The organism is Pseudohongiella acticola, assembly GCF_001758195.1.
Taxonomy (GTDB): domain Bacteria; phylum Pseudomonadota; class Gammaproteobacteria; order Pseudomonadales; family Pseudohongiellaceae; genus Pseudohongiella; species Pseudohongiella acticola.
On sequence record NZ_MASR01000002.1, the window covers coordinates 226,934 to 342,276 of the forward strand.

At 55.2% G+C, this 115,343-nt stretch carries 98 protein-coding genes, 2 tRNA genes and 2 pseudogenes (2 of these 102 running past the window's edge); 45 read left to right on the forward strand and 57 right to left on the reverse strand.

Translation table 11 applies throughout. From position 1 onward, the window contains the following. From nadA to PHACT_RS13415, 15 genes are all read right to left on the reverse strand, one after another. Positions 1 to 627, reverse strand: the 5' portion of a protein-coding gene (nadA, locus tag PHACT_RS13345; protein WP_070118770.1) for a quinolinate synthase NadA. Its footprint begins 459 nt before the window's first position; the window shows 627 of its 1,086 coding nt (coding positions 1-627); the start codon lies at positions 625 to 627; its stop codon lies beyond the left edge, outside the window. A 103-nt stretch (positions 628 to 730) separates the two neighbouring features. Further along, positions 731 to 805: transfer RNA gene (locus PHACT_RS13350), tRNA-Lys, on the reverse strand. Positions 806 to 942: 137 nt separating this feature from the next. Further along, positions 943 to 1,659, reverse strand: coding sequence for a 7-cyano-7-deazaguanine synthase QueC (gene queC, locus PHACT_RS13355; protein ID WP_070118771.1), 717 nt, complete (start codon positions 1,657 to 1,659; stop codon positions 943 to 945). Between the two features lie 74 nt (positions 1,660 to 1,733). Further along, a complete protein-coding gene (gene queE, locus PHACT_RS13360) occupies positions 1,734 to 2,387 on the reverse strand; it encodes a 7-carboxy-7-deazaguanine synthase QueE (protein ID WP_070118772.1) in 654 nt (217 codons plus the stop codon). Positions 2,388 to 2,487: 100 nt separating this feature from the next. Beyond that, positions 2,488 to 3,399, reverse strand: coding sequence for a tol-pal system protein YbgF (gene ybgF / locus PHACT_RS13365; RefSeq protein ID WP_070118773.1), 912 nt, complete (start codon positions 3,397 to 3,399; stop codon positions 2,488 to 2,490). A gap of 6 nt (positions 3,400 to 3,405) precedes the next feature. Continuing rightward, positions 3,406 to 3,930: a peptidoglycan-associated lipoprotein Pal gene (pal, locus tag PHACT_RS13370; RefSeq protein ID WP_245730801.1), complete on the reverse strand. Its 525-nt coding sequence runs from the start codon at positions 3,928 to 3,930 to the stop codon at positions 3,406 to 3,408. Between the two features lie 104 nt (positions 3,931 to 4,034). Continuing rightward, positions 4,035 to 5,342 (reverse strand): Tol-Pal system beta propeller repeat protein TolB, encoded by a 1,308-nt coding sequence (gene tolB / locus PHACT_RS13375; protein WP_070118775.1) that lies wholly within the window; start codon positions 5,340 to 5,342, stop codon positions 4,035 to 4,037. Beyond that, entirely contained in the window at positions 5,339 to 6,175 is an 837-nt protein-coding gene (locus PHACT_RS13380) for an energy transducer TonB (protein WP_070118776.1), read from the reverse strand. Before PHACT_RS13380 ends, tolB begins: the two co-directional genes overlap by 4 nt. Positions 6,176 to 6,180: 5 nt before the next feature. After that, a complete protein-coding gene (locus PHACT_RS13385; RefSeq protein ID WP_070118777.1) occupies positions 6,181 to 6,615 on the reverse strand; it encodes an ExbD/TolR family protein in 435 nt (144 codons plus the stop codon). A 39-nt stretch (positions 6,616 to 6,654) separates the two neighbouring features. Then, a complete protein-coding gene (tolQ, locus tag PHACT_RS13390; protein ID WP_070118778.1) occupies positions 6,655 to 7,356 on the reverse strand; it encodes a protein TolQ in 702 nt (233 codons plus the stop codon). A gap of 252 nt (positions 7,357 to 7,608) precedes the next feature. Continuing rightward, complete coding sequence (gene ruvB, locus PHACT_RS13395; protein ID WP_070118779.1) at positions 7,609 to 8,622, reverse strand: Holliday junction branch migration DNA helicase RuvB; 1,014 nt, start codon at positions 8,620 to 8,622, stop codon at positions 7,609 to 7,611. Positions 8,623 to 8,627: 5 nt separating this feature from the next. Then, the gene (gene ruvA, locus PHACT_RS13400; protein WP_070118780.1) at positions 8,628 to 9,242 is read right to left on the reverse strand and encodes a Holliday junction branch migration protein RuvA; all 615 of its coding nucleotides are present in this window, start codon (positions 9,240 to 9,242) and stop codon (positions 8,628 to 8,630) included. Between the two features lie 90 nt (positions 9,243 to 9,332). Then, positions 9,333 to 9,854 (reverse strand): crossover junction endodeoxyribonuclease RuvC, encoded by a 522-nt coding sequence (gene ruvC, locus PHACT_RS13405; protein ID WP_070118781.1) that lies wholly within the window; start codon positions 9,852 to 9,854, stop codon positions 9,333 to 9,335. Between the two features lie 94 nt (positions 9,855 to 9,948). Continuing rightward, positions 9,949 to 11,727: an aspartate--tRNA ligase gene (aspS, locus tag PHACT_RS13410; protein ID WP_070118782.1), complete on the reverse strand. Its 1,779-nt coding sequence runs from the start codon at positions 11,725 to 11,727 to the stop codon at positions 9,949 to 9,951. Positions 11,728 to 11,775: 48 nt separating this feature from the next. Beyond that, complete coding sequence (locus PHACT_RS13415; protein ID WP_070118783.1) at positions 11,776 to 12,063, reverse strand: FmdB family zinc ribbon protein; 288 nt, start codon at positions 12,061 to 12,063, stop codon at positions 11,776 to 11,778. Between the two features lie 352 nt (positions 12,064 to 12,415). Between PHACT_RS13415 and PHACT_RS13420 the strand changes: the two genes are divergently transcribed. From PHACT_RS13420 to PHACT_RS13445, 6 genes are all read left to right on the forward strand, one after another. After that, positions 12,416 to 12,781 carry an HU family DNA-binding protein gene (locus PHACT_RS13420; protein ID WP_070118784.1) on the forward strand — a complete coding sequence of 122 codons (366 nt, stop codon included), beginning with the start codon at positions 12,416 to 12,418 and terminating at the stop codon, positions 12,779 to 12,781. A gap of 115 nt (positions 12,782 to 12,896) precedes the next feature. Beyond that, on the forward strand, positions 12,897 to 14,633 hold the full coding sequence (locus tag PHACT_RS13425; RefSeq protein ID WP_070118785.1) for a proline--tRNA ligase: 1,737 nt from the start codon (positions 12,897 to 12,899) through the stop codon (positions 14,631 to 14,633). Between the two features lie 63 nt (positions 14,634 to 14,696). Then, positions 14,697 to 16,037: a YihY/virulence factor BrkB family protein gene (locus PHACT_RS13430; protein ID WP_070118786.1), complete on the forward strand. Its 1,341-nt coding sequence runs from the start codon at positions 14,697 to 14,699 to the stop codon at positions 16,035 to 16,037. Further along, a complete protein-coding gene (arsC, locus tag PHACT_RS13435) occupies positions 16,030 to 16,383 on the forward strand; it encodes an arsenate reductase (glutaredoxin) (protein WP_070118787.1) in 354 nt (117 codons plus the stop codon). The genes PHACT_RS13430 and arsC overlap by 8 nt, the downstream gene beginning before the upstream one ends. Before the next feature lie 8 nt (positions 16,384 to 16,391). After that, on the forward strand, positions 16,392 to 16,985 hold the full coding sequence (gene wrbA / locus PHACT_RS13440; RefSeq protein WP_070118788.1) for an NAD(P)H:quinone oxidoreductase: 594 nt from the start codon (positions 16,392 to 16,394) through the stop codon (positions 16,983 to 16,985). 46 nt (positions 16,986 to 17,031) lie between these two features. Continuing rightward, entirely contained in the window at positions 17,032 to 17,460 is a 429-nt protein-coding gene (locus tag PHACT_RS13445) for a DUF2069 domain-containing protein (RefSeq protein ID WP_070118789.1), read from the forward strand. Positions 17,461 to 17,524: 64 nt separating this feature from the next. On the opposite strand, the gene hda is transcribed toward PHACT_RS13445, so the two are convergent. After that, complete coding sequence (hda, locus tag PHACT_RS13450; protein ID WP_169819481.1) at positions 17,525 to 18,289, reverse strand: DnaA regulatory inactivator Hda; 765 nt, start codon at positions 18,287 to 18,289, stop codon at positions 17,525 to 17,527. Continuing rightward, entirely contained in the window at positions 18,286 to 19,410 is a 1,125-nt protein-coding gene (locus PHACT_RS13455) for a DUF2066 domain-containing protein (protein WP_169819482.1), read from the reverse strand. The genes hda and PHACT_RS13455 overlap by 4 nt, the downstream gene beginning before the upstream one ends. 111 nt (positions 19,411 to 19,521) lie before the next feature. Here PHACT_RS13455 and purM point away from each other — a divergent pair, with 111 nt between their 5' ends. From purM to PHACT_RS13470, 3 genes are all read left to right on the forward strand, one after another. Further along, on the forward strand, positions 19,522 to 20,604 hold the full coding sequence (purM, locus tag PHACT_RS13460) for a phosphoribosylformylglycinamidine cyclo-ligase (protein WP_070118791.1): 1,083 nt from the start codon (positions 19,522 to 19,524) through the stop codon (positions 20,602 to 20,604). Beyond that, entirely contained in the window at positions 20,604 to 21,305 is a 702-nt protein-coding gene (gene purN / locus PHACT_RS13465; protein ID WP_070118792.1) for a phosphoribosylglycinamide formyltransferase, read from the forward strand. The genes purM and purN overlap by 1 nt, the downstream gene beginning before the upstream one ends. 163 nt (positions 21,306 to 21,468) lie before the next feature. Further along, entirely contained in the window at positions 21,469 to 22,284 is an 816-nt protein-coding gene (locus PHACT_RS13470) for a DUF3108 domain-containing protein (RefSeq protein WP_070118793.1), read from the forward strand. A gap of 26 nt (positions 22,285 to 22,310) precedes the next feature. On the opposite strand, the gene PHACT_RS13475 is transcribed toward PHACT_RS13470, so the two are convergent. The 3 genes from PHACT_RS13475 to fliD form a co-directional block, all read right to left on the reverse strand. Beyond that, positions 22,311 to 23,801: a sigma-54 dependent transcriptional regulator gene (locus PHACT_RS13475; protein WP_070118794.1), complete on the reverse strand. Its 1,491-nt coding sequence runs from the start codon at positions 23,799 to 23,801 to the stop codon at positions 22,311 to 22,313. Positions 23,802 to 23,972: 171 nt separating this feature from the next. After that, positions 23,973 to 24,374, reverse strand: coding sequence for a flagellar export chaperone FliS (gene fliS, locus PHACT_RS13480; RefSeq protein WP_070118795.1), 402 nt, complete (start codon positions 24,372 to 24,374; stop codon positions 23,973 to 23,975). 77 nt (positions 24,375 to 24,451) lie between these two features. Beyond that, positions 24,452 to 27,268, reverse strand: a complete 2,817-nt coding sequence (gene fliD, locus PHACT_RS13485) for a flagellar filament capping protein FliD (RefSeq protein ID WP_070118796.1) — start codon at positions 27,266 to 27,268, stop codon at positions 24,452 to 24,454. A gap of 234 nt (positions 27,269 to 27,502) precedes the next feature. Here fliD and PHACT_RS13490 point away from each other — a divergent pair, with 234 nt between their 5' ends. After that, complete coding sequence (locus PHACT_RS13490) at positions 27,503 to 28,543, forward strand: hypothetical protein (protein ID WP_070118797.1); 1,041 nt, start codon at positions 27,503 to 27,505, stop codon at positions 28,541 to 28,543. Positions 28,544 to 28,644: 101 nt separating this feature from the next. Here PHACT_RS13490 and PHACT_RS13495 read toward each other — a convergent pair whose 3' ends face one another. Both PHACT_RS13495 and PHACT_RS16645 read right to left on the reverse strand, forming a co-directional pair. Continuing rightward, entirely contained in the window at positions 28,645 to 29,142 is a 498-nt protein-coding gene (locus tag PHACT_RS13495) for a flagellar protein FlaG (RefSeq protein WP_070118798.1), read from the reverse strand. Between the two features lie 204 nt (positions 29,143 to 29,346). After that, a complete protein-coding gene (locus PHACT_RS16645; RefSeq protein WP_070118799.1) occupies positions 29,347 to 32,934 on the reverse strand; it encodes a flagellin N-terminal helical domain-containing protein in 3,588 nt (1,195 codons plus the stop codon). A gap of 220 nt (positions 32,935 to 33,154) precedes the next feature. Here PHACT_RS16645 and PHACT_RS13505 point away from each other — a divergent pair, with 220 nt between their 5' ends. After that, on the forward strand, positions 33,155 to 33,508 hold the full coding sequence (locus PHACT_RS13505; protein ID WP_070118800.1) for a hypothetical protein: 354 nt from the start codon (positions 33,155 to 33,157) through the stop codon (positions 33,506 to 33,508). A gap of 47 nt (positions 33,509 to 33,555) precedes the next feature. Here the strand turns inward: PHACT_RS13505 and flgL are convergent, their stop codons facing one another. From flgL to PHACT_RS13570, 13 genes are all read right to left on the reverse strand, one after another. Next, entirely contained in the window at positions 33,556 to 34,800 is a 1,245-nt protein-coding gene (gene flgL, locus PHACT_RS13510; protein ID WP_070118801.1) for a flagellar hook-associated protein FlgL, read from the reverse strand. 19 nt (positions 34,801 to 34,819) lie between these two features. Further along, complete coding sequence (flgK, locus tag PHACT_RS13515; RefSeq protein ID WP_070118802.1) at positions 34,820 to 37,501, reverse strand: flagellar hook-associated protein FlgK; 2,682 nt, start codon at positions 37,499 to 37,501, stop codon at positions 34,820 to 34,822. 1 nt (position 37,502) lies between these two features. Continuing rightward, positions 37,503 to 38,438, reverse strand: a complete 936-nt coding sequence (gene flgJ, locus PHACT_RS13520) for a flagellar assembly peptidoglycan hydrolase FlgJ (protein ID WP_211284410.1) — start codon at positions 38,436 to 38,438, stop codon at positions 37,503 to 37,505. Between the two features lie 21 nt (positions 38,439 to 38,459). Continuing rightward, positions 38,460 to 39,596 (reverse strand): flagellar basal body P-ring protein FlgI, encoded by a 1,137-nt coding sequence (locus PHACT_RS13525; RefSeq protein WP_070118804.1) that lies wholly within the window; start codon positions 39,594 to 39,596, stop codon positions 38,460 to 38,462. 75 nt (positions 39,597 to 39,671) lie between these two features. Further along, positions 39,672 to 40,346, reverse strand: a complete 675-nt coding sequence (flgH, locus tag PHACT_RS13530; protein WP_070118805.1) for a flagellar basal body L-ring protein FlgH — start codon at positions 40,344 to 40,346, stop codon at positions 39,672 to 39,674. Positions 40,347 to 40,397: 51 nt separating this feature from the next. After that, positions 40,398 to 41,183 carry a flagellar basal-body rod protein FlgG gene (gene flgG, locus PHACT_RS13535; protein ID WP_070118806.1) on the reverse strand — a complete coding sequence of 262 codons (786 nt, stop codon included), beginning with the start codon at positions 41,181 to 41,183 and terminating at the stop codon, positions 40,398 to 40,400. A 36-nt stretch (positions 41,184 to 41,219) separates the two neighbouring features. Continuing rightward, a complete protein-coding gene (flgF, locus tag PHACT_RS13540; protein ID WP_070118807.1) occupies positions 41,220 to 41,960 on the reverse strand; it encodes a flagellar basal-body rod protein FlgF in 741 nt (246 codons plus the stop codon). A 56-nt stretch (positions 41,961 to 42,016) separates the two neighbouring features. Next, complete coding sequence (locus tag PHACT_RS13545) at positions 42,017 to 44,056, reverse strand: flagellar hook-basal body complex protein (RefSeq protein ID WP_070118808.1); 2,040 nt, start codon at positions 44,054 to 44,056, stop codon at positions 42,017 to 42,019. Positions 44,057 to 44,104: 48 nt separating this feature from the next. Next, positions 44,105 to 44,779 carry a flagellar hook assembly protein FlgD gene (locus tag PHACT_RS13550; protein WP_070118809.1) on the reverse strand — a complete coding sequence of 225 codons (675 nt, stop codon included), beginning with the start codon at positions 44,777 to 44,779 and terminating at the stop codon, positions 44,105 to 44,107. Between the two features lie 21 nt (positions 44,780 to 44,800). Then, on the reverse strand, positions 44,801 to 45,241 hold the full coding sequence (gene flgC / locus PHACT_RS13555; RefSeq protein ID WP_070118810.1) for a flagellar basal body rod protein FlgC: 441 nt from the start codon (positions 45,239 to 45,241) through the stop codon (positions 44,801 to 44,803). A gap of 2 nt (positions 45,242 to 45,243) precedes the next feature. Continuing rightward, a complete protein-coding gene (gene flgB, locus PHACT_RS13560) occupies positions 45,244 to 45,642 on the reverse strand; it encodes a flagellar basal body rod protein FlgB (protein ID WP_070118811.1) in 399 nt (132 codons plus the stop codon). A gap of 314 nt (positions 45,643 to 45,956) precedes the next feature. Continuing rightward, positions 45,957 to 46,799 carry a CheR family methyltransferase gene (locus tag PHACT_RS13565; protein ID WP_070118812.1) on the reverse strand — a complete coding sequence of 281 codons (843 nt, stop codon included), beginning with the start codon at positions 46,797 to 46,799 and terminating at the stop codon, positions 45,957 to 45,959. Positions 46,800 to 46,819: 20 nt separating this feature from the next. Next, positions 46,820 to 47,752: a chemotaxis protein CheV gene (locus PHACT_RS13570; RefSeq protein ID WP_070118813.1), complete on the reverse strand. Its 933-nt coding sequence runs from the start codon at positions 47,750 to 47,752 to the stop codon at positions 46,820 to 46,822. A gap of 276 nt (positions 47,753 to 48,028) precedes the next feature. Between PHACT_RS13570 and flgA the strand changes: the two genes are divergently transcribed. The 4 genes from flgA to PHACT_RS13590 all read left to right on the forward strand — a co-directional run bounded on the left by flgA (position 48,029) and on the right by PHACT_RS13590 (position 50,605). Continuing rightward, positions 48,029 to 48,781 (forward strand): flagellar basal body P-ring formation chaperone FlgA, encoded by a 753-nt coding sequence (gene flgA, locus PHACT_RS13575; RefSeq protein WP_083264645.1) that lies wholly within the window; start codon positions 48,029 to 48,031, stop codon positions 48,779 to 48,781. A 237-nt stretch (positions 48,782 to 49,018) separates the two neighbouring features. After that, positions 49,019 to 49,345: a flagellar biosynthesis anti-sigma factor FlgM gene (flgM, locus tag PHACT_RS13580; RefSeq protein ID WP_070118814.1), complete on the forward strand. Its 327-nt coding sequence runs from the start codon at positions 49,019 to 49,021 to the stop codon at positions 49,343 to 49,345. A gap of 35 nt (positions 49,346 to 49,380) precedes the next feature. Beyond that, entirely contained in the window at positions 49,381 to 49,857 is a 477-nt protein-coding gene (locus PHACT_RS13585; protein WP_070118815.1) for a flagella synthesis protein FlgN, read from the forward strand. A gap of 34 nt (positions 49,858 to 49,891) precedes the next feature. Continuing rightward, complete coding sequence (locus PHACT_RS13590) at positions 49,892 to 50,605, forward strand: flagellar brake protein (RefSeq protein WP_070118816.1); 714 nt, start codon at positions 49,892 to 49,894, stop codon at positions 50,603 to 50,605. A gap of 9 nt (positions 50,606 to 50,614) precedes the next feature. On the opposite strand, the gene PHACT_RS16710 is transcribed toward PHACT_RS13590, so the two are convergent. After that, positions 50,615 to 51,961: a TIGR04283 family arsenosugar biosynthesis glycosyltransferase gene (locus PHACT_RS16710; RefSeq protein ID WP_070118817.1), complete on the reverse strand. Its 1,347-nt coding sequence runs from the start codon at positions 51,959 to 51,961 to the stop codon at positions 50,615 to 50,617. A gap of 252 nt (positions 51,962 to 52,213) precedes the next feature. Between PHACT_RS16710 and PHACT_RS13600 the strand changes: the two genes are divergently transcribed. The 4 genes from PHACT_RS13600 to PHACT_RS13615 all read left to right on the forward strand — a co-directional run bounded on the left by PHACT_RS13600 (position 52,214) and on the right by PHACT_RS13615 (position 56,704). Next, positions 52,214 to 52,453, forward strand: coding sequence for a hypothetical protein (locus PHACT_RS13600; protein WP_070118818.1), 240 nt, complete (start codon positions 52,214 to 52,216; stop codon positions 52,451 to 52,453). Between the two features lie 100 nt (positions 52,454 to 52,553). Then, positions 52,554 to 55,493, forward strand: coding sequence for an MHYT domain-containing protein (locus PHACT_RS13605; protein WP_070118819.1), 2,940 nt, complete (start codon positions 52,554 to 52,556; stop codon positions 55,491 to 55,493). Then, on the forward strand, positions 55,486 to 56,490 hold the full coding sequence (locus PHACT_RS13610; protein ID WP_070118820.1) for an HD domain-containing phosphohydrolase: 1,005 nt from the start codon (positions 55,486 to 55,488) through the stop codon (positions 56,488 to 56,490). The genes PHACT_RS13605 and PHACT_RS13610 overlap by 8 nt, the downstream gene beginning before the upstream one ends. 137 nt (positions 56,491 to 56,627) lie before the next feature. Beyond that, positions 56,628 to 56,704 (forward strand) — tRNA-Arg (locus tag PHACT_RS13615). 23 nt (positions 56,705 to 56,727) lie between these two features. On the opposite strand, the gene PHACT_RS13620 is transcribed toward PHACT_RS13615, so the two are convergent. Next, positions 56,728 to 57,852, reverse strand: coding sequence for an App1 family protein (locus PHACT_RS13620; RefSeq protein WP_070118821.1), 1,125 nt, complete (start codon positions 57,850 to 57,852; stop codon positions 56,728 to 56,730). 208 nt (positions 57,853 to 58,060) lie between these two features. On the opposite strand from PHACT_RS13620, the gene PHACT_RS13625 reads away from it, so the two are divergent. Next, on the forward strand, positions 58,061 to 59,200 hold the full coding sequence (locus tag PHACT_RS13625; RefSeq protein ID WP_070118822.1) for a CDP-alcohol phosphatidyltransferase family protein: 1,140 nt from the start codon (positions 58,061 to 58,063) through the stop codon (positions 59,198 to 59,200). After that, positions 59,200 to 60,219 (forward strand): lysylphosphatidylglycerol synthase transmembrane domain-containing protein, encoded by a 1,020-nt coding sequence (locus tag PHACT_RS13630; RefSeq protein ID WP_070118823.1) that lies wholly within the window; start codon positions 59,200 to 59,202, stop codon positions 60,217 to 60,219. The genes PHACT_RS13625 and PHACT_RS13630 overlap by 1 nt, the downstream gene beginning before the upstream one ends. A gap of 30 nt (positions 60,220 to 60,249) precedes the next feature. Here PHACT_RS13630 and PHACT_RS13635 read toward each other — a convergent pair whose 3' ends face one another. The 4 genes from PHACT_RS13635 to ribA are packed head-to-tail and all read right to left on the reverse strand — an operon-like array spanning position 60,250 to position 63,151. Continuing rightward, entirely contained in the window at positions 60,250 to 60,627 is a 378-nt protein-coding gene (locus PHACT_RS13635; protein WP_070118824.1) for a 6-pyruvoyl trahydropterin synthase family protein, read from the reverse strand. A 52-nt stretch (positions 60,628 to 60,679) separates the two neighbouring features. Further along, positions 60,680 to 61,723, reverse strand: coding sequence for an MDR/zinc-dependent alcohol dehydrogenase-like family protein (locus tag PHACT_RS13640; RefSeq protein WP_070118825.1), 1,044 nt, complete (start codon positions 61,721 to 61,723; stop codon positions 60,680 to 60,682). After that, complete coding sequence (locus PHACT_RS13645) at positions 61,723 to 62,466, reverse strand: RibD family protein (RefSeq protein ID WP_070118826.1); 744 nt, start codon at positions 62,464 to 62,466, stop codon at positions 61,723 to 61,725. The genes PHACT_RS13640 and PHACT_RS13645 overlap by 1 nt, the downstream gene beginning before the upstream one ends. Beyond that, positions 62,444 to 63,151, reverse strand: a complete 708-nt coding sequence (gene ribA / locus PHACT_RS13650) for a GTP cyclohydrolase II (protein ID WP_070118827.1) — start codon at positions 63,149 to 63,151, stop codon at positions 62,444 to 62,446. The genes PHACT_RS13645 and ribA overlap by 23 nt, the downstream gene beginning before the upstream one ends. 228 nt (positions 63,152 to 63,379) lie before the next feature. Between ribA and PHACT_RS13655 the strand changes: the two genes are divergently transcribed. The 4 genes from PHACT_RS13655 (at position 63,380) to PHACT_RS13670 (ending at position 66,952) form a co-directional block, all read left to right on the forward strand. Beyond that, the gene (locus PHACT_RS13655; RefSeq protein ID WP_169819483.1) at positions 63,380 to 64,447 is read left to right on the forward strand and encodes a glycosyltransferase family 4 protein; all 1,068 of its coding nucleotides are present in this window, start codon (positions 63,380 to 63,382) and stop codon (positions 64,445 to 64,447) included. A gap of 37 nt (positions 64,448 to 64,484) precedes the next feature. Then, complete coding sequence (locus PHACT_RS13660; protein ID WP_070118829.1) at positions 64,485 to 65,285, forward strand: class I SAM-dependent methyltransferase; 801 nt, start codon at positions 64,485 to 64,487, stop codon at positions 65,283 to 65,285. A gap of 4 nt (positions 65,286 to 65,289) precedes the next feature. Continuing rightward, positions 65,290 to 66,411, forward strand: coding sequence for a GGDEF domain-containing protein (locus PHACT_RS13665; protein WP_070118830.1), 1,122 nt, complete (start codon positions 65,290 to 65,292; stop codon positions 66,409 to 66,411). Positions 66,412 to 66,475: 64 nt separating this feature from the next. Beyond that, on the forward strand, positions 66,476 to 66,952 hold the full coding sequence (locus tag PHACT_RS13670; protein ID WP_070118831.1) for a hypothetical protein: 477 nt from the start codon (positions 66,476 to 66,478) through the stop codon (positions 66,950 to 66,952). Between the two features lie 14 nt (positions 66,953 to 66,966). On the opposite strand, the gene thpD is transcribed toward PHACT_RS13670, so the two are convergent. Continuing rightward, entirely contained in the window at positions 66,967 to 67,914 is a 948-nt protein-coding gene (thpD, locus tag PHACT_RS13675; RefSeq protein WP_070118832.1) for an ectoine hydroxylase, read from the reverse strand. A 187-nt stretch (positions 67,915 to 68,101) separates the two neighbouring features. Between thpD and PHACT_RS13680 the strand changes: the two genes are divergently transcribed. Beyond that, positions 68,102 to 68,524, forward strand: a complete 423-nt coding sequence (locus PHACT_RS13680; protein ID WP_070118833.1) for an OsmC family protein — start codon at positions 68,102 to 68,104, stop codon at positions 68,522 to 68,524. A gap of 112 nt (positions 68,525 to 68,636) precedes the next feature. Next, positions 68,637 to 68,879, forward strand: a complete 243-nt coding sequence (locus tag PHACT_RS13685) for a hypothetical protein (RefSeq protein ID WP_070118834.1) — start codon at positions 68,637 to 68,639, stop codon at positions 68,877 to 68,879. Here the strand turns inward: PHACT_RS13685 and rdgC are convergent, their stop codons facing one another. Then, entirely contained in the window at positions 68,880 to 69,794 is a 915-nt protein-coding gene (gene rdgC / locus PHACT_RS13690) for a recombination-associated protein RdgC (protein WP_070118835.1), read from the reverse strand. Positions 69,795 to 69,984: 190 nt separating this feature from the next. On the opposite strand from rdgC, the gene PHACT_RS16380 reads away from it, so the two are divergent. Together PHACT_RS16380 and PHACT_RS13700 are read left to right on the forward strand one after the other, a co-directional pair. Continuing rightward, positions 69,985 to 70,152: a hypothetical protein gene (locus PHACT_RS16380; protein WP_169819484.1), complete on the forward strand. Its 168-nt coding sequence runs from the start codon at positions 69,985 to 69,987 to the stop codon at positions 70,150 to 70,152. 132 nt (positions 70,153 to 70,284) lie between these two features. Then, entirely contained in the window at positions 70,285 to 71,514 is a 1,230-nt protein-coding gene (locus PHACT_RS13700) for an MFS transporter (protein WP_070118837.1), read from the forward strand. Here the strand turns inward: PHACT_RS13700 and PHACT_RS13705 are convergent. Then, positions 71,437 to 73,257 carry a bifunctional diguanylate cyclase/phosphodiesterase gene (locus PHACT_RS13705; protein WP_070118929.1) on the reverse strand — a complete coding sequence of 607 codons (1,821 nt, stop codon included), beginning with the start codon at positions 73,255 to 73,257 and terminating at the stop codon, positions 71,437 to 71,439. The two genes, PHACT_RS13700 and PHACT_RS13705, sit on opposite strands and share 78 nt — an antisense overlap. Positions 73,258 to 73,425: 168 nt before the next feature. Between PHACT_RS13705 and PHACT_RS13710 the strand changes: the two genes are divergently transcribed. The 3 genes from PHACT_RS13710 to PHACT_RS13720 all read left to right on the forward strand — a co-directional run bounded on the left by PHACT_RS13710 (position 73,426) and on the right by PHACT_RS13720 (position 76,184). Then, positions 73,426 to 73,932 carry a DNA-deoxyinosine glycosylase gene (locus tag PHACT_RS13710; RefSeq protein ID WP_070118838.1) on the forward strand — a complete coding sequence of 169 codons (507 nt, stop codon included), beginning with the start codon at positions 73,426 to 73,428 and terminating at the stop codon, positions 73,930 to 73,932. Positions 73,933 to 74,082: 150 nt separating this feature from the next. Continuing rightward, positions 74,083 to 75,303, forward strand: a complete 1,221-nt coding sequence (locus PHACT_RS13715) for an MFS transporter (RefSeq protein WP_245730802.1) — start codon at positions 74,083 to 74,085, stop codon at positions 75,301 to 75,303. 104 nt (positions 75,304 to 75,407) lie between these two features. Beyond that, positions 75,408 to 76,184: an EAL domain-containing protein gene (locus PHACT_RS13720; protein ID WP_245730803.1), complete on the forward strand. Its 777-nt coding sequence runs from the start codon at positions 75,408 to 75,410 to the stop codon at positions 76,182 to 76,184. 78 nt (positions 76,185 to 76,262) lie between these two features. Here PHACT_RS13720 and PHACT_RS13725 read toward each other — a convergent pair whose 3' ends face one another. The 3 genes from PHACT_RS13725 to PHACT_RS13735 form a co-directional block, all read right to left on the reverse strand. After that, complete coding sequence (locus PHACT_RS13725; RefSeq protein WP_083264647.1) at positions 76,263 to 79,730, reverse strand: TonB-dependent receptor domain-containing protein; 3,468 nt, start codon at positions 79,728 to 79,730, stop codon at positions 76,263 to 76,265. Positions 79,731 to 80,049: 319 nt separating this feature from the next. After that, positions 80,050 to 83,529: a TonB-dependent receptor domain-containing protein gene (locus PHACT_RS13730; RefSeq protein ID WP_070118840.1), complete on the reverse strand. Its 3,480-nt coding sequence runs from the start codon at positions 83,527 to 83,529 to the stop codon at positions 80,050 to 80,052. A 412-nt stretch (positions 83,530 to 83,941) separates the two neighbouring features. Next, the gene (locus PHACT_RS13735) at positions 83,942 to 87,373 is read right to left on the reverse strand and encodes a TonB-dependent receptor (protein ID WP_070118841.1); all 3,432 of its coding nucleotides are present in this window, start codon (positions 87,371 to 87,373) and stop codon (positions 83,942 to 83,944) included. A gap of 387 nt (positions 87,374 to 87,760) precedes the next feature. On the opposite strand from PHACT_RS13735, the gene PHACT_RS13740 reads away from it, so the two are divergent. Further along, entirely contained in the window at positions 87,761 to 88,474 is a 714-nt protein-coding gene (locus tag PHACT_RS13740; RefSeq protein ID WP_139141584.1) for a hypothetical protein, read from the forward strand. A gap of 66 nt (positions 88,475 to 88,540) precedes the next feature. After that, positions 88,541 to 90,721: pseudogene (locus PHACT_RS13745) on the forward strand (YgiQ family radical SAM protein); the annotation flags it as partial. 80 nt (positions 90,722 to 90,801) lie between these two features. On the opposite strand, the gene PHACT_RS13750 reads toward PHACT_RS13745, so the two are convergent. Both PHACT_RS13750 and PHACT_RS13755 read right to left on the reverse strand, forming a co-directional pair. Then, positions 90,802 to 93,129, reverse strand: a complete 2,328-nt coding sequence (locus PHACT_RS13750; protein ID WP_070118843.1) for a Tex family protein — start codon at positions 93,127 to 93,129, stop codon at positions 90,802 to 90,804. 1 nt (position 93,130) lies between these two features. Beyond that, positions 93,131 to 94,042, reverse strand: a complete 912-nt coding sequence (locus PHACT_RS13755) for an RNA methyltransferase (protein WP_070118844.1) — start codon at positions 94,040 to 94,042, stop codon at positions 93,131 to 93,133. A gap of 163 nt (positions 94,043 to 94,205) precedes the next feature. On the opposite strand from PHACT_RS13755, the gene PHACT_RS13760 reads away from it, so the two are divergent. From PHACT_RS13760 to PHACT_RS13775, 4 genes are all read left to right on the forward strand, one after another. Further along, positions 94,206 to 94,985, forward strand: coding sequence for an inositol monophosphatase family protein (locus PHACT_RS13760; RefSeq protein WP_070118845.1), 780 nt, complete (start codon positions 94,206 to 94,208; stop codon positions 94,983 to 94,985). A 45-nt stretch (positions 94,986 to 95,030) separates the two neighbouring features. Continuing rightward, positions 95,031 to 96,410: an MATE family efflux transporter gene (locus tag PHACT_RS13765; protein WP_070118846.1), complete on the forward strand. Its 1,380-nt coding sequence runs from the start codon at positions 95,031 to 95,033 to the stop codon at positions 96,408 to 96,410. 230 nt (positions 96,411 to 96,640) lie between these two features. Further along, positions 96,641 to 97,195, forward strand: coding sequence for a nitroreductase family protein (locus PHACT_RS13770; RefSeq protein WP_070118847.1), 555 nt, complete (start codon positions 96,641 to 96,643; stop codon positions 97,193 to 97,195). Beyond that, positions 97,196 to 97,807, forward strand: coding sequence for a 1-acyl-sn-glycerol-3-phosphate acyltransferase (locus tag PHACT_RS13775; RefSeq protein WP_245730804.1), 612 nt, complete (start codon positions 97,196 to 97,198; stop codon positions 97,805 to 97,807). Here the strand turns inward: PHACT_RS13775 and PHACT_RS13780 are convergent. From PHACT_RS13780 to PHACT_RS13790, 3 genes are all read right to left on the reverse strand, one after another. Then, on the reverse strand, positions 97,785 to 98,558 hold the full coding sequence (locus tag PHACT_RS13780; RefSeq protein WP_070118848.1) for a TetR/AcrR family transcriptional regulator: 774 nt from the start codon (positions 98,556 to 98,558) through the stop codon (positions 97,785 to 97,787). The two genes, PHACT_RS13775 and PHACT_RS13780, sit on opposite strands and share 23 nt — an antisense overlap. Positions 98,559 to 98,636: 78 nt before the next feature. Beyond that, the gene (locus tag PHACT_RS13785; RefSeq protein ID WP_070118849.1) at positions 98,637 to 99,344 is read right to left on the reverse strand and encodes a sulfite exporter TauE/SafE family protein; all 708 of its coding nucleotides are present in this window, start codon (positions 99,342 to 99,344) and stop codon (positions 98,637 to 98,639) included. Between the two features lie 274 nt (positions 99,345 to 99,618). Then, on the reverse strand, positions 99,619 to 99,999 hold the full coding sequence (locus tag PHACT_RS13790) for a MerR family transcriptional regulator (protein WP_070118850.1): 381 nt from the start codon (positions 99,997 to 99,999) through the stop codon (positions 99,619 to 99,621). Between the two features lie 74 nt (positions 100,000 to 100,073). Between PHACT_RS13790 and PHACT_RS13795 the strand changes: the two genes are divergently transcribed. After that, complete coding sequence (locus tag PHACT_RS13795) at positions 100,074 to 100,856, forward strand: glutaredoxin family protein (RefSeq protein WP_070118851.1); 783 nt, start codon at positions 100,074 to 100,076, stop codon at positions 100,854 to 100,856. Positions 100,857 to 100,887: 31 nt separating this feature from the next. Here PHACT_RS13795 and PHACT_RS13800 read toward each other — a convergent pair whose 3' ends face one another. The 4 genes from PHACT_RS13800 to fghA form a co-directional block, all read right to left on the reverse strand. Beyond that, complete coding sequence (locus PHACT_RS13800) at positions 100,888 to 101,652, reverse strand: copper resistance protein B (RefSeq protein ID WP_245730805.1); 765 nt, start codon at positions 101,650 to 101,652, stop codon at positions 100,888 to 100,890. Further along, positions 101,649 to 103,649 (reverse strand): copper resistance system multicopper oxidase, encoded by a 2,001-nt coding sequence (locus PHACT_RS13805; RefSeq protein ID WP_083264650.1) that lies wholly within the window; start codon positions 103,647 to 103,649, stop codon positions 101,649 to 101,651. Before PHACT_RS13805 ends, PHACT_RS13800 begins: the two co-directional genes overlap by 4 nt. Positions 103,650 to 104,395: 746 nt before the next feature. Further along, positions 104,396 to 105,505 (reverse strand): S-(hydroxymethyl)glutathione dehydrogenase/class III alcohol dehydrogenase, encoded by a 1,110-nt coding sequence (locus tag PHACT_RS13810; RefSeq protein WP_317622288.1) that lies wholly within the window; start codon positions 105,503 to 105,505, stop codon positions 104,396 to 104,398. Between the two features lie 48 nt (positions 105,506 to 105,553). Continuing rightward, complete coding sequence (gene fghA, locus PHACT_RS13815) at positions 105,554 to 106,384, reverse strand: S-formylglutathione hydrolase (protein ID WP_070118853.1); 831 nt, start codon at positions 106,382 to 106,384, stop codon at positions 105,554 to 105,556. Positions 106,385 to 106,627: 243 nt separating this feature from the next. On the opposite strand from fghA, the gene PHACT_RS13820 reads away from it, so the two are divergent. Then, entirely contained in the window at positions 106,628 to 107,434 is an 807-nt protein-coding gene (locus tag PHACT_RS13820) for a TlpA disulfide reductase family protein (RefSeq protein WP_070118854.1), read from the forward strand. A gap of 67 nt (positions 107,435 to 107,501) precedes the next feature. Next, positions 107,502 to 108,083 carry an HD domain-containing protein gene (locus PHACT_RS13825; protein ID WP_070118855.1) on the forward strand — a complete coding sequence of 194 codons (582 nt, stop codon included), beginning with the start codon at positions 107,502 to 107,504 and terminating at the stop codon, positions 108,081 to 108,083. 37 nt (positions 108,084 to 108,120) lie between these two features. Here PHACT_RS13825 and PHACT_RS13830 read toward each other — a convergent pair whose 3' ends face one another. Then, positions 108,121 to 108,324, reverse strand: coding sequence for a DUF3185 family protein (locus PHACT_RS13830; protein WP_070118856.1), 204 nt, complete (start codon positions 108,322 to 108,324; stop codon positions 108,121 to 108,123). 262 nt (positions 108,325 to 108,586) lie between these two features. Here PHACT_RS13830 and PHACT_RS13835 point away from each other — a divergent pair, with 262 nt between their 5' ends. The 4 genes and pseudogenes from PHACT_RS13835 to PHACT_RS16820 form a co-directional block, all read left to right on the forward strand. Beyond that, positions 108,587 to 108,967: a PA2779 family protein gene (locus PHACT_RS13835; protein ID WP_083264652.1), complete on the forward strand. Its 381-nt coding sequence runs from the start codon at positions 108,587 to 108,589 to the stop codon at positions 108,965 to 108,967. A 19-nt stretch (positions 108,968 to 108,986) separates the two neighbouring features. Next, the gene (locus PHACT_RS13840; protein ID WP_070118857.1) at positions 108,987 to 109,928 is read left to right on the forward strand and encodes a PA2778 family cysteine peptidase; all 942 of its coding nucleotides are present in this window, start codon (positions 108,987 to 108,989) and stop codon (positions 109,926 to 109,928) included. 277 nt (positions 109,929 to 110,205) lie between these two features. Continuing rightward, positions 110,206 to 112,926 (forward strand): annotated as a pseudogene (uvrA, locus tag PHACT_RS16815) (excinuclease ABC subunit UvrA); the annotation flags it as partial. A 588-nt stretch (positions 112,927 to 113,514) separates the two neighbouring features. Next, positions 113,515 to 115,343 carry the 5' portion of a hypothetical protein gene (locus tag PHACT_RS16820; protein WP_449577882.1) on the forward strand. Its footprint extends 379 nt past the window's final position, so only the first 1,829 of its 2,208 coding nucleotides appear in the window; it begins with the start codon at positions 113,515 to 113,517; the stop codon falls past the right edge of the window.

Sequence of the window (115,343 nt, forward strand, 5' to 3'; positions counted from 1 at the left end):
GGCGGCATCCCACAGAATCATGTCGGCGCCGGTTTTGTGCTGAATGTAGTGCCCCAGGTGACGGTCAGGAGCCCACAGGATTTTTTTACCCTGATCCTGCAGGTGCTCAATGACGTCCAGTGCGATGCTGGAGGTGACCACCCAGTCTGCCCGGGCTTTGACAGCAGCCGATGTGTTGGCATAAACCACAACCACACGATCAGGGTGCTGGTCACAGAACGCCGAAAATTCATCGATGGGGCAGGCAATATCCAGCGAGCATGTCGCCTCGGTGGTTGGCATCAGCACGGTTTTGTCCGGGCTCAGAATGGAGGCGGTTTCACCCATGAAGCGCACACCCGCCACCATCAGCACGTCGGCATCGCAGTCACGGCCGAATCGCGCCATTTCCAGTGAATCCGCGACAATACCGTTGGTTTCCTCGGCCAGTGCCTGAATCGCCGGATCGGTATAGTAATGCGCAACCAGCGTTGCCTTGCGCTCTTTGAGCAGGCCCTTGATGGCGTGACGATAGACTTGATCCTGAGCCTGGTCACGCTCCGGCTTTTGCGGAACTGCGGCAATGTATTCACGCACGCGCAAGGTGTCGGCGGCCAGTCGGTTGTCCTGTGCAGATGATTGCGTCATATCGGTGTCATATCGGAGTCATGAAGAATACGGATGATACCATAGCTAACCAGTAGACCTTGTAGCGAGGGGATTTCTTCAGAATCGATATCAATCACAATAATGGTGGGGCGTGATGGATTCGAACCATCGACCAATTGGTTAAAAGCCAACTGCTCTACCGCTGAGCTAACGCCCCCCGAGGGGAAATCTCTCCGGGACCATCGCCCTGCAAAAGAGAGTGCGCATCATACTACGCAACAGAAAAAACTCAAGTATTTTTGTCAAAAAACCGCAATTCTACTGCCCGACAGCTCTGTTGCCGAACATCTCCGGCTACCGCGAGACATAACTGGTAGGGTCCGCAATACCCGCATCATCAAAGCCTTTGCGACGCAAACGACAACTGTCACAGCGACCGCAGGCGCGCCCTTTTGAGTCAGCCTGATAACAGGAGACAGTCAATCCATAATTGACACCGAGTTCGTGCCCCATGGCGATAATCTGGGCTTTGCCAAGGTCTATCAGTGGGGTTTTGATACGGATGGGTCGCCCCTCAACACCAATTCGGGTGGCCAGATTGGCCATCTGTTCGAACGCCAGAATAAACTCGGGGCGGCAGTCAGGGTATCCGGAATAGTCCAGCGCATTGACGCCAATAAAAATCGAATCAGCTTCCAGCACCTCTGCCCACGCCAGCGCATAAGACAGAAAGACGGTATTGCGGGCAGGTACGTAAGTCACCGGAATCTGATCCGGCACGACACCCGACTCAGGCATTGCCACCGAGGCATCGGTCAGCGCCGACCCACCCAATTGACCAATACCCAGCGGGATCACCTGGTGCTGACGCACAGAAAAAGCAGACGCCAGTCGCATGGCCGCATCCAGCTCACTGCTCGCCCGCTGACCATAATTGAAACTCAACGCGTAACAGTCGTAGCCCTCAGCGCGAGCGATGGCCAGACAGGTGGCAGAATCCAGCCCTCCCGACACCAGAATGACTGCTTTTTTTGTATTATTGCCACCGTTATCCGGATTCGACTCTTTCACCACGCTACCTTACTTGAGCTCTGAAAATTTCCCGGGGTTCTACCGCTAAAGCATACCGCGATAATTGCCTGGCGTCAGTGGCCTGGCGCATCACCCCAGATTATTTTGTGCAACTGTACCTGCATCCGCACCGGCAAGCGGTCGGCCAATACCCACGCCGCCAGATCACGATAGGCTAGCTGTTCAAATGACGGAGATAACAGGATCTCCTGCACCCGACTGCCTAGATCATACTGATCTATTTTGGCTTTGCTCCATTCATAATCGCGGCGATCACAAATGACAAATTTGACCTCGTCAACACGCTTCAGTCGTCCGATATTACTTTCCAGATTTCGATCACATTCGCCGGAACCAGGCGTTTTGAGATCCATGACCACCGTCACACGCGGATCCACTTCCGCAATATCCATCGCGCCACTGGTTTCCAGGGAGACTCTAAGGCCCCGATCACAAAGCTCGCGCAAAAGCGCCAGGCAGCCGGGCTGAGCCAGCGGCTCGCCACCGGTAACGGTGATATAACGTGCGCCGGTTGCCTCGACCTGAGCAAGAATGTCAGTCAGCGGCATCACGGTGCCATCGTGAAAGGCATACTCGGTGTCACAATAACCGCAGCGCAGCGGGCAACCCGTCAGGCGCACAAACGTTGTTGGCAGACCCACCGTGCTGCTTTCGCCTTGCAGGGAAAAAAAGATTTCGTTTATACGTAAACTGAGAGGTTTGTTCATGAACTCGACTTGGTGAGATAAGCGACGAACCCGACCAGCAGGTTATTGAAAAACTATCTGCGTTGCAATTGCTGCCTCGAATACGTTTTTCAACAGACTGCTAGTTCAGGGATCTCATGTAGATATCGGCCAGGTTGGCTGCGGATGTATTGGGAAAGCGTGCTCGCACATCCTGCAATAATTGCCGTGCTCGGGCATTGTCACCCAGACGGTGATAGACCGTGCCCAGTGAATACATGGCATCTTCAATTTTTCGACCATCGGGATACTGTTCCAGAATGGTTTCAAAGGCGACCCGTGCCTCGTTAAACATGGACAGATTGACGTATGCCTGTCCCTGCCAGTAATAGGCATTGGTGACAAAACGACCGTCCGGGTATTGCGCCAGGTACTGATCAAATTGCTGAACAGAGCGCTGATAGGCTTCCTGTTGCAGCAATGAATCCAGCGCCAGTTCGTAAAGTTGTTGCTCGGTGAGCATGCCTGTTGCAGCCGGCGTTGACGCATTGTTGCTGACTGACTGGTTGCTCGCCAGAGACTGACTGCCAGTCTGCGCTGTTGTCGCCGACATCGGGGCCGAAGAAGCCGGTGAGTTGGCAGACGCGTTGACAGTAGAGGCTGGATTGGACGAAGTAGCAGTCGACGTGGTGGCGGTTGACGATGCGCCGGTGTTTGCCGTCGCTGTTGCCGGCGTTGCGCTGGTGCCGGCATTGCTGCCCACACCCGCCGCAGATCCGGCACCACGCGCCGCTTCCAGATCCTCATACAACGCACTGATGCGTGCATCCAGATCCGTGTAACGATCAAGCGAATCCTGTTGCAGGCGCCTTATTTCATAACCATGCTCTTCAACCATGCCACGAAGGGTCTGCATTTCAGTACGGAGATCCCGGAACTGATCCAGCAGCAACATCAGGGCATCATTATTCGAAGAACCGGCCTGCGCGAAAACGCTCGTGTTAAACACGAGCGCCGTCACACTGCCTGCAACTACTGCCAGGAAACGCTTCATCCTTTATCAGCCCGCCGGTCGGATTTCAACGCGACGATTTTGCTGATACGCAGAGTCTGTCTGACCGCGAACAGCTGGCTGCTCTTCACCGTAGCTGACGGTTTCCAGCTGGCTGCGTGATGCACCGTTAACAATCAGGAAATCGCGGATGCTGTTAGCACGACGCTCGCCCAACGCCAGGTTGTATTCGCGTGTGCCGCGCTCGTCAGCATGGCCTTCCAGACGAACACGACGGTTCGGGTTGGATGCCAGGTTACGGGCGTGAACAATCAGTGTTTCGCGGTCTGAGGGCTGGAATTCGGCCACATCAAAGTCGAAATAGAACACAGTCGTGTTCAGAGCTGCCTGATCCTGACGCTCGCGCTCCATGCGCTCACGCTCCAGACGCTGCTGCTCGGCGCGGGCTGCGGCTGCTGCTGCATCAGCGGCGGCGGTATCATTGGTTTCCATTGGCATTTCTTCTGTGTCGCTGGTTGAGCTACACGCTGCCAGACCGGCAATTGTCAGTGCCAGTGCCGCTGTTTTAAACATACTATTAAATTGCATACCCACAATTAGCGTCCTCCAAAAGACAAGCTATTTACATGAAATTCTTTGATGCCCAATACTACAATAATTTCTTTACCAACAATACCTTAATTCAGGTACGGAGACCACGAAGGCTCCCGTACATCGCCCTGCGGAGATGGTAAACGGAACTTTGCACGTCCGTCAACGGAAACAGCGTCAAGCACGCCGCGGCCGTTGTAGGTTGTGCCGTACATAATCATACGGCCGTTTGGAGCCACGCTGGGTGATTCATCCAGTGCTGTGTCCGTGAGCGTAATGACCCGGCCGGTCTCCATGTTGAGAACGGCAATACTGTAAGTATTGTCCTGGCGGGTTTCGCGACGAACATGGACCATATTCACCCCATCGGGCATAAACTGGGCCTTGGCACAATAAAAACAATCAAAGGTCAACCGCTCAGGGAAGCCTCCGCTCAAGTCAGCCTGATAGATCTGGGGCTGACCGGTTCGATCTGATGTAAACAATACATACTGGCTGTCCAGTGTCCACGCTGGTTCGGTTTCCGCGCGCGGATGGTCGGTTATCTGCGTCAGCTGATCGGTGGCCAGATCCAGCACATACACATCCGGACTGCCGTCCTTTGACAACACCATGGCCAGTTTGCGGCCATCAGGCGACCATACCGGCGAACTGTTAATGCCGGAAAAGTTCGACACCTGACGACGCTGACCGGTGGCCAGATCCTGTATATAGATGCGCGGCAAATCCGTCTCGAAAGACACATAGGCAATCTGACTACCATCCGGTGACCACGCCGGAGACATGATCGGCTCACTCGACTCCAGCAGAATCTGGGCGCGACGACCATCATAATCCGCGTAATGCAGGCGATAGGTCATGTCGCCAATATTGCCTTCAGCCGAGACGTACATGATCTTGGTGGCAAATGCCCCGCGCCGGCCGGTAATTTCCCGGTACACCACATCGCTGATCTCATGCGCGATATCCCGTAACTGGCTGACACTGCCAGTGAGGACTTCACCCAGTACCTTGCGCTCGCGGTTGATATCAAAAAATTCCCACTGCACCTGCACCATCTGACCACCGGGTACCCGGCTGATCTTGCCCACAACCAGATACTGCTGCGCCAGAATTCGCCAGTCCCGGTAATGCACTTCGCGCTCTTCGCTTGGCATGCTGAGCATATTGGCGCGTGACAGCGCTCTGAACTCGCCCACCTGCTCCAGGTTGCTGGCAATAATCTGTGCCACATCTTCTTCCAGAGCGACCCCGCCTTCCCAGGCAAACGGAACGATCGCGACCGGAATCGGGTTATCAACACCGCGCGTGATTTCAATATTCAGTTCAGCAGCGCGAATACTCGCCGAAAAGGCAAATACCAGCACCAGTACCAGCAGGCTGCGTAGCTTCAATTTAATAAATCCTCCGGTCTGAATGTTAACAACAGTGAACGAAAATTGCGTTCAAACATTCGCGGCGGCATGCCCTGCAGTTCAGTAAACCGGCCCACAGCCCGCACCGCATTTTCTGCCGCGCGGTCAAAGGCGGCATCACCGCTCGACCTGACAATTTCCACATCCACCACATCGCCCGTGGGAACCAAACGAATCCTCACCACGGCTGTCATATCGTTTCTTGCACTTGGCGGACGTGACCAGTTGCGTTGCACCAGGTCGTGTATCACCGCCGTATACGCCATCGTTATTTCTGCTTCCGTTTCAGCTGCTTCACCCGCTGCGGCGGCAGCGGCCTGCGCCTGTTCTTCCTGCTGACGCTGACGTTCTGCCTCTTGCTGTCGCTGCTGCTCCAGCCGCTCCTGTTCAAGTCTTTCCTGTTCCCGTCTTTCCTGCTCCAGTCGCCGCGCCTCTTCTTCGCGACGCTGCTGCTCCTGGCGTTCACGTTCCTGGCGCAGTTGCGTTTGCCGAGCCTGTTCCTGTTGCAGTTGCTCTTGTCTGGCCTGCTCCTGCTGTTCCCGTTCCCGCTGCTCGCGCTGTTGCTGTTCGCGCTGCTGTTGTGCCCGCTCTTGCTGCTCACGCTCACGTTGCTGCTGCAGTGACTGTTGCTGCTGACGCTCGTTGCGCGCCTGCGGATTTTCCGACACCAGCAATGCCTTGACTGATGGCGGACGAATGACATCCAGCACTTCAGACTCTGCCTGCTGAAACAATAACAGCGTTCCCAGCACGACACCGTGAAGCAGTACGGCAAGAAACACTGATATCGGATAACCGTTAAACGCAGTCACAACAATTATTCCAGTGGCTTGGTAACCAGGTTCGGACTTTCAACACCAGCCACCCGCAACGCTTCCATCAGGCTGATAAACGGACCGTAACTGGCACTGGCATCGCCTTCAACAAAAATCTGGATAGTCGGGTTGGCCTCAACAATGGACGCCACCTGCTGGCCAATGGTCGCCAGCGTCACCGGTGTCTGCTCATCCTGTTCGGTCACACCCAGGCTGATAAAAAACTCATTGTCCGAGGTCAATTCGATGACCAGAGTCTCGGCGTTTTCATCCATATCCATGGGTTCGGAATCAACCTGTGGCAGATCAACCCGCAGCCCCTGGGTCAGCAGGGGCGCAGTCACCATAAAAACGATCAACAACACCAGCATCACGTCAATGTAGGGAACCACATTGATATCTGACATCGGTCTGCGTCGTTTTCTGACTATTTCCATCGTATTCGCTACCGTTACAAAACCCGGGACAGGGTCAGATTACTTTGGTGGACTCTGCACGCTGGCAACCTGGCGGTGCAGAATGCCGGCGAACTCTTCAGTAAACGTAATATAGTTCTGCGCAATCATGTCGACGCGACTGGAGTACCGGTTGTAGGACACAACCGCAGGAATCGCAGCAAACAGTCCCATTGCGGTCGCAATCAGCGCCTCCGCAATACCGGGCGCAACAACCTGCAACGTGGCCTGATTCTGTTCAGCAAGGCCGATAAACGAATTCATGATGCCGATGACGGTACCAAACAGGCCGATGTATGGCGTGACCGAACCCACCGTTGCCAGAAACGGCAGATTTTTTTCCAGCTTCTCTTCTTCACGCGAGTAAGCCACCCGCATGGCGCGCTGCGCACCCGCCATGACACCTTCGGCGCTGACGCCGCCCTGCTGCCGCAGACGCATGAATTCCTTGAAACCGGCACGAAAAATATTTTCCATGCCACCGGTGGGCTGGTTTTCCTTTTGCTGGTTGCTGCCTTCGCGATACAGCTGACTCAGGTCCATTCCCGACCAGAAGCGTTTCTCAAAGCTGTACATGCCTTGATCGGCACTGCTCAATACCAGCCAGCGCTGGATGATCATGACCCAGGAGATAACAGAGGCTACCAATAGAATCAGCATGACCAGTTGAACAGGGATCGTTGCTTCCAGTATCAGCGACCAGACACTTATCGAGCTTTCCACCAGGCACTCCCTTATCTGATTAAGTCCGAGCTTGCAAAGACAGAGTTAAAAACAGGCGGCATTATAAGTCAAATTAACCACTTAAAATACAGGGGCGAATGTCTAAAGGCTGATAAAATATGGCCAAATCATGATGAATTGTCAGTATTGTGACCGGAACGTCACTTTGAAGGCCTTTCCAGCGCCTGCCGGGAAAACGCAGAAGGAATATTGAGCACACATACACACGCCAGAAGCCGCACCAGCCTGATGTCAGGACTGCACCGGCGCCGGCAGACCCAGCTGCAGATAGGCATGCGGCGTGACCATTCGACCACGGGCGGTACGCATCATGTAACCCTGCTGAATCAGGTAGGGTTCAAGCACATCCTCAATGGTATCGCGCTCTTCGCTGATGGCCGCCGCCAGACTGTCGACCCCGACCGGGCCACCACCAAATTTCTCGATCATGGTCAGCAGCAGGCGCCGGTCCATGTGATCAAAGCCATTATTGTCGATACTGAGCATATCAAGCGCCTGACCAGCGATCTCGCTGCTGATCTCGCCGGCGTGTTTTACCTCACTGAAATCGCGCACCCGGCGCAACAGGCGATTGGCGATACGTGGCGTGCCACGGGAACGACGGGCAATCTCAAAGGCACCGGACTCATCAATTTGACAGCCCAGAATGCGGGCAGACCGGGCAACAATTTCGGTCAGCTGCGGATGCGTATAGAATTCCAGACGCTGGATGATGCCAAAACGGTCGCGCAACGGTGAGGTCAGCAGGCCGGCACGCGTGGTGGCGCCGACCAGCGTAAATGCGGGCAATTCAAGCTTGATTGAGCGAGCAGCCGGCCCTTCACCGATCATGATATCGAGCTGGTAATCTTCCATTGCCGGGTACAAAATTTCTTCGATTGCCGGACTCAGGCGGTGTATTTCATCAATAAAGAGGACATCTCCCTCTTCCAGATTGGTCAACAGCGCAGCCAGATCACCCGCCTTTTCCAGTACCGGGCCGGAGGTGGTCTTGATGGCCACATCCAGCTCATTGGCAATGATATTGGCCAGCGTGGTCTTGCCCAGACCGGGCGGCCCGAAAATCAGCGTATGGTCCAGCGGCTCGTTGCGATTGCGGGCAGCGCTGATAAAGATATCCATCTGTGTTTTAACGTCGTCCTGACCAATATAATCCGCCAGTACCAACGGTCGGATGGCCCGATCAACGGACTGCTCTTGTGGTGCCAACGCGGGTGATATCAGGCGGTCATTGTCAGTTGTCATCGTTGTCACACCATCCCTTTCAGCGCCAGCCGGATAATTTCTTCACTGCGCTCGATCTCCGGATTGTCCTTCAGCGTGCGAACAATCATGCGAGCCGCCTCTGCCGGTTTATAACCCAGTGCAATCAGCGCGGTTTCCGCATCCTCACTGACCGCGCTGGCGCCGCCCAACGGTGGCGGTGAACCCGGCGGCTGATTGCCATCGACGGGTGCCTGCCAGTCCTTGAGTCGATCACGCATTTCCAGCATCAGACGCTCGGCGGTCTTTTTACCAATGCCGGGGATTCGGGTCAGCGCCGACTCGTCGTCCTGCCGCACCAGACGGACAAATTCATCCGCAGTCACGCCCGACAGGATGGCCAGCGCCACTTTCGGACCCACACCACTGACCTTGATCAATGCCCGAAACAGGGATCGCTCCTGCTGCCCGTAAAAACCAAACAACAGGTGCGCATCCTCACGCACAACCAGGTGAGTATGAAGCAGCACTCCCTGCCCCGTCGCAGGTAACTGGTAAAATGTGCTCATTGGCGCCTGCAGTTCGTATCCGACACCGTTGACATCCAGCAGCAGATCCGGCGCTCTTTTCTCTACCAGAATACCCTTTAACTGACCTATCACGTTGCTGCCTCTATATACATGGCGAATCCATCCTGAGCATTACTGGAGCGCTGTCCGCCATGAATCCATGATCACGGCGGATACAGGCGGTCAGCGATGAAACCGGCCGCGACTGAAATTGCGCGCCGACGCTACTTTAATCAGACTCTGTCTGGTATTAGCATGACACACTGCAATGGCCAGTGCATCTGCCGCATCGGCCTGCAACCGGCCCTGCAACCCCAACAGCACCTTGACCATGTGCTGCACCTGCGTCTTGTCCGCAGCCCCCGAGCCGGTGACAGACTGCTTGACGGTCCTCGGCGTGTACTCAGCTACCGGCAGGTCCAGGTGCAGACAGGCCACCATCGCACTTCCCCGCGCCTGACCCAGCTTCAGCGCTGACGACACACTCTTACCCAGGAATACCTCTTCAATAGCACATTCCTCCGGCGAGTATTGCTCGACCACCTCACTGATACCACGGAAGATTTCTTTCAGACGCTGGGGGTGTTCGCCCAGGTCGGGCCTGATGCAACCACTGGCGACGTACTTCAGGCGATTTCCAACCGACTCAATAATGCCGAAGCCGGTTGCTCGCGAGCCAGGGTCTATGCCCAGGATTAATGTCATGTTCTGCCTCGGTTACACAGGAGCCCGACACTCATGCCGGGTCCGTGCAGATCATGGTGTGCGCCTTTGTAGCGGATGCGCCAGCATCACCGATTCAGGCAGAAGGCGCAGCCGGTTGTTCACGCAGTCGGATATTGAGCTCTCGCAACTGCTTCGCCGATACTGGTCCCGGCGCATCAGTCAATGGGCACGCTGCCGACTGGGTTTTCGGGAAGGCGATCACTTCGCGAATAGACGTGGCCCCGGTCATCAACATGATCAGGCGGTCCAGGCCAAACGCAAGCCCCCCGTGCGGCGGGCAGCCTGACGCCAGCGCTGTCAGCAGGAACCCGAACTTTTCCTGCGCCTCTTCTTCACCGATACCCAGCAGGTCAAACACCGCACTCTGCATCTGCGGCTGGTTAATACGGATGGAGCCACCACCCAGCTCGGTGCCGTTCAAGACCATATCGTAAGCACGAGACAATGCCTGATCCGGGTTCGCGCGCAACTCCTCAGGCGTACAGGAAGGTGCTGTAAACGGATGGTGCAGGGAGTTCAGATTGCCTTCCTTGTCGCGCTCGAACATGGGGAAGTCAACCACCCACAATGGCGCCCAGCCTTCACGTACTTTGCCCAGATCGGCAGCCACTTTCAGGCGCAGTGCGCCAATGGCTTCGTTAACGATATTGGCCTTGTCGGCGCCAAAGAAAATGATGTCACCGGTTTGTGCCTGCAGGCGTTCCAGAACCTGTTTGACGACTGCTTCCGGCATAAACTTGATGATGGGCGACTGCAGTCCTTCCAGGCCGGCATTGATGTCATTGACCTTGATCCAGGCCAGACCCTTGGCCCCGTAGATGCCCACAAATTTGGTGTAGTCGTCTATGTGTTTGCGGCTCAGCGATGCGCCGTCGGGCACACGCAGAGCAACCACACGACTGGCCGCATCGTTGGCGGGCCCGGCAAACACTTTAAAATCCACGGCCGCCATCAGGTCGGCGATATCAGTGAATTCCAGATCGATACGCAGATCCGGCTTGTCCGACCCGAATCGGCGCATGGCTTCGCCCCAGGTCATGCGCGGAAAATCGCCCAGCTCGGCATCCAGATGGCGTTTAAAGGTCTGGCGAATCATCTCTTCCGTGGTCGCCATGATCTGTTCCTCGTTCATGAACGAGGTTTCGATGTCTATCTGGGTGAACTCGGGCTGTCGGTCAGCACGCAGATCCTCATCGCGGAAACACTTGGCAATCTGATAATAACGATCCATGCCTGCCACCATCAAAATCTGCTTGAACAGCTGAGGCGATTGCGGCAGGGCAAAGAATTCGCCCGGGTGCGTGCGACTGGGTACCAGATAGTCGCGCGCGCCTTCGGGCGTGGCCCGGGTCAGAATCGGGGTTTCAATGTCCAGAAAGCCATTGTCGTCGAGATAGTTGCGAATGGTGTTGGTGACCTTGGAGCGAAAGCGCAGGCGGTCAATCATTTCCGGCCGGCGCAGGTCGATATACCGGTGACGCAAACGCACATCTTCGCTGACTGACGCATGTTCATCCAGCTGGAAAGGCGGCGTTTTGGCAGCACTGAGAACTTCCAGCTCATGTGCCAGTACTTCAATGCCACCACTGGTCAGATCTTTGTTGACCGTGCCGTCCGGGCGCGCACGCACCAGACCGGTGACCCGGACCACGAACTCGTTACGCAGGGTTTCAGCCAAAGCAAAGGTGTCGGCACGGTCAGGGTCAAACACGACCTGGCTCAATCCATCACGATCCCTTAGATCTACAAAAATGACACCGCCATGATCACGCCGACGATGGACCCAGCCACAAAGACTGACGGTTTCGCCAATCCGGGCTTCATTTAATTCTCCGCAATAGTGGCTGCGCATACTGTCTTCCTGCAAGGTTGTTCTGGATGTGAATTCTGGTTCGATTTTTCAGGCGGCGGTTCCCGATGCCGGAGCGTTACCCGAGCCTGTTTTTTTACTGCCTGCCGATGAGCTATCAGCCGCGCTGCTGTCCTGGGTGCCGTGTCGCTTGTTGCCGGTTTTGAAATCAGTTTCATACCAGCCACCCCCCTTCAGACGAAAGCTGGGGGCAGATAGCTGCTTTATCAAACCTGCCTGCTGACAGGATGGGCAATCGGTCAGCGGCGCATCACTGAATTTCTGGATGGCTTCCAGACAGTGGCCGCACTCCTTGCATTGATAATCATAAATCGGCATAAAAATTTAGTCTCTCTATCCGGGTGTGCGGCCTGAGCCTGTGTACGGGATTGAAATTGCGCACGTTGCCAGGCCCACGACCGATCAATTACAAAGAAAGCAGTTTCGCTCAAAAGCCGCCGATTATACCTTATATTTCCGACGTTCATCACCTGTCTTGCGGCATTAGATGCATCAATATTGCCTGCTTGCACAACACAGCCGCAAACAATTCACAAAACGGCGGACAACAGAGCCTTTCAGCACTTGCGGCAGCCCCTGCAATCCTTTATAAATAACGGCTTGAGCGGTCATTTCCGCCTACAGCGTTACGCTACGTTATCAATTCACCTCACTACACACGAGAATCAGCATGGCAGCTACCAAACCAGCAGCAAAACCAGCAAGCAAAAAAACCACGGCCATTGCCCAAAAATACACCAAAACAGCCATCCTGGCAGAAATCGCCCAGAACACCGACCTGAGCAAAAAGCAGGTTGATGCCGTCCTCAGCGAGTTGAGCGATCTGATCGAGCGCCATATCAAAAAACGCGGCGTTGGTGAGTTCACCCTGCCCGGTCTGTTAAAGATCAAAGCCGTCAAGCGTCCGCCACAACCTGCGCGTAAAGGTGTGCCCAATCCGTTCAAGCCCGGCGAGACCATGGATATTCCGAAAAAGCCAGCCAGCACTCGCGTCAAAGTACTGCCATTGAAAAAACTGAAAGAATTCGCTCAGTAATTTCCTGCCAGACCCAAAAAGACGCAGTAACCGGATATCACCGCCGGCAGTTCTCTGAGACTTGCCGGCGGCTCTGTCCACCTGACTCCCACCCAGAATCCACAGCAGGACCCGCATGCGCACCAGTCAATATTTTATCGCCACGCTCAGAGAAACACCGGCTGACGCCGAAGTTATCAGTCATCAACTGATGTTACGTGCGGGCATGATTCGCAAGCTTGCCAGCGGCATGTACACCTGGCTGCCGGCAGGCCTGCGTGTGCTACAGAACGTAACCGCCATCGTGCGCGAAGAGATGAACAAGGCAGGCGCCCTGGAGGTATCCATGCCGGTGGTGCAATCGGCAGAGCTGTGGCAGGAATCCGGACGCTGGGACCAGATGGGCCCCGAACTGCTCAGATTTGTGGATCGACATAACCGGGACTTCTGTCTGGGCCCTACCCATGAAGAGGTCATTACCGACCTGATTCGCAATGAATTCAATAGTTATAAACAGTTGCCCGCCAATTTTTATCAGATACAGATGAAATTCCGTGACGAGCGTCGGCCACGTTTTGGCATCATGCGCGCGCGTGAATTCCTGATGAAGGATGCATACTCGTTTCACATTGATGAAGCGTCCCTGCAGCAGACCTACGACGTCATGTTCCAGGCTTATTGCAGTATTTTTTCCCGTCTGGGGCTGGATTATCGTCCGGTGCTGGCGGACACCGGCAACATTGGTGGCAGCACGTCACACGAATTCCACGTGCTGGCAGACTCCGGCGAAGACGACATTGTGTTCAGTTCCACCGGCGACTATGCCGCCAACATCGAACTGGCTGACGGTATTATTCCGGATCAGGCCACGATGCCGGCAGCAGCCAGCAACAAGTCTGCCAGCAAAGTGGACACCGGCGATGCCCACAGCATTGACGCGGTCGCTGAAAAACTGCAGATTCCGGCATCGAAACTGATCAAGACCCTGATCGTCAGATCTGACGATGACAGCAACAAACATGGCCTGATTGCCTTGCTGATCCGCGGCGATCAGGAAGTGAACGAAGTCAAACTGGCCAAACTCGATGGCGTTGCCGTGCCTGTGGAGTTCGCCAGCGACGAGCAGGTCGAGTCCGTCGTCGGCTGCAAACCCGGCTGTCTGGGTCCATTGAGATTGCCGTTTCCTGTCATTGCGGATCGCAGCGTTGAGCACATGAGCGATTTTGTCTGTGGGGCCAATTCGGAAGGGTTTCATTTGACCGATGCCAACTGGGGCGAAGACTGCCATTTTGACACCGTCGCCGATCTGCGCAAGGTGAAAGAAGGCGACATCAGTCCCGATGGTAACGGCACACTATCCATCAAGCGCGGTATTGAAGTCGGCCATATATTCCAGCTGGGCACCAAATACAGCAAGGCCATGAATGCATCAGTTCTGGATGAGAACGGAAAATCCGTGTTGATGACCATGGGCTGTTACGGTATCGGTGTCAGCCGAATCGTGGCGGCCGCCATTGAGCAGAATCACGACGACAACGGCATTATCTGGCCGGATGCAATCGCCCCTTTCCAGATTGCCATTGTGCCGCTGAATGCACACAAATCGCCGCTCGTCGTTGATGTCAGTGACCAGTTGTTACAAACCCTGGAAGCGGCTGGTTACGAGGTACTGCTGGATGACCGGGACAAAAAGACCAGCCCCGGCGTTAAATTTGCCGATATGGAACTGATGGGCATCCCCCACCGCCTGGTCGTCTCTGAACGTGGCCTGGAAAACAACCAGCTGGAATACAAATCGCGACGAGCCGCTGATCCGGAAATGGTGCCACTTGACGCGATTCTGGACTTTCTGGGCGACCGCCTGCCTCGCTGACCAGACCACCGGGCACGGCGCCAGACGCATCGCCGCTGCGCGAGGTAGCTCGACAGGAGTGATATGCAGACGAGGTCATTGCAGGAGCTGAAAGACAGGACTGACGATTTTCTCTGGGCCAGTCGCCCGGTCGACAATCGTTGGCAGCGTGCCGGTATACGCGCACTGCAGATAGCCTACGCTGTCGCCCGGGACCTGGCACAGGGCAACCTCAGCCTGCGTGCCATGAGCCTGGTTTACTATACCGTTATCGCCTTTGTGCCGCTGCTGGCGCTGGCGTTTGCAGTACTCAAAGGTCTGGGCGTGCACAACGAGCTGGAGCCCGCCCTGCTTGGCCTGCTGCAGCCCTTCATGGGCGAATACAGCATCGAAATCGCACAGAACGTAGTCGGTTTTGTCGACAACGTCCGTGTCGATGTCCTCAGTGTGGTCAGCCTGGGGGTGTTGTTGTACACCGTGCTTACCATGATGCAGCGCATCGAGATGTCGTTTAACTTCATCTGGTCGGTCAGTCAGGCGCGCAGCATTGGCAGCCGGGTCAGTGAGTACCTGTTTGCCATCATTGTTGCGCCCCTGCTGATCCTGATTTCAGTGGGTATTGCTTCTTACGTTAATACGGTGCTGTTTGTCGGCCTGCTGGAAAGTCTGCCAACCGGCGCCATCATTCTGCAGTTTATTGCCCTGGTCACTCCCTTCCTGTTCATGTCGCTGGCCTTCGCACTGGCGTTTATTTTTATTCCCAATACTCGCGTGCGTTTCCGCTCAGCGTTTATCGGTGGCATTGTTACCACCGTGGCATGGAAGCTGATGGGCTGGATATTCCAGAATTTCATTACCGAATATTCCGCGAATGCCGTTATTTATGCCGCATTTTTTGCCGTCATCCTGTTGATGCTGGTCATTTATCTGGGCTGGCTGATGTTGCTGATCGGTTCGTCCGTCGCGTTTTATCACCAGCACCCATCCAAAACTTATGCCGGCCGCGAGCCTCCCAAACTCAGCCTGCGACTGAAGGAGGAAGTCGATCTCACCATTGCCTATCTGATAGTCAAACGATTCCAGCAAGGCGTTGAACCCTGGACGGTGGATGAGCTGCAGGCGTACACCCGACTGAGCCCCGCCATGGTAGAATCCGCCCTGCAGATTTTACTGGCCATTGGTTTCATCCGTGCCACCGATGAGAACCCGCCCTGCTACCTGCCGGTATCCACCGTCGACAACTGTAAACTGCATGAAATAAGACACAAAGTGCGTACATACGCCAAAGACAAGCCTGACAACCGCTCTCTGTGCGCCGAACAAATGCAGATTCGCACGCTCCTGGACGACGCCGACGAGAGCTGGAGTGAAACCAGTGGCAATAGCACACTGACAGACCTGATAAAGAGTGAAGCCAATGAGTAATGTGGTTATCTATCATAACCCGCGCTGTTCCAAGTCGCGCCAGACACTTGCCCTGCTGCAGGAACGCGGTATCGAGCCTGAGCAGGTGTTATATCTGGAAACACCACCAGCCCCCACAGAACTGAGACGCCTGCTGAAGCTGCTGGATATGCCAGCCAGGGCGCTGTTGCGCAAAGGCGAGGCAGAATTCAGGGAACTGAACCTGGCCGACAACGCCCTAAACGAAAGCCAATTGATTGAGGCCATGAGCGAACATCCCAGACTGATTGAACGGCCCATCGTGGTTCGTGGCGATCGGGCCGTGATCGGTCGTCCGCCGGAGAACGTACTGGAGCTGATTTCGTGAGCCGGCCCATGCCATACGTGCTGGTTCTGTATTACAGCCGGCACGGCGCCACCGCCGACATGGCTACTCTGATCGCCCGCGGTGCAGAACAGGCTGGTGACATCGAAGCCCGTCTACGCACAGTGCCCTCCGTGTCGCCAGATCATAGCGCCAGCATTCCGGCAGTACCTGACAGCGGCGCCGTTTATTGCAGCGAAGATGACCTGCGTCAGTGTTCCGCACTTGCCATGGGCAGCCCGACCCGGTTCGGCAACATGGCGGCAGCGATGAAATATTTTCTGGACAACACCGGCGCGCTTTGGGCCAGTGGTGCCCTGGTGAATAAGCCGGCCGCGCTGTTTACATCGAGCTCAAGCCTGCACGGTGGCCAGGAATCAACTTTGCTGAGCATGAGCCTGCCATTATTGCACCACGGCATGTTGATCTGCGGCCTGCCTTACAGCGAAGCCGCATTGATGCGCACACAAACCGGTGGCACGCCCTACGGCGCCAGTCATATGGCCGGCAAAGACAGTGACCTGCCCCTTAGCGATGATGAAAAGGAGCTGTGCCTGGCCCTCGGCAAGCGCCTGGGACATCTGGCGCTAAAACTGGGCTCGTGAGCGCCCGACGTACCCGCACCCGCCACAACTACAAGAGCCTTGCACTATGACCAAAATATGGGACCCCGACAGCAACCCCTCAGCATCAGCGCCCGAACCGGCACCGTTACCGGCAATCGTCGGCCAGTCACGCAAAGCCGTACTGGCATTTTACTTCGGTATGCTGGGGTTGTTCACCGCCGATGCCATTCTGACCCTGGTCAGAGGCGCGCCCATTGGCGTGGCGGTATTTCTGTGGCTGTTCCGCCTGCTGCCGTTACTGATTTTCCTGCCCGGGCTACGCAGCAATAACCTGCGCACGTATGCCTGGCTCAGTTTTGTTGTACTGATGTATTTTACCCATGCAGTGGTCACTGCCTTTGTCCCCGGGGAACTGTTTTACGGTCTTGTCTACAGCTTCCTGTGCGTCGGATTGTTCTGCGCACTGCTGGTGTATATCCGGATGGCAAAAAAACATCTGGGCATGAACCTGTAGATCCGGACACGTGCGAAAGAGGTCAAAGCTGGGGCTTACGAGAGGGGTTTCGTGAGGCTGCGCGCTACCAGTTCATCAACGCTCTAAGCAGTGGCACCGTCACCTTGCGACGGGTTTCCAGCGAACGCTGATCCAGTTCATGTAACGTTGCAATCAGCGCGCTCATGCTGCGCTCGCAGCGACTGACAAGGTAATTGGCAACATCATCGCTCAATTCAAAGCCAAGACGCGAGGCACGCATCTGCAAGGCGGCTTTCTTGTGCTCATCGTCCAGTTGATGCAACTGGAATACGGCCGCCGACTGCAGGCGCGAATGCAAATCCGGCAACGCAAACTCTGTGTACTGCGGACTGCGTTGGGCAGCCACCAGCAGGGGCGTCTGACTGGCTGCCATGCGGTTATAAAGATGGAACAGCGCTTCTTCCCATTCCGCCTCGCCGGCGATGTCATCAATGTTATCCAGACACAGCATGGCCACCTGCTCAAGCCCGGTCAGTACATCCGGCGTCAGTTCGCGCGACATCGACAAATCGAGATAAAACACCGTTTGGCCATGACCATCAAGTTCATGGCAGGCAGCCTGGAGTAAATGCGAACAACCTGCACCCGGGCTGCCCCAGAGCCAGACAAACTCCTTTAGCAGCGTGCCCCCGGTGTTGCCAGTATTGCGCTGTGCCCACTGCTCAATCCAGTGTCGCAGGTGTGCAACCACCGCCTCACTACTGTCGCTGTCTGTGCTACTGTCCGGACAATAAAAATTGTCGAACCTGGCTTCGTTATCCAGGCGCAGGCGCAATGCCAGTTGTCGGGGAGATGCCGCCAGCGTCACTGCCGGGTCCAGCGATAATGTAACAAATCGGAAGTCGCCGTCGCCACGTCACCCGTGCCAGAAGTTACAGGGACCAGATCACGTCCCAGGCTGATGAACTCGGCCAGATGTTGTCGCGTGCCAGCCAGTTGCAGGCGCAGCTCAATGGAGTCGCCACGCAATGCCGACACGTTGGCGGCGCTAACCATCGTCAACGATTCCAGGTAGCGCATCAATGCCATGTGACTGGCAAGACTGGCAACTCCATCAATGCGCAGGGTCACCTGGTCTTCCTGCTCGAAATCACTGGGCACCAGACCGAAATGTTCGGCCAGGCGGCCCGTTACCTGGTCCAGCGGAAAATCCATGTAAGTATCCGGCGAGACGTCAACATGATCAAAAACATGGGTCTGATCACGAAAGATGAATTGCCACAGCCCCACCACTTCATTGGCCGGTGTGATCAACAGACGACCGGCGAGGACACTGTCAGCACCATAACGCTCACCCACCTGGCGCAAGGCTGCAGTATCAAGCTGCCAGCCCTGATTGACCGATACCATGCGCCTGTCGGTCAGGTCGAGCAAGGGTATCAAAACCGGCACACCGCGCTCGGTCGCGAATTTACGGGCCTGGTCCAGCAGCACATGGTCAGAACTCGACCCGAGCATGTTGCGGCGCCCATCGTCACCCTGAACAGTTATCCATAACAACACACTGGCCCGATTGCTATCCCAGACCGGTATCTCGGCCTGATTCAATAAATCGCCAATCAGACCCTGATCAAAACGTACGTCTATGCGCCCCTCCAGCCCGACCGTCCGATAGCTGACTTCGGCTACATAGGACGCGGCCCGTTGCCTGGCCTCACGAATACGGGGATGTTCCAGCCATCGACGCTCACCTGTGACCTTGACAATCACCTGTTCAAACGCCTCACGATAGGCTCGTTCGCGTGCCGCTTCGCTCTGATTCTCGACAACAATTTCCTGGCTGTACAGGCCTTCAATGGGCAGCGCCTGCCCGGTAGAACTGAGCGCCAGTAATAACATCAGCAGCAGCCACTGCACCGCGGGGAGGCGAGCAATGTACCTGTGTCCGGGCCAGGCCCGTGACGATGTGATCAGGAATTGTGTTGTCATGCGCGTCATCATAACCGATCACCCCACTGTTTTACATAATTGCCTGACGAAGCAGTCAGCAACTGCTAAAATGGCAACAACCATTTTACAACCCAGGGATGCCACACCTCCATGACAACCAAAGCGACTTCTGCTACCCGCGATCAAACTGACAAACCCAGCCTCAGCTACAAGGATGCCGGTGTAGACATTGATGCCGGTGATGCCCTGGTGGAAAAAATCAAATCAGTGACCCAGTCGACCCGGCGCCCCGAAGTACTGTCGGGGTTGGGCGGATTCGGTGCACTTTGCGAAATCCCTGAAGGTTATCGCAAACCGGTTCTGGTTTCGGCGACTGACGGCGTTGGCACCAAGCTGAAACTGGCTATCGACATGGGTAAACACGACACCATCGGTATTGATCTGGTCGCCATGTGTGTTAACGACTTGATTGTGTGTGGCGCCGAGCCTCTGTTTTTCCTCGATTATTATGCCACCGGCGGCCTCAACGTCGATATCGCAACCGAGGTGGTCAGCGGCATTGGCGAAGGTTGCCGACAGGCTGGCTGCTCTCTCATAGGTGGTGAAACCGCCGAAATGCCTGGCATGTATCAGAAAGGTGATTATGACCTGGCTGGTTTTTCAGTCGGTGTTGTCGAGAAAGACAGCATTATCGACAACAGTCAGGTGCAGGCTGGCGACTGCCTGATTGGCCTGGCCTCTTCCGGCCCGCATTCCAATGGCTACTCACTGATCCGCAAAGTGCTTGAAGTATCCGACGCCAAACTGGATGACCCCTTCGGCGACAGCACGCTGGGTGATGTATTGCTGGCGCCAACCGAAATCTACGTTAAAGCGCTGCAGACACTGCAAAACGACATACCTGTCCATGCCATGGCGCACATTACCGGCGGCGGCATTCTGGAGAATCTGCCACGGGTGCTACCGGATTTCACCGAGGCTCAGATTGACACCAATGCCTGGCAGCGCCCGGCCATCTTCGACTGGCTGCAAATGAACGGCAATATCGCCAATCGTGAAATGTTACGTACTTTCAATTGCGGCATTGGCATGATTGTCTGTGTTGCCGCCGACCAGGCCGAACAGGCGCTTGAGATTCTGCAACAGCAGACGCGCGGCGCGGTGATGCTTGGGCAAATCAGCAAGTCTGAGCAGCAAAAGCCGTCAGTGACACTGACCGGCGACTATGTGTGATGGCTGAGACGTTTAAACCCGGGCAGTCAAGCCCAGGGCGGTCGGCAGCAGCGCGGCCCTGTCAGGTCGTGGTGCTGATTTCCGGCAATGGAAGCAACCTGCAGGCAATCATCGATCATAGTCAGGCCGGTGGCTACCAGCTGGCCGCCGTCATCAGTAATCGCGCTGACGCCTATGGTCTGGAACGGGCCACGCGGTCGGATATCCCGACCCGGGTGCTCGACCACAAGACCTTCAGTTCGCGCGAGGCATTTGACGGCCAGCTGATGCAGGAAATAGATGCTTTTGATCCTGACCTGGTCGTCCTGGCCGGGTTCATGCGCATACTCAGCAGCGGTTTTGTCGAGCACTACGCCGGACGCCTGCTGAATATCCACCCGTCCCTGTTGCCGGCCTACAAAGGTACCCAGACACATCAACGGGTTCTGGATGCCGGTGAGCTTCAACACGGTGCCAGTGTGCATTTTGTCACTGCCGAGCTTGATGGCGGGCCGGTCATACGTCAGGCCGCGATCGCGATCACCAGCAATGACACTGCAGAATCACTGGCGCAGCGTGTTGCCATCGAAGAACACAAAATATACCCTGAGGTGGTTTCATGGTTCGCCAGCGGGCGCCTGCTGATGGATGCTGACGGCATTCTGCTAGACGAACAGCGCCTGCCCACCTGCGGCGTACAAAGCGAACAAACGCCGATCTAAAGCGATCGGGACCAATCAAACGGGATCAAAAGATAGAAACAGCTGGGCCGGATACTATCTGTTTGGTTGCGGTTCAGCTTGCAGCGCGTACTCTGATCATTCAGGTACACGCCCTCACCGGGCGATGGCGCAACTTTCAGGATACAGTCAGAGGTCTCTAAACATGGCGCTGTTTTGGAACACGCTACACAAACCCGTTGTGACAGCAATGTCCGTCTTTGTTGCAGCTTTTGCCGCTCAGCTCTACGCGGGCAGCGCAGACAGCGGTGCGAACAGCACAGAAACAGAGTCATCTGTTCTGATCGCACCCTCGCCCTACGAGGCAGCTTACGAGGCGCGCGCCCGCGGCCTGAGCACGGAAGCCTACCGAAACCTGGAGGAAACCGGTGACAATGTCTACCGGCTAAGCCACGGGCTGTCGCTCCGCGTACTGGGAGCCAACCTGATATCGGTGACGGAAACCAGCCATTTCTATTGGCAGGACAGTGGTGCCGTACCCGTCTCATACGCCTTTGAACAGAGCGGCCTGCGCAAACGTGAAGAGACCATCCAGTTTGACTGGGAAAACGCCAGTGCCAGCGTAACCCGGGACGACAGACAGTCGGAAACAGCCATCCGTGCCGGGTTGCTCGACAATCTCAGCTTTACCGCACAAATGAGCGCCCAGTTAAACGCGAACCCGGATTTACTGGAAACAGGCACGACGCTGGAATACCAGATTCTGGACGGTACGGAGCCGGAAACTCACGAGTATCGGGTTGTGGACAGGGAAAACGTGGACACGCTGGCCGGATCGCTGGACACACTCTTGATAGAGCGCGTACGTGATCCCGACAGTGATCGCAGCACTCGCATCTGGCTGGCGGTGGAGCATGCCTTTGTGTTGGCCAAACTGGAACAGATCGAAGACGGTGACAGAACCGAGTTACTGCTGGCATCACTCAACATAGGCGACACCCGCCTTGGTGTCAGCGAATAGGGCCTTAGCCTGGTTTGAAAAAGCCGTTAACGCTGCATGTCGTATTTGCGCATCTTTTCCACCAATGTGGTGCGCCGGATGTTGAGCCGGTCAGCCGCGCGGGCCACCACCCCACCACTGTCATCAAGCGCCTGCTCAATGAGGCTGCGCTCAAGATTGCCCAGGTACTCTTTCAGGTCCAGCCCATTAAGCGGAAGCAGGTTACCGTTGCCTTCGCTGAGCAAAGACGCCATGTCACCTGCAAATGCACCGTCGGCGGCACCGGCTGAACCATTGACCGGCGCCTGCATGGCCTCCTCTTCAGCCAGCACGGCAGCTTCTTCAATCACCTGCGGCAATTCGACATCGTCGGGCTGATACTGCCTTGGCAGGTCATGCACGCCCACCACACCATGGGGATGCATGATGGCCATGCGCTCAACAAGATTGGCCAACTCCCGGACATTGCCCGGCCAGGCATACTGGCCCAATGCGCGAATCGCCGCGGAATTGAAGCGCACCGAACCACGTTTGCTGTTTTCCAGCCGTGAAATCAGCTCGTTTAGCAAAAACGGTATATCTGACGCCCGGTCCCGCAACGACGGCATCTCGATAGGGAATACATTGATACGATAGTACAGGTCCTGCCGGAAGCTGCCGGCATCAATCATGCTCTCCAGGTTGCGATGGGTTGCGGCCAGAATGCGCACATCAGTCTGCAGGGTTTTGGTACCGCCAACACGCTCGTAACTCTGTTCCTGAATCACGCGCAGCAACTTGACCTGCATCGGCAGCGGCATATCGCCGATTTCGTCGAGAAACAGGGTGCCGCCCTGCGCCAGCTCAAAACGCCCCACGCGGGTTGAAATGGCACCGGTGAACGCACCTTTTTCGTGGCCAAAAAGCTCACTCTCCAGCAGATCGGGCGGGATGGCGCCACAATTGATGGGAACAAAAGGTTTGGTGGAGCGGTTGGAATTGGCATGCAGGTTACGCGCTACCACTTCTTTACCAGTGCCAGACTCACCCGTGATTAACACCGTCACTTCGGTATCAGCCACCTGCGACATGAAATGACGGATCTTCTGCACCGAATTGCTGTTGCCCACCAGACTGCGGAACATATTATAGTCGCGCACGCTGCCAACATCGCGCAGGCGGGCGTAATGATCGCCAAACACCTGCGCTTTATGCAACGCGTCCAGCATGGGCTGATAGCTCAAGGGCAGCGGGATGCTGGCAACTACACGTGTTGACACACTCTCAGGCAGCTCGGGCAGCTCCTGATCGCCCAACAGCACCAGGGGAATGCCGTCGCGCCACTCAACCAGCTCTTCCAGCAGTGACGCCATCAGCGATGGTTTGTAGTGTCCAATCAGAATCAGCTTGAGTGCGGCAGGGTCAATCTCCTGCGCACTCACTTCATCATGCCAGTGGCTACGGGCAATGGTGAGGGGATTTTCCCCCAGAAAAGTGAGCACGATGCTCAAATCGTGCCCCAGCTTCTTGCTGTCTTCTATAACTAATATTTGTGTCATGCCCGGTACCGACAAGCCGCTGCAGCACTGGAGTGTGCACACCAGCCGACCCGCCCCTGTTGTGACTTTATGATCGATTACAATCGATTCTTTTTAGTCATCTTGGGTTTCAATTAGACACCGCCCGGGCCGGCAGAGTCAAACGTTGAAGCGTCAATTACTTGACTATTTTTACGACGCCGCCGAGATGGCGGGATCGATTTCATCCCAGCCAGTCTTGACGGTACGCATAAGATCGATCACTTCCTGCACCAATGCCGGATCGTTGCTGACATTTGCCTCGAACAGGCGGCGCTGCATATAGTCGTAAAGACGCTCCAGATTATCCACCAGCTCCGGCGCCTGTTCACGCTCCAGGCTGCCCTGAAGCCCGGCAATAATACCGGTCGCCTTGCCCAGCAGAACACCTTTGGGCTCGGTCTCACCGCGCTCCATGGCGGATCTTGCCTGCACCAGTCGATCCATCGCGCCAGTCATCAGCATCTGGATTAGACGATGAGGGCTGGCCTGTTCGATGCCGCTTTCATTGTTGATACGTTTATACTGCGCAGCTGCCTGTGTCATTGAATACATAAAAATCCCCTTAACTGAAAATGATGTCTGGCATGTTGTTGATTTAGTTCATGAGTCTGGCAAATCAAGTGTTGGCGTCATTCACGCTTGGGCGTGACCAGTGCCTCGAGCATTTCCAGCTGCGAGGTCAAAAAATCAGCGGTGGTGTTGAACCGTGAAATGATCAGGTCGTTAGCAGTAAACGACGATTGCAGGCGTCGCTCGGAGCGTTCCATGCGCTCTTCAAGTTCAACACGGCGCTCGGCTATGCTCTCCAACTCACCGTTCAGGGACTCCTGTCGGCCACTCAGGACACCGCCGGGTTCCAGGAACGCGGTAAGCAGCGTATTCATCCGGTCCGCCGCACCACGCGCATAATCAATGGTGCCGCGATCACCAGTCTCGCCGCCATTTACCCGAATTCGAAGTCCGGATGACGGGTCAGGCTCGCCGCTGGCAGCCACACCGGCTTCGCCGCGGGCGCCACGACCAATGCTGAAGCCCAGGAGGCTGCCGGCGTTTCCATCAAGCTGGGCAATTCGGACACTGGAGGACGCACCGGTTGACTTTGAGATGATGCCGAACGAGCCAGACGGAGTATCGTAATCAACGATGACGCCAACACCGGCCGCTATCATTGCAGGGCTGTTATTGATCACGGTCTGCATGGCGGCAGCAACATCTTCTGGGCTGGTGCTGCCAAGCTCACCGAGTGAGATCGCACCTGATAAAACACCGTCCACCTCAACCCGAAAACTGTCGGCCGATGTGCTGGTTGATAAATCGCCGTGCGCGACGTTCAGATAGAAGCCCTGTCGTGCAGCGATGGCGCCCGTTGAGGCGGTCAGGAACTGGCCATTGCCTTGTGCTTCGATACCATTGATGGTCCCGGCAACATCGACGCCGCGGATGGACGTAACCGGCGCCCCGGAGCCGAGGAATAAACCCAGTTTGCTCGCCGCTGCAAAGTTGACTTCGGTAAACTGGATATCGTCTCCGGCATTGTCGGTAGAGAAAATCAGACGCCCCTGCTCATTGTCGGCATTGTATTCGTAAGCCACGCTGACCGTGATGCCTTCACCGGCGAGCGCATCATTTATTTGCGTTTCCAGCGCGCTCGTCAACTCATCAGGCGTCGTGTAGGTAACCGGCGTGCCCGCATCACCTGGCAAGGCCAGTTCACCGGTGCTAATGCCGTTGATACTAAGCTCGAAGGCGGTACTTGCATCAATCACCAGTGCGTCTGTGAACGGGTCACTGCTCAAGCCACCGGTAGTGGCCAGCGCATTTAGCTGATTGCCTTCAAACGGGCCGCGACTGTCAAGCACCAGCCCCAACGTCGACGCCGCCGCCGACGAGACATCACTGAACCTGATGACCGACTCATTGCCATACCGGTTTGAACTTAATTCAAATCGCGCTTCGTCGGAGTTGAAAACAACAGTCATGGTGTCTTCCGAATCGATCACATCGGCATTACTGTTGATTTTTGACTGTAATTCAACGGCCAGCTCTTCAGCCGTGGCATACGTACCCTCAGTCAGGCTGATATCAATCTCGTTGCCATTAAACACCAGGGTAAACGCATTGTTGTCCGCATCAATGACAATATTGCCCGATGCCAGCGCTGGCACACTTATACCCTGGTAACGACCGATCGTAGCCAGCTGCGTGATTTCAAGCGCATAGCTTCCCGGCTGGGTATTGCGCCCGGCGCCAAGGAAATCAACCTGAGTGTCAGGCACCGTGCCGGTGGCTGCGAACAGACTAGTCACGGCCTGCGGGTCGGCATTGAATGCAGTTTCAAACGCTTCCCGATCAAATGTCAGCTGATAGTTATTGAACTGATCCGAGGTAACACCGACCTCTGCCAACGAATTAAAGGTCGCGCCTGATGTTACCTGTCGCAACGTGCTATTGATCTCCGTCATCATTCGACGCAGCGCCGTGTCGCCAGTTAACAGGCTGCCCTGACCTGAGGTACCGGAATCAGGATCGAACGCCGACAACTGATCGCTTATCGATTTGAGTCCATTGTAGGCATCAACAAAGCCCTGAACTTTATCCATCAGTTCGCCAGGGTCTTTTTCTATTTCCAGATTAACCGGTCCGTCCGTGGTAGCTTTCAGGTTTAATGTGACACCCGGAATGACACCGGCAACCAGATTGTTACTGCGAGTGATGGCAAGACCGTTGACCGTAAACGAGGCATTTTGCGCCGCCTGACTCTGGCTGGCCGTCTGCGATCCAGCATTAAAATTGAATGCATCAAGCCCCGCTGTTCCCGTGCCAGTCAGCTCAATACTCTGATCCGCTCCGGATTCAGCGCTGGTAAACAGAAGCCGGAAGCCACTGCCATCGTCCACAATGGTCGCCTCGACTCCCATATCAGCCTTGTTAACGGCGTCACGTATGCCTGCCAGTGTGTTGTTACTGCTGTTAATGACCAGCGTGCGCCCAGCGACATCGTCGTTGACGGTGAAACCCTGATAAACGCCGCCACCATCAATATCTGTACTACCAAATCGAAAGCTTAGCGTGCCTGTGCCCACCGCTTCGTTAATAGAGGAATAAGCCTGGGTTGCGATCGTCTGTTTTTGCGCAAGCTGCTGAACCTGAACAGAATAATTGCCAGCATCGGCCGTGCTTGCGGCCGTGGCGGTGAGCGCAGACTCGTTGCCAGACACAACTTGGCTGGCGTTAAACGCCGACAGGCTGTTGAGGCCACGCATCGCTGTCTGCAGCTCGCCAACGACGCTGCTGATTTCGCCGAATGCGGACAGCTTGGCCTCGGCAATTTCCTGCTCGACATCCAGACGCTGCTCAACCGGAGCCCGTTCGGCCTCCAGCAGTGACTCCAGCAGCTCGCTAGTCAACAGACCGGAGCCAATACCTAGCGATTGAATAGTTGCCATACACAGTTAGCCGTTTGTTTGATGCCAGTTCGTTGCTAAAGCAATATCCAGGCCAGTCACCACAGGCCATTGGATCCTGCGTTTCTGACCCGCTTATGTACTGGTTATCGGATAGTTGCGGATAATCTTGACCCGTCAGACGGCAAACCTTTGCCGCCCGGTTGATAGCAAAAGCATTGAGTGTCGGCCCCAGCCTCGCTAGAATCGCAATTAACCTAACAGGGAGAAGAAGCTATGTTTATCAGACAACCGCTTGCCAGCAGTCTGCTGCTGCTTGGGGTCGGCATCGTGTCAACGGGTTTACTCTCCGTCACCGTGCTCGCACAACAGGCCGATGAGAGCTATACCGTGCCGCGCACAGCCTATGGCGCGCCTGACTTACAGGGCGTCTGGCGGAACGCGACGGTGACACCGCTGACGCGACCGCGCGAACTGGGTGAGCGTCGGGCCTATACCCAGGAAGAAGCCTTTCAGCTTGAACGCGCTGCGCAGATGGCGGTTGAGCAGGATAACGAGCCACTGGACCCGAATCGACCGCCGCCACCCGCAGAAGATTTACCGCCGGTGGGCAATTACGACCTGTTCTGGACAGATCGCGGCATGTTCATGCCCACCATCGACGGTGAATTCCGCACCTCCATCATCATTGATCCTGCCGATGGCCAGATGCCCGGTTACACCGACGAGTTCCTTGCGGAACGTGCGCGTGAGCGCGAGACTGGCCCTGACCAGTTTGACGGCCCTGAAGGACGCGGTGTCGGTGAACGTTGCCTGTTGTCCTTTGGCTCCAACTCCGGGCCACCCATGCTGCCGGTGATGTACAACAGTCACTACCAGATCGTGCAGTCCCCCGGATACGTGGTCATTGTCGTGGAAATGGTGCATGACGCGCGAATTATCAAGATTCAGGATGAGCATGACGCCAGCGCCGGCATCATGAACAAATGGATGGGCGACTCAATCGGGCGCTGGGAAGGCGACACACTGGTGGTTGAAACACGGCACTTCAATCCCTGGCAGAGTTTTCGCGGGGCATCGGAAAACCTGACCGTGACTGAACGCTTCCGCAAGGAATCCGACAGTAAAATCATCTACAGTTTTACCGTGGATGATCCCACGGTATTCGAGTCCAGCTTCACCGGCGAACTGGCGCTGACTGCCTACGATGACCCACTGTATGAATATGCCTGCCACGAAGGCAACTATGCCCTGGCCGGTACTCTGGCCGGCGCCCGACTGGCCGAGGAAGAGGCACGTCAGGCAGCACAGGACTGATAACCAGCCCTTTAGTGCGGATAGAAGACGCGCGCACAAAAAAGGCGGCCCCATTCACTGGGCCGCCTTTTTTTACAACGATACAGGGGGCGCTCGCCTCGCTAGACCTCGGCCTTGAACAGGGAAATGTGTTCCTCCGAATCAATCTGCTTGGCCAGCTCCAGCGCTGTTTTGGTGTCAAACTGACGCAATACCTTGCGTGACTCACGGTCTACCACAGTGACCGCAGGCTCGTTACTGAAGGGATCGATATCAAATACGATGTCTCGTTTGACGGTCTGCACATAACGATTGAGTTTGGTCACAGCCTGCTCAAGAATCTCTTCCGGCGACTCATCGGCGTCAACAGAGGGGCTACGCCCTGATGTGCTATTGCCTGGCGAGGCCGGGGTCTGGCTGAGGTTTTCCTGGTTGGCGTCACTGCCAGATTTGTGCTGATCTGAATTCTGTTTGCCAGAGCCCTTATTATTGGAACCCTGTTCGTCGGGTGTGTCGTCAGTATGCTCCGCACCCAGCTCGTTATCCACCGGCTGTACAGAATTGACCTTCTCCCTGGTCACAACCGCAGGCTGGAATCGGGTGATACTGATTTCACTCACAGCACGCCTCCCACACAAGCTCCCTGAACCCATAATCCGGGCAAAGGCCCGGACCACATTATGATTCGCCAGCGATTTAATAAAGCCCCTGAATAAAGCCACGACATCATTGTCATGATCTTATTCAGAGGCTCCAGAAAGCGGAAATCCGCCCGGCGTCTACCTTCTTATCGGTAGCAGCCGGGCGGACTTTAGCTTTTTGTTTTACTGGAGCAGTGACAGTACCTGCTGACCAGAGGCATTCGCCTGAGACAGGATGGAGATACCAGCCTGTTGCAGAACCTGTGAACGTGCCAGGTTAGCTGCTTCTGCCGCGAAGTCCGCATCACGGATTCGTGAGTTGGCTGCTGACAGGTTCTCAGAGTTGATCGCCAGGTTGGAGATCGTGGCTTCAAACCGGTTTTGCACCGCACCGAGGTCTGCTCGTGCGCTGTTTACCGAGTTCAAGGCATTGTCGATCGCCGACAGAGCTTCAACCGCGCCCTTCTGGGTAGAGATATCCACCTCATTCAGGAACTGACCAGCGACTGCGCCACCGAAATCACCTTTCTGGAAACCCAGAGCTGCCAGGTCATCATTGCCGTTGGTACCACCAGACAACTCGATGGTGCCTGCAGAGCTCAGCGTTACTGTAGAGTAAGTGGTTGAGGCAACTGCGTCTGCAGCAGCAAGGTCAACGGCACCCGAACCGAAGTCGGACTCCCCAACGCCACCCAGACCAAAGTTAGCAGCGCTTGCGCCGCCGTTGGTATTCATCGCCAACGACACGTTACGACCATCAGCAGCTGTCAGTGTAACGCTGGTACCGTTATCTTCAGCAACCACACCTGTCTGGCCAGTGGCCGCATTGATCTGGTTGACCGCGAAGGCACGGTTTGAGTCAGCATCTGCCTGAACTGTCAGGCCTACATCAACGCCATTCAGGTACAGTGTTGCTGTATTACCGGCAACACCCGATGTTGCTGCAGTCGAGCCAGCAGTTGTGGTTGCGTTAACAGTCGCCGTTACACCCGTAGACTCAGTCGAACGGTTGATGGCTGCCGCGATAGAGATACCTGACGCTTCTTTACTGCTTGATGCAGAGCCCGCGTAGGAAGACGTATCGTCGGTTGCCTTGGCTGCACCGATGTTGATGCTGTTGATCACCATGTCACCTGCCTGCAGGTTAGCGAAGCCGGCAGCACCAGCGTCAACACCCGAGTCAGAGCCAGCGACCAGGCCCAGTTCAGCAGCGGCATTGCCGCCGAGGTTGGCGATGGTGATGGAGCTGCTATCGCCAGTTGTGTTGGACGTGATCACCAGTTCGCCATCGTCGTTGATCGAAGCAGCCGCGCCTGTCAGCTGACCATTGATTTCGTTCAACAGGTCCGCTTCGCTGGCAACGTTGTTATCAACATTGATGCTCTGCACAGTACCGCCATTGACGTAGACATCAAAGGTAGCATTGGTTGGGTTGACCGCGACCACACCGGTATCGGTAGAACCTTCACCCAGTCCCAGTGCTGCAGCAGCATTCACGCTACCAGCATTGTCATTGAAAGTGATGGTATCACCGCCATTGGCATCTTCAGTAAATACCAGCTCGTTGTCGACGTTCAGTGTGGCTGTGAAGCCTGAACCAGCGATGGCGGTGTTGATATCAGCCAGCAACTGTGTATTACCGTCGCCCAGGTTGCCGCCGTTGTCGGCATCCAGGTAGCTGGAGTTCAGCGTAACCGTGTCTGTACCACCGTCAGTTGTTACGATATTGAAAGAAATATCCAGAGCCGCAGTACCCGAATCTGTCGCATTCTGCAGGCCCAGAATGGCACCACCGGCGACACTGCCTTGCGCGTTGCTGACAGTGGCCAGACTGGTCGCGCCAGTGGTGGCGGAGGTGATCACCAGGTTGCCATCGCCGTCCAGAGACGAAGTAGCCACCGCGCCACCAAAATCTGCGTTGATTTCAGCATCAATCGCAGCCAGCAAGGCTGCACTGTTAGCAATGTTGCTGTTCAGGTTGATGGTCTGGGTACCCAGACCATCGATTTCCAGGTCGAATGAGCCGGTTGCCGTGTCAGCGGTGCCCGCATCGGTGTCGTTAGCAGCGGTAAAACCAAACACTGTATCAGCATCAGTCGAAGCAAAACCAGCCGTGAAAATAACGGTTTCTTCAGCGGCTGTATCCTGGGTAAAGGTCAGCTTGGTACCATCGGTCAGCGATGCAGTAAAGCCGGAACCGGCGATCTGGCCATTGATATCAGCCAGCAGCGCGGTATTACCGGACCCTACACCAAGGCCTACCGTGGCATCCGTATAGTTTTGATCGATTGTGACATCGTAGTTAGCGCCATCGACCACACTCAAGGTGAAGGCGACATCGTTAGCGCCGGAGAAGTCTGTACCGGTTGCGGATATATCCACCGTACCGGCAATCTCGGCCGCAACACCATTATTGGTAAAGTCATTGGCAAAAACTGCCAGATCAACACCGGTTGTTGCCGTGGCTGCTGCAGCAGAGGCTACCGAGAAGTCAGTACCGGTTGCGCTCAACTGCACACCACCGTTCAGTGTTGCCAGCTCAGCCTGAACACCAGAGCTGTAGTCAAAGGCCACGTTGGCCGTGCTGGTACCTTCAACCGCACCCGCTTCAGCCGCTGTGCCGGGGCCGGCAACCTGTGCAGTAGAGCTGACGTTGGCAACGCCTGCGTTGTAAGTGCCTGATGCCAGGCCCGCTGCAGCTGTGTTGCTGCCGCTGATGGCAATTTTGTTGGTGCCACTGTCGGCAACCAGAGTGACGCCACCCGTGTAAGTGCCGGATGCGGCCAGACCTGTTGATGCAGCAGTCAAGGCGCCGCTGGTGCTCAGGTCGAGCTCGATGTTTCGGCCATCTTCTGCCACCAGACTTACGCCCAGTGCGCTGTCGCCGGTGTCAATCGCGGTAACACCAGTCAGTGTAGACTGAGCATTAATCGCAGTGACCACAGCAGAACGTGAAGAATCGGCATCAGTTGTTGTTTCGATGCTGATTTCAGTGCCGTTGATAGAGATGCTGCCTGCAAGTGCGGCAGCCGTCATTTCACTACCAGCGGCAACGTTTTCGTCTACCAGTGCGGTTACGCCAGAATCAGCAGAGACGCGATTAATCGCGGCTGCTTTGGAGATTGCACTGGCACTTGCATTGCTGGTTGAAGAGCTATCGTCAGAGGCGCGTGAGGCACCTACTGCAATACCATTGATGACCAGGTCGCCACCACTCAGCGCAGAGCTGGTAGAGGTAGAGCTGATACCGGATTTGTCGGAAACGCCCAGCGTATCTGCTGTCAGTTTGCCGATGGAAACACTGATAGACTCACCTGCGTTCGCGCCCACCTGGAAAGACGTGCTCAGCGAGCCGTCCAGCAGGTTAACACCGTTGAAGTTGGCGCCTTCAGAGACACGCGTCACTTCTTCGATCAGCAGCTGTGCTTCAGCGTTCAGCGCGTCACGGTCAGCAGAACTGTTAGTACCGTTAGATGCCTGCAGTGCCAGTTCACGAATACGCTGCAGTGATTCAGTCATGGAACCCAGTGAACCTTCTGCAGTTTGTGCCAGAGACACACCATCACCTGCGTTACGGATCGCTACGTTCAGACCTTTGATTTGTGATTCGAAACGCGTGGAGATCGCCAAACCGGCCGCATCGTCCTTCGCGCTATTGATTCGCAGACCTGAAGACAGTCTTTCCAGTGCCTGGTTAGTACCAGCCTGTGAACTGTTCAGATTACGCTGCGCGTTCAGTGAAGCAATGTTGGTATTTATGACTTGAGCCATGCTTAGTTACTCCTGAGTTTACTTATTAAACCGAGCCGCATCTGGAGAGTCTTGAATGTGCTCAACCTTATGCGTTATCACGTTTAACGACACAGAAAAACAAAGCTTTAGGCGTGGGGGGGATTTTTTTCGCAGCTCGGCAGAAAATAAATTTCTTTAGAACTTTTTTTGCTTAACGGTTATAGTGATTTACGCTGGAAACTTACCAGGAGCATCACTCATGTCACCACCGGATCAGCCTCATGATCAGAATCAGGAGCGCGCCAGACAAGTCGCTGCATGGCAGGAAATCATGTCTCATTCCGATCAGTTACTGCAACGCGCCAAACGCCAGGACTGGGAAAAACTGGATTACCTGCACGAAAGCCGCGAACAACTGCTTGATCAGTTTTTTCGCGAAGCACTGGTGGAAGACCTGATCCCCATTGTTCAGCGAGACATCAAAATCATTCGCGAACAGGACCGCACTATTGTGGCGATGGTCAAAGAAAACCGTGATCAACTGGGTGCCGAATCAAAGCGCCTGCAGCTGATGAAAAATCGCGTCAAGGAATACCTATCGGCCGATAAATAGTTTCTTTAGGGGAAAACAGGATTTTTTTTAAAGACAGCTAATCAACGTCAGAAGTAATTAAACAGCGACAGCTTACTGACCTTACTGAAACTGGCCTGTGCTGCTTCCAGCACAAAGGTCTCCTGAGTCAACTGACTTATCGCTTTGGCAAAATCAAGGTCTTCCAGTTCCGACAAAGCGGTATCAATCACCAGATCAAAATCATCATTGCTGGATTTTGCGGACTCAACCTGATTCAGGCGCGCACCGACAGCAGCCCGGGTATCCAGCAACTTGCCCTGAGCGCCATCCAGATTGGTGATGGTGCGGGCCAGCGCCTGATCCCGGGTCTGACGATCGGCGGTTGAATTACCGGTCTGCTGCAGCACCTGAATATAGTCTTCGATACCGGCAAGCAGTCCTTTACGGTTATCGGACTCCACCATAAAGGTGTCACCTGGAGCGGGTTGTCCCTGAATACGAACCGACAACCCGTTAAACTCAATATTATTGCCGGAAACGTATCGAATATTTTCGCTGATTACGCGCCCATCGGAAACCTGCCGGATGCTGAAATTGACACCGGGTGGTGACACATCATTTTCCGAATTGAATTCAATCACGGCACTTTCCGGGTAAAAGTTTTCAAACTGTTCACGATTGCGAATGGCAGCGCCGTCGATTTTGGCGGGCGGCACCGCGGTGTTGCTGTCGCTGGCGCTTGCTTTGAAGCCCGCCTCCACGCCGGGAATATTCATGAACACTTCATAACCAGAATCATTGGCCGCAACTGAAGTAACCGGGCCCACCTGAATAAACCGCTGACCTTCATCACCCTGATAGGCATAACGACCATCGGCGCCTTTTTCAAAAGGCTGGGTTTTACCCTGATACCCGGAAAACAGATACTCACCGCTGGCGTCGCGGCTGTTCATCAACTGCGCCATGCCATCAACCAGAGACTGCAACTCTACCGCAATAAAATTACGTTGATCCTTGTTGAGGGCGGCATTGCCCGACTGGGTAATCAGCTCCTGCGCTTTTTGTATCTGATCACTGATGCCGGCGATCGCAGTCTCTTCACGCTGCAGACGATTGTTCAACGTAGACAGACTATTGTTGAACTGGTTGGTATTGGCTTTTTCCTGTTTGAGCTGCAGGATACGCGCAGCCGCGATCGGATCATCCGCCGGGGACAAAACTTTCTTGCCAGTCGACAGCTGTTCCTGAGTACGATTGGCCGCTTTTTGCACGTCCAGCATGGCATTAAGGCCGCGGTTGTAAATCTGGCTGGTTGATAATCTGACAGTCATTTAGAGATCACCTCGGCAATTACATATTAAGCAGGGTATCGAAAAGATCCCGTGCCAACCCGATCAGACGTGCAGATGCATTGTAGTGCTGTTCCAGTTGAATCAGTCGCGCGGCTTCCTCCTCCAGGTTGACGCCAGACACCGACTGCATGGCATCCATGGATTGTCGCAACATGGACTCGCTGGCACTTTGATTGACACGCGCCTGGCTGGTCAGTATGCCCAGTTTCTCCGCCAGCTGACCGTATGCTTCCTGATAGGTCAGATTACCTTCAGACAACACCGATTTGCTGCCCAGTGCCAGCATGGCAGCACCATTACGACTGTCCGCCGAACCATTCTTGTTATAGCTGACAGTAAATGTATCACCCGCCTTGGGCTGTCCATCCGGGCCGCTGCCGCTGGTCATGCTGATCTGTATGCCCAGAAAGTTCTTCTGTGCCGTGGGCGAGGCACCAAACAGTCCAGTACTGATATCAGAGCTCAATTCGGTATTGGCCGCCAGTTGCACGTCCATTTTGCCGCCCACGGTAAAGTCCACTGCCGGATCTGCCGGCAATGGTGCCGTGATCAGATCAGCCCCGTCTCCCACCGTCAGCGAGCCACCGCCATCGACACTGAAGTTCAGGTCGATACCGGTGTTGGCAAACACGCTGAGTTTAACGCCATCACTTTTTGCAGTAATGCCCAGTGCAGCGAGGTCCGGATTACCGTTGATACGGTCGCGCAGAAAATCAGCGGTCAATGGAACTGGCACGTCCTGCGCCACCGATTCGCCGGGCAGCACGAAGTCGGGGTCGGTAATATCCACGCCATTCAATGTCAGCTGCAGGGCTTCACCGGGCCCACCTGCGGTAAAATCCTGCAGGCTGGTCTGGGTATAGGCGGTGGCACTGACACCGCTGAGCGCAGACAATCTGCGGGCAGTGACTGAAGCCTCTTCGCCGGCAGCAGCCGTGACGCTTTGCTGTTTAATAAAACCGGTGTCAGGATCAGTGGTTTCCAGAGTAATGACCTCACCCGGATAACCATTGTTGGTCGATGCCAATTGCAACAGACCAGCGACGGCGGTGTCGGTACTGACAGTGGTGCCATCGGGATCGGTCGGTAACAGCGGGTTCTGGGAACCGGGCACAAACGGCAGGTTTCTCAACGGCGGATCCAGCTGGACAGGATTGGCCGGGTTGGAGTAGTCCAGCACATCGTAGGTTGTGGCCGACGTAAAGCGAATGCCCAGCGGCGGACTGAAACTGCCATTTTTGGCAAAAAACGCCGTATCCGTACTGATCACCTGAGAGCTGAGAAGCTCGGCACCACCCTGGTTACCACTGGCCGTATCGATGCGTAGCGGCGAGGCAAAAGCGAATTCCTCCGACCGTGTAATCTGCATTTGCATCTGGCCCACACCCGTTCGGGTCGGTTGCAACAGAAAACGATCGCCGGCCGTGAACGTGCCTTCATCTATATGCAGCGTAAAGCCGTCGATACTGATCTCTTGTGGGCGGGCTTCGCTCAACATGCCCTTTTCCATGACTTCGCCATCGGATTTACGCACAATGTTGTATTGTTGTCCGCCAGGCCCCGGAAAGGTCAGTTCGTAGTCACTGGTCGTCAAAGCGGCCAGATCGTCAATGGTGATACTCATGTCTTTGTTATAAGGCGGTGAGTTGCGGCTGTCGGCCCGAACCCGTTCGCTGGCAACGTCAGCCTTATTGATGTCGGCGAACACACCACCGCCGAGACTGCCCTCAAGATCCATGCCCAGTTTGTTCTGCTGGTTTATGCCATCCGTAATGGCCAGCCCGATACGCCCCAGCGAATTCAGCGCAGGGTCCAGTGCTTCGTTGCGGAAACGCACCAGCCCGCCCAGCTCGCCACCGGCCATCTGCCGGGTAATGTTTTGCAGAGAGTTACCTTTGCTGAAGAACAGCTCATACCGACTGGAGTCCTGGTTGCCCGGCCCTGCGATCAGCTTCTGGGTTTCAGCCCCCACCACCAGCGGCTGGTTCTGGCCAATAAACACGTCCATGCCGCCGTCTTCGCGATCGATGGTGCTGACATTGACATACTGTGACAATTCGCGAACCAATGTATCGCGCTCATCCAGCAGATCGTTCGGACTCTGACCTGTGCCACCGCCCTGAGCATCGGCAATCACCTGGTTCAGCTCAGCAATCTGCTGACCCAGCGAGGTGACTGTGCCAGCGGCCGCCTGCATCTGTTTATTGACCGACAGGTTCTGTTCCAGCAACCGAGATTCCACGCCTTCAAAACTGGACACCATCTGCTGGGTCTGGGACATCAACAGCTGTCTGCCCAGCAGCGAACCGGGGTCATTGACGGCTTCATTCAGCGCATCAAAATAACCATTCATGGCATTCGCCAGGCTGGTCTGTTCCGAGGCCAGCAGGTTATTGGTCTGCGAGATATTGAACAGGTAGGTATCGTAGTCGCTGAGCGCACCGATATCCTGAACCACCTGGTCGACCAGATGTTTTTCGGTGTTGCGGTATATGTCATTGACCTGCACACCGGTACCAAGATAGCCGGCAGCGGTGCGTGTTGAAATCGTGGTCGACTGCGATACCGACTGGCGGCTATAGCCTTCGGTGTTGGCGTTAACGATATTGTTACCGGTGACCGACAGGGCTGTCTGATTCAGGCGAATGCCGCTGATCGCGGTGTTGATCAGGTTGCTCATCTCAGTTCACTCCCTGTCCGGATTCCAGCGCAGGGCTGCGCAAAACGCGACTGATCTTGTCGGCATAGTGTGGATCAGTCGCATAGCCGGCATCCTGCAAATGCTGGCCAAACGCATCAGCGTTCGTGGCATGCTGCAAGGCGGGCGCATAGCGCGGCTGCGAGCGAAGCAGATCAACGTAGTCCCGGAAGCTTTCTTCAAACGAACCGTAGGCTCTGAAGCTGGCCTGCTCACGTTGCATGGCACCGTCGCGGAATTCCAGCGTGCTGACACTGACCCGATCACCCTGCCAGCTGTCGCCGGCCTTGATACCAAACAGGTTATAGCTGGGTTTGCCATCAGCACCCGAAATCATTTTCTGGCCCCAACCGGTTTCCAGCGCCGATTGCGCGATCATCACGCGTGGATCAACGCCCAATTCAGGGGCAACTGATTCGGCAATCGGCAACAATTGCTGAACAAATGCGTCAGGTGACTCAAATTCGTGACTGACCGGCGCCATTTCCGGTTTGCTACGCGAGTCTGCAGACAGTTCAGGCATGATCGATGTCGGCACCACCTGGCGCGCCGAACCGGGGTAACGACGATCATTGTTCAGTGTACGGTCCAGCTCACGACCGTCGACCGCTGCCGGTTCATAACGCTGCATCAACTGCCGGTGCAGCGTGTCGGCCAGACCGACACCGCCTGCGTTGGCAATCTCCAGGCTTATCTGGTTATCAAAACTTTCCTGATGGAATTTGGTTTCGTTGCTGCGCAGATAATTCTCGGAGAACAGCGCTTCTTCCCCTGCACGCATGCCTTTCAGCATGATATTGATAAACATGGACTCAAACTGCTTGGCCACTTCACGCAAAGCCTCGGGCGAATTCTCACGCCCCAGCTGGCTGATGGCATTCAAACCACCCACATTGGTGTAAACAGATGCATCTTGCATGCTGATGGTCATGACCAATCCTCAGATCACAATCAGGTCAGCGCGCAGGGCGCCGGACTGTTTCAGGGCCTCAAGAATGGCGGCCAGATCACCCGGCGCCGCCCCCACTGCATTGATCGCCTGCACAATATCTGAAAGCGTGGTGCCAGCATCAAACAGAAACATGCGGCTGTCCTCTTCAGTGACATTGATATTGGTCTGCGGCACTACCACGGTTTCTCCGTCTGAAAACGGGGCCGGCTGGCTGACACCAAAACTTTCCGAAATAGTCACACTCAGACTGCCGTGGGTTATCGCAGCCGGAGATACCCGGACATGTTCGCCGATGACAATGGTCCCGGTGCGAGAATTGACAATGACCCTGGCAGACGCTTCGCCCTGCTGAATCTGAATATTCTCCAGTTCGGATACATAAGCAACCCGCGCCTGCGGGTCAGCCGGTGCCCGCACCTTGACAGAAACCGCATCCACGGCTTCGGCAGTACCGGCACCCATGAAGTCATTGATGGCTTTTGACAGTCGACGCGCCGAGGTGAAATCGGCACGCTTCAGGTTAAAGGTAATGTGATCGCCAACATTAAACCCGGTCAATACTTCGCGCACGGTCTGAGCACCACCAGGAATACGCCCGACGCTGGGAATATTGATGGTAATGCTGGAACCATCAGCGCCCTGGACACCCAGGCCACCCACCACCAGATTGCCCTGAGCAATGGCATACACTTCGCCATCAATACCGGTGAGCAGTGTGCGCTCCAGCGTACCCCCACGCAGACTCGCGGCATTGGCCAGAGACGACACCGTGATATCAATATTCTGACCGGGCTTGGTGAACGCCGGCATTTCTGCCTGCACTGACACAATGGCGACATTACGCAACTGAAAAGTCTGTCCGGCGGGCATGGGAATGCCAAACTGGTCGAGGTAGGCAGCGAACGATTCAGCGGTAAACGGTGCCTGCGTGGTCTGGTCGCCAGAGCCGTCCAGACCAGTAACCAGGCCAACGCCGGTCAACTGGTTCGACTGCACACCGTTCAACGTGGCAATGTCCTTGACCCGATCCGCGTGCGCCGGGGCCACCAACATCAACAACTGCATCGCAACCAGGATACTGGCAACAATAGACTTTTTGATCTGTTTGCGTTGTTGATTAAACATGGTGTGCCTCAATTCTGTGTTACCGACAGGTGTAAAATATTGATGTTGTGCGTGGTCAGTCGCCCGGCCAGAGCTTTATAGTGGCCACCAGCGACTGACAAAAAACTTGCTCAATGCACCCGGCTCATTGCTGTCAGCCAGCGTGCCGGTGCCGCTGTAGGCAATTCTCACGTCGGCAACTCGCGTTGACGCAATGGTGTTGTCCGGTGCAATGTCAGCCGTGCGCACCAGCCCGCTGATGCGTATGAATTCGCTGCCGCGGTTGATCTGCAGCCACTTCTCACCGCGCACTTCCAGCAGGCCGTTGGGCAGCACATCGGTAACCGTGACGGTAATATTGCCCAACAACTGATTGCTTTGGTCGCTGTTGGCGGAACCGTCAAAGTCAGAGCCGCCGCCCACCGATGTGGTGGTATCAAAGACATTGCCCAGTAGCGTCGAATCACCGACATTTGCCGAGCTGTCGCGACTGAAGGACGTGCCCGATGACTTGGTGGCGCTGGTCGCCTCATTGAGATTGATGGTCAGTACATCGCCCACCCGGTGGGCCCGACGTTGATACAGGTTGACTGCGGTTGCCTGATGGTAAATGGCACCGTTGGCTGTTCGTTCCGGAGCCTGCTGCCAGGAAGACACCGGTGCATAGCGCGGATCATCAGGGCTTGGCGGCGCCGGGTAGCGCGAGGCACAGGCGGTCACAACCAGCACGGGCAGCAGAATCAGGGCCTGAATCAGTTGTTGTTTTCGCATCACACCTTTCCTCATTTTGGGTTACTTACGGCGACTGTCTTCAGGTTCCGATTACAGGTTCTGGGTGACGAACTGCAACATCTGGTCAGCACTGGAGATGACACGCGAGTTCATTTCATAGGCGCGCTGGGTAGTGATCATATCCACCAGTTCTTCCACCACTTCAACATTGGAATTTTCCAGCGAGCCCTGCACGATCAGACCGAGACCATTGGTTCCCGGTGCAGACTGTTGCGGATTACCGCTGGACACCGTTTCGGCGTACAGATTGCCACCCAATGCCTGCAAACCGGCCGGGTTAACAAAGTCCACCAGCGTCAGGTTGCCGATATTGACCGGCTGTGACTGACCCGGCAATGCAGCTGTTACCACGCCGTCGGTGCCGATGGTCAGTGATTGCGCACCCTGTGGTACGGTCAGACCCGGATTGATCAGCATACCGGACGCGGTGACCAGTTCACCGTCAGCGCTCAGGTGAAACTGACCATCACGGGTAAACGAGGTACTGCCATCGGGCATCTGCACTTCAAAGAAACCACGGCCATTGATTGCAGCGTCCAACGGCTCACCGGTATTCTGCAGCGCGCCCTGGGTGTGTATTTTTTGTGTGCCGACAACCCGAACACCGGTACCCAACTGCAAGCCTGAAGGCAATTCGGTATTCTGGGTGGAATTGGCACCGGGCTGACGCTGGATCTGATACAGCAGATCTTCAAACACAACACGATCACGTTTGAAACCGTTGGTTGCCACGTTCGCCAGGTTGTTGGAAATCGCGGTCAGGCGTTTATCCTGAGCGGCCAGACCGGTCTGTGATACATAAAGAGCTGAGTGCATATTGTTAACTCCCCAACGGGTTCGTCACTTATCTGATTACTGTATTTGCAAAAGCCGTGCCGATGCTTCGGAATTCTGTTGCACGGTCTGCATGAGTTTGACATTCATTTCATAACTGCGAGCCAGGTTGATCATTTCAACCATGGCATCAACCACGTTCACGTTACTGCTTTCCAGGTAGCCGGATACCACCGTCACCTCGGCATCAGCCACGGAATCCGTGCCATCAGCACGACGAAACAGGCCGTCACCGCCTTTAACCAGCTGCTCATTGCCCGGATTAACCAGCTTGATGCGATCGATCGACGCCAGCACTTCGGCCCCCTGCCCCAGCTCACGAATTGACACGGTGCCATCGTTGCCGATAGAGACAGACTCATACGGTGGCAATGCCACGGGACCATTGTTGCCGAGAACCGGCAAGCCGCTGCCGGTCAGCAGTTCACCGAACGGGCTCACCGACATATCGCCCGCACGCGTGTAGGCTTCCGAACCATCGGGTGCCTGCACTGCAATCCAGCCCTCGCCCTGAACAGCAATATCCAGCGCGTTGGCAGTTTGCTGCAGCGCGCCCGGGCTAAAGTCACTGGCAGGGTTCTCTGCCATGCTGAACACACGTGACGGCATGCCAGGGCCAAACGCCTGCATGGAGCGCGCCTGTTCCAGGTCAGCCCGAAAGCCTGTGGTACCGGCGTTGGCCATGTTATGCGCATGAATGGTCTGCGCACGCATGGTCTGCGATGCGCCGGTCATGCTGATGTAAATTGCCTTGTCCATGATGAGCCCCGATCCGCGGGCAGGTTATGACGCCTGCCCCACTGTCATGTTAGTGATTACAGGTTGATGATGGTCTGGGTCGCAGTGTCCTGCGCCGAGATCACCTGGGCAGCCGCCTGATAGTTACGCTGCGAAATGATCAGCTGTACCAGTTGTGCCGGCAGGTCAACATTGGAGTCCTCAAGCGCGCCGGACTGGATGGCACCCAGACCTGCGGTGCCGGCACCCGACACTGACGCCGTACCCGATTCACTGGTTTCACCAAATTTGGTGCCACCCAGGTTCGACAGTCCGGCCGGGTTTGAGAAGTTGGCCAGCGCCACCTCGCCAAGAGCACGTGACTGACCGTTAGAGAAACGGGCTGACACCAGACCACGGTCGTTGATTTCCAGACCGGTCAACTGACCTTTGGCAAAACCATCCTGGTTGTTTGACTGTACCGAGAAATCACCACCAAATTGAGTCAATGCGCTCAGGTCAATGGTAAAGTTGGAGTTGGTCAATTGCTCGGCCACGTTGGGGTCACCTGGAATCGGACCGGCACCCTGCTGACGGCCCAGGTTATCGACCGGCGTCCAGTTGGTGATCTGAATGGGTGTCTGGTTGGGGTCATAAATACCGTTGTTGTCAAAGCGCAGGTCAAAACGCGCCAGCACCGGCTCACCATCGGTGGAGTTGGGATCATAACCAATGTTGCGATTATCGACCTGCAGGTAAACACTCCACAGGTTATTGCTGCCGGTTTCATCCGGGCGCTCTTTGACAAAATATTTGGTCAGGGAGTGCTGGTTACCCAAGGAGTCATAAATGGTCACAGCGGTCGAACGATAGTAGGTGTCCGGATTGGTCGGATCAAACTGATTGGTCGAAAACGGAATACCATCAAGTGCGTCTTCCGCGCTGATATCACCAAAGATACTTCCGGTCACTACGGCCTGGTCAATGGCATTGCCATCACTGTCTGCCGTAGCCGCTGCAAACGTGACATTTTCTTCCAGCGTGAAGTTCACGATACCGCCGACCAGTACTGAGTCACCGGTTGTGGTATCGACGCTCACAGGCCCATCCGGGGATCGTGTGTATTCCTCATCGGTGCTGTCGTAGTCAGACCCATAAACATCAAACGTACCTGCACCGGTTGCTCCGCCATGGAAGCGCAGATCTGCCCCGGTATTATGGGTCACTTCCAGGTCTGTACCACCAACAACACGCGCGCTGACGTTGGTGACGGTCGCATTAACAGCATCAGCCAGAGCCTGCAGTTCGTCAGCCACCACCGCTGGGGCAGTAAAGTCACCAGTAAAGTTAAGCCCACCAATATTGAAGTTGACAGGGCCGGCGTTAAAGTTAGTCAGGTAAGCAACACTGGTTGCGCGTGCTGTGACACCGTTAACTGCGGAGAACTGCTGCGCGACCGCGTTAGCCGATGAATGCTCGGCAACATCAACCAGACGCGTCACATTATCGCTACCAACCACACTGATCGAGTTGGCTTCATATCCGTTCTCCAATGCATCCCCGGCCGCTATCGCAACAGGCGCTGCAGAGCGACCATTGTTACTGGTGATGGTGGTGCCAACCAGCGCGGAAGGCTGTGCACTGGCGTCCAGGTTGATCACAGATGACACGGTAGTGGTAGCACGCGGTGGAATCTCACCGGTGGTCACGCGCAGATCTTCCAGCGGGCCGCCGCCAGTTGGCTGCCCGGTTGGTGACGGTGAAAAGCCCTGCAGACGTTCGCCAGAGCCGGTCACAATAAAGCCGTTTCGGTCAGTACCAAAGGCACCTGCCCGTGTGTAACTGACACCTGATTCACCACTCAACACGAAAAAGCCTTCACCGTTAATCGCCATATCCAGTGTACTGTTGGTGAAACTGATATTGCCCTGGTTAAAATTCTGTTTGATTTCCTGCAGCGTGACACCGCTACCGGCCTGCGTGCCACCACCGCCCAGCACTGATGCCGCGTAAACGTCGCCAAAAACAGTACGCGACGACTTAAAGCCCGTGGTACTGGAGTTGGAAATGTTGTTACCTGTAACGCTGATTTCCTGCTGCGCTGCATTGAGCGCACTCAAACCGATAATAAAACTCATGGTGACACCTCGTTAATCTGAAATTGTTTGATTTTGAATGTTGTGTTGTTAATTAATCTGGATGATGTCATCCATTGCAACCTTGCCGATACCGGCCAGGTTCAAGGTCAGGCCACCACTGGCTTCAATCGTGACGCTGTTGACATTGGCGCTCAGGTAAGTCGGAATTGAGCTGGACTCACCGCCGCTGGATGCTGATACTTCAAAATAGTAGTTACCGGGCGGGAAACGTTCATCGTTGGCATTCATTCCTGTCCAGATAAACTCCTGTTTGCCCTCTGGCTGTTGTCCCAGTTCAAAACTGTCGACAATTTCGCCGCCCTTGTTATAGACGGTCAGGGACGCTGACTGCACAGCGCTGTCAAAATCTGCCAGCACACTGATCGCACCGCTTTCTCCCAATGGACTGAAATCAGATTCCACATGAACCGGACGCCCGACCAGAGAGGTCGCCTGCAGGTGTTGTGTCGACTGGAATGCAGACGCGAACTGCTGGAAGTTGCCGCCCATTTTCTGGGTTTCTTCAAGCTGGGAGAACTGCGCCAGTTGCGCAATGAACTCACCGTTCTCTTCCGGTTTGGTCGGATCCTGGTTCTCCAGCTGGGCAACCAGCAGTTTCAGGAAGGCATCACGACCCAGCTCGTTGTTATTCTCTTTCTTCTCCTGAGCCGGCGCGTATTCGGTCAGCACTCTGGATAATGCGGTGTTGTTGTTAATTTCCATGCTCTATACTCCTGATGCCGCTCAACCCTGACCCAGCGTCAGTACACGCTGCATCATGGTTCTGGCTGCTGACATGACATCCACATTAAGCTGGAACGCCCGTGACGATGAAATCATATTGGTCATTTCTTCCACGATGTCGACGTTAGGGTAAAAAACGTACCCTTCTTCGTTTGCCATCGGATTGCCTGGTTCGTAGCGCGGTTGCAGCGGCCGTGAGTCTTCCACAATACCCGCCACACGAACGCTGGTGGATGCATTGCCATGTGCCGGATCGGCAAAGGCGTCCTGCATCGCCGCATTCATGACCGGCATGAACACCGGATGACGCGCGCGATAGGTCTGTTCAACACTGCTCGCTGCGCTGTTGGCATTGGCCATGTTACTGGCGGTGGTATTCAGTCGCAGGGACTGGGCGCTCATGCCGGAACCGGCGATATCAAACACTCCCATCAGGCTCATGCTTACTCTCCTTTCAGGGCTTTGATCATGCCCGTGAACTTGCCGTTGAGAAATTGGAAGCTGGCCTGATGCTCCAGCGCGTTGCGGGCGAACGCCGCATTTTCGATCTGCTCGTCGACGGTATTGCCGTCAACCGAAGGCTGTGATGGCACGCGATACAGCGCTGACGGATCATTCAGCCCCGGCATGCCCGTAATATGGCGGGTGTGGGTCTGCTGCATGGCAACATCACTGCGACCGGAGGTGGCCTGCGCCAGCACACTGCCAAAGTCCATATCACGGGCCTTGTATCCGGGCGTGTCAGCGTTTGCGATATTGCTTGCCAGCATGCTTGTGCGCTGGGTCCGCAGCGTGAGGGCATGTTCGTGAACACCCAGTGCGTTTGCGAAGTTTATGGCCATCGGTGATTACCTGCTGTTAACGTTGCCGATTCGATTCAGCAAGAAATAGCAAGACCCGTGCCATGAATTAATATGACTATTTTTCAAAGAGTTAGGTTATAAAACAAAGGCCGGCGGCAAGGGATTGCCTGAAGATTTGACCTGCTTTTGCCGCCCGCGGCCGGCAGCACTTGCCGTCCCACCGGCCCGGAGAAACGTAGCGGAGGCAGCCAATACGAGGCAACAGCCTGCGCGAAAGCGGAGTTTACGAATAGTAAATGAGCATTTTAAGCAGGCTTTTAACGACGTAGTGGCAACGCAGGTAGTTTCAACACTCAGGTGCGGTAAACACTGGTGTGGGCACTTAACCGCTCCATCTTGTACAGCTCACTGATAGCCGCCGGCAGCGACTCCGATGCCCCCAGAATAACATAGGAGCCCGGGTTCAGACTGTTGCGCATGCGGCGCAGAATATCGGCCTTGAAATCGGCAGCAAAGTAGATCAGTACATTGCGGCAGAAAATCACATCGAAACGACCCAGACTGCCGTAAGTGTCCTGCAGATTAAGCGGTCTGAAACTGACTCGCTGGGTGATGCTCTGCTTCAGGCGAAAACGGCCTTGCGGCAACTCATCAAAAAACATGCGTCGACGCGCATCAGTCAGGCCCCGGCTGACGCTGAGTCCATCGTATTCCGCTTGCCTGGCGTTATTCAGCATCGAAGTCGAGATATCAGTGCCGATGATCTCCGGGTCACGCATGAACACGCCCGGATTTCTGGCTTTGAACTCTTCAAAAATCATGCTGATGGAATAGGGTTCCTGGCCGGAGGAGCACGCAGCCGACCAGATACGCAGACTGCTGCGTTTTTCTTCCAGTATCAGCCGCGGCAGAATGACGTCACGCAGGGTTTCAAAGGGTGCATTGTCGCGAAACCAGAATGTTTCATTGGTGGTCATCGCATCAATAACTTTTTCCCGCAATCCTGGTATCGAACGCTGATTGATCCTGCTAACCAGCGCACTCAAGGTTGTTAGCTGGTGTTCTTCCAGAATACGGCGGATACGGTTTGCCACCAGATACTGTTTATTGTCTCCCAGGACAATACCACAGGCCTGATTCAGGAAAGTCCGGAAGACCTGGTAGTCCTCCAGTGCAAACTGTTGTTCATCAACCATAGTTTACTCAGATCAGTCGCTTACGCAGAAGCCTGACGCTGCTCAAGTTGTTTCAGTACGCGCTGAGCCAGTTCATCCGGGTGGAATTTGGCCAGAAAATCATCCGCACCTACTTTTTCTACCATGGCCTGGTTGAACACGCCACTCAGAGACGTATGCAACATAACATGCAATCCACTCAGGCGAGGGTCGTTCTTGATCGAAGCTGTCAATGTGTAGCCATCCATCTCTGGCATCTCGATATCCGAAATCACCAGAATATATTTGTCTGTAGGATCCTCACCAGCTTCAGCCATGGCTTTCAGATGGTTGAACGCCTGCTTGCCGTCATTCAGCACGACGGTATTGAGGCCAATAGCTTCGCAGCAACGCCTGATCTGTGTGCGCGCAACGCTGGAATCATCAACGATAAGGACTGTATTGATAGCTTCTTCGCGCACCGTTTCACTGGTGTAGCTATCGCTGAGCGCCATCGGTGCCGGTGCCACTTCTGCCAGAATTCGTTCAACATCCAGAATTTCCACCAGCTTCTTGTCTACTTCTGTCACCGCGGTCAGGTAGTGCGTGCGCCCTGAACCTTTGGGCGGTGAATGAATCGCCTCCCAGTTCATGTTGACAATACGCTCCACGCCCCGCACCAGAAAACCCTGCACCGAGTTATTGTATTCGGCAATGATGATGAATCCCTTGCCTTCATCACGCAGGGCGTTACTGCCCATGGCAATACTCAAGTCCAGCACGGTAATGGTACGCCCCCGAATGTAGGCGACACCACGAACCACCCGGCTGCTGTGCGGTATTACGCTGAGTGGAGGACATGGCAGGACCTCTTTCACCTTAAAGACATTGATACCATACATCTGGCTGCCATTGAGGCGGAACATGAGCAGCTCCAGCCGGTTCTGCCCTACCAGTTGTGTTCGTTGATTTACGCTGTCCAGCACGCCGGCCATTGCAGCCTCCTATTTCCAGGGTCTTCAGGTTTAAGGTGTTCCGGTTTCCAGATCTTCCGGACTGCCGGTTCAAATAGCCTTCAGGTTCAATTAGGTTTGTCGCGGTATAAAAACTCTGACATTGGCTACAGTTGTCGTCCAAAAACGCAGTTTCATAAGCCCGTTTAGCTATTTAATTTCACTAATGCGGCACATTAATTGCTTTATCACAGTAGAAATCGATGTCGACTCAGTAAAAACACTGAAAAAACACGCCAAACGCCGGATAATTGACGAATGCATGCAATCAGCGATCAAAAACCACCTGTCACAGCCACAACGGTAATCCGGATGTTGGCAATACTGGCAATCATGTTCGTGACCCGACTGGGCGTGCCCGCTGCTGACGCGCAGACAGGCATCAGTGGCCACGAACAGATGCGGCAGGCAGCACTGTCTGAATTGCAGGATGCCTATGCGCAGGAACCAGGACGGGTGGAAATTGACGTCGCAAGCCTGGACCCCAGATTACAGATACCGGTTTGCCAGGAACCACTGAGTGCCAGTCTGAACCAGCACAATGCCAATGGCGGGCGCGTCACGGTGCGCCTTGAGTGTCGCGACGACAGCCCCTGGACCCGGCATGTAGCCGCCAGCGTGCGCATTTTCCAGGATGTGGTAATCAGTAGTCGCGCGCTGGCCCGGGGCAGCATCGTGAGCGCCGGCGACCTGAGCCTGCGTGAGCACGACATCAGCTCCCTGCGTGGACAGGTCATCAGGGACCCGGAAGTGGCCGTAGGACAGGCAGTGCGGCGCGCCGTCAGCGCCGATACGGTGCTGAATGTTGATCTGCTGGAGGCACCGACACTGGTCAAGCGCGGCGACACAGTTGTACTTGTAGCAGAGCGTGGTAGCATTGCCATACGAGGCACGGGCACTGCGCTTCAGGCAGGCGAGGCGGGAAAGCAGATACCGGTGCGAAATAACAACTCGAATCGTGTGGTGCAGGCAGTTGTGACGGGTGCTGGCGAAGCACAGGTCATATTCTGAAACAGGCCTCGCCAGGAAAATATGACAGAATTTTGTCGCCAACGGACGGAATCAGCGTCTGCTTTTTGATAATTTTTGCAAGTTTTAGCTGTTTTTTGCTCAAATGGCACTAAAGTTACTACGTTGCGGGCCGTTAAATCGGATAGAAGGTTAAACACTTATGACTTTGCGGGCGCAGACACTAACCGTTTTGTTGGTTATTCAACCCAAAAAGTCTACGAGTCAAGGTAGCAGACTATGAGTATTCCTACTATTAGCAATACATCGACAGCAACAGACAATCGCGGAACCGTTCGGCAAACGGGGACTCAGCCTGGTAGTGGCAACGGTGTCGGCAATAGCAATGTTGGCAGCCAGGGCGAAGCCGGAAACAGCCAGCCCGATGCTGTGTCCATCAGCAGCCGTGCGGCTGACCTGCAGTCCCTTGAAACCAGCATCAAGCAGCTACCCGACACCGATGTGTCACGCGTAAATGCGATTCGCGACCAGGTAAACGCCGGTGAATACGCCGTCAACAGCCAGCGCGTTGCTGACAAGATGCTGGCCTTCGAGCGCAGCCTGTAACGATGCTACAGCGCGCGCAACGGACAATTGGCTGAATGAGCGATCAGGGCCTGCAACAGATACTTGAAAATGATCGATTGCAGCTGGACACGCTGGCGGATTTGCTGGCGTCCGAAAAAACTTGCCTGGAGCAGCGCGATCTGGACAAACTCAACGCGCTGCTGACGCAAAAGCAAAGCGTGCTCGCGCAAATTGAACGCAATGACCATACTCGACGCCAGCTACTCACTCAGGCCGGCGTACCCGCTGCCCAAACCAATCTGCAGAACCTGAAACGCATCTTGGGCAAAGGTGGCGAAAATGAGTTCACGGTGTTGCTGGAAGGCATTGAGTCGCGTCTTCAGCACTGTCGTGAGCTTAGTGAGACCAACAGCATCATCGTACATCGCAGCCGTTTGAACACCGAAAGAGCGCTCAGTATACTTCGCGGGCCGGCAACACTTTCAGGGCTTTATACCAGCCACGGCAACAAAACAGGCAGCAGTGAACAAAGGGACCTGGGCAGCGCCTGATCTTTTTGTTGCTCCTCACAGGTTGGCGACTCACATGGCAACGAACTTCAATAATGAACGTTATTATACCTCTGCCGGTGATATCTTCAGTGTTCTGCGCACGCTGCAGGCTGATCGCTCCGGCATCAGCATCCAGTTCAGCGGCAATGGCAAGATGTACAACTCACTTGTGCTGGGCGTCGAATTAAAAAGCCGCTCCTTTCATCTGGACGAATTCACTCCCCGCGAGGCGCATAAACAGGCACAAGCCGGCACTCCCTTCAGTCTGCGGGCGTCAATCAATGGTATTCGCGTACACGCAAAAGACCTGGTTGTTGAGAAGGTCAGGAAAGACTCAGACGGGCTGTATTACGAAATCAAATTCCCCGAACGCCTGTTGTACCTGCAACGTCGCGATGCCTTTCGCGCCTGGGTGCCCGGTACCCTGATGGTGGCGTCCTCCTGTACTAACAAGAAACATCCTGAAGGCATCAAAGGCCGCATCCTGAATATGTCTGCAACCGGTTTCCGGCTGCAGGTTGATGGCAAGGTTGAGCCGGCCCCTGCCATGCTGGAGGAGTTTGCCCTGGTGATATCGCTACCATTGATTGACCATGACCTGAGCTGTCCAGTTGAGGCGGTCTACGCTGAATACCAACAGGAGCGTAATCAGACCACACTTGGCTTTCGTTTCGGCGACATGAACCGTGCCGACCAGGTTGCCGTCAATCGCTTTGTGACACAGCTGCAGCGCGAGAGTATCGCCTGAGTCGAATCATTACCGCCAACCTGGCAGGGAATCAAGCCGCACCAGGTCTTCCGGGCGGTCGACGTCCCATTTTTCCGCCAATTCACGCCAGCTGATACCGGCTGCCTGTAATCGCTCACGGGTCTGCTGCATGACACACGACTGACCCCAGTCGATGTCACGGAACACCGGTGCCGTCGGCGAGCGCAGGCCAATCAGCACATAACCGCCGTCTTCCGCCGGCCCCAACACGACCGACTCGCCTGCTGCCAGAAGCGTCAGCGCCTGTTCCACATAAACGGCATCAACCGAGGGACAATCCGCACCTACCACAACCACGTAATCCGCGTCACGCAACGCGTTTACGGTAGCGTTATGCATTCGCTCGCCCAGGTCACGACCTGACTGGTACTGAAGATTCAAACCATCGGCCATTGTTGCAAAAAACTTCTCTTCGCCACCTTTCCCATGGGCCGACACCCAAAGCTGCATCGGCGCCAGCGCAGCCTGTGCCAGTTGCTGCCAGCCAAAACGAATCAATTTTTGATGCAGCGCCAACGCACCCGCTTCCCCCAATAGCGGCTGCAAACGAGTTTTCACCTGTCCCGCAATCGGGGCCTTGGCAAAAAACAGTATGCGAGCCTGCGGGTAACGGAAATGCGCCGGGTTTCCCGGATTCTCTGGTCCATTTGCGTGTCCCGGATAATAACGTGCGTGCAGACTGGTCGGGCTAGCCCCACAGAAGAACGCCAGTCGCAATCGCCACATCAGCCAGGTGGTAGCAATGATGCCATGCTGCTGCCAGCGTCGGCTGGAGCAGACTACCGGCTCCGCAACACAGGCAGGTCGCGACTGTTTTCGCAGCGCCTTGCTGATCATGACATCTTCCATCAGCGGCACGTCTGGATAACCACCCATTTGCGTGAAGACAGCGCGGTCAACAAAAATTGCCTGGTCGCCAGTGGCAACTGCCGTCAATCGCGAACGCAGATTCATCGCCCGGGCAATCACACGAAAGGCTGCCTGGCGACCATCCAGGCGCACATCAAAACGGCCCCAGCAATGCTCGGAACCTTTTAGCGCCGTGCTGACAAGATCGGCTGCCCGCTGCGGCAAAACGGTATCTATGTGCAAGAACAGCAGAATGTCACCTGTCGCGTGCAACGCACCGGCATTCATCTGCCGCGCACGGCCGGGCTCGGAATGTAGAGCGAGGTCAACCAGACCCTGCGCCACCGCAACGCTGTCATCCGTACTGCCACCGTCCACCATAATGAGCTGGTGCCCTGCCTCGCGCAGGTGTTGCAGTCCAGGCAATTGCTGGCGCAGCGTGTCAGCTTCATTCAATACCGGGATGATGATACTGATCTTATACACAGTGAACCTTTTTTTGTTGGAACCGATGTTGAGTGCCGGGGTTGTTGCGAGAGCTGATCGGACCCAAGCGTTTTAACAGGCTGACGCATCAGAACAAAGGATTATCGCGCTTTTTATGCAACAAAGGCTATGCGAACGCTAAAGAAAGGAGGATAATATGCCGCCATTATTGTTACTGATTGTTTTCGCAATCGGCAGAAATAAACTGGCTACTTTGCCGTTCTCTTGTTGAAAGACAGCGCGTTGTATTTAATGAATCTCGAAAATTTCTATATCGTCGCCACTGACCCTGACGAGCCCACCCTTCAGGTCAATATCTCGGGTCCTTATCTGACCCAACAGGCCGCACAGGCAGATATGGCTGCGGCTATCGATGAAGCTGCCGAGCTGGACCCCAGTGCGCGCGCCTATGATTACTGTATCTGCAAGCTGGCCTGCCAGAAACCGGGAGTCATTCAGCACATGGCCTGTCACGCGGCCCGGCCCAGTTAAAAGCAGGTCATCTGCGACGCTGATTAAAGTACTCGCCCCTCCGCACGATATACTCTAAAGTACCCCCGCAATCATAACCCTGACCTGCTGGAGCTGTCGTTTGTTTGCCCTTTTTTTAATGCCTTCGGATCAGCAATCGCGATTGCTCGAGGGGCACCATCAACTCGGCCTCATGCTGTTGTCGATTCTGATTGCAGTACTTGCGTCGATTTTTGCCCTGCAACTGTCAACGCTGGCGCGTTCAGCTCCTTCCAGAGCAGGACGCGATATCGCGTTGTATTCAGGTGCCGGCACTCTGGCCGGCGGCATCTGGGCGATGCATTTTATTGGCATGCTGTCGTTTCAACTGCCATTAACCGTCAGCTACGACCCGCTGTTAACCATGGCTTCGGTGCTCCCTGCCTTGCTGGCATCGGTTATCGCCTTACGCATTCTGTCCGCTCCAAAGCTGACGCTGTTGCGCATTGCCCTGGGCGGTGTGTCCGTTGGCGCCGGCATCGGTGTCATGCACTACACCGGCATGTTCGCCATGCAAATGGATGCCACACTGTATTACGACCCACTGCGTTTTGCCATCTCCATTCTGGTAGCCATCGGCATGGCCATGTTTGCCTTGTGGATACACTATGGCGTGCGCCGGGCGCTTAATCTGAGCACCAGTATCTCATTGATCCTGGCTGGCACCGGCATGGGCGGCGCCATTGCCAGCATGCATTACACGGGCATGGCCGCGGCGCAGTTTGTGGCAACCGAGCAGGCTCAGCTGCAAATGACCGATGCCAACACGCTGCTGGCTTTTGGTATTGGCTTTACCGTACTCGCGCTGACACTCTTGGTCGCCGCCAGTAATGGTGCCGTTCGTTACCGCGACCTGCACAGGCAGGTTCGCAATAGCGAAGTGCGAGTGCGCGCCATTCTGGACACCGCCGTAGATGGCATCATTACGCTTGATGATCAGGGCCTCATTCAATCCTATAATCCCGCCGCCGAAACATTGTTCGGCTGGACTGCTGCCGAGGTAATCGGACGCAATGTGCGCATACTGATGCCGGACCCTTTCAGAAACGAACATGATCAGTATTTGCACAATTATTTACGCTCAAGCGAAGCCCGTATTATTGGCACAGGTCGTGAAGTGATGGCTCTGCGCAAGGATGGTTCGCAGTTTCCCATTCGCCTGGGCGTGGGCGAAACTACCATCAACAACAAGCCGCTGTTTGTTGGTTTTGTCACTGACATTACCAAACGCAAACTCCTGGAGGACTCGCTGAAAAGCGCCAAGGAAGAGGCGGAGAAAGCGGCCGATATCAAAAGCGCGTTCCTGGCCAACATGAGCCACGAGATTCGCACTCCCATGAATGCCATCATTGGTTTCAGCGAGCTGTTGCTGGACACGCCCATGGATGAGACTCAGTACCGGCACAGCCGTACCATCCATCGCTCAGCACGCTCGCTGCTACGGCTGTTGAATGACATTCTGGACTCAGCCAAACTGGACCGGGGCGCCATCGAACTGGAACAGGTGCCGTTCTCCCTGCGATCGCTGTGCGACGAAACAATCGAAGTGCTGCAGCTTCAAGCCACTGCCAAAGGTATTTCACTGCAATTGAACTTCAGGCCCGACCAGGACCTGTATCTGGGAGACCCGTTCCGACTCAGTCAGATACTGCTTAATCTGATGTCCAACGCAGTCAAGTTCACTGAGTCCGGCACGGTACAACTGGACGTTTCCCGCGATGACAATGAGCAACTGATCATTGCTGTCATTGATGAAGGTATCGGCATTGCACCGGACCGCATCGACACAATATTTGAGCCCTTTTCCCAGGCGGACGCCAGCATGAGTCGACGTTTTGGCGGCACCGGACTTGGCACCAGCATCGCCATGCAACTGGCCAAGCTGATGGGCGGCGACATTGAAATAGACAGCACATTGGACGTGGGTTCTACGTTCACAGTGCGCCTGCCCTTGCCTGCTGCGAAGGCTGCTGCTGATCACTCCGTGATCACCACCAGGATCACTGGCAGACTGCGTGTACTGGCGGTGGACGACGTTCCGGAAAACCTGGAGTTATTGCAACTGACGTTGAGAAAAAACGGTCATCAGGTGGACACGGCAGAAAATGGGGAACAGGCTGTGGCGCTATTCAAGCAGGCCACCTATGACGTCATCCTGATGGATGTGCAGATGCCCGTCATGGATGGTCTGCAGGCCACCCGGGCGATCCGCCAATACGAGCAACAACATCAACGGCCCGCCACCCCCGTGATTGCACTGACCGCCAGCGTCATGGATCGCGACCGGCAATCAGCACGCGATGCCGGCATGAACGGGTTTGCCACCAAACCCCTGGAATGGCAGGCGTTGAACCGTGAAATCAACCACCTGGTTACCGAGTCGGGGATAAACGTAGAACTTGGCGCAACACCCGTACCCGAGCCTGAAAACACCGAGCGAAATGTCAAAACCGGCTCTATGGTTTTTAATGAAGCAGTGGCATTGCGCCGCTGGGGCAGCAAACAAAGCCTGGACAACGCATTGTCTGCCTTTATCAGCAAACACAAAGCACTGACCGACATGCTGCACAAACTGGCCAACGCCAACGACACTGACAAAATGATCACACTGCTGCACAAGGCCAAAGGCAGTGCCGCCAACCTGGGCCTGGAGCGACTGGCAAACGCCTGCAATGACCTGGAACAGAACTGTCAACAATCCAGTATCGACGCGAGTAGCGTTGACGTCATTGAAAAGGAACTGGACGCCGTGGCGCACCAGATCACTGACACCGAATCGGATGTCACAAAGACGGATCCAGCAGCCGCTAACGCAACAACAATCGATATCGCCACCATTGAGCGACTGATCGATGCCTTACAGCGCGGTGAAGTACCAGATGCACTTGTCAGTGATGTAAGGCAAATGCTTGCAGAAAACCAGCGCGTGCGGTTGAATGTCGCTCTGGATGAATTTGATTTTGAATCCGCCAGCGCCTTGCTGCAGTCCGTTGTTCAGGAGCATTTAGACGAACATGACTGAACTGTCTAATACCAAACCTACTGTGTTAATTGTCGATGACGAACCTGTCAATTTGCAGGTGCTGCGGGAAATCCTGCACAAAAACTATCGTCTGCTGTTCGCCCGGGACGGTCACAAGGCGCTGGAGCTGGCCGCATCAGAGCGGCCCGACCTGATACTGCTCGACGTCATGATGCCAGGCCTGACCGGTTTTGATACCTGCAAACAATTGAAGCAGCAAAGCCAGACGCAACACATTCCGGTGATCTTTGTGACCGCCCTCAGTGAAGAATCTGATGAGTCAAAAGGATTTGACTGCGGTGGCGTGGATTACATCACCAAGCCGGTCAGCCCGGCCATCGTCCGCGCTCGTGTGCGCACCCATCTTTCGCTGGTGCACATGGACGAGCTGCGCGAAACCCGTCTGCAGATTGTGCAGCGACTGGGCCTGGCAGCCGAATACAAAGACAATGAGACCGGCCTGCACGTGATCCGCATGAGTCATTATTCGCGCATTCTGGCGCGTGCGGCAGGATTCAGTGAAGCCGCACAGGAAGAAATTCTGCACGCTGCCCCCATGCATGACATCGGCAAGATCGGCATTCCCGATGCCATTCTGGCCAAACCAGGCAAGCTTGACGCCGAAGAATGGCAGGTAATGCAGCAACACCCGGCCATTGGTGCCCACATCATCGGCGACCAGTCCACCGACTTGTTGCAGACGGCCCGCCGCATCGCGTTGTATCATCACGAAAAATGGGATGGCAGCGGCTACCCTGAAGGCCTGCAGGGTGAAGCCATTCCCATCGAAGCGCGGATTGTAGCGATTGCCGACGTGTTTGATGCCCTGGTCACCAAACGCCCCTACAAAGATGCCTGGCCGGTCGAGAAAGCAGTCGAGCTCATACGCAGCGAAGCCGGCAAACATTTTGACCCTACCCTTGCCGAGCTGTTCCTGCAGGAACTGCCGGCCATTCTCGAAGTCAGAGAGCGCTGGGCCGAGCCTGATTCGCCCTGAGGCTGGATTTCGCTGCTACAAGATCTGCATTGCCGCCCGCCGTGGCGGCCAGCGGGACCGAGTTCATCCTGCCCACTGCCCATTTCGTCTGCTATAATCCCCGGCGCTATCCAAGTCAGACCTCAGATTCACCTTTCGCCCCGGTGGCACAGCTGGATAGCGCGGCCCCCTCCTAAGGGGCAGGTCGCAGGTTCGAATCCTGCCCGGGGCACCACTACTTCAGGTCCACACAAAAATTCAGTTGTCTCTTTCTTCCATTTCACATTGCTCTTCCCGCACAGCCGCCACCGCACTGTCGGCAATCAACGCCTGCGACGCTGCGTGCTCCGCCATGGCAATGTTGTCCGCCGCCAGTGTCAGATCACAGCCAGCCGTCCGCGTTTCATCAGCCAGCGCGGCAATGGCCTGCGTACGCTCAGGTGTGTTACTGACATCCCGGATATAGATACTCAGTATGCGTCCCGGATTCTCTCTCAGGACACGAAGATAGGTTTCCGGATCATGCTGGCCGGAATCCCCCACCAGCACAAACTGCATGTCAGGGTAAATCGCAAGAATGTGGCGAATCGCATCCAGTTTGTGATCCCTGGCTCTGCGCGGCAACAGACTGCCGCGTTTCATGCCCCATTCTCGCAGAATCAGGATGGGCCCACCGGGAATCCGGTTGCGGTGGAACACTTCCACCAGCACATCATAGATACTCCAGGGCCCGCGCGACACATAGAACAGCGGGTTGCTTGCCCCACCCTCACGACCCTCATGGAACGCCTGATACAAAGCAGGCACACCGGGAAATACGACACGGCTCTCCGCCCCCTGGGCAAACAGACGCCACATCATCATGAATGTGTTGGCCACCCCCGTGTAAACCACCGTATCGTCGATATCGCTGATCACACCGTGACGGGCAGAAGGCAAGGGTGTATAGAATTCGCCGATAGTGCTGGCACGTTCATCGACAGGGTTGTCCAGCGACAGATCCACCTGATGCCAGCACACGTCCGACGGCATTTCCCCCAGTGCCATGTCCACCCGGAAAAAGCCATGCCGGTCGGAGCTGACGAGGGTGTCGGTATCCTTGTACCTGACCCGGACGCTGGCACCAACAATCGGTTTGCGTAGCAGTCGGCGTAACAGATCAATCAGGTCCCGCCGCAGTCTGTCTTCACGCCAGGAAGCGCCGAATCCCGGCTGCCGGAAAACCTGCCCCATCAGGAACACCCGGTCCCGGGAGCCGTAACCACGATAAGCCTGAATAAAAAGACCGCCACGACCATTGTCACCTTTGACCGGTGACGCCAGAATGTGGAGCCCCCGTCGAAGGGATACTGCGTAACGATGCAAGCGACCCTGAAAAGACATCAAACCCTCTTTCAACTCTGGACAAATCTGAGCTTATCACAGCCAGCTGCCGTCGACACGGTGGCGGCGACTGGCGCCTCCCGCCAGCGTGGGCTACCATTGTGAATGATCTTATACCGTCACCCTGCCAAGGGGCGGTCGCAGGCTTGCACCCTGTTCGCGGCACCAACATAGCTGCCAATACACAAAATTCCAACGGCGTACGTCATTGACTAATGAATCCCAAACCTACAGAACCCTGCAGACCGAACTGAGGCGAGCTGCTTTATCCGGTTTTGTCGGATTTCTGCTGTGTGCTTCGTTGCTGTTCATAACAACCACGGCAGAGAACACGTTGTTGTATTTGAGCGCCAGCGTGATGTTGTGGCTACTGGCCTGGCACCAAAGCAACAAACGCCTGCACCTGAACCGTGCCAATACCTCTGCTGCCCTGCAGTCTGATCTGGGACCCGCCAACTGCATGACCCTGAGCCGTGGCTGGCTGATAGCCGCCACTGGCGGGTTTTTGTTGATCCCGGACGTACTGGCAACCCACCCCGTGCTGTTGTGGATTGCGGCAGCGCTGTACTCGGTGGCCGCCATCTTTGACCGCGTCGATGGTTACCTGGCCCGACGCAGCCAGCGCACCAGTCTGCTGGGCGCCGAACTCGACACGGTGTTTGATGCCCTGGGCCTGCTGATCGCGCCAGTGCTGGCCCTGCAGCACGGAAAAATTCACGCCTCCTACCTGCTGGTCAGTGTCGCCTACTACCTGTTTGTTGTCGGCATCAAAGTGCGGGAACGCAATCACAAACCGGTTTATGCTTTGCCGCCGAGCGTGTTGCGCCGGACGTTGGCCGGTTTCCAGATGGGGTATGTCGCGGTGGTATTATGGCCACCCTTCAGAGCCGAGATCACAGTGCTGGCCGGATTCGGATTCATGGTGCCATTGTTGATCGGCTTCACCGTCGACTGGCTGCTGGTCAGCGGTCGCCTGCAGAGGCGGCCGCAACGCTACGCTATGTTGCAGCAGGTCACGCACAATGCGCTGCTGCCGGTACTGAGACTGATGCTGCCGTTGTCAGCCTGGTTGATTGTCAGTGACGGGTTCCCTGTGACACCAGCTTTGTTCATGCCGATTACTGGCCTGTTCATTATCGGTGTGTCGCTGATGCTACTGGGACTGGCTGGTCGGGCAGGCGCGGTCGCGGTGTTGATGCTACTGGCGTGGACCGGTCCGGCACCCGATGACTCAATTGCGGCTGTTTTCTGTCTCTTTGCATCAATCACCATTCTGCTACTGGGCTGCGGTAGATTCAGTGCCTGGCAGGCCGATGACGATTGGGTTAATCGACAGGATGGTGCCTGATGCCACAGTCACGCTGGATCGCCCTGTTACTGTGGCCGCTGGCCCTGGCACTGGTTACCTGGACACTCAGCCAGATGCCGCTGGCAGGGCTCAGCGGCATTCTGGCAGAACTGCACTGGCATCAGTGGGTGTTGTGGACACTGGTTAACGTGCTGGTCATTGCCGTGAGTACGGAACGCTGGCGGCGACTGGGTCGTATGCTGGGCGAGGCACCGGGATTCTGGCAGATGCTGCTGATTCGTCAGGCCGGACAGACAGTCAGTTTTATTACTCCGGCACCACATTTTGGCGGCGAACCTTTCCAGATCTACTGGCTGGTCAAACGCGCCGGGATGAGCATCCATCGCGCGGTGCTGTCGCTGGCGCTGGACCGGTTCTACGAGCTGTGGATAAATTTTCTGGTGTTGATGCTGGGTGTCAGCCTGATATTGCTGGCACCGCAAGCGGCAACGATCGTCAGCAACAGTCAGATAACAGATAACCAGGTCAGCGACTGGCAGGTCATTCTGCTGCTCCTGCTGACACTGTTGGTGGCTTTGTCGATAATAGCCTGGGTTTTGATCAGGCAACCCGCGCTGATTTCGTCAAGGTTGGAAAAAGTCAGTGCACGCTGGTTTGACAGCCCGAAGCTGGCGGCGCTGGGTGCTCATTGGCATTCGCTGGGCAGCGACATCAAAAAAGTTGTTCGCACCCAGAAAGCTGAATTATTGAATGCCCTGTTATTATCCTTGCTGGGCTGGGCATTGATGATTTTTGAAGTGTGGTTGGCGCTGAGTTTTTTTGATATCAGGCTGGATACGGTTGCGCTGGCGCAGATCATGGTAGCAATGCGCCTGGCCCTGTTGCTGCCGCTGCCCGGCGGCATTGGCAGCCTGGAAGCCGCGGTGCTGTGGAGCTTTCAGACCCTGTCATTGCCAATGGAGGCAGCGCTGGGGCTGATTGCATTGACGCGTCTGCGCGATGTGCTGGTATTGGTGTCTGGCGCAGTCTGCCTGTATACACTGCGAAAGAAGCACTGACGCTACATCAATGAAGTTGATGGCAGCGGCTCAGAATGACTGCCGGTAAGCCGCCCAACAAGTCGCATTCTCCCACAGTTTCACATTCAACAGACCACTGCCCGGTGGTTTGATATTGGCCATCAGGCGCTCACAGATGATGCGACTGAAATGTTCAATACTGGGATTCAGACCGGCAAACTCGGGTTTGTCATTAAGCATGCTGTCACGAAAATCTTCAACAATGCTGTCCAGTGCGGCTTCGATTTCAACGATGTCGACAAGGTAACCGTGCTTGTCCAGCTCTGCCGCTTCAATGCTGACTTCAGCAACATAGTGATGAGCATGGGGTGAGTTTTCACTCCCCCAATCCCCGCCGATCAGATAGTGATTGGCGATAAAATCCTTGGTCACAGCAACAGTGTACATAAGTCGTCCTTACAAAAATCGATTGTCAGTTTCAGGTTCGCAGGCCATGCAGTTATGGGTAGACAAATACAGCCTGCAGTACCTCTTCGTGTTTATTGTGCAACATCTGATACAGCGCAGCCGCCTCATCCAGTGCGTGGCGATGACTGATCAATGTCTGTGGTTGCAGGTGCCGGATCATCTGCCAGCAAATATCAAATCGTCGGGTTTTGTCCCAGCGCCCGGACAGGCCCGGAGCCAGGGTACTGACCTGACTGGTGGTAATCTTCAGACGATTACGATGGGCTTCGCCACCCAGCGCAATGGCGGCAGACTTTTTACCATACCAGCTGCCAATAACGATGCGGGCGTCAAAACCACTGAGCGCAATGGCCTGGTTTAGCGCATCCGGCACGCCGCTGACTTCGTAAATAAGATCAGCGCCCTTGCCACCCAGAACATCACACTGGATGCTGGCCAGATCAGCCAGCGGATCTAAACTGGCACTGGCACCCTGCTTCAGTGAACACTGCCGTCGCCTGGCCTGGGTATCCAGTGTATACAGGCCGCTCAGTGGATGTCTGGCCAGCACACCGGTCAACAGCAACCCGACAATGCCCTGCCCGAGCACCACCACGTGTTCGCCTATCATGGGCGCGCCATCCTGAACCAGATTGACCGCGGTCTCCATATTGGGCAGAAAAACCGCGGCCTCAGTGTCTACATCCTCGGGCACCGGTGTCAGTTGCTCTGCAGTACTAATAAAATGCGAGGCATGCGGCTGAAAGGAAAATACCCGACGACCAACCCAGGCGAGGTCAACACCCTCACCCACATCCATGACTTCGCCCACGCATGCGTAGCCGTATTGCAACGGATACGTCGATGCAGATGACAGTGACGCCAGATTAGCGTCAAGTGACATTTCTTCCGGCAGTTCGCCCCGATAGACCAGCAACTCAGACCCGGCGCTGATGGCAGAGCACAACGATTTTACGCGCAACTGGCCTGGGCCCGGCGCAGGCAATGCGACAGATCTTTCTTCAAGCTGCTGCGGCGCAGTAAACCACAGCTGCCGGCTTGTAATCTGCTGATTGCGTGCTGGCTGTATTTCCATCAGCTTGCTCCAGCGTGATCGGCATCTTCGTCGCCGGCAACATTATCATACTGCACCTTGCCCCACATGATCACATCGCTGCCCAGCGTATCGGTAAACACCGGCGCAATCTTCGGCAAGGCAGCTCTGTCGCTGAACTGAAGATCCCCCACGGCCTTGTAACCCCCGACCAGTCGGGGCGCAACTGTCAGCACGATGGCGTCCACCAGCTTCTGTTTCAGGAAGCCCGTGATGACATTGGCGCCGCCTTCCACCATCAGGCTGTTGATTCCACGTTGCTTCAGTTCACCGAGAGCGTCGTGCAATGACACCCGGCCCGCACTGTCACCCGGCAGGCGAATGACTTCCAGAGCGGAGTCAACCGGGCAGGCCGTCTCAGCACTGGTCAGAACCCAGCACCGCTTGTCCGACAGGTGGCACAATCGCGCACCGGGCGGAATTCTGAATTGCGCGTCCAGTACAATTGGCTGTGGATCAGGCCCCTGCCATTGCCGGACATTCAACCTTGGGTCATCGGACAGCACGGTGCCTATACCGACCAGAATGCCATCATGCAGACTTCGCAAATGGTGGGTCAACTGCATAGCGGGCTCACCGCTTAAGGCCAGCGGCTCACCGGATTGCAACGTGATGCTGCCGTCCCAGCTCTGGGCATAACTCAGGGTGACAAAGGGACGGTCGCGGGCAACCAATTGTGCCCGCTGGGACAGCAGCCAGCTTTCAATTTGCTGGTTCAGATTCATTCTTTCCCCTGGCGCTCACGTTTGCTGTCGTTGTCGCTTTTATATTTCTTTCATTTTGCGACATGTCCAGCATGTGATCCATACGTGTGGCCTTGGCCAACAGGTAAGCTTTGTTGTCGGCATTGACAGGGGCTTCCAGTGAAACCCGCGAGCTGACCTTGATGCCCGATGCCTGCAGTGCCGAAATTTTTAACGGGTTATTGGTCATCAGTTGCACGGACGCCACCCCAAGGTCTTCCAGGATGCAGGCCGCCAGTGAGTATTCGCGTTCATCGGCCTCGTGCCCAAGCATCAGGTTTGCGTCAACGGTATCATAGCCCTGATCCTGCAAATTATAGGCATCAAGTTTGGCCATCAATCCGATGCCCCGGCCCTCCTGTCGCAGATAGACTATGACGCCCTGGCCTTTGGCGGCCACCAGCGCCATGGAACGTTGCAACTGCTCCCCGCAATCGCAGCGCCTCGATCCCATCACGTCTCCGGTAAAACACTCAGAGTGCACGCGCGTTAATATGTCTTCGCCGGCAACGTCACCCAGACAGAATGCCAGATGCTCTTTGTTGTCGATCGAATTGGTATAATACAGCAACTGAAAATCGCCATGCTCGGTCGGAATGCGTCCCGATGTCACGCGTTTCACCGTGGCCTGGATTTTGTCTGTCTTGAGCGTCCTGATGCTTGTCATAGTCCGAAATATTACGGTGCCGCCCTGCAATAGGCAAGCTGCCGCCTTGGTTTGAATTGGCTGATATCCACTTCAATCTACGCTGGTAGCAACAAACCGGTTTTATGTGCCGGTAACTTTCCTGTCACAGCGTTGTCTTGGCGGTGCCCATTTAAATGGGCCCATGCATTCAATCCGGATCGGCAATTGCTTACAATGAATGTCCACTTGCCTTTAACGGATGTGCACTTGACGCCAGAACTGTATTTTGTCATTCCCGGGGAGTTAAAGACGCTGACCGGTGGCTACGCCTACGATCGAGAATTGATGACTGCCCTGAGACATGCAGGCATCATCGTCCATCACGTGACATTGTCTGGACAGTTTCCGACGCCGGACGAATCCGCACTGGCCGATGCAGGTGCACAGCTGGCAGCCATCCCCGATCAGGCTCTGGTGTTAATTGATGGCCTTGCTTATGGCGTCATGGACACCCTGGCGGCCCGGGAGCACCACCGCCTGCGAATTATTGCGCTGTGCCACCACCCACTGGCGCTGGAGACGGGTCTGACTGAAGATGTCAAAGCCGCGTTGTTGCAGTCAGAACGAACAGCACTGACCCTGGCCTGCGCCGTTGTTGTCACCAGCTCAGCCACCGCCTCCCTGCTCACTGAACGCTTTGATGTTTCTGCCGACAAAATCACGGTTGCCCTGCCCGGCACTGGCAGACCTGCGTTTGCACCGTGCCGGGGACAGCCGCCCTGTTTGCTGACAGTGGCGACACTGACTCGTCGCAAAGCACATGACGTCCTGATCAGTGCTCTGTCACGCGTTGAGGCGCTGCCATGGCGCGCACGCTTTGTCGGTGGCGATCAGTTTGACCCGGCCTGGTCAGCGCAGCTCAGGACACAGGTTGCCGACCTGGGCCTTGGCGAGCGCATTCAATTTGCAGGCAGTGTCGACGACCTGAACACTGAATATGCCGCCGCCGATGTATTCGTCCTGCCCTCACGCTTTGAAGGCTACGGGATGGTATTTGCTGAAGCGTTGTCCTATGGCCTGCCCGTCATCGCCGCACATGCGGGTGCCGTGCCAGATGTGGTACCTGACAGTGCCGGCATTCTGGTCGCGCCTGATGATGCAGACAAGCTGGCAGCGGCACTTCACGCTATACTGTCAACGCCGTCACATTTTGCCGCCTTGCGGCGTGGTGCCCAGGCGGCGGCTGCACAGTTACCGCAATGGCAGAATACCGCCAACCAACTCATAGCGGTTTTGCAGACCGTTGCCCAACAACAGGTGAACCAACAGACATGATTACCAAACCTATAGGCAGACACGTCAGGGCCTTGTCGTGAGCGGATTTTCTGTAAGCTGGCTGGACCTGCGTGAACCGGCTGACCACGCGGCACGCGACCAGGAACTGGCCAGCAAGCTGGTGCGCCATTTGCAGGCCGATGCCGATATTTCCCCGATCATTGTCGACCTGGGCTCTGGCACCGGTTCGACACTTCGCGCGTTGACGGCGCTGGGCGCACAGCGCTGTGTCTGGCGCCTGGTGGATCACGATCCAGGACTGCTTAACGAGGCTCTGCGGCGACACGGCCACAGCGAAATCGTCGAGGATTACGAAGCCGACCTGAACGACGTCGATGCCTTACCGCTGGGCGGACTGACCTTGCTGTCGGCGTCGGCTCTTTTTGATCTGGCTTCAACACAGCTCATTGACGCGCTGGTGGCGCGTGTGCGCCGCCAGTCGGCGGTGTTTTATGCGGCCCTGAACTATGACGGCAACACACAATGGACACCGCCACATCCGCTGGATGACGCTGTGCTCAAGGCGTTTAATCAGGACCAGCGCCGCGACAAAGGGCTGGGTGCTGCACTGGGACCGGAGGCGGCCGAATACATAAAAACTACACTGGAAACCGCTGGTTACACTGTTTACCAAGCGGCAAGCCCGTGGCAACTGGGCCCTGATCAACACTCGCTGCTAGCTGAATTGATTGCGGGAATCCGGGCAGCCGCCGGCAATGGCGGCACGCTGTCCATAACAGAGCTGGACCAGTGGCAGTCTTTTCGTGTGTCCCACGTTAATAGCGGCAACGCTGTCATCGGGCATCTCGACGTGCTCGCGTTTCCACCCGGAGCCTGACACGATGCTGGCAAAATTGCGCTCGGCTTTAACACAGTCACGCGTCACGGCTGGCACGGGCTCGGCCAGGGTGACCGGTCCGATAAGGCATCAACAGCGGCTTGTGTATGCCATTCTGATCGTCATGGCACTGTATTTTGCTGTGATTGGCACTCTCAACGTCATTGTTTTTGCTGACTACCCGGTCGCTCTGCTGGATTACGCCGGTGCAATCGGCGTGTTGGCAGCACTGGTTTTTTTTCATCGATCGGGTAATTTGCTGATTGCATCGTGGCTGGTTGTCTTGATTCTGATTGGCGTACTGCTCAGTTTCATACATATGGCTGAGGGGCGTAATTACTCGGTCATCTGGGTTACGGTACTGCCGCCCGTGGCATTTTTTCTGTTGGGTCGCCGTGCCGGCGCCTGGTTAAGCGGTCTGATCTTCGCTTACGTTATCGGTTTTGTGTACTTGTACCTGCCGCAGTGGCCACCCGCGCAGATGACGCTGGGTGCGTGGCTGAACATTGTTGAAGTGCTGACCGCTCAGTGGTTCATTTTCCGTCTGTACGAACGCTCACGCGCCGAAGCTTTTGCCGAGCTGGAAACATTGTCGATAACGGATAAACTAACCGGGCTGCTTAACAGAAGCCACCTGGATACTCTGCTGCAATACGAACTTGAACGCTGCAGCCGTAGCGGCCAGCCACTGACCCTGGTGCTGTGCGATATTGACCACTTCAAACGCATTAACGATGAGCATGGTCACCTGACCGGGGATATCATACTGCGGGAGTTTGCCAAGGTATTGCGCCAGCATACACGAGCCAACGATATCTGCGGGCGCTGGGGCGGAGAGGAATTCCTCATTATCTGTCCCGACACCCCGGTCGATGCTGCCGCCGCCATCACCAGCAAATTGCATACAGCGCTGGCTGCTGCGCATTTCAGCAAGGGGCTCAGTGTCAGCTCGAGCTTTGGCATTGCCAGTCAGACCGGCACAGACGCGCTGCAGCTCTCTGATCACCTCCTGCGCCGCGCTGACGACGCGCTATACGATGCCAAACGTCGCGGGCGTGCCTGCGCGGTCATTGCCGCAGGCGGCGGTGCCTACCAACCGGTCCCGCGGCGCGCTAAAGTGACTTAACGTCAGGGTCTGAACACGCTATTATTCGCCTGTAAAACGTTTACCACTGACAGGAACGCTGATAATGATCACCCGATACCACCTCACGGCCTTGATTAGCGGCCTGACATTGTTGCTGTCGGTGCCTGTCAACAGTCAGGTTTTCCCGCGCGGAAACGGATTATCGCTGTCGGGTGTCAATCAGTTCGATCTGTATGTGCAGCTAAGCGACTGGCAGGACATAAACGCAGATCAAACCGAGTTTCGCCGACAGGCCCTGGAGGCACTGGCAACCCGTCTTGCCTCGGTCGGTATCACCCGCCGGTCTGCGAGCCGCGATTACCTGCTATGCAATGTCCGGGCGACGCAGAGCAACGGTCTGGTCGCCTATACCACGACACCGGAGTACTGGAACCTGAGATCAACCGATGTGCACACCCTGCTGTGGCAAAATGAGGCGATCGCAATTGTCGATCAGGCCGAGTTCAGCACTGAACTTGTGGCCAGTGCATGCGCCGATCACATCATGGCCGAATGGTCCAAGTGGAATCCGGCCACCTGAGCAGGCCCGCCAGTTTAAAGACTGGGCACGCCCTGCCCTGCAATTTCCGGAAATTCGTCATGCATATCCAGCGGTTGAATGTTGTGGCGTGCGCCCAGATACTCCGGGCGCGGCTCTGACGCGGCGAAAGGTTCCTGCAGACGGTTTTCAATGCTGTTGTAGACAAAAAACAGGTTGGAACGCGGCCAGGGCGACATGTTCTCGTTGGACGCATGCAGGGTGTTGCACTCAAAAAGCAGCAGAGACCCGGCGGGCCCTTTGGGCGCCTTGATACCACCCCAGTTGGCAAGTTCAGCAAGTGCCTCCATGCCGGGCACGCCCACACGCTGTGCTTTGAGGGACTTTTTCCAGTTTGCCGGGGGCGTTTTACCTTTATAGGGCACAAACGTTTGGTGCGAACCGGGAATCAACATCAAGGGTCCATTGAACTCATTGTTATCAGTCAACATCAGCGATGCACTGACGGCCCTCATGCGCGGCATACCATCTTCCGCATGCCAGGTTTCGAAATCTGAGTGCCAGTCGAAACCACTGCCCTGAAAACCGAATTTATAGTTGATCCGAGACTGATGGATGTACACTTCACTGCCCAGCAGTTGCCGGACCATGCCCAGAATGCGCGGGTCCCGGGTCAACTCATCAAAGGCGGCAGAAATCCTGTGCATGGCGAATACCGATCGCAGCCCGCCACTGCCAGGATCGAGAATCACCTGGTCAGATTTCATTAATTCAGCGTCTTTTTCGAGCTCTTTCAGCACATTCAGGAATTGACTGACCCTGCTCTGGGAAAAGAAACCTTTGAACCACAGGAATCCGTCTCGCTCATAGCGCGACAGGCTGGTTTCGTCCAGCGGTCCTTCCCATCGGTGTTGGTTGCGTGCATGTATGACCGGGTCCTGGCGGGGTATCGGGTCCAGGTGGCGAGTCGTTCGCGAAGGGTATAAATCGTGTCGAGTAACCATACTCAGTGCCTCCTTATCGTAATTAATTCATCCATAAACGCTGCGATAAAACAGGTGACGAGGCTATCGTCGCTAATCGACTTAAAAAAATCAAGTGAGCGTCCCCTTCCACTCGCAGTCATTCTTTACCATCGCCATGCAATATGTTCTCCTGTTATAGCAATTCAATTTTTCAGGAGGATCAACGATGAACAAGCATGCATCGGCAACATGGCAAGGAGATCTGAAACAGGGCACAGGCACGATCAGCACGGAGAGCGGCGCGTTATCCGCGAGTCCATACGGTTTTAATACACGTTTTGAGGACAAGCCAGGCACCAACCCGGAGGAATTGATCGGTGCAGCGCATGCCGGTTGCTTTTCAATGGCGTTTTCCATGCTGTTGGGAGAGGAAGGTTTTACGCCCGACCTCATCGACACCAAAGCCACCGTCACGCTGGACAAAGTAGACGATGGCTTTGCCGTGACAGCGGTACATCTGGTGATGCGGGCAAAAATTCCGACCATCGATCAGGCAGCGTTTGACACAATTGCCGGCAAAGCCAAAGCTGGCTGCCCCATTTCCAAGTTACTGAAAGCAGACATTACGCTGGACGCGACGCTCGTCTGAACCACTAACCAGGAGCACAACCCCTGATACAATAATAAACAGAAGGGGTTTTGTGCGTGATAGCAAGCCATGCGAGAATAAGGTCGACGATAACAATTGCAGGAGGCAGACCATGAAATTCGACGATATGTTGCTGGATCCGGCCAACGCTTTTGACTCTCCTGATCAGGTCCTTGAGACCGGGAGTCTGTCGCGGGAACAGAAAATCAGGATATTGCGGCGTTGGGATGATGATGCCCGCCTGCTGCTGACCGCCCAGTCGGAAGGCATGCAATCCGCTGACAGCGGATCTGATGTCCTCAAGCAGGTGCAGAGCGCCCTGGAAAAACTTGGCGCCGCTGCATCCGACACCTGATCAGACGTCTTGCTCCCGGGCACCACCAAATACCGCAAACACGGCATTAAAAAGTTCTGACAGGGTGAGTGACATAACGGCAAAGTCCTGATCGAATTGCTGAGCAGCCGTTTCGGCATCAGCCTCCTGTGCCTTATCCAGTACCATGTCCTCGAAACGCAAACGGCTGATGGTCAGGTCATCAGCCAACACACAGCTCAGGCTCTGGTTCCAGACAACACCCAGCTTTTTCACCTGCTTCCCCGCCTCCAGATGGACCCTGATTTCATCCGCCGTCAGATCCTGCCCGGAACAGCGGATCGAATTGCCGTCTTCCGCCGGATTAAACAACTCACAACTTTCACTGATTTCGAATTGTCCTTCGGCTGCCTGCGACTGCAGCCAATTTGTCATGACAGGCCCGGGCGCATGTTGAACATCGGCCGGCACGACTGGCAACGAACCGAGGCATTCGCGCAACCCCGAGATCAGTTCTTCGGCAGCGCTGGCGCTACTGGTGTTGATAATCAACAAACCAGCCCGCTTATCAATATAGGCATAGACCTTACGGGTTCGTGAAAACGCACGGGGTAACAAAGCCGCAATAACATCATCTTTTATCTGCAGTTTTTCTTTGCGATAGACTTTGCGAGCCTGTTTGGCTTCGAGCTCTTCGATCTTTTCGTTGACCGCGTCATTGACCACCGATGCCGGCAGCAATTTTTCATCCTTGCGTGCACATACCATGACCGCATGCCCGACACTGTGAGTCAGCGCCTCTTCTTCCTTACCCAGAGGGCTGATCCAGCCAAATCGGCTGCGTTCAAATGTATTGCAGGGCTGAAACACAAATTCAGACAATTTTTTATCCAGCTCGTCGGCAGACAGTTCAAACGGCCGGGTAAATTGATACAGACGGATATTCTTAAACCACATCGAAGTCTCCAGACTTTAATTTAATCTTGGCGCTGCATTGTACCGAATCACAAAGCGAGGCAAAGCGATAAATTCGGATTTTATTCTACGCACCTTCTTGACTTTCAGAATAAAGAGCATAAAATCCTTTTTCCTCGCGATCTGACCAACGGCATTTCCCGAGACAAATTTTTTTTCAGGCAAGTACTTCATGTTCATTTCAACGTCAACCACAACGCGACAACGCAATGCGCTGTCCACAGTCAAACCGGTTCTGCTACCGGTAGCTGTGTGCTGGGCGTCAGCCACAGGCATGCCTGTGCGCTATAAGCACAGTGTGCGTATTCATGAAATGAAACTGGGGGTCTGCCCGACGTAATTTGTAAAAACAAAACTTACAAATCAGGTACAGCAAAGGCCTCTGAGTTTCGAAAGAATTCAGGGGCCTTTTTCTTTGTCTGGAGAAAAGGGAAAAAAGTGCCGGCTAAGAAGGCCCGCGAAGGAGTGTATTGTGGTTGAGAAACTGCAAAGAAATATAAATATCGTTTACGCATTGGCGTTCTTCCACATGTTTCTGTTGATTGTGCCCGTACTGGTGCCTTTCTTTCAGTCCAAGGGTCTTTCGCTTGCAGAGATCTTCTACCTGCAGGCCATTTACGCTGGCGCGATTGTTGTGCTGGAGGCGCCGTCCGGGTATTTTGCCGATGTTATGGGTCGACGCCTGGCGCTGCTGATAGGTGCACTTGCACACGGGCTTGGTTTCTTCTGGCTCAATTTCGCCGATGGCTTTTGGGGCCTGGTGATTTTCGAATTGATACTGGGTATGGCGGTGAGCATGCTGTCAGGGGCTGACCTTGCGCTGCTGTATGACAGTGAACGAGCGCTGGCAAATGAAGAAGGCGACCATGCCCAGAGCCTGTCGCAACTGGGGTTTACAAAATCGTTGGCGGAGGGCCTGGGGGCGCTGTGCGGTGGCCTGCTTGCCATGTGGTCCTTTGATGTGATGATTCTGGTGCAGTCTCTCACCGCCTGGGTTTGTCTGTGGATGGCGTTTCTTGTTATAGAACCACCAGTTGATAATGTCAGTGAGCCTGGCAATCGTGTGGTCAGCCTGAAGGAGATATATCAACATGTCGCCAGAGGTGATCGTATCCTGCGCATGGTGTTTATTGCGTTGCCAGTATACAACCTTGCCACCATTCATGTGGCCTGGCTGATCCAGCCCTACTGGGACGATATGGGGTTGTCGCTGGCGCTGTTCGGAGCACTCTGGTTTGCGCAGAGTCTGACCGTCGCACTCGCCAGCAAGTGTGGATACCTGCTGGAAAGGACCAGAGGTGCTGTGTTTGCGCTCGTTGTGATTGGTGTGTTGCCGGTGATCGGCACCTTCGGCATGGCCTGGCTGGGTGGCTGGGGCGGCGTGGCATTGTGTTTTGTGCTGTTCTTCTGCCGTGGGCTGTATCAGGTGATTCTGGCCAACGCCCTGAATCGTCGAATTCCCGGTCGCTTTCGGGCAACGGTGAACTCGCTGAACAGTCTGCTGTTCCGGTTTGGCTTTATTTTGACTGGCCCCTTTGTTGGTTACCTGGCCGACATGCACGGTATCAGCGCTGCCCTTAACCTTCTGGGGATATGGTCGGTGCTGGCTTTCCTGGTGGTCATGCTACCCTTGATTCGGGCGGTCAGAATTCTTGAGGCTGGTCGGCTCAGCAGACAGGGCAACCAGGGAACTGTCGAGTAAGTCATCCAGGTAATGACAGACAACACTGAAGCCACGGATTTTTTTGGCTTCATGTTTGTTGTGGGATGCCAGCTCAGCCAGCTGGCTGGCATTCACTTTTTCACTGGCATCGTCTGGTAGCGCCAGTACACCAATTGACAGGCTTAGCAGGTCGTACCAGCGCCAGTTACCATCACGATCCGGCGCCTGGAAACCACCGCCCTCAATGTGCTCAGCTTTGTACAGTTGCCGACACAAGGCCTGAAAATTGGTGTTCAGCACATCCAGGCGTTCGCGCCAGTCCTGGCAGCGCAACACCAGCATAAAATCATCGCCACCAATATGGCCGACAAAATCCAGATCCGGGTCACAGCAGTCTCTGAGAATATGGGCCAGACCAAGCAGAACTTCGTCACCCTTGCCGTATCCATAAACATCATTGAAGGGTTTGAAGGAGTCGAGGTCGATATAACACAGATGTGCGGTCAGACCGTTGCTCAGAAGGCGATCCAGACACTCCTGAATGGAAATATTGCCTGGCAGCAGTGTCAGTGGATTGGCAAACTGTGCCTGGCGCACCTGCAGTTCGGTAATCTGACGCAGGACATCAATGACACGACCCAGGCCAAGATACTGACCGTCCTGCGTGATAATAAAGTCCTCTTCCAGACGCTGGCGCGCACGGCTGGTCAACAGACGACTGACACGCTGCAGGCTTTGATGCACATCGACCGCAAGGCAGTCCTTGTCCATCATATGGCCGATGGGTTTGCGGGCGTGCAGTTCATGGGCATACTGCTTCAGCATCGCCTGGCTGAGTGCGTGGCAATGCACCGTACCCACGGGCACGTTGTCATCATCCAGAACCGCCAGACTGTTCAGGCTGGGCTGTTGCTGAAAACGTTGCAACACCTGGCTCACGCGTTCTTCTACATGTACGCCGTTCACCGGAATGACCAGACTGTGCAGGCCGCGGTCCTTGGTTTCGGATTCTTCCGGGTTCAGTTTAGCCAGCATGGTGCCAACACTGGCGACGGGTGCTGGTTCGGGTCGACCCAGCCAGTAACCCTGCACCCAGTCAACGCCCATACCCTCAAGCACCCGTAGCTCTTCGGGCAGCTCAATACCTTCCGCAATTACATGAGAACGAGAGGCTTTGGCCATATTCAGTATTGAACCGACGAATTCGCGTTTCATCGGATCGCGATGAATCCCGTCAATGAAATGTCTATCAATTTTGACAAACTCAGGCTGTAGCTCGGTCCACAGGCGCAAGCTTGAGTAACCAGCCCCCAGGTCATCCAGCGCAATAGAGAAACCCATGTCACGATAGTGGTGTAAAGCACTCTGCAGCAACCCGACATTGTCAATCGGGGAGTGTTCCGTCAGTTCAATGACAACCTGATCTGGTTTGAGGCCTGCCTGTTTAAGAATGGCCAGGGTCCGGCCCGGGTAATGCTGTTGTTCCAGCAGGCTTTCCGGTGAAACATTAAGAAACAGCTGTCCCTCAAACGCCTGTTCACAGAAGCCCTGTATCGCGCGACGCCGACACAGAATTTCCAGATCGGTCAACAGACCAAAATGCCTGGCCGTGGCAAACAATGTCAGCGGGGAATGCAACGGACTGTTCGAGGGCCCGCGGGTAAGCGCCTCGTAACCCACTATTCTTTTTTCCAGAGTTGATACAATGGGTTGAAATAGCGTTGTTACTGTATCGTTTCTCAGGATAGCAAGTAAGGCTTCCCGTTGTTCATTAACTGTCATCAGAGCTGCCAATACTGTTCAATTGGATTGAATACAACAGTCGGCTAGACTACCCGCCAGTCATGACAGAACCATGACAAACAGGTAACTGGCAAAATCTCGCTTGCACGCCGTGCTAACGCTATTGGTGCACGCCCCATATTAGAGCGCAGACTCAGGAAAGCTAAAATGAGCCCGCAAATACACAGTTTTTCGCCGGTCGCCCGCAGTGACGCCCGTGTCCTTATTCTGGGGTCGATGCCCGGGGTTGCATCGTTGCGAGCACAACAATACTACGCACATCCACGTAACAGTTTCTGGACAGTGATGTGTGCCATGTTGGCTATACCCGTTGATGCTCCTTATGCCGAACGACTGATTGCCCTGCAGAAAAATCACATCGCCCTGTGGGATGTGTTGCAAACCTGCACGCGCACCGGCAGCCTGGATTCGGACATTGTTCCCGAGTCAATTGTCCCCAACAATTTTAGTGACTTTTTTATTCATCATGATCAGATCAGGCATATCTACTTTAATGGCGCCAAAGCAGAATCAGTCTTTGTGAAACACGTCACCCCCACCCTGCCGGACCGGAGTGGAACCATGACACTGCACAGACTGCCTTCAACCAGTCCGGCACATGCGGCGATGTCGGTGGCTGACAAAGCAAAAGCCTGGTCGGCAATACTGACATAGCGTCTAACCAATTGCGTCGATGAGCAGGATAGCCCGCCACTCTGCAGAGAACCGTCATCCGCCGGTTTCTGCTAAACTGAGTTCTGTTTTGCCAAATATGCCCAGTGTCTGACGCAGCACATCATCATTTTAAATCGGGGATCGCCATCTTTGTCCACTCCAGCCACTGATACGCCGATACTGCCGGGCTCAACCGCCCTGCGGCGCCCTCCCATTGCCCTGCTCAGCGGTCTGGGTATTCTGTGTACGCTGGTCACAGTAGTTTTCGCCCGCCTCGCTTATGGTCTGGTACTGCCGACCATGCGTGCGGATCTGGGCCTGAGCTATGCCGAGGCGGCCAACCTGGGCACCGTGACCGCAATGGGATATTTGACCTTGCTTTTGTATGCCGGTGTTTTTGCCGGGCGATTCGGTGGCAAGCGCGCCATCATGACCGGATTGGCGTTGGCAGCGACCGGTTTCTTGATGTTGAGCGTGGTATCGGCGTATGGCTGGTTGCTGCTGGCCATGGTCTTGCTTGGATTCGGCACCGCGTTCGCGTTCACGCCGTTAATATCACTGTTGGGCAGCTGGTACCCTGATCGCCGGGGCACTGTTATCGGCTTTGCCAATAGCGGTGTCGGGCTGGGCATTCTGATCAGTGGTGCGCTGGTGCCAGCACTGACCGATGCCGCTGGCCCGGCAGCGTGGCGCCTGGTCTGGGGCATCTTCTGTATCAGCGCAGTGATAACGTTGGTGCTGGTGACGACATTGCTACGGGACCCACCGCGACACAGCGAGGCCGTGAGTATGCGTCATGGCCTCGCCAGCATATATCGCAACCCGCATGTGGTCGTGATCGGCGCAGTCTACGGCATTGTCGGCACCACCTATATCGTGCAGACCTTGTTCATGTACAGCTTTGCTCTGGAATCACAGGTTAATCCCATTACCGCCGGACGTCTGGTTGCCATCATGGGCCTGATTTCAGTATTCGCTGGCCCCGCCTGGGGCAGAGCCGCAGATCGCATCGGCCATGCCAATGCTCTGCTCATTTGCATGCTGATATCGTTTGTTGCCACGTTGTTACCGGTACTAAGAGCAGAGACTGCGGTGTTCGTTCTGCATTACATACTGATGGGGGCCTCTATTAGCGGTCTGTTTACATCAATACTGGCGGCATCCACCAGTACCGTAAAACCGCAGCACGCGGCCATGGCCGTGAGCTTTGTGACTGTCTTTTTTGCGCTCGGCCAGTTGCTTGGGCCTGCCGCTGCCGGGCTGTTGATTGACTGGCAGCAGGACTTTCGCCTGACGTTCGGTGTCAGTAGCGCCTTGCTGATTATTGGCGCCATTCTGGGCCGCTACAGTCGGAAATTTGTCACTTCCTGAAATTGGCAGCAAGCTTCCTGAATGCTGTTTTACGCTAATTTTCAATATGATATAGCTATGCTAAAATCACCATCAAGGTTCTAAGCGGATTATGTGAGGCAGTATTGCAAACCATCAAACTACACAGCGCTGACACGCACGAACTGGGCTGCAGCGGCTGCCGGGACAATGAACATCAAACGTTCAACCTGAGTTTTGCGTTTCAGCCCATTGTGCGCGCCAGCACCCGCAAGGTTGTCTCCTACGAAGCACTGGCACGCGGCCCCGAGGGTCAGGGTTTTGCCTTTGTGCGGGACCAGATTAACAGTGACAACCTGTACAACTTTGATCAAACCTGCCGGGTCAGAGCCATTGAGCTGGCAACCAGGCTGAAGATTAACGTAGCGCTAAATATCAATTTCACGCCCAACGCCGTCTATCGCCCAGAGCTTTGTATTCGCACTACCCTGGCGGCAGCGCAGAAGTACGGATTCCCTGTCGAAAAAATTCACTTTGAGGTAACTGAAAGTGAAGAAATCCGTGAAAAGACTCATCTGGTAAACATCATTGAAACCTACAAGAAACTCGGTTTTACCACCGTGATTGACGATTTTGGCGCAGGCTTTTCCGGCCTGAATCTACTGGCGGAGTTTCAGCCCGACTATATTAAAATCGACCGCGCATTGATCGATCATGTTGATCAGCGCCCGGCACGCCAGGCAATAATTCAGGGCGTGATTCTGACCTGCCGAAAACTCAACATCGATATTCTGGCAGAAGGTGTGGAGCGCGAGGAAGAGTATCGCTGGCTCGCGCATGAAGGCATCGATCTTTTCCAGGGCTACTATTTTGCTTATCCCGGATTCAAGCAGTTACCCGGCGTGCCAGACGAACTATTCTAACGTTGTTTATCACTCACCATAAAAAAACGGGGGCTGGTTGTTGGCAACCAGCCCCCGTTTTTTTAGTTCTGTTACAGTCTAGAACTGCATCAGCACACGCGCATACAAGCGCCGTCCACGACCATCAAACTGATAGGCATCGTAGTTCAGCGCACCGCTGTAATGGAATGGCAATTCTGCGTTAAACGCGTCATGCGCACCCACTGTCAGCAGGGTTGTTCCCAGGTTCGGGTTGGCCCACTCATGCATGTAGTTGTACTGCAGATCGATACTGTGGTAACTGTCAATCTCGCGATTAACAATTGAGCGAACATAGTCATTGCCGTTATCAAAGGTATCCTGGTAGGACAGATTGTCATAGGAACCGACAAAGCGATTGATCACGGTGAAGGTATGTTTCAGGCTCGGTGTTGTCCAGCTTAGCGTCAGGTTACCCTTTTTATCAGGCAGCGAGCGCACAAGCAGGCCGTCACCGGTTGTGCCGGCAGCATCAAAGATACCGGTTTCACGCAGCCCCAGTTCCAGACCGGGCACATTGCTCAGTTTGTACTGATTGACATAAGTGAAGTCTGTTGCGATGCGGATGCGGCCCAGATCGGTATCCCACGAATAGGATGCCTTCAAGTCAACACCGTCAGCGGTCACTTCACCCGCGTTGATGGCAGCTGAACTGATCGTCACCAGCGAACCGGTGGTGCTGCCAGCGGAACGCACGACACCATCCACAATATAGGTTCGCGGATCAACAACACAGTCGAGACGTGACATCGGGATTACCTGTCCACCGGCTGTTTTTGAATTTTCCGGATCATCACCCCATTGCGCTGACAGCGCCGCCGGGTCACAGGACTCGTAAGGATCCAGACCAGCATAGGCAGGCGATGGACTGCTGGAAATGGTGCCGTTAAAGACATAATTGTCAGGATTTGCGGCAGCCGCTTCAAATGCAGCAATCTCTGGCCCAATGGCAGAGATACCTGGCTGTGGCATGACCCGGTCTTCAACTTCAAATCGCCAGAAGTCAGCATTGATACTCAGTCCCTGCAACCGACCCTGCGGCGTCCAGATAAAGCCGGCGCTGTAGGTGTTGGCATACTCATTACCAATGTTCGGCGCTGGCGACCCTACTGTGTAGGTGCTTTCCGGTTCAGCATTCTCGTTGGTTGGTGGCACCATGCCTGCCCGCACCGCCTGCGCACTGATCGGATCACGGAAGGTGGTGGAACTGGATTCAAGCCCTTCCAGTTGTACGCCAATATTGGGGGCGCGGAAGGACTGCGAGAACGACCCCCGGAACAGCCAGGAATCGGTCGGACGCCAGCTCAGCGCTACCTTGGGTGTCAGTTCGCCACCAATCTGGCCACCGTAATCCTCGTAGCGCAAGGCGATCTGGGACTCGATGTTGGTGAGAAATGGCAGCGACAGCTCCATGAAAGCAGCGCGCGTGCTGCGCGTGTGATCGTAGTTGAAGATACACTCCGAGCACTCAAAGTTGTTCGACACATAACGGAACTCGTTAGGTACTCCGCCGGGGCCATAGCCCGATATTGCCGTCAGCCCTGGCTGATTCATTTCCGGTGCAATTGATTTGGCATTCTGTTCCCGGTGTTGTACACCGACAGCAAATTGCGAAATGCCGCCTGCCATCTCGAACATCTCACCCGCAAGCACGGCGTCGAAGACACCCAGCTTGTTGCGTTTGTCGGCACGACGAATCGTCGGCAGCATCCAGTCAACCAGTTCCTGCGAATTTGCCAGGCTGGGGTCCGACTGACGCGTCAGGAACGGGTTATAGAACTCGCAACCGCCCTGCCCCTGGTTGTTACTGGTCAGGGCGTAGGACAGAGACTCGTGTGTATTGAACACAAAACCCGGGAAAAACAGCTGCGTCATACTGGCGCCAACAAAATCCCAGGCAGTCGGTATTGCCGGTGATATATGGCCACGTGCACTAAGAAAATCGAAATCAGCAACACCATTGGGCGTACAGTTGGGTCCGCCCAGACCATTGGCGGCGAGGTGGGCGCGGTCGCGCTGGAAGGTTTTGTACTCAAGCTCGAAACTGGTACTGCTCCAGGAATAGCTGACATCGTAATTAAAGCGACGGTTGTCCATGGCAATAAACTCACCTTTCAGACCCGCCTGCACACCCAACGCTTCGGTACGGCTGACCTGGTTACCGCCGCCTTCACGTGGCGAACTGCCAATATTCATATTGGCATAACTGGGCGCGTTAAGACCGCCGTTCCTGATGTCAGTGGGCGCATTGGTGATATCAGCCGCTGTGGGTCTTGCCAGACCAATAGAAGGCGCAAAATAACCCAGCTCCATTGGCTGGCCAATGGAATAACCACCAAAAGCCGGGTTACCGGTATGCGCGCCGGGCTGAGCCAGGAACATGGTTGGCCCGCGGCTGGTGTAGGCACCAGAATCAGAGCGCTCAATGTCACTGCTGGAATACTGGGCAAAGGAATAAAACTCGACTGTATCATTGAAGGCATGGTCAAACGCACCGGCCACACTGTCGCGCTCCATCCCCACATTCAGCAGGTCCCACTGGAAGGTATCCTGACGACAACTTGAACTGGGTTCACCCCGGTCTGCGGTGCGGGTACCCACAAAATACGGGGCACCGTCGGCGGCGGTCAGACTAAAGCACTGAGGATCGGTATAACGTGGTTCGCTGGTACCGCCCTCCGCAATGGCCTGTTGCCTCACGTCTTCATTCAGAAAGGCAGGGTTCACGTTGGAACCGAAGGCAGCATTGACCAATGGCGTACCAAACCCGCCAACAGTCCCGGTAAATTCTGATTTGTCATCAAAATAACGGGCAGCAGTGATTGGTACCGGATCACGGCGGAACATTTCCCCGGACACGACAAAATGAGTTGAGCCGGTGTCATTCGACCAGCCCCAAATGGCGCTGAGCGTTCGATCCTGGTTGCCAATGTCTTTTTCGATGGCCTGAATATCGCCATACAGTTCCAGGCCTTCGAACTGGGTACGCATGATGACGTTGACCACACCGGCCACCGCATCCGAACCGTACAGCGCTGAGCCACCGTCGGTGAGCACTTCAAGGCGCTCCACCATGACCAGCGGAATGGAGTTGATATCAACAAATTCCCCACCCGTTGGCGTTGACGTTGCGGCAGGCGCCATACGCTTGCCGTTAATCAATGTCAGGGTGGAGTTTTCCCCCAGGTTTCTCAGGTTGACGTTGGCCATGCCGGAAACAGCGCCCATTTCAGCCAGGCCGCCATCAGAGCCTTCGTTACTGATGGAACCGGAGTTTACTTCAAGGTTCTTGATGACATCCCAGATCTGGGCTGCGCCCTGGGCTTCGATGGAAGCTCTGTCAACGACCTGCACCGGAGAGGGCGCATCCAGCGGGCTGCCACGCAAGTAGGAACCGGTGACAATGACTTCTTCGACTTCTGCTTCTTGATTGTCCTGCCCATGGACAAGACCAGGCAGGCAGGCTGCACTTGACATGACCCCGGTGAGAACCAGAGCTTTTCTTCGGAATCCAGGCCATTTAGACATGGGTGTTCCCCCTGTGATTATTATTGTTAGAAACGTACTGCTCTACTCTTGATCAGCTAAAGCAACTCGCTACAACTCCGGCGGTGTTTCCTTGCATTGCCGGTACGTCAGGGAATCTGCAAAAACTGTATCTAATTGCAACGGGCAATGCAATCAAATTTGAACGAGCTCACAATTTGGACGTCGGTTTTACGACAGACAACGCTATAACTTTGATAAATAATAACAATCACTAAAACTAATGCTTTTCGTTAAGCCAAAAAAAAGCCCCGCGAACGGGGCCTTCTTTCAGCGTCAATTACCCGCGTGTTTTACATCATCAGAACTGCAGCAATGCCCGGGCATACAAACGACGGCCACGGCCATCGAATACGCCAGCATCGTAATTGATGCTGCCAGACTCACGGTACGAGAGGTCAGCATTGAAGGCGTCCAGTACACCGACAGTGAAGATGGTTGTTCCCAGTGAGGAATTGGCCCACTCATGCGTGTAGTTGTACTGAAGATCGATCGTATGATAGCTATCGATCTTGCGGCTCATCAGAGCGCGTACTTCATCATTTGCGGTCGCAAAGGTGTTCTCATAGGCCAGGTCAGAGTAAGAACCGATAAAGCGCGCAATAATAGACGCACCGTGACCGGTATTACCCATCCAGCCCAGATTGACATTGCCTTTGTTGTCCGGCAATGAACGCACCAGATTGCCATCACCTGTTGTACCAGCTGCGTCAAACACACCTGTTTCCAACAGCCCCAGCTCCAGGCCAGGCACATTTTTTAATGTGTACTGATTAACATGGGTATAGTCCATGCTCAGACGGAATCGGCCCCAGTCGTGGGTCCAGTCGTAGCTGGCTTTCACATCAATACCGTCAGCGATGATCTCGCCGGCGTTGATGGTGCTGAGCTGAGTCGTGGTCAGTGCGCCGGTAGACACACCAAAGGTACGTACCACACCTTCAATCTGGTAAGCCGCCGGATTCACGACGCAGTCCAGACGAGAACCTGCCTGCACGTCACGGAAACCGGTTTCACCACCGGGCGTGCCCTGGGTGTTAGGATCAGTACCGAACTGAGCGGCCAACGCATTGGGATCACACGGCGTCAACTGTTCATAGTTGGCCCATTCACCAGTACGGCTGGACGGGATGGTACCGTTAAGAACGTAGTTTGACGGATCAGCAGCTGCCTGCTGGAACAGCGCCAGTTCGTCACCAATCGCTGAAATACCTGGCTGTGGCAGCACCTTGTCGGTCAGCTCGAAACGCCATGCATCTGCAGTCAAGCTGAAACCTTCAAGACGACCCGCTGGTGTCCAGACAAAACCGGCACTAAAGGTGTCGGCATACTCATTGCCCACATCCGGCGCTGGTCCACCCAGGGTATAGGTAAAGTTCGGCAATGCATTGGCATTGCTGACATCGGCCAGACCGGCACGAACCGCCTGGTTACGCAGCGGATCACGGAAGGTGTTGCTGGATGACTCCAGGCCTTCTTCCACGATGCCGACGTTAGGTGCACGGAATGACTGCGAGAAGGAGCCACGCAGCAACAGAGTATCAATCGGCCGCCAGCTCAGTGCCACCTTGGGGGTGACTTCGCTGCCGATATTGCCGCCGTAATCCTCGTAGCGCAGCGCTATCTGGGTTTCCACGTTTTCAATCAGCGGCAATGACAGCTCACCAAACACAGCAGAGACGTTGCGGTCATTAGTGTAATTAAAGATACACTCCGAGCACTCAAAGTTGTTACTGACATAGTGCGTGGTATTGGGCTCACCGTTAGTGCCCCATTCCAGAATGGCATTGGGCAGGCCCGGCTGGTTCATGGCGGGTGCAATGGAGCTGTTTGTCTGCATACGATACTGGGCGCCCACAGCAAACTGGGCCATACCGCCCTGCAGCTCCAGCAATTCGCCTGACAGCACGGCATCAATCACGCCCAGCTTGTTGCGTTTGTCGGCGCGTTTGACCGTTGGTGCCATCCAGTTCATCAGCTCATCACTGTTGGCCAGCGACGGATCTGTCATCTGGGTCAGGAAGGGGTTGTAGAACTCGCAACCGCCCTGGCCCTGGTTGTTACTGGTCAGTGCCAGAGACAGACTTTCCCGCGTGGTAAATACAAAGCCGGGGAAGAAGGTCTGCGTGTAGCCTTTATAGTAGGCCTGGTTGCTGACATTCCAGATGGTGGGGATGGCGCCGCCAAAGGGGCCGGGCTCATCACGGAAGTTGAAGTCGCTGATGCCATTGGGGGTACAGTTTGGACCGCCCAGGCCATTCACGGCCAGTTCTGCGCGATCACGCTGGAAAGTCTGGTATTCCTGTTCGAAGCTGGTGCCGCTCCAGGAGTAACCCACGTCGTAGTTAAAGCGGCGGTCGTTAAAGGCGTAAAACTCGCCCTTGACACCGGCCTGCACACCCAGCGTTTCCGATTCAGTGATGTTGGTGTTGCCACCCATACGCGGCGTATTGGAATCCTGCACACTGGCGTAGAACGGAACGTTCATGCCGCCATTGGCCAGCGTGTTGGGCGCATTGGGAATGCTGGTCGGGCGCGTCAGGCCAGCTTTGCCGGCATAATAACCCAGCTCTGCTGTCATGCCGATGCCGTAGCCACCAAAGGCCGGGTTACCGGCGTGCGAGCCTGGCGCTGCCAGAAACACGGTAGGACCACGTGAGCCGTGAGCGCCGTCGTCTGAACGTTCGATGGTGGTGTCGGAATACTGGAAGAATGAGTAGAACTCGGCGTGTTCATTAAACGTATGATTGAAGGCGCCGGCGATGCTGTCGCGCTCCATACCAACGCTCATAAAGTTCCACTCTTCGGTGAATTCACGGCAGGTACCGCTGTTGGCACCACGACGGTCAGTACGCGTACCGGTGAAGAAAGGACGGCCATCGGCGGCGGTCAGATCATCACACAAAGGATCGGTCAGAACCGTGTTGGATGATCCGCCTTCAGCTATATTGCGCTGCGTAACGGCCGTGTTGATATAGGCCTGGTTAATTTGTGAACCGAAGGCCGGGTTGGCCATGGTGGCACTGATATTGCCTGCTATACCGCCGACTACGCCGGTGTATTGCGCATTTTCATCATAGAATTTGCCAAATTCCACCGGTACCGGGTCACGGCGGAACATTTCACCGGACAATACAAAGTGGGTATCGCCGCTGTCGCTGGCCCAGCCCCAGATCACGCTGCCTGTTTTATCCTGGCGATCAGTGGCTGTTTCCAGCGCCTGCACATCGCCGTAGACCTCAAGGCCTTCGAACTGGGTACGCATGATGACGTTGACCACGCCGGCCACCGCATCCGAACCATAAAGCGCTGAACCGCCGTCGGTCAGCACTTCGACGCGCTCAACCATCACCAGTGGGATGGTATTGATATCAACGAATTCGCCGCCGCTTCGGGTGACTGTTGCAGCAGATACCTGACGCTTGCCGTTAATCAGTGTCAGGGTAGAGTTCTCACCCAGGTTCCGCAGGTTGACGTTGGCGGTGCCTGACAGGGCCTGGCCTTCGCCTGAACCTTCATTGGTGAATGAACCGGAATTTATTTCGAGGTTTTTGATCACGTCCCAGATCTGGGCCGCGCCTTGTGCTTCAATTGACGCTCTGTCAACGGTGGTCACCGGAGAAGGTGCATCCAATGGCGTGCCCCGAATGTAGGAGCCGGTGACGATAACTTCTTCTAATTCTACTTCTGAGTCCTGAGCAAAAACTGGCAGACAGGCTGCGCCTGATACCACACTGGTCAGCACCAGGGTCTTATTTCGGAAACCAAGCCATTTGGACATGGATATTCCCCCGTGATTATTATTTTTGGAAACGTATGCACTGCTTAGATGCGATTATTAGTGTTTTACAACTCAAGCAACTCAATACTACTCCGGCCCAGACTCCTTTCAGATTGACCGGAACTACAGGGAATCGCTACAAACTGTATCCAATTGAAACGGGCATTGCAATTAAAATTGAACCAGTTCACACATTTTATAAACGGACATCACGCAGCACGGGGTGATATGCCTGGAAGCAGCATAAATACTGGAAATAGAGAACATTTTCCATATTGATAATGGCCCGGTACAGCGCTCATCAAGATTCGCTTTACCGCAAAAAGGTGCCGGGTTGTCGATAAAAAAAAGAAAAGCCCTGCTGACAGGATGTCAACAGGGCTTTTCAATTAGCAAGCTTTGCTGCCGGATATCAGAACTGCAGCAAGGCTCTCGCGTACAGGCGCCGGCCACGACCGTCAAACACCGAGGCGTCATAGTTCAGAGCGCCAGCGTAACGGTATGGCAAGGTTGCATTGAACGCATCCAGTGCACCTATCGTAAAGATGCTGGTACCCAGCCGGCTATCGGCCCATTCATGGGTGTAGCTGTACTGCAGATCGATACTGTTGTAGCTATCCACTTTGTCCTGCACTACTGAGCGTACATAGTCATTACCGTTTTCGAAGGTGTTGCGATACGCCAGGTCTTCATACGATCCGATGAAGCGATTGATCACGGTGACGCTGTGGCGAAGGTCGTGACTGGACCAGTTCAGGGTCAGATTGCCCTTTTTGTCCGGCAGTGAACGCACCAGAATGCCATCACCGGTCGTGCCGGCGGCATCAAACACGCCTGTTTCCAACAATCCAAGCTCCAGCCCGGGCACGTCTTTCAGCGTGTACTGATTAACATAGGTAAAGTCCATGCTGGCGCGGAAGCGCCCCATGTCCATTTCCCAGCCATAACCCAGCTTGAAGTCGAAACCATCAGAAATCACTTCACCCGCATTGATGGTAGAACTGACAATGGTCACCAGCGCACCTTCGGTGCTGCCCTGTGTACGAACCACATTCGGTACCACGTATTCCCGCGGATCGACCACACAATCCAGTCGCGAGCCTTCAATAACCTGCCCGGCTTCATTCTGCGAGGCTTGCGGATCGCTGCCCCACTGTGCTTCCAGAGCGTTGGGATCGCAAGCTACATAGGGCTGCGCAGCATCATTGGCCAATGATGAGTTCAGCACATAGTTGGCCGGATTGGTCGCTGCTGATGCAAATGCATCCAGTTCACCGGAGATTGATGAAATCGCCGGTTGTGGCATCACCCGATCCTTGACCTCAAAGCGCCAGAAGTCTGTCGTCACACTCAGGCCATCCAATACGCCATAGGGAGTCCAGATGAAGCCGGCACTGAAGGTGTTGGCCGATTCATTGCCAACATCAGGCGCTGGTGCACCCACACTGTAGGTGGTGTTGGGTTCAGCGTTGGCGTTGCTCACCGCCGCCAGACCCGCGCGCACAGCCTGGTTGCGCAACGGGTCCCGGAAGGTCACCTGCCCTGCTTCCAGCCCTTCTTCTATCACAGCCAGGTTAGGCGCCCGGAATGACTGCGAGAATGAGCCACGGAACAACAGTTCCTCGATGGGCCGCCAGCTGGCAGCGACCTTGGGCGTCAACTCACCGCCGACTGAACCGCCGTAGTCTTCGTAACGCAAGGCGAACTGCGTCTCTACATTGTTGAGCAACGGCAGCGAGAACTCAGAGAAAATGGCTCGCACATTGCGATCAAGATCATAGTTGAAGATACATTGCGAGCATTCATAGTTATTGCTGACATAGTGCGTCTCATCGACATTGCCGCTGGCATCCCAGCCCAGGATCGCATTAGGCAGCCCCGGATCATTCAGGGTCGGCGCAATGGATTTATTGTTCTGCTGACGGTACTGCACACCCAGCGCAAACTGGGACATGCCACCGGCCATCTCGAACATTTCACCTGCTACTACGGCATCAAATACCGCCAGCTGATTACGCTTATCAGAACGCAACACGGTGGGCGTCATCCAGTCCATCAGGGCCTGGGAATTGCCCAGGTCAGGATCAGTCACCGATGTCAGGAAAGGATTGTAGAACTCGCAGCCGTCCTGACCATGGTTGTTACTGGTCAGTGCCAGCGACAGACTTTCCCTCGTGGTATGTACAAAGCCTGGGAAATATTCCTGGGTAAAGGTGTCGCCCAGGAAATCCCAGAATGTCGGCAGAGCGGGCGACACGGCACCACGCGCGCTTCTGAAATCAAAGTCACTGACCCCATTGGGTGTGCAGTTGGGGCCACCCAGGCCATTGACTGCCAGCTCGGCGCGGTCGCGCTGGAAGGTCTGGTATTCCAGCTCAAAGCTGGTACCACTCCACGACACGCCTACATCATAGTTGAAGCGGCGATCATTCAGCGCATAGAACTCGCCTTTGACACCGGCCTGCAGACCCATGGTTTCGGTGGTATTCATATTGGTGTTGCCACCGCTGCGCGGGAAGTTTCCGGTCTGCACAGTGCCAGACATGGGGACGTTGGGGCCGCCATTGGCCAGTGCAATCGGTGCATTGGGGATGTCGCTGGCCGTTGGACGACTCAGACCCACCGCCGGGGCGAAGTAACCCAGCTCTGCGGTCTGACCAATACCATAGCCGCCCCAGGCGGGGACGCCGGCGTGGGCGCCGGGCTGTGCCAGGAAAAAGCTGGGCCCCCGGGCACTGACATAACCAGAATCTGATCGCTCGATGTCGCTTTGCGACCATTGCGCAAATGAGTAGAATTCAGCGGCCTCGTTAAAACGGTGGCTAAAGGCAGCAGACAGGCTGTCGCGCTCCATGCCAACGGTAAGCAGGCGCCACTGCGCATCTTCTTCCCGACAGCTGCTGCTGGGTTCGCCGCGCTGGGCCGTACGCGTGCCGGTAAACAGCGGAGAACCATCAGCCGACGTCAACTGGGAACACAAAGGGTCTGTGTAACGCAATGCATCGGTACCACCTTCGGCTACGGCCTGATAAATGGCATCCTGATTGATGTAAGCCTGATTCAGACGCGCACCGAACGAACCCTGATTGATCAGCGTGCCAAGCCCGCCCACAACACCGGTAAACTCGGAGCGTTCGTCGTAGAAACGTGCAGCCGTAATCGGCACCGGGTCACGGCGGAATATTTCACCGGCAAGCACCAGATTGGTGTCACCACTGTCATTGGCCCAACCCCAGATGACACTGCCGGTTTTATCATAGCGACTGCCTGCACTTTCGATGTTCTGCACGTCACCGTACAGCTCCAGCCCTTCAAAGTCAGTGCGCATGATAATGTTCACGGCGCCTGCCACGGCATCGGAACCATACAATGCCGAACCACCATCGGTCAGCACTTCCACGCGATCAACCATGACCAGGGGAATGGTGTTGATATCAACAAATTCGCCACCGGATGGTGTGGTAGTAGCAGCAGCGACCTGGCGCTTGCCGTTGACCAATGTCAACGTCGAGTTCTCACCCAGGTTACGCAAATTGATATTGGCAGTGCCAGACAGGTTGCCCAGCGCGGCGTTGCTGCCGTCGGCACCCTCGTTGGAAATGGACCCGGAATTTATCTCCAGGTTCTTGATCACGTCCCAAATCTGTGACGCGCCCTGCGCTTCCATTGACGCTCTGTCCACCGATGTGACTGGTGACGGCGCGTCCAGTGGACTGCCCCGCAGGTAGGAGCCAGTGACAACAACTTCTTCCACTTCTGTTTGCTCAGCGTTCTGAGCATTGTTCTGAGTACTTTGTTGTGCGTACAGGGGCAAACAGGCAACGCTGGATAATACACCTGTCATAACACGGGCTTTATTGATGCTTACAAGCCATCTTGACATGCCAAACCTCACTTAATTTTTCTTATGTAAAATGCCAAATTACGGTTACATGCTGCTTATTTTTCCGATTGATCATGACTTCTCCGTGTATCCGGCCAGCAACAGGCAGAAAAAGACACGCGGAACCTCTATGAAAAACGCTGAAACAATAGCCAATAGACCAGGGTATTGCAAACCGAATAACGCGAACTGAACTCGACTCAACCGTTATTAAAATAAGCAATAATCCGTATCAATCTCATTTATGATACATGCGCACATTGACTGCTTTAACTGCAACGATCTGATATAGTGCATCGACGCTTCCACGGCCTTCCCTTGCAATTAACCCGGCATCCGATGAGATTCATGCTCAAGAAACTGATCAGCCTGACACTGCTTCTGATACTGGTCCCGGTTTTGCTGGTCACCACCGTCATGCCAGCGCTGACCGGGCTGTTCGTGCGCCCTCCAGTGGTTCAGGCATTGCAGCAGGCACAGGCACTCAATATTGACGTGACCCGTGTCCGCTCAGGCTGGTTCAGCAGTGACATACACTTCAACGCCACCAGCAGCATTTTTTCAGATGACGGGCAATCCCCGGTTCAGCAATCGGCGATTTTGCACCTGAACCATGGCCCCATTCTGTGGCATCTGTATGACAGCCCGTTTGCGCTGGCGGATTTTCAGCTATTGCCGGCGCCCGACCATGAACAGAGTCATTTTTCCGGTTCCGGCCTGCTGGTTCTGAGCACACAGGGCGATCTGAGTTTTGACGCCATCGCCGGCTTTACCGCCTTTGCCGGTGATCACTGGCTGGAAACCAGCGCTCGCTGGCCTGCTGCCAAGGCCCTGCAGGGCTGGCGCCCGGTTTTGCCAGAGCTACAGTTATCGCTGGCAATCGATGCCGACGCCACGGCTTTACTGCAGAGCCCTGCCGCAGATGCATTGCGCGTTTATCAGCAACAGGGCTGGGCCCATGTCGCCAATGGACGGGCCCGAAGCACCATTGTGCTGCAAGATGAGCACCTGGATATCAACGGCACTGTCATGCCACTGGGATTATTTCTAGAAAGCCAGTAAATGCTGTAGAATACGGCCCTAATCCATTTCCAACGCACCGGCCTGCCGCCGGAAGGCCCACGCCTGATGCCAACACCTGCCCAGCCCTCAGCAACAAAGACTAAATCCCGGTCGCGACCGGAGACCAGGCCTGATACCAAACCCAGGCACCTGTTCTCCTATCAGCGCTATTGGGCGGAATGTTTTGGCACAGCCCCCTACCTGCCCATGTCACGGGCGGAAATGGATGCCCTGGGCTGGGACAGCTGCGACATCATTATTGTTACCGCCGATGCCTATGTCGACCACCCCAGTTTTGGCATGGCCGTGGTTGGACGTCTGCTGGAGGCACAGGGCTTCCGTGTTGGCATCATCGCCCAGCCTGCCTGGGACAGTGCTGAGCCATTCAAGGCCTTAGGTGAACCCAATCTGTTTTTTGGCGTCACTGGCGGCAATATGGATTCCTTGATCAACCGGTATACGGCCGATCTGCGCATCCGCAACGACGATGCCTACACCCCCAATGCAGAGGCCGGCAAGCGCCCGGATCGCTCCGTCATTGCCTATAGCCAGCGCTGCCGCGAAGCCTATTACAAAACGCCCATTGTCGTGGGCGGCATTGAAGCCAGTCTGCGTCGTATCGCGCAATATGACTATTGGAGCGATCAGGTCCGAAAATCGGTGCTGATAGACGCCAATGCTGACATTCTTTTGTATGGCAACGCCGAACGGGCGTTGGTGGAAATCGCTCACGGTGTCGCCAACGGCCGTACCATCAAGGATCTCAGCAACCTGCGGGGCACCGCTGTGCTGCGCCGTGAAGCCCCCCCCGGATGGACAGAAATCGACTCTACCCGCATCGACTGGCCCGGTCGTATTGACGACATACCAAACCCTTACGATGTGCCCCACGATCAGATCACTGAGCCTGATGCACGTAAAGTCCGTGAGGCCACTGAAGCCAAAGCTGCCACGGATGACGACGTCGCTCCGGTGCGCATCATTCCGCTGCCGCTGCAGCGCAAGTATGAATCCGACCCGGACCGGACCTACATCCGGTTGCCTTCCTATAACAAGGTGAAAAACGATCCGGCACTGTATGCCCATTCGTCACGCGTGTTGCATCAGGAGTCCAATCCTTACAACGCCAAGACGCTGGTACAAAAGCACGACACACTGGATATCTGGGTCAACCCGCCGCCCATTCCGCTGGAAACCGATGAACTGGACGGCGTCTTTGACCTGCCCTATCAGCGTCGGCCGCACCCGGCCTACGGCGATGCGCGGATTCCGGCCTATGACATGATCAAGACCTCCGTCAATATCATGCGCGGCTGTTTTGGCGGCTGTACATTCTGCTCAATTACCGAGCATGAAGGGCGCATCATTCAGAGCCGCTCGGAAGAATCGATTCTGAAAGAAATTGAAAAGATCCGCGATATGGTGCCTGGCTTTACCGGCACGATTTCCGATCTGGGCGGCCCCACCGCCAACATGTACAAACTGAACTGCAAATCGCATGACATCCAGAAGAACTGTAAACGCCTGTCGTGCGTGTACCCGACAATCTGCCAGCACCTGGAAACAGACCACAAACCAACAACCCAGCTTTATCGTAAAGCCCGTGCGATACCAGGCGTCAAGCGTGTCGCCATTGCCTCTGGCTTGCGTTACGATCTGGCGCTGAAGGATCCTGAGTACGTGGAAGAACTGGTGACCCATCACGTCGGGGGTTATTTAAAAATCGCGCCGGAACACAGCGAAGACAAAACGCTGTCGAAGATGATGAAACCCAGCATCAGTTCCTACGATGAATTCAAAAAAATGTTTGATCATTTTTCTGCCAAAGCAGGCAAGAAGCAGTATCTGATTCCCTATTTTATTGCTGCCCACCCGGGCTCCGACAATGAAGATATGATGAACCTCGGCCTGTGGCTGAAGAAACACAAGTTCAAGCCGGATCAGGTGCAGACTTTTTACCCGTCACCGATGGCGCTGGCCACGGCGATGTATTACTCAGGTAAGAATCCGCTGAAGAAAGTGACTTACAAAAGCGAGGCCGTTGGCAGCATCAAGAACATTGAAGACCGCCGCGTGCAGAAAGCCTTCCTGCGTTATCACGACGAAAAGAACTGGCCCATCCTGCGCACCACCTTACGCAAAATGGGTCGCACCGACCTGATCGGTGACGGTTTGCATCAGCTGGTACCGGATGACAAACCGGGCCGCGCACCGCGCCCGGCCAAGTCGCGTCGAAACGCCCGACCGAAGCGTACCCGCGGCCTCTGACAACGAAGTACCAACTTCTGAAAACGTATTCGAGTCAACGGCAGCTCTCGAGTACGTTTTCAGCGTTTATTCTTCAACGCCTGCTCAAACAGCGCCGCCATCGTGCCCGTCTGCCGCTTGTTCTGCGCAGCAGCGGCAAAATCCTTCTTGCGCTTGTTCGATTCCGCTGACGTCGGGCCAGACCGCGAGGGTTTGGCACCGGTTTCGCTTGGCAGTGGGTCATCCAGCCTCATGGTCAATGCAATACGCTTGCGCTCCTTGTCCACCTCCAGCACTTTGACCTTGACGATCTTGCCTGCGCTGACGACGTCATGCGGATCCTTGACGAACTTGTCTGACAGTGCCGAGATATGCACCAGACCGTCCTGATGCACACCGATATCAACAAAGGCACCAAAGTTGGTAACATTGGTTACTGTTCCTTCCAGAACCATGGCCGGCTTCAGATCTGACAGGGTCTCGACGCCGTCCTTCAGCGCGGCAGTCTTGAATTCACCGCGAGGATCACGCCCGGGCTTTTCCAGCTCGCCCAGAATATCTTCCACCGTCGGCAGACCATAAACATCACTGATATAGTCTTTGGCTTTCAATGAGCGCAAAAATGCACTGTCGCCCACCAGGGAACGAACTTCGCGGCCGTGACGGCGGGCAATCTCTTCCACCAGCGGATAGGATTCAGGATGCACAGACGAGGCATCCAGTGGGTTTTCGCTTTCATGAATGCGCAGAAAACCGGCCGCCTGCTCAAAGGTTTTATCACCGAACCTGGGTACTTTTTTCAGGTCATCGCGACTGCGAAACTGGCCATTGCGGTCACGGAACTCCAGAATATTGCCTACCAGTGATTGCGTCAGCCCCGACACTCTTTTTAGCAGCGGAGCCGACGCTGAGTTGACGTCAACGCCAACGGCATTCACACAGTCTTCCACCACGCCATCCAGGCTGCGCGACAGTTTGACCTGGCTGACATCGTGCTGGTACTGCCCGACACCAATCGACTTTGGTTCAATTTTCACCAGCTCTGCCAACGGATCCTGCAGGCGGCGGGCGATGGAAACGGCGCCCCGGATGGTCACATCCAGATCCGGCAATTCGTGCGAGGCAAATTCAGAGGCTGAATACACCGAGGCCCCAGCTTCATTAACCAGCACACGATTAAGCCTGAATTGTGGATGATCTTTGCAGAAATCCGCCACAAACTGATCGGTCTCCCGCGAGGCAGTACCGTTGCCGATGGCAATCAGTTGCACATCGTATTTCTGACACATGGTCTGCAGCACAGCCGCGGCTTCCCTTGTCTTGTTCTGCGGCGCGGTGGGAAAAATCGCGCCATGATCGAGCACCCTGCCAGTGGCATCAACGACACACATTTTAACGCCCGTACGCAAACCCGGGTCCAGACCAATGGTGACTTTTTTGCCGGCCGGTGCCGCCAGTAACAGATCCTTGATATTACGAGCGAACACCTGAATGGCATCTTCCTCTGCCTGATCGCGAAGCTGCGTCAGAAAGTCAGTCTGCAGGTGTGTATGGATCTTGACGCGCCAGGTCCAGCGCACCACTTCCTGTAACCAGGTATCGGCAGCACGGCCTTCGTCAAGCACCTGCCAATGCGAGGCAATCATCACTTCACAACTGTGTTTTACTGGCGGCGCCGACGGATCCACCGGGATATCAACCTTGAGATTGAGAATGCCTTCGTTGCGGGCGCGGAACAACGCCATGACACGGTGTGACGGAATTTTTGTCACGGCTTCGGAGAATTCAAAATAATCGCGATACTTGGCGCCTTCCTGTTCTTTGCCTGGGATCAGCTCGGACGACAGATGCGCCCTGGACCAGAAAAAGTCACGCAATTTACCCAGCAGAGCTGCGTCCTCACCCAACTGTTCAATCAAAATGTGACGGGCTCCGTCCAGTGCCGCCTTGACATCATCAACGCCAAGGTCGGCATTAACGAATGCCTCGGCTTCCTGTTCCGGCACGCGCGTGGGATCGCTGAACAGCAGGTCTGCCAGCGGCTGCAGGCCGGCTTCCCGGGCGATCTGGGCGCGGGTACGGCGCTTGGGCTTGTAAGGCAGGTAGAGATCTTCCAGCGTGGTTTTTGTGTCGGCGGCAGCTATCTGTTGCGCCAGCTCAGGTGTCAATTTTTCCTGCTCGCCAATGCTTTTCAGAATGGCCTCACGGCGATCGTCCAATTCGCGCAGGTACATCAACCGCTCTTGCAGACGGCGCAGCTGAATGTCATCCAGACCACCGGTAACTTCTTTGCGGTAACGCGCAATGAAAGGCACGGTGGCGCCGTCATCCAGCAAGGCCACGGTGGCTGCGACCTGGGCCGGGCGGGCGGCAATTTCTTCAGCGATTTTGTCAAACATGATGCTCATACTACTTTGTATCCTTGCGTGGTTCGTCGCCTGCGTTGGCGTCTTTGTTGGGAGATCCGGGCACTGACTCGCGCTCTGGCGCTGTGTTTTCGTTGGCGCGCCGGACATGTTCTTCGACATAGGTTAATACACCGCGCAGAATATTGATTTCCATTGAGTCCGGACGGATACGCCCGAACAACCGGCGCATGCGCGGCATCAGCAGTCGTGGATTTTCCGGATCATGAAAATCCATCGCCACCAGTGCCTGCTCCAGATGCCGGTAAAACAATTCCATCTGATGCCCGTCCGCCTTGGGTACATCCCAGTACTCATCTTCGGTGGCTGCATCGTACATCGGTGCCTCAGCGCCCAGTCGGGTATCGCCGGCATGCTCCAGCATGGCGATGCGCACTTCGTAGCTGATGACCATGACGGCAGCGGCCAGGTTCAGAGAGCTGTAATCGTCATTGGCAGGGATCTGAACATGATAGTGGCACTGCTGCAGCTCATCATTGGTCAGCCCGGTATCTTCACGACCGAACACCAGGGCAATCTGTCCACTGTTTTCCGCGGCAGCACGTTGGGTTTCTTCCAGCACATGCCTGGCACACTGGCGAGGCGACAACATCGGCCAGGGCATGCGCCTTGAGCGGGCGCTGGCGCCAATCACCATGGAACAGTCAGCAACTGCCTCCATCAGGGTCGGGAATACCTGTGCGCGCTCCAGAACATCGACAGCCGATACTGCTCGCCAGATCGCCACATCGCTGGGATAATCGCGCGGATCAACCAGACGGAGATTAGCAATCCCCATATTTTTCAAGGCCCTGGCGGTGGCGCCGATATTGCCCGGGTGCGACGTATTGACCAGCACAACGTTTACGCGACTGAGATCTGGGGCAGCGAACTGCGACGGCTTGCCTTTTTGCAATGGACTCTCCTACGGTATGCCAACGGTTTGTTTGCTTCAGGGGCAGGATTATAACAACTAGTTAAGGACTGACTGCCAGCATTTTGCTATCATTCACCGTCTTTTAAAACCGACATCCTTAAATCGTCCCGGATATGCCCGGGCAACAAGTCAAGCGAACATCATGCATCCCGTTATCAACATTGCTCTCAGGGCCGCGCGCAATGCGGCCGAACAAATCATCCACGTCAGCGACCGCCTTGACCGTGTCAGCATCATCGAAGACAACAACGGTGAGCTGGTGACCAGTATGGATGTGGACACCGAACGTACCATTCTTTATCACCTGCGCAAGGCCTACCCGGACTTCAGTGTGGAGTCGCGCCTGAGTGGCTACACGGCCGGGGCCGACACGGACAACACCTGGTTGATTGACCCACTGGCCGGCAACCGCAATTTCCAGCGTGGCTTTGGCAGCTTCTGCATCTCCATTGCGCTCAAAACAGCCAAAGGTGTCACGCATGGCGTGGTGCTCAACCCGGCCGCCAATCAGGAGTTCTGTGCCAGCCGCGGTGCCGGCGCACAGCTGAACGACAGCCGTATGCGTACCGGTAAACTGACATCGCTGGAAAATGCTTTTGTCGGACTTGATCCGCAGCCTGCTGACGATACGTTTCTGGCTCAGTTGCAGGCGCAACTGCTGGCCCTGCCCTGCCACCTGCGGATGAGCGGATGCGCACCCCTGGACATGGTGTATGTCGCAGCTGGCCGCCTGGATGCCGGCTGGTGCCGCCCGCAGCACCAGACATCACTGGCCGCTGCGCAATTGATCCTGCTGGAGTCCGGCGCGCTGCTCAGTGATCCGCAGGGCAACCCACAGACACAAGGCAGTAAAGAACTGTTGTTTGCCAACCCCAAGTGTTTCAAGCATCTTTTGCAGATACGACAGTCACTGAAGGCGTAGTCAGCAACACAAACATAACCCGGCTGTTAACCACCATGGGCTGATATGGCAGAGAAAAGGGCAAACAAGCGTTACCAGCTGATTGATGGCCCCATCGCGTCAACGCTTGTCAGCATGACGCTGCCCATGATTCTGGGCATGCTCATGATGTTCAGTTTCAATCTGGTAGACACCTTTTTTATCAGTATCCTTGGCACTGAGGCCCTGTCAGCCATCAGTTTTACCTTCCCCGTCACCTTCACCATCATGAGCCTGGCTATCGGGCTCAGCATTGGCACCTCGGCCGTCGTCGCCAAGTACATTGGACGTGGTGAAATCGAGAAAGCCAAGGAAGCGTCTACCGTCACCAACTACGTGGCGATGGCACTGGCAGGCGTACTCGCGCTGACCGGCTATCTGCTGATGGATCAGATTTTCCTGCTGTTGGGGGCTACCCAGAGCATACTACCCGCCATCCGCGAGTACATGGATATCTGGCTGCCCACCAGTATATTGCTGGTGGCACTGATTTGCGCCAACTCGGTATTGCGCGCCAATGGCGATACCCGCACCCCGAGTATCATCATGGCCAGTGCCGGGCTGGTCAACGCAGCGCTGGATCCATTGCTTATTTTTGGCTGGGGCCCGATCCCGGCGCTGGGTATACAGGGCGCGGCGCTGGCGACACTGTTTTCCTGGGTGGGCGCGTGTATATTCCTGTTCTACTACCTGGCGATTCGCCACGAGCTGATCCACAAAGGCCTGCCGTCAGTTCAGGTATTCAGGACTTCGTCAAAAGAAATGTTACGCATTGGCATTCCTGCATCGGGAGCCAACATGATGACGCCGATTGCTGCCGGTGTCATGACCGCCATCATCGCCGGTTACGGCGAAACTGCTGTCGCGGCCTTTGGTGTCGGGTCCCGTCTGGAGTCGATGGCCTGCATGGTAATTCTGGCGCTGTCGAGCACGCTGCCACCCTTTGTCAGCCAGAATCTAGGGGCCGGTCGTTTATCACGCATTGAGGAAGCCTGCCGGCTGTCCATGCGCTTTGTGCTGGGCTGGCAACTGCTGATCTATCTGCTGATGGCCGCCGGCGCGTCGTTTATTGCGTGGGTGTTTACCCGTGACGAAGAGGTCGCCAGCATTATTCGGCTCTACATCTGGATCATGCCGCTCAGCTACGGCATGCAGGGTGTGATCATTTTGTGCAATTCGGCATTGAATGCCATTCACCGGCCCATGGTGGCGCTGTACCTGAGCATAACCCGCTTCTTTGTGTTATACGTGCCGCTGGCCTGGGTAGGCAGTATGCTGTTCGATCTGCCCGGATTTTTCGCTGGAGCCTTTATCGCCAATGTGCTGATGGCACTGCTGTCATGGCTGACCTTCCGCCGCGTCATGAACAAAGAACGGCAACAGCTGGATATCGCCGAACCCGCCTGACCCTGCCCGCCTGACCCTGCCCTCCTGACCCTGCCCGCCTGACCCTGCCCACATGGCCGTTCTCATTGCCTCTCTCTTTGCTGCTGTTATTGCTGTGCTGGCAAAACTCTGGCCAGTGCCGTGCAGTTGATTTATGCTTCAGGACTGTCATTCAGATACACCGCCGGTAACACAAGCTGTGAAACACGCTGGCGCGCATCAAGTCACGAATTGCAAGCAGGCCAAACCAGATGGACGCATTAACCGCTTTACACAGCCGGGTATCAGTATCCCGCCTGACAGACCCGGCCCCCGATCAACAGGCGCTCGATAATATGTTCCGGGCCGCCATGCGAGCACCCGACCATGGACTGTTGCGGCCCTGGCGCTTTCTGGTTCTGCGCGAATCCGGGCGTGAACGTCTGGCTGAACTGTTTGTGCAGGCATCATTGCTGGATGAACCGGACCTGGCGCCGCAGAAAGTCGATAAGATACGCAGCAAACCGCTGCGAGCGCCGATGATTATCGTGGGCATCTGCAGCCCCAAGGATCACCCCAAGGTACCGGTATTCGAGCAACAACTCGCGGCCGGTGCTGCCATTGACAACCTGCTGATTGCGGCCCACGCCCAGCATATCGGCGCCATGTGGCGCACCGGCCCCATGGCATCACATGCCACAGTCACTCACGGGCTGGGTCTGGAGAAACAGGAAAGTATACTCGGCTTTGTTTATCTCGGCACGCCCGATGGCCCGATCCGCCCGCTGACGCAGGAAGACTTCACCCCCTACATTCAGGACTGGTAGATGCCCGACTCAGAACATAAAAAAATAACAACAATGCGCACCACAATTTTTAACACTCCTGTGCTGACCCCATTGCTGAGGGCCATTGCAGCCGGCATCCTGCGGCTGATTGGCTGGAAGGCAATCGGCAAACCCCTTCAGGACCAGCGCTTTGTGTTGATCGGCGCCCCGCATACCAGTAACTGGGATTTTCCGTTAATGCTGTTGGTAGTTCTCAAACTGGAACTGAAACTGCACTGGATGGGCAAGCACAGTCTGTTCATGTTCCCTTTCGGTGGATTGATGCGCTGGCTGGGTGGAATCCCGATTGACCGTCGCAGCCATCATCGTGTCGTTGATCAGGTCGTCGCCCGATACCGGGAGAATCCGCAACTGGTGGTACTGGTACCGCCGGAGGGAACCCGAAAGAAAGTGCAGGAGTGGAAAACCGGGTTCTACCATATTGCCAATAATGCCGACGTACCGATATTAATGGGTTATCTCGACGTAAGCAGAAAAGAGGCCGGGCTGGCAGATTTTTTTTACCCGACAGGCGACGTAGACACGGATATCAAACATATCCGCGCCTTCTATACTAACAAAAAGGGTATCAGGCCTGAGAACGCAGACTGACCTGTTCGCTGTCTTCAGCCTTGTATTTCAGGCTGCCAAGTACGTGCCCGAATACAAACCCGGCATAGTCGGCAATATTGACCTTGAGGTGCTGAAACTTCCAGCGCTTGAGATACCATTGCTGAAGCATGGCAGTGGTGCTGGCAGCCAGCAGCGTCAGGTTGCCATCATAATGAAAGACACCCGACTCTATGCCGTCGCTAAATATTTCCCGCAGGCGTTCATCAAATTTTAACTCCATCTGTGTCGCTGCTTCACGCTGAGCCTTGTCGAGCCCTTTCGCCTCGATAAAACAGAAGTAATACCACGGATGCATGATGTCATTCATATACAGGTCGGCATTTATCACGGCTTTGAGCCGGTGGTAAGGATCAAGTTTGTGGCGCTCAAGGTCCGACATGACGTCATCAATGGTCTGACGGACTACGGCCTCAATAGCAGATGCCAGATCACTTTTGCTGCCGATATACGCGTAGAGCCCGCCCATGCTGATCTGCGTTTCCCGGCTGAGATCGCGCAGACTCATGGAGTGGAACCCCTGACTGTTGGCCAGACGAAAGGTACAGGTGAATATCTTCTGCAGGTTGCGCAGTGCAGTCTTGCCATTCTTGATCTGCATGCGCTCGTGATGCACCGCGAACACACGCTCCCACAAAGGTTCGCCTTCCAGCACCCAGGTGCGGCGGAATGCGTCGATGCTTGTGTCCTGTGGCCATACGTTTGTTATTGTGTCCACCACGTTGTCATCCACCCAGGTTTCCTCCCTCTGTCAGCGATCGGCAAGCATTCAGTTTACAACAACACCCTGTGCATAGACAGCGCTCGCGGCTCACAGCAGGGATGTCACCACCGCGTACAGGCCAGACATTGCGCACAGAGTCAGTGACCCACCCCGTATCGCCGCCGCCGGCAGTCGGTGCATGGTTCTGCGCGCGACCCAGTAGCCGAGCACTGTCGCAGGCAGCAACGGCAATGACAACCAGATGTGGATCATACCAAAATGCCCAATGGGAGCAAGAATAAGCAATGAAATCAGACAGCTGACAACAAAAAATGCTGCCAGATTGGCCCGAATCAGGGCCAGGTCCTGATGTTGCCATAACAGCGCCATCGGTGGACCTCCAATCGAGGTGCTGGTCCCCATGAAACCGGACAGGAATCCCGCTGTCATCATACGACCAGGTGTCGGGTGCCAGCGCAGCGCTGACAGGCTGACCAGAACGGCAAACAGGACCGACACACCAATCCACAGCGCCAGCATGTCCTTGTCAATCCAGAGCAGTAAGGCTGCCCCCGCCAGCGAGCCAGGCACGCGTCCGATGACAGCCGACTTCAGCCCCTGCAATGAAACGCCGTCGCGAAAAGCCCAGGCATTGACCAGCGACAGCACCAGGGCACAGACGGTGACCGGCGCAGGGACATAGTCGGGATTGATAAAAAACAGCACCGGGGCGGCAATCACCGCCAGACCGAAACCGACCGCGGTCTGCACAAATGCGCCAACAAACACCAGCGCCATTGCCAATACAATTTCCATGTGAGCGATCCGCGGTATCAAAACCCGGCATTTTACGCGATGCCAGCGCCCAGGTCGCGCCTGATGTTATACGGAGGGTTATGTATCCCTTATCTTATATCGAACCCGTCTTTCGGCCACCCAGCGAGTGGAAATCCCTGATTCTGCAGGTCACCAATGCGCTTGCTCTGAGGATTATGGACGCGCTCAATGTAATTTAGATGTAGCGGCTTTGGATATATCCATCGTCCGCTATTTCTGTTGGTTTACACGCTCCGGTAATCCCCCCGCATAATTAAAGGCCGAACGAAGTCAAAATGGGGCACGGACCATCGGCGCCCGAAGCGCATTCGGTTGCTAGACGCTGAAGTGAATTGCGCGCGCGCTGAAGTTCCATGATTTTCTCATCAAGAGCATCGAGGCGGGACTGAGCCAGTTGGCGAGCGCGGCATCGATCCTGAGTAGCGTCCAGATCGAGCAGCTCCTTAATTTCTTTGAGCCTGAAGCCCGCCACCTTTGCCAGTTTAATGAACTGCAGGCGACGCAGATCATTCCGACCGTAGCGCCGTATGCCGCCACCTTGCTGTGGAACTTCAAGCATCCCTTTGCGTTGATAGAACCGGATTGTCTCGACACCAACACCGCCTGCCTCTGCAAATTTACCGATAGAAAACATCTCTGCTTGACTCCGTACTATGGTACGGCATCTATTATAGATCAAAATCACACAAACCATACAGGGGGTATTAAATGTCCGTTGGAAACCGAAAATCGCAAAAAACTGCCACAGTTTATCGCATGGTGATGGATCAACATGTGTGCCCGTATGGACTCAAGACTAACGATCTGTTGCGGCGCAATGGTTTCAAAGTAGAGGATCACTGGCTGACCTCGCGTGAAGAAACCGACGCGTTCAAGTCGGAACACCAGGTTGAAACGACACCGCAGACCTTCATTGAAGGGCAGAGAATCGGCGGCTACGACGATCTGCGTCGCCACTTGGGCAAGCCTGTCCCTGTCAAGGGTGCGACAAGCTACAAGCCCGTGATCGCACTTTTCAGCATGACTCTTCTGATGGCGCTGGCGGCGAGTTTTGCCATTTACGGCAATCCGTTTACTGTGAGAGCCGCTGAATGGTTTATCGCCTTCAGCATGGCAATTCTGGCGCTTCTGAAACTGCAGAACGTCGAAAGCTTCGCGACAATGTTCCTGAATTATGATCTGCTGGCCAAACGGTGGGTGCCATACTCCTATATATACCCCTTCGCCGAAGGTTTCGCAGGCATTTTGATGATTGCCGGAATCCTGACCTGGTTATCAGTGCCGGTGGCACTTTTTATCGGCATCGTGGGCGCGGTGTCGGTATTCAAAGCCGTTTATTTTGACCGGCGGGAACTCAAATGCGCCTGTGTAGGCGGCTCAAGCAACGTTCCGCTGGGCTTCGTGTCTCTCACCGAAAACCTGATGATGATCGCCATGGCGATCTGGATGGCATTAGACGCATTGGGAATTGGTGTAAGCCATCCAGTTTAACTTTTTCCGGGAAATAACGATCAGTCAACATTTAAAACCAGATCCGGAAGCCAGCAACCCATTGAGTGCTGCTGGCGTCCTCACCAGCGTCGGCGGCGAATTCGGCAGCGTCGCCAAACTTCCTGTTCCAGTTTATGCCGATGTAGGGGGCGAACTCGCGCCTTACTTCGTAGCGGAGTCTTATACCAGCTTGAATGTCAGAAAGCCCTGACCCGGTACCCCGCGCTCTGTCGTTCTGCCCATAAAAATCCAGTTCAATTTCGGGCGATAGCACCCACTGCTGTGTCAGTAGGAGCTCGTATTCGGTGGAAAGACTCATGGCCGCACCACCCGACTTGCTGATAAACAGTGCTGCTTCAGTCTCAAAGAAATACGGTGCCAGGCCTTGCAAACCCAATACGGCCCAGCTGCGACCATCATCCGGTCGGATGTCCTGACGCAAGCCCATCTGAAGATCCCAATATGGCGCAACAGCTCTGCTGTAGAGCGCCTGCAACTCGAATTCCTCAACGTCGCCGTCAAGCGAATCAATATCGGCCTTCATCCAGAATTTGTTCAGGTCCGAGCCGATCCATGCTTCCCCTTCAAGGATAAGCGGACTGCCATCATCTCCGTGTCGTAGTTCCAATTGATCGATCATCACTGAGCGGAAAATATCCGGGGCATGTTCGACGGCATGGGCGTGAACGTCGATACCCCCAGGAGCAGTCTCCACTTGCTGGGCATTCGCTGTCGCCGCCGCACCCAGCCCCAGCACCATCGCGATGCACGTTTTACTTTTCACAGGTCTGATCATGACTGTCCTCCTCGGCTAACGCGCACTTCTCGCATCATGCCTGGCATGTGATAAAGCAGGTGGCAATGATAGGCCCAGCGCCCCATCGCATCTGCCGTTACCAGATAGCTGATCGTGGAGCCCGGCTGCACAATAATGGTGTGCTTGCGAGGTATATAGTCAGGATCGCCCGTCTCAAGCTCGCTCCACATCCCGTGCAGGTGGATTGGATGCGCCATCATCGTATCGTTCACCAGTACGACGCGGACTCTTTCACCGAATTCGAGCTCAAGAGGCTGCGCATCAGCAAACGGGATGCCGTTAATAGACCACATGTAGCGATTCATATTTCCGGTGAGGTGGAGCTGGATTTCGCGTGACGGCTCTCTCCTATCGATGGTTGGATAGAGATTGCGGAGGTCTGCATAAGTCAGTACGCGCCGACCGTATAGACGATCATGATCACGAAGCCCCAGCCCCGGATCGTGCAAGCCGTTCTGTGGCGAGTCGGCACGCATATCCACACCGGGACCGAACTCGCTCTCCCGGTGGTAAATTTCGTTCCCTGCACCGAAGTTGCTGCCGAAGCCGGCCTTGCCCAGTGATGACGTTGTACCATGCTGGCTATGGTCGATCGCCCTGTCGGCCCCGCCGTGCTGACTGTGATCGAACTGCGGTTCGTTCATCATGTGCTGACTGTGGTCCATCAGCTGCTCGTTCATAACATGCTGGCTGTGGTCCATCGGCTGTTCGGCCGTGACGTGCTGACTATGATCTACCGCCATGTCGTCCATCTCGGCCATGTCGTGCCCGCCGTGGTCGGCTCCCATGCCCATGTCCTCGTGCCCAAGCAGGGGGCGAGGGTCCATCGCAGGCACTGCAGCTTCCAAGCCTGGATCCGACGTCAGCGTACCGCGGGCGTAACCGCTGCGGTCACTGGCCTGTGCGAAGACGGTAAAGGCAGCCTCTTCCACGGGTTCGACAATGACATCGTAGGTCTCGGCAACAGCGACACGAAACTCATCCACTGGCACCGGCCGGACGTTCTGGCCATCCGCAGCCACCACAGTCATCTTGAGACCCGGAATTCGAACATCGAACAATGTCATGGCAGCTGCATTGATAAAACGCAGCCTGACCTTCTCTCCTGGTTGAAAGATTCCGGTCCAGCCTTCATCCGGGGTTACACCGTTCATCAGAAAGGTATAGGTATAGCCAGTCACATCAGCCAGATCCGTCTGACTCATACGCATCCGGTTCCACATGGCCCGGTCTTTCCATGCTTGAACAACGCCTTTCTCTTTAACGTCCTGCCAAAGGTCGCCGGCGGTTCTTTCGTTGAAGTTATAGTAATGACTGGCCTTTTTGAGTTTTGCATAAAGATTTTCAGGCTCTTCATCTGTCCAGTCGGACAGCATCACCACGTACTCACGGTCATAAAGAACCGGATCCGGCTCTTTGGGATCAATGATGATTGCGCCGTAGAGTCCGGTTTGTTCCTGAAATCCGGAATGACTGTGGTACCAGTAAGTGCCATTTTGAACGACATCGAACTGGTACTCGAATGTCTCACCCGCCGGAATGCCAGCGAAACTGACGCCGGGAACCCCGTCCATGTCCTCCGGCAGTATCGCCCCGTGCCAGTGGATGGAGCTGAGGTGTGGCAGACGATTGGTGACCCGCAACGTCACCCGTTCACCTTCCTTCCAGCGCAATGTCGGTCCGGGCAAGCCCTGGTTGACTGTCGTGGCCACGCGCGGGCGACCAGTGAAGTTGACCTGTTTGTAATCTATGTCGAGATCGAACACATTGCCCGAAATTGTTTTAGTGTCCGTAGGCGCGGCGGCAGCTAAGAGACTCCGGGGAAAGGGCATGGCAGTCAGTGCCAGCGCAGAAGATGCGCCCAGTACGAAGCGTCTTCGGGCATGGCCGCCTTCCGGTAAGACGTCTGTTGACTCGATCGCAGGGGTTTGACTATAGAAGCGCCTTTTGCGCCCGGTTTTGACAGTAGGAAACATACTGGCTCCATCAAGAAATCGGTGTCTTTTGAGTCGATGAGGACTCGCAGGACGAGACAGCTAAGGGAGCCTGGGGCTCCGATAACACAAGACCTTGCACATCTAGCTCAAGCAGCTGAAATGCAGACGGATTTATCCTGTATTAGCGGATAATCGGGGGGCGATAGAGGGGAGAGACAGACTGACTCGCAGCGAGCTGACTGGGAAGGCCGAATTTGTTCTCGGCAGTCAGCCGTTGATCGAAACCTGACAATGACTGTAATTGGGCAGGGTTGAAGCAGCCACCCAATGCACATTCACAATTGAACTTGCAACGCTCCTCATGATCAGTCATTCCGCTGTGAACATGACCTGAGTGCTCAGCCTCTTGATGCTCACCCATAGCATGGGCAGCATGATCCATAACAGGTACGGAACCGGAAGAGCGCTCGCCGTGTACAGGCAACGAAGTGGATGCCAATGATTGGCCGCAGACCGCAAGCAGGACGACAACAATTATCCATTTTGTATGTTTAAACATGGTCATAGGCATAAGTGGCCACAGATGCGACTTTCATGTATGAGAACATCAATAAAATTCTCGATCGCAACATCGGGACGGCGATCCTATCATTTCTGCAAAGTCGATACAAACATGCTTGATACGGTTCGCACCGCCATTCACCAGCCTGACCGGATTGCGTTACGCGAAGAGTGGCAACGCGGCCTGTAGAAACAGGACCAACGCTGCCGCAAAACGCAAACTATCAGTATAGAATAACGCTACGAATGGATTTGCCTTCGTGCATCAGATCAAAGGCATCATTAATTTTGTCCAGCGGCATGGTATGCGTGATCAGGTCATCAATATTAAGTTTGCCTTCCATGTACCAGTCGACAATCGTAGGCACATCGGTACGACCTCTGGCGCCACCAAAAGCGCTGCCGCGCCAGACTCGGCCCGTCACCAGTTGAAACGGCCGCGTTGAAATTTCCTGGCCCGCACCTGCGACTCCGATCACAATGGATTCGCCCCAACCTTTGTGACAGGCCTCCAGTGCCTGCCGCATGGTGTTGACGTTGCCGATGCATTCGAAGGTATAGTCAGCGCCACCGCGAGTGATATCCACGATGGCTTCTACCACATCATGGACTTCTTTCGGGTTTATAAAATCGGTCATGCCGAATTTTTTCGCCAACTCAACCTTGGCCGGGTTTATATCAACGCCTACAATCTGTCGCGCTCCCACCATACGTGCCGCCTGTATCACATTAAGGCCAATGCCGCCCAGGCCGAACACCACCACTCGTGATCCGGGTTCAACTTTGGCATCGAACACTACGGCCCCGACCCCGGTGGTGACACCGCAACCGATGTAGCAGACTTTGTCTACGGGCGCATCGTTGCGTATCTTTGCTACCGCAATTTCAGGCAATACCGTGTAATTGGAGAACGTCGAACAACCCATGTAGTGCATCAATGGTTTGCCGTCCAGCGAAAACCGGCTGCTGCCATCAGGCATGACGCCTTTGCCCTGAGTCGTGCGAATGGCCTGACAGAGATTTGTTTTCGGGTGCAGGCAGTATTCGCACTCGCGGCACTCCGGTGTGTACAGCGGTATGACGGTATCGCCGACAGCCACTGATTTCACACCGGCGCCCACTTCAACCACAACGCCGGCGCCCTCATGGCCCAGAATGGTTGGGAACGCACCTTCCGGATCATCACCGGAGAGCGTGAACGCATCCGTGTGGCAAACGCCGGTGGCTTTCAACTCGACCAGCACTTCACCCGCTCTGGGGCCTTCCAGATCAACTTCCATTACTTCCAGCGGCTTGCCAGCACCAAACGCAACGGCGGCTCGTGTTTTCATCACTTCAATCCTCTGTTTGTGTCATTCGCGAGCCGGTGCCCGCGCATAGTTTCAGGCGAGCAGGTATTTCGCGTGGAAACGAATATGCTCTTCAATAAATGTCGCAATAAAATAGTAGCTATGGTCGTAACCCGACTGAAAGCGGATGTCCGCGTCGGTCTTTTCGCTTAGCACCGTCGCCAGGTTTTCAGTCAGCAATTGCTCGGCGAGAAACTCGTCAGCCGTGCCTTGATCCACCAGCAACGGCAAGCTCAGGCCATGCTCCTTGATCAATTCAACGCTGTCATATTGCGCCCACTCGCTGCGATCATCACCCAGATAGCGGGCCAGGGCTTTTTGTCCCCACAGGCAGGCCATGGGATTGACGATTGGCGCGAATGCCGATACGGAGGTGTATTGCGCCGGGTTTTTAATGGCGATGGTCAATGCGCCGTGTCCGCCCATGGAATGTCCGCTGATGGCTTTATTGGCATTGACGGGCAAGTGTGTCGCCACGAACTGGGGTAACTCGTGCGCGATATAATCATACATGCGGTAATGCGCCTTCCACGGCGCCTGCGTGGCATTGACGTAGAAACCAGCGCCCTGCCCCATATCATAACTGTCATCATCCGGCACCGCCGCACCGCGCGGGCTGGTGTCCGCAATGACCAGTGCGATGCCCAGCTCGGCAGCCACCCGTTGCGCGCCGGCTTTGGTACTGAAGTTCTCATCACTGCAGGTCAGACCGGACAACCAGTACAGCACCGGTACCGGATTCTGCGACGACAGCCCGTGTGGCATAAACACAGAGAAGCGCATCACGCATTGCAGGGACTCGGAAGGATGTTCGATACGAAGCTGCTCACCACCGAACATGCGTTGATTGCTGATGACTTTCATATTGGCTCCTGCATATCGGTTCCTGTCTATCGGATTCAGTCGTGTTTTGTTTGCAGTTGAGACGATAAACCACCACGCGCAAAAAAACCAATGCAATTGAGCACTCAAAAAGACGGCCCGCCATCATGGCAGCATCGTGTTACGTTGACTGTTATAATGCCCGCCTGAAATACCATGGCTGTCCTAAAGTCGCGATTGCGGCGCTTTCTCCATCGCTCAGAAAATACTAGTACGGAAATTGATTTGATCACAGTTGCTGGCCCATTTGCCCTGTCTGCCGAACGCCTGCTGGTACTGGCTGGCTTTGCCGTTGCCGTGCTGGCGGGATGGCTGCTGAGCCGTCGTCGGGGACAAACAATGCCAGTGTCCACAACGCTGACCGGCATGCTGGTGGCGGGATTCATCAGCTCTCGCCTGGCCTTTATACTGTTGTACCTTGATGACTATCTGATCGAGCCCCTCAGTATGCTGGACGTACGTGACGGCGGATTTCATTTCCCAAGCGGTGTGTTGGCAGCAGCGTTGGTTGGCCTTTTTCAGGGCTGGCGCAGTCCGGCCATCCGCAAACCCCTCAGTGTGGCCGTGTTCAGTGGTATAACGATATGGGGCCTGGGGCTCCTCAGCCTGACGCAGCTCCAGCCCGCCCGCCCGATGTTGCCGCCCATCTCACTGACAGCCATGAACGGCGACAGCCTCAACTTGCAGACACTGAACAATCGCCCGATGGTGGTCAATCTGTGGGCTACCTGGTGCCTGCCCTGCCGGCGGGAAATGCCGGTACTGGAGCGCGCGCAGCAACGCGATACCTGGCTCAACTACGTGTTTATCAATCAGGCCGAATCCATTGCCCAGATTGAAAACTACCTGGCAGACGAAGGCTTGGATCTGGACAATGTTCTGCTTGACGTCAGCGCTGTCTCCGGCCGCTTGCTGCAGACCCGGGGCCTGCCCAGCACCTATTTCTTTGACGCCGAAGGCAACATGACAGACGTCCATGTCGGTGAGTTGTCACGGGCAACGCTGAATCAGCAACTGCGCAAATTGCGCTAGTGCATGATAGACTTTTGCATCCAGAACAGACGATTCAGGTAAACGACGTTTCAGGAGCAGGGCCGGCATGAGCGACCAACAGGCTACTTTCAAGAGTTTTCAGGACAGTACCGAACAGGACTGGCAGATTATTGGCAAGGCATTCAAGGGGTTTGCCGGTGAATTACCCACCCGTGTCATCCGTCACCTGAGCCTGCTTGAGGGTGACTGTGGCGGATTTCCGGTTGACCGGCTTGAGCATTGTCTGCAAACCGCGACTCGCGCCTGGGAAGCCGGCGAAGACGAAGAATACGTGGTTGTGGCGCTGCTGCACGATATCGGCGATACCCTGGGTACTTACGATCACGGCGAGGTTGCTGCCGCGATACTGAAACCATTTGTCTCCGAAGCGAATCACTGGTTGCTGCGTCACCATCAGATTTTTCAGGGTTATGACTACTTCCACCACCTGGGCGGCGACCGGGACATGCGGGACAAATACAGGGATTCACCGCATTACGAGTACACGCGGCATTTTTGCGAAGTTTACGATGGCAAAGCCTTCGACCCGGACTACAAATCCAGACCGCTGACGTTTTTTGTGCCCATGGTCGAACGTGTTATGGCCCGGCCCCGTAAAACCATTTTCAATGGCATCAAGGACGTTTAAAGGAACGGGCCACGGTGGCTGCTTAGGTCCGAACGGGTTATTTACGCCCGAACGAATAATATGCCCCCACCACCAGCGCAATCGCACCGCCGATCAGGAACCACATGGTTTCGTCAGTGAAACGCCCGGTCATGGCTTCGGTCAGTTGATCACCCACCGATTGTGTTGACTGCCACCCGAAATACAGCAATATCGCGCCTACCACCAGCAGAATCAATCCTAAAAGCTGTTTGCTTGGCATAACCTGACTCCTGTTCAGTTATTGGTTTTTATTGCCTTGTGATTCCTGTATCACTGACGATAGTAGCACACTCCCCTGATGTGCAATCCAGACAAATTGCGCCGTCCCGTCACCTGACTGCGCAGAACGCTTGTAACTTTAGCAAACGTCACTTAGAGTACCTGATAGTGTCGCATGGACGACGCTTTGCACAGAGGTCACAAACCCTCTATAACGCAAGTTCAGCATGCTGATCATGTTTAACCTAAAAAGGATGCCTTTCATGATAAAAAATCTCAAAAAACCTGTAATGTACACAATGATGGCCGCGTTTTTGGCCGGTGGCATTCATGCCCCTGCGTCTGCGGACATGGTTGACAACAAGCAACTGGCGATGCAGTCAGAACTGCAAATGCAGCGCGACAGCGTCATGAGCCTGATGGCACGTGAAGATGTACAAAGCACCATGATGGCCTATGGTATCAGCGCAAGCGACATTGAAAACCGTATCAACAACCTGACTGAAGCTGAACTGCTGCAGATTCAGGGACAACTTGATCAGCTCCCCGCCGGTGAAGGTGTACTGGGCGCGGTGCTGACCATTCTGCTGATTTTTATCCTGCTTGACCTTGCCGGTGTAACCGACATTTTCCCGGGCGTTTAAGCCTGCAGGCACGAAACGCATGAAACAGCTGCTGTTGAGTCTGTTTAGTATCATCGTACTGGCCTCCTGTGTGACACCGCCACAATCTGCGGCGTTGTTGCGCGAGAGGCCAGCACAATTCAACGATGCTGTTCTTGTACCCGATGTGCCCTTCCATCCACAGGAAGATTACCAGTGCGGTCCCGCCGCACTGGCCACTGTGCTCGGCGCCAGCCAGCTACAGGTAAACCCGGAAGAACTGGTGCCTCTGGTCTATGTGCCAGAACGCCAGGGATCGTTTCAGGTTGAAATGATTGCGGCAGCCCGCAGTTACGGCCGCCTCGCCTATCAATTACCGCCAACGCTACAGGCCATGTTTAGCGAAGTCAGACGTGGTCATCCGGTACTGGTCATGCAGAATCTGGGACTGGATTGGTATCCACAATGGCACTTTGCCGTAGTCAAGGGTTTTGACCTGCAGAAAGGCCTGGTGGTACTCAATTCGGCTCTCACTGAAAACTACCAGGTGTCACTGGCAACATTCGAGCGAACCTGGGCACGAGCCGATCACTGGGCCGTGCTGGTTGTGGAGCCAGGCATTGTGCCGCTGGCAGCAGAGCCGGATCGTTACTTCAACGCGGTTGTCGCCCTGGAAGGCAACAACCCCGTCGAACTGGTCAGCCCGGCTTACCAGAGTGGCCTGACTCGCTGGCCCGACAACAACAATCTACTGATGGGTTATGGCAACCTGCTGTATGGTCAGGGCGATACTGACGGTGCAGCGATTCACTACCAGCGTACGATCAACGCCCACCCCGACTACGCGCCCGCCTACAACAATCTGGCGCAGATACGTCTGCAACAACAGGATCTGGAGCAGGCCATGACATTGGCGGAAAAAGCCATTGAGCTGGGCGGTGACTTCAGTGACAATTACCAGCGAACCCGCCAGCGCATTCAGGCCGCGATCGATAGTCAATGACACCTGTCCGGCTGAACTCATGCCCATTTGCAGCGCCTATTTGGTTAAAGCACCTGGATAGTTGAACCATCTCTTTACTCGAACCACCTATTTATTTAAACCATTCGGGACCCAGACAAAAGTGCCTACAGCGAAGCCAAGTAAAGTGCCTACAGCGAAGCCAAGTAAAGTGCCTACAGCGAAGCGAAGCAAAGTGCCCACAGCAAAGCAAGGTAATGCGCCCACAGCGACGCCCGGTAAAAAGCCCTCCGCGAAGCGACGTGGAAAAACCGCTGCTATCGACGCCATCGTCGTTCGCGGCGCGCGCCAGAACAACCTGAAAAACCTGAGCCTTGAGTTGCCGGTCAACCAGCTTATTGTCATTACCGGTGTCAGCGGCTCTGGCAAGTCAACGCTTGCCTTCGACACCATCTACGCTGAAGGTCAGCGCCGCTATGTGGAAACATTCTCGGCCTACGCAAGACAGTTCCTTGATCGCATGGACAAACCCGCTGTCGACAGCATTGAAGGCATTCCCCCCGCCATTGCCATCGACCAGACCAACCCGGTCAGAACCTCGCGTTCGACCGTTGGCACCATGACCGAGCTGAATGACTACCTGAAACTTGTGTACGCACGTCTGTCGCATTTGCATTGTCCGCAATGCCAGCAGGAAGTTAAACGTGACTCCACGCAGTCCATTGTTGATGCGCTTTATCAGTCAGTTGCGCCGTCCACCCGCCTGCATATCTGCCTGCCGGTTCAGGTGCCTCACAACTTCAGTGACGAAGAGATCATGCAATGGCTGACACAGCAGGGCTACACGCGCATCCAGAACACGGTCGACAATCAGGTCCATGCCATTCAGGATCGCCTGCGCCTGACCCCACAAAACCGGGAACGTCTGGCCGAAGCCGTTGAAACCGCAATGCATCACGGCAGCGGCCATGTGGTGATTTACGCAGCACCGGAGTCCGACTCGGAGAAAGTCACGCGCTTCTCCAGCCGACTGCACTGCGCCGACTGCAACCTTGAGTTTAATGACCCGTCACCCAGCCTGTTCTCGTTTAACTCGCCAATCGGCGCCTGCGAAAGCTGCAAGGGATTTGGTCGCATCATTGGCGTTGATTTTGATCTGGTCATTCCCGACCAGGGCAAAACGCTGCGCGAAGGCGCGGTCAAACCCTGGCAAAGCCCCAGTTACCATGAATGCCAGCTCGACATGGAGAAGGCAGCGCGTAAAAGCAGAGTTCCACTGGACACGCCCTGGCGGGAACTCAGCAAAAAACACCAACAGTGGGTGCTTGAGGGCGAAGGCCCATGGGCAGACGGCGTCTGGTATGGCGTACGGCGGTTCTTTAACTGGCTTGAAGGCCGAGCCTACAAGATGCATATCCGGGTATTGCTGTCGCGTTATCGTGCCTATACCGAGTGCAGTGCCTGTCACGGTGCCAGACTCAAACCGGAAGCGCTTTGGTGGAAACTGGTGCAAACGTCAACGCGCAATAAAAAGCGCTCCGGGCAGCAATACGCCATCCATGAGCTGATGCAGTTACCATTGGCCCAATGTGCGGAATTTGTTGAGCAGCTTGTGTTGCCATCATCACTGGATTCGGCAACTGACCTGTTGATGACCGAAATCCGCTCTCGCCTGAGTTATCTGCTTGATGTCGGACTGGGCTACCTGACGCTTGACCGGCAGTCACGAACCCTGAGCGGTGGTGAAGTGCAACGCATCAACCTGACCACAGCACTGGGTACTTCCCTGGTGAACACGCTGTTTGTGCTCGACGAACCCAGCATCGGCCTGCATACACGCGACATGCAACGCATGGTCGATATATTGCACCGTCTGCGCGATGCCGGTAACTCGTTGATCGTTGTTGAACATGATCCCCAGGTCATGCTGGCGGCAGACCTGATCATCGATATTGGGCCGGGACCGGGAAAAAGTGGTGGCGAAGTACGTTTTATGGGCACACCGGCACAACTGCTGCGCGACCGACATTCGTTGACAGGACAATATCTGCGCGGCGAACGCAATGTTCAGGATCTGCTGCCAGCCGATGCTGCAGGAGGTATACCTGAACCAAGACATATATCCATAAAAGGCGCCAGTGAACACAATTTACGTGAACTTGACATCGACATACCTCTGAATGGTCTGTGCTGTCTGACTGGCGTCAGTGGCTCGGGCAAGTCCACTCTGATGCGTGATGTACTTTACCGTGGTCTGTGCCGTGAGTACGGCATTACCACTGAAGCGCCCGGCCAGCATCAATCCATCACTGGCCATCAGCACCTGGATACCGTGATGCTGGTGGATCAGAGCCCTCTCGGCAAAACCACCCGCTCAATTCCGGCTACTTACGTGGGTGCGTTCGATGTCATCCGCAAACGTTTTGTCAATCAGCCACTGGCAAAAGAACGTGGTTATACACCCGGCATCTTCAGTTTTAACTCGGGCAACGGGCGTTGCCCGGTGTGTGCGGGCAACGGCTTTGAGCACGTGGAGATGCAATTCCTCAGTGACATATACCTGCGCTGCAGCGAATGCAATGGTCGTCGTTACCGCCGCGAAATCCTCGACATTACTCTGCTTGATCCGCGCGATGACACGCGAGCACTTTCCATCGCTGACATACTTGAACTGACTGTCAGTGAAGCACTGACTTTTTTTGCCGAGGATGCTGACGTCGTAAGTTGCCTGCAACCCCTGGTCGATGTTGGCCTGCACTATCTGCAACTGGGCCAGGCGGTGCCGACCCTCAGCGGTGGTGAATCGCAGCGACTGAAACTGGCAGGTCACCTCGCCGACGTCGCTCGCCAGCGAGGCAAACGCAAAAGTACAAAACAGCAGGGCATGCTGTTCCTGTTTGACGAGCCCACCACCGGACTGCATTTCCACGACATCAGCGTGCTCCTGGCAGCATTCCGCAAGTTGATTGATGCGGGCCACTCGCTGCTTGTCATCGAACACAACCTTGACGTCATTCGCAGTGCCGACTGGATTATCGACATTGGCCCCGAAGGTGGCGAGGGTGGCGGCAACGTGGTTGCCGAAGGTCGCCCCGACGATTTTCTCGCCGGCAAACCCGGCCATACCGCTGCAGCGTTGGTACAATACGACGCCGAACAACAGGACAACCGCAAGGCCGGTGCCAGAGCAAATCGCGACAACGCCAAACGCGGCAAATCAGTCAAAGCCGTGCCTGCCATCCAGATCCATCATGCCCGCGAGCACAATCTCAAGAATGTCGATGTCAGCATTCCGTGGAATCAGTTCACCGTTGTTACCGGCGTCAGCGGCAGCGGCAAAAGCACCCTGGCCTTTGATATTGTTTTTGCAGAAGGGCAACGGCGCTACCTGGAGTCGCTGAATGCATACGCCAGACAGTTCGTGCAACCTGCCACACGTCCCGATGTTGATGCCATTCATGGCATTCCCCCTACGGTCGCCATCGAGCAGCGTACCAGTCGCGGCGGCCGCAAGAGCACCGTGGCGACACTGACCGAGATCTATCATTTCCTGCGCCTGATTTTTGTCAAATTGGGAACTCAATACTGCCCGCGCTGTGATGTTGCCATTGAACCACAAAGCCGCGAAATGATTCTGGCGCGATTGATGAAAGACTGGAAAGGTATCGAGATCAACATACTGGCACCCGCTGTTGTCGCCCGGAAGGGTATCTACAAAGAGTTGGCAGCCTGGGCCGTCAGCAAGGGGTTTGCAGAACTGCGTGTTGATGGCGACTACCTGCCTGCCGACAACTGGCCAGTGCTGGACCGTTACAAGGAACACAACATAGAAGTTGTCATTGGTAGCTGTCAGGTAGACGCCCGCCACGAGCAGACACTCACCGCCCTGGTTGACAAGGCACTGGCTGTGGGCAACGGCCTGCTGATGGTGGCAGCAAACAAGACCAGCAAGAAATCGCGCAAAGACAGCCTGTTTTCGACACGGCGAGCCTGCCCTTCATGCGGCGACAGTTTTGATGATCTGGACCCGCGTCTGTTTTCATTCAACTCGCGTCACGGCTGGTGCAAAAGCTGTTTTGGCACCGGCGAAGTGATCGCGCAATTTGATGAAGAACAAACCGGCGAAGAATCCACATGGCTGGACAGTGATCCCGACCTGACAGGAAAGACCTGCAATCAGTGCAAAGGCAGCCGCCTTAACCCGACAGCGCTGGCGGTACGCTTCCAGCAATGGAGCATCGCCGACCTGACTGCACTGTCAGTAGACAAGGCAGACCAGGCATTGGCACAAATACGCCTCGACAAAAAGCAGCAATCCATCGCCCGTGATGTGGTTGTTGAACTCAACAGCCGTCTGGCATTTCTGCAAAAGGTAGGCCTGGGTTATCTGAGCCTGAACCGGGCAGCACCCACACTCAGCGGTGGCGAGGCACAACGTATCCGGCTGGCATCGCAGCTTGGCTCCAACCTGCAGGGTGTGTGTTACATTCTTGACGAACCGACCATCGGTCTTCACGCCCGCGACAATGAATTATTGATCAAAACCCTGCGCGAATTGCAGCAACATGGCAATACCGTGGTTGTGGTAGAACATGACGATGCCACCATGGCCGAAGCAGACTACCTGATTGACGTAGGGCCCGGCGCCGGCATTCTGGGCGGTGAAATTGTGGCATCCGGCACATTTTCTCAAATCAAAAAGAGCAAACGCTCATTGACCGGCCAGTTTCTGGCCAAGCCTCTGCGTCATCCATTGCTGTCACTTCGCGACCAAGAGGCACGAGACCGACTGCCGCCTGTGTCACTGGAAGTCTTGGGCGCGACCCTGAACAACCTGCGCAATATTTCACTAAGCATACCGTTACGACGCCTGGTGACGGTGAGCGGTGTCAGCGGCAGCGGCAAAAGCACCCTGATTCGTTCGGTGATTTATGACAATCTGCGACAGGTACTGGTGCAGAAAGGTAAAAAACGCAAAGCCATCAAGTGGCACGGGTGTGATGACATCAGCGGCTGGCAGGACATTGATTCCATATTGCAGGTCGATCAGACACCTATCGGCAAAACCCCGCGGTCCTGCCCGGCCAGCTACATTGGCATCTGGGATACGATACGAAAACTCTTTGCCGACACAGTTGATGCGCGCTTGCGCGGTTACCTGCCGGGACGATTCTCTTTTAACGTTTCCGGTGGCCGCTGCGAAACCTGTGCCGGCAACGGGATGCAGAAAATTGAAATGAATTTCCTGCCTGATGTCCGGGTTGATTGTGAAGACTGTGGCGGCTGGCGTTTTAATGCTGAAACCCTGACTGTGTTGTACAAAGGCAAACATATCGGCGAAGTGCTGGCCATGAACATCGACCAGGCGGTGGCGTTTTTTGAACCGGTACCTTCCGTGTATCACCCCTTGCGCCTGCTACAGGACGTAGGCCTGGGCTATCTGACCCTGGGTCAGCA

Coding starts and splice junctions, on each gene's coding strand:
- queE (WP_070118772.1), bottom strand. CDS start 2,387: ATGAACAAACCTCTCAGTTTACGTATAAACGAAATCTTTTTTTCCCTG.
- ybgF (WP_070118773.1), bottom strand. CDS start 3,399: ATGAAGCGTTTCCTGGCAGTAGTTGCAGGCAGTGTGACGGCGCTCGTG.
- pal (WP_245730801.1), bottom strand. CDS start 3,930: ATGTTTAAAACAGCGGCACTGGCACTGACAATTGCCGGTCTGGCAGCG.
- PHACT_RS13385 (WP_070118777.1), bottom strand. CDS start 6,615: ATGGAAATAGTCAGAAAACGACGCAGACCGATGTCAGATATCAATGTG.
- ruvB (WP_070118779.1), bottom strand. CDS start 8,622: ATGACAACTGACAATGACCGCCTGATATCACCCGCGTTGGCACCACAA.
- ruvC (WP_070118781.1), bottom strand. CDS start 9,854: ATGACATTAATCCTGGGCATAGACCCTGGCTCGCGAGCAACCGGCTTC.
- aspS (WP_070118782.1), bottom strand. CDS start 11,727: ATGCGCAGCCACTATTGCGGAGAATTAAATGAAGCCCGGATTGGCGAA.
- PHACT_RS13415 (WP_070118783.1), bottom strand. CDS start 12,063: ATGCCGATTTATGATTATCAATGCAAGGAGTGCGGCCACTGTCTGGAA.
- PHACT_RS13420 (WP_070118784.1), top strand. CDS start 12,416: ATGGCAGCTACCAAACCAGCAGCAAAACCAGCAAGCAAAAAAACCACG.
- PHACT_RS13425 (WP_070118785.1), top strand. CDS start 12,897: ATGCGCACCAGTCAATATTTTATCGCCACGCTCAGAGAAACACCGGCT.
- PHACT_RS13430 (WP_070118786.1), top strand. CDS start 14,697: ATGCAGACGAGGTCATTGCAGGAGCTGAAAGACAGGACTGACGATTTT.
- arsC (WP_070118787.1), top strand. CDS start 16,030: ATGAGTAATGTGGTTATCTATCATAACCCGCGCTGTTCCAAGTCGCGC.
- wrbA (WP_070118788.1), top strand. CDS start 16,392: ATGCCATACGTGCTGGTTCTGTATTACAGCCGGCACGGCGCCACCGCC.
- PHACT_RS13445 (WP_070118789.1), top strand. CDS start 17,032: ATGACCAAAATATGGGACCCCGACAGCAACCCCTCAGCATCAGCGCCC.
- PHACT_RS13455 (WP_169819482.1), bottom strand. CDS start 19,410: ATGACAACACAATTCCTGATCACATCGTCACGGGCCTGGCCCGGACAC.
- purM (WP_070118791.1), top strand. CDS start 19,522: ATGACAACCAAAGCGACTTCTGCTACCCGCGATCAAACTGACAAACCC.
- purN (WP_070118792.1), top strand. CDS start 20,604: ATGGCTGAGACGTTTAAACCCGGGCAGTCAAGCCCAGGGCGGTCGGCA.
- PHACT_RS13470 (WP_070118793.1), top strand. CDS start 21,469: ATGGCGCTGTTTTGGAACACGCTACACAAACCCGTTGTGACAGCAATG.
- PHACT_RS13475 (WP_070118794.1), bottom strand. CDS start 23,801: ATGACACAAATATTAGTTATAGAAGACAGCAAGAAGCTGGGGCACGAT.
- fliS (WP_070118795.1), bottom strand. CDS start 24,374: ATGTATTCAATGACACAGGCAGCTGCGCAGTATAAACGTATCAACAAT.
- fliD (WP_070118796.1), bottom strand. CDS start 27,268: ATGGCAACTATTCAATCGCTAGGTATTGGCTCCGGTCTGTTGACTAGC.
- PHACT_RS13490 (WP_070118797.1), top strand. CDS start 27,503: ATGTTTATCAGACAACCGCTTGCCAGCAGTCTGCTGCTGCTTGGGGTC.
- PHACT_RS16645 (WP_070118799.1), bottom strand. CDS start 32,934: ATGGCTCAAGTCATAAATACCAACATTGCTTCACTGAACGCGCAGCGT.
- PHACT_RS13505 (WP_070118800.1), top strand. CDS start 33,155: ATGTCACCACCGGATCAGCCTCATGATCAGAATCAGGAGCGCGCCAGA.
- flgL (WP_070118801.1), bottom strand. CDS start 34,800: ATGACTGTCAGATTATCAACCAGCCAGATTTACAACCGCGGCCTTAAT.
- flgK (WP_070118802.1), bottom strand. CDS start 37,501: ATGAGCAACCTGATCAACACCGCGATCAGCGGCATTCGCCTGAATCAG.
- flgJ (WP_211284410.1), bottom strand. CDS start 38,438: ATGCAAGATGCATCTGTTTACACCAATGTGGGTGGTTTGAATGCCATC.
- PHACT_RS13525 (WP_070118804.1), bottom strand. CDS start 39,596: ATGTTTAATCAACAACGCAAACAGATCAAAAAGTCTATTGTTGCCAGT.
- flgH (WP_070118805.1), bottom strand. CDS start 40,346: ATGCGAAAACAACAACTGATTCAGGCCCTGATTCTGCTGCCCGTGCTG.
- flgG (WP_070118806.1), bottom strand. CDS start 41,183: ATGCACTCAGCTCTTTATGTATCACAGACCGGTCTGGCCGCTCAGGAT.
- flgF (WP_070118807.1), bottom strand. CDS start 41,960: ATGGACAAGGCAATTTACATCAGCATGACCGGCGCATCGCAGACCATG.
- PHACT_RS13545 (WP_070118808.1), bottom strand. CDS start 44,056: ATGAGTTTTATTATCGGTTTGAGTGCGCTCAATGCAGCGCAGCAGGAA.
- PHACT_RS13550 (WP_070118809.1), bottom strand. CDS start 44,779: ATGGAAATTAACAACAACACCGCATTATCCAGAGTGCTGACCGAATAC.
- flgC (WP_070118810.1), bottom strand. CDS start 45,241: ATGAGCCTGATGGGAGTGTTTGATATCGCCGGTTCCGGCATGAGCGCC.
- flgB (WP_070118811.1), bottom strand. CDS start 45,642: ATGGCCATAAACTTCGCAAACGCACTGGGTGTTCACGAACATGCCCTC.
- PHACT_RS13565 (WP_070118812.1), bottom strand. CDS start 46,799: ATGGTTGATGAACAACAGTTTGCACTGGAGGACTACCAGGTCTTCCGG.
- PHACT_RS13570 (WP_070118813.1), bottom strand. CDS start 47,752: ATGGCCGGCGTGCTGGACAGCGTAAATCAACGAACACAACTGGTAGGG.
- flgA (WP_083264645.1), top strand. CDS start 48,029: ATGCATGCAATCAGCGATCAAAAACCACCTGTCACAGCCACAACGGTA.
- flgM (WP_070118814.1), top strand. CDS start 49,019: ATGAGTATTCCTACTATTAGCAATACATCGACAGCAACAGACAATCGC.
- PHACT_RS13585 (WP_070118815.1), top strand. CDS start 49,381: ATGAGCGATCAGGGCCTGCAACAGATACTTGAAAATGATCGATTGCAG.
- PHACT_RS13590 (WP_070118816.1), top strand. CDS start 49,892: ATGGCAACGAACTTCAATAATGAACGTTATTATACCTCTGCCGGTGAT.
- PHACT_RS13600 (WP_070118818.1), top strand. CDS start 52,214: ATGAATCTCGAAAATTTCTATATCGTCGCCACTGACCCTGACGAGCCC.
- PHACT_RS13610 (WP_070118820.1), top strand. CDS start 55,486: ATGACTGAACTGTCTAATACCAAACCTACTGTGTTAATTGTCGATGAC.
- PHACT_RS13620 (WP_070118821.1), bottom strand. CDS start 57,852: ATGTCTTTTCAGGGTCGCTTGCATCGTTACGCAGTATCCCTTCGACGG.
- PHACT_RS13630 (WP_070118823.1), top strand. CDS start 59,200: ATGCCACAGTCACGCTGGATCGCCCTGTTACTGTGGCCGCTGGCCCTG.
- PHACT_RS13635 (WP_070118824.1), bottom strand. CDS start 60,627: ATGTACACTGTTGCTGTGACCAAGGATTTTATCGCCAATCACTATCTG.
- PHACT_RS13640 (WP_070118825.1), bottom strand. CDS start 61,723: ATGGAAATACAGCCAGCACGCAATCAGCAGATTACAAGCCGGCAGCTG.
- PHACT_RS13645 (WP_070118826.1), bottom strand. CDS start 62,466: ATGAATCTGAACCAGCAAATTGAAAGCTGGCTGCTGTCCCAGCGGGCA.
- ribA (WP_070118827.1), bottom strand. CDS start 63,151: ATGACAAGCATCAGGACGCTCAAGACAGACAAAATCCAGGCCACGGTG.
- PHACT_RS13665 (WP_070118830.1), top strand. CDS start 65,290: ATGCTGGCAAAATTGCGCTCGGCTTTAACACAGTCACGCGTCACGGCT.
- PHACT_RS13670 (WP_070118831.1), top strand. CDS start 66,476: ATGATCACCCGATACCACCTCACGGCCTTGATTAGCGGCCTGACATTG.
- thpD (WP_070118832.1), bottom strand. CDS start 67,914: ATGGTTACTCGACACGATTTATACCCTTCGCGAACGACTCGCCACCTG.
- PHACT_RS13680 (WP_070118833.1), top strand. CDS start 68,102: ATGAACAAGCATGCATCGGCAACATGGCAAGGAGATCTGAAACAGGGC.
- PHACT_RS13685 (WP_070118834.1), top strand. CDS start 68,637: ATGAAATTCGACGATATGTTGCTGGATCCGGCCAACGCTTTTGACTCT.
- rdgC (WP_070118835.1), bottom strand. CDS start 69,794: ATGTGGTTTAAGAATATCCGTCTGTATCAATTTACCCGGCCGTTTGAA.
- PHACT_RS16380 (WP_169819484.1), top strand. CDS start 69,985: ATGTTCATTTCAACGTCAACCACAACGCGACAACGCAATGCGCTGTCC.
- PHACT_RS13705 (WP_070118929.1), bottom strand. CDS start 73,257: ATGACAGTTAATGAACAACGGGAAGCCTTACTTGCTATCCTGAGAAAC.
- PHACT_RS13710 (WP_070118838.1), top strand. CDS start 73,426: ATGAGCCCGCAAATACACAGTTTTTCGCCGGTCGCCCGCAGTGACGCC.
- PHACT_RS13725 (WP_083264647.1), bottom strand. CDS start 79,730: ATGTCTAAATGGCCTGGATTCCGAAGAAAAGCTCTGGTTCTCACCGGG.
- PHACT_RS13730 (WP_070118840.1), bottom strand. CDS start 83,529: ATGTCCAAATGGCTTGGTTTCCGAAATAAGACCCTGGTGCTGACCAGT.
- PHACT_RS13735 (WP_070118841.1), bottom strand. CDS start 87,373: ATGACAGGTGTATTATCCAGCGTTGCCTGTTTGCCCCTGTACGCACAA.
- PHACT_RS13740 (WP_139141584.1), top strand. CDS start 87,761: ATGCTCAAGAAACTGATCAGCCTGACACTGCTTCTGATACTGGTCCCG.
- PHACT_RS13750 (WP_070118843.1), bottom strand. CDS start 93,129: ATGAGCATCATGTTTGACAAAATCGCTGAAGAAATTGCCGCCCGCCCG.
- PHACT_RS13760 (WP_070118845.1), top strand. CDS start 94,206: ATGCATCCCGTTATCAACATTGCTCTCAGGGCCGCGCGCAATGCGGCC.
- PHACT_RS13765 (WP_070118846.1), top strand. CDS start 95,031: ATGGCAGAGAAAAGGGCAAACAAGCGTTACCAGCTGATTGATGGCCCC.
- PHACT_RS13770 (WP_070118847.1), top strand. CDS start 96,641: ATGGACGCATTAACCGCTTTACACAGCCGGGTATCAGTATCCCGCCTG.
- PHACT_RS13775 (WP_245730804.1), top strand. CDS start 97,196: ATGCCCGACTCAGAACATAAAAAAATAACAACAATGCGCACCACAATT.
- PHACT_RS13785 (WP_070118849.1), bottom strand. CDS start 99,344: ATGGAAATTGTATTGGCAATGGCGCTGGTGTTTGTTGGCGCATTTGTG.
- PHACT_RS13790 (WP_070118850.1), bottom strand. CDS start 99,999: ATGTTTTCTATCGGTAAATTTGCAGAGGCAGGCGGTGTTGGTGTCGAG.
- PHACT_RS13795 (WP_070118851.1), top strand. CDS start 100,074: ATGTCCGTTGGAAACCGAAAATCGCAAAAAACTGCCACAGTTTATCGC.
- PHACT_RS13800 (WP_245730805.1), bottom strand. CDS start 101,652: ATGATCAGACCTGTGAAAAGTAAAACGTGCATCGCGATGGTGCTGGGG.
- PHACT_RS13805 (WP_083264650.1), bottom strand. CDS start 103,649: ATGTTTCCTACTGTCAAAACCGGGCGCAAAAGGCGCTTCTATAGTCAA.
- fghA (WP_070118853.1), bottom strand. CDS start 106,384: ATGAAAGTCATCAGCAATCAACGCATGTTCGGTGGTGAGCAGCTTCGT.
- PHACT_RS13825 (WP_070118855.1), top strand. CDS start 107,502: ATGAGCGACCAACAGGCTACTTTCAAGAGTTTTCAGGACAGTACCGAA.
- PHACT_RS13830 (WP_070118856.1), bottom strand. CDS start 108,324: ATGCCAAGCAAACAGCTTTTAGGATTGATTCTGCTGGTGGTAGGCGCG.
- PHACT_RS13835 (WP_083264652.1), top strand. CDS start 108,587: ATGATAAAAAATCTCAAAAAACCTGTAATGTACACAATGATGGCCGCG.
- PHACT_RS13840 (WP_070118857.1), top strand. CDS start 108,987: ATGAAACAGCTGCTGTTGAGTCTGTTTAGTATCATCGTACTGGCCTCC.